The organism is Dyella amyloliquefaciens (assembly GCF_004296575.1).
Lineage (GTDB): Bacteria > Pseudomonadota > Gammaproteobacteria > Xanthomonadales > Rhodanobacteraceae > Dyella > Dyella amyloliquefaciens.
Map to the genome: position 1 here is coordinate 1 of NZ_SAYT01000008.1, position 115,343 is coordinate 115,343.

The following is a 115,343-nucleotide window of genomic DNA, read 5'->3' on the forward strand; positions in this document are numbered from 1 at the left end:
CGGCGCGCGACTAGCCCATCATGGCCCAGCACCGCTATGCGGTGTGGTTGTCAGAGGCCGGATATACGTGTGCAGTCGACACGGACGCCAGAGCACGGGAGGCTTGCAATGGGGAGGAGTCCATATACGGTTGATTGGACGACCCCTGCGCACGTCGACGAGCGTGGCCGGCCTCCCCGAACGGCATAGACCAAGTACCCGGCGCGTTCCGCCCACATGGCCAAGGGTCGCCACACGGACCCGGTGGTAGCTTGCCGCTGCGAAAGATCGGAAGGGCAGGCCGCTCATCGGGCGGCGCCGGTGATCTGACGGGGGGTCGCACACCATGAAATCGCCCATCAGGACGAACAATTTCGACCTCATCCGCTTGCTGGCGGCGGCGCAGGTCGTCGCGCATCACGGCATCGATCATCTGGGCCTGGACCGCCACAGCGGCATCGTCGGCGTGCTCGCGACGGCGATCCGTTACTTGCCCGGCGTCCCTGTCTTCTTCTTCGTCAGCGGCTTCCTGATCAGCAAATCCTACGAGAGCAGCCCGAGCGTGCTCGAGTACGCGCGCAATCGCGTGCTGCGCATCTATCCCGCGCTCATCGTATGCACCGTGCTGAGCGTGATGGCCGTGTTCGCGCTCGGCTACCTGCCCAGGCCCGATGCGCCGCCTCCCCGGCTGGCGCTGTGGATGCTCGCGCAGATGAGCATTGTGCAGTTCTACAACCCGGACTTCATGCGCGCGTTCGGCGTGGGCGTGCTCAACGGCAGCCTGTGGACGATCACGGTGGAACTGCAGTTCTATCTCGTCACGCCGCTGCTCTACGCCGTCCTCGGTCTCAAACACCGGCGCGGCACGCTATCACTGGCGCTGCTGGCCCTGGCTCTGCTCGTGCCGAACCTCGGGTATTGGCATGCCGATCCGGAGAATCACCCCGGCGCGCTGCTCAAATTGTTCGGAGTGACGTTCCTGCCGTGGTACACGATGTTTCTTGTCGGCGTGCTCGCGCAGCGCAACTTCCATCAGCTGCACAGGCTGCTCGCGGGCAGGGCGCTGCTTGCCGGCGCGATCTACCTCGGCGCCACCCACGTCGCGGTGCAAATGCTGGGCTGGGGCGCCAGCAACGACATTCATCCCGTGCTCTATCTGCTGCTGGCCGCGTTCGTGTTCTCGCTCGCCTACACGTGGCCCGGCACCGCCGAGAAACTGCTGCATCGGCAGGACATTTCCTATGGCGTGTACATCTATCACATGCCCTGCATCAACGTGCTGCTGTACCTGGGCATGAAGGGCCACGCGTACGCGCTGGGCATCACCTATATCGCCGTTGCGCTGATGGCCACGCTGTCGTGGGTGTGGGTGGAGCGTCCCTGTCTGTCGATGAAGCGCGGCGGCTTGCGTCACGGCTCGGCAGAAGCCGAACCGTTGCCACCACCGAGCGATGATCTACCCGCCACCGCGCCGCTGCCGACCACGGGAGAGTGACGGTTTCAGGGCATGTATTGCCCGATGATCATGGCGTTGAGCTGGCGCCCCTTCCAGAACATGTGGTGGATCCGCTCGCTCAGCTTCTCCAGTGACTTCGAGCTGATGTCGCCGAAGCTGAGCATCACCGCAGGCCGCGAGCCATCGCCCGGAACGTGTTCGATGCCGTCCCAAGCCGGGAAACCGTACTTGGCCAGGAACTCGCCGAGTTCCTCGTCCGACGTTCCCGGTTCGATGTTGCCCAGCAGTAGACGCAGCATGGTCGTTCCTCCTGCAACGCCGCCGATCAGCCTCGCTGACGGCAACGATCGTGGCGATCGTCAGTACTTCACCGGAATGAAGCGGAAGGGATACTCGGGTTCGCGATAGTCGCCGCGCTTCTGACGCTTGGGCAGCTCGATCTTCGGCCGATCCACCTCTTCGTAGGGAATGCGGCTGAGCAGGTCGGCGATGATGTTGAGGCGCGCGCGTCGCTTGTCGTTGGAATCCACCACCAGCCATGGCGCGAACTGCGTATCGGTCGCCTTGAACATCTCGTCGCGCGCACGCGAGTAGTCGTACCAGCGGCTGTACGACTTCAGGTCCATCGGCGACAGCTTCCAAACCTTGCGCCCGTCGTGGATGCGGCCCTTGAGCCGACGGGTCTGCTCTTCCTCGCTCACTTCCAGCCAGTACTTGAGCAGGATGACGCCCGAGGTGACGATGCCCCGCTCCACCAGCGGCGCCACGCGCAGGAAGCTTTCGACCTGCTCTTCGCTGCAGAAGCCCATCACCCGTTCCACGCCAGCCCGGTTGTACCAGCTGCGATCGAAGATCACGATCTCGCCGGCCGCCGGCAGATGCGGCAGGTAGCGCTGGATGTACATTTGGCTTTTCTCGCGCTCGGTCGGCGCCGGCAGCGCCATCACGCGGAACACGCGCGGACTGACGCGCTCGGTGATCGCCTTGATGGTGCCGCCCTTGCCCGCACCATCGCGCCCTTCGAAGACGATGCAGACCTTGGCGCCCGACTTCTGCACCCACAGCTGCAGCTTGACCAGCTCGACGTGGAGCTTTTCCAGCTCCTTGGCGTATGCCTTGCCCGTCAGGCGGACATCTTCGACGGGAGCCGGCTGCTCCGCTTCCTTCTTGCCCTTTGCCATGGCATCGCGCCCCTCGCTTGAGAGATCACCCGCAACGACTCCGGTAAACCACCCGGCACAAAACACGCACAGAGGCGTCGCCGATGCACGGCGCCGCCCTGCCGGCCACCATCACCGGTCGCCGCTTTACACACGATCAGCGTGACAGCAGGGCCATCAAGCCCCCGTCAACCGAAGTGCGACGGCAACTGCGTAGTTCTACTGGGAAAGCCGCTAGAGCCAGTCGATCTGGAACCAGGCCGAAAGCGAGGCGCCCGCGGCGACGGTCGCGGCCAGACCGAGGTTGAAGGCGTCGGGCGGCCCGGTCTGTGGCTCGACGCAGGTGGCGTGCCGGGGTTCGTCGTACACCACCCAATGGTGGCAGTCGGAGCTGAGCCGGATGCGCTGCCCGTTCCGGTGCAGCTCCACCGGCCGCTCGTTGAGGAAACAGTCGTCCCACGGTGCGGGAGGCGGCTCGACCAGGGGCAGAAGCGCCAACCCTTCCGCATCGCGCGGATAGCATCGGCTTGGCTCGAACTCGAGGCGGTCGGGCTTGCGGAACCAGGGGTGCCAGCCAAGCACGGCCGGCATGTCGTGCTCGCCCGCCGTCAACGTCAACACCAAGCGCAGCTGCCGATCGGCGACCTCGATGCGCTGGATGACTCGCCCACCGAACGGCCAGCGCTTGTCCTGTGGCAGCGCCAGCGACAGCTCCACGTGGCTCGACGATTGCGCCTCGACCTGCCACGGCAGGGCAAAGCCCACGCCATGGATGGCGTGGTTGCCAAGATTGATCGGCAAGGCGTGCCGCCTGCCCTGCCATTCGAAACGCCCCGCACGCACGCGACCCGCCCACGGCACCATCGGATAGCTGCCCCAGGCGATCATGGCCTGGGTGTGCTCGTCGTGGCCCACCAGCCAGTCGAGGCCATCGAAGCGGATTCGCGCCACGCGCCCGCCCGCGGCCGGTGCCACCGTCACTTCCAGCGCAGCATGCCGGATGCCGACCAGCGGACCGGGGGCCATCGGCGCCAGCGCGTCGTCGCCACCCGACACCGGCACCTGAGCGTCACTCGCCATACGGATGCAGGCAGACGATGCCGCCGTCGTCGTCGTAGGTCAGCTTCACCATCTTGATCGAGCGCAGGTGGGTCACGCCGCCCGACAGGATCGAGTCGTGATAGAACAGGAACCAGCGATCACCCACTTCGCAGATGGAGTGATGCGTGGTCCAGCCGACCACCTCGGTGAGGATCCTGCCCTGGTAGGTGAACGGACCATACGGGCTGTCGCTGATCGCATAGCACAGGAAGTGGGTGTCGCCGGTCGAATACGACAGGTAGTACCTGCCGCGATAGGCGTGCATCCACGGCCCTTCGAAGTAGCGGCGCTCGTGGTCGCCGGCCAGCAGCGGCCGGCCCTGCCCATCCACGATGCTGATCTCGCGCGGCGCCTCCGCGAACGACTTCATGTCCGCCGCGAGCCTGGCGATGCGCGGCCCCAGCGCGGGCTCGTGCGCAGGCGGCTCCTCGTGGGACGCGTCATGGAGGTTGTCGCGATACTTCTGCAACTGGCCGCCCCAGATGCCGCCGAAAATCATGTAGAACGCGCCGTCCTTGTCCTCGAACACCGCCGGATCGATCGAATAGCTGCCTTCGATGGCTTCGGGTTCGGGAGTGAAGGGTCCCTCCGGCCGATCGGACACGGCCACGCCGATCTGGAACAGGCCGTTGCTGCGCTTGGCGGGGAAATACAGGTAGTAGTGGCCATCCTTGCGCGCCGCATCCGGCGCCCACATCTGGCGATCGGCCCACGGCACGTCCTTCACATGCAGCGCGACGCCACAGTCGACCGCTTCGCTTTCCGGCGTGTCCATGCGGAAGACGTGGTAGTCCTCCATGCAAAAATGATCGCCATTGTCGTTGAAGGGCACACCGCCCTCGATGTCATGCGAGGGATAGATGTAGATCTTCCCGTCGAACACATGCGCCGAGGGATCAGCCGTATAGATGTGCGTTACCAGCGGCACCGAGATGGCGCGTGCCGCTAGCGCGGCGAGGTCTTGGGTGGGAATGTCGTCCGACATGGCGATACCTGGTGACTGAGACCGGCGCCCGCTCAGCAGGCGTGGCCTGCGGCGAGGCGGCGGGCGCCGAGTTCCTGCTCGATGCGCAGTTCCATCGACTTGTTGATGCGGTAGAAGAACAACAGCCCGACCGCGAGCAGGAACGGCAGCGAGCAGAACAGGCTCACGGTCAGGCGGATGCCGTCGACCACCTCGGGCGTCTGCGTTGCCGCGTCGGGAACGTAGCCGTGATGGGCAAGGATGCCCGCCACCAGTGCGCCGCCGATGCTCAGGCCCACCTTCAGGCCACACAGCATCGCCGAGAAGATGATTGCGGTAGCGCGACGACTGTTCTTCCATTCGGAGTAATCGGCGACGTCCGCGATCATCGCCCACAACAGCGGGATGGTGATGCCGTAGAAGAAGCCGTGGAGGATGTACGAGCCCACCACCAGACCGATCGAGGCCGGCGTATACACATAGAACGCCAGCAGGAACACGGTGGAGGCGAGCAGCGCGCCACCGAACACATCGCGCTTGCCGAAGCGGTCGGCGAGACGCTTGGAAAAGCCGATGCCGACGATCATGAAGATGATCCCCAGCGCGTTGAACAGGCTGAACGCCGAAGTCGGCGCATCCTTCGGCCAACGGAATTCGGTCAGGCCCAGGTGGCCGAGCAGCGTATTGAGCCCGGCGATGAAGCCGTTGAAGCCGACCTGGTCGAGGAACGCGGACAGCTGGGCTTCGTCCAGGTAGTACTTGAAGTAATAGATGTACGTACCGCCCTTCAGGGCCAGGTTGACGAACAGCAGCACGGTGATCGCCAGCATGATCTGCCAGGGTCGGTTGCGCATGAGGTCGGCCAGGTCCTCGCGGACGCTGGAGGCCTGCTCGTTCACCGGCACGATGCGTTCGCGGGTGGTGAGGAAGGTGACCAGGAAGAACACCGTTCCCACGATGGCGAAGATGGTCATGGTGCGGTGGAAGCCGAGCGCCTTGTCGCCGTCACCGAGGATCAGCACCAACGGCAGCAGCAGGACCTGGATAACGAACTGGGCGACCATCACGGCCACGAAGCGATAGGCAGAGAGGCTGTTGCGCTCGGCCATGCTGCCGGTGAGCACGCCGCTCAGGGCCGAGTAGGGCAGATTGTTGGCCACGTACACCAGCACCAGCAGGGTGTAGGTCGCCATCGCATAGGTGACCTTGGCCTGCTCGCCCAGCGCCGGCGTGCTGAAGGCCAGCAGCGACAGCGCGCCGAACGGGATCGCCGTCCACAGCACCCAGGGGCGGAACTTGCCCCAGCGCGTACGCGTGCGGTCCGCCACCAGGCCCATGATCGGCGTGAACACGAACGCACCCAGCAGGCCAACCACGAAGATCAGCGTGGCCGCCGTGGCCGCGGGAATGCGGAACACGTCGGTGTAGAAGAACGCCAGGAAGGTCACCAGCGTCTGGAAGATCAGGTTCGCGGCCAGATCGCCCAGGCTGTAGCCGACCTTTTCCACCACCGTGAGCCGTTGCGGAGTACTGCTGTTCATGTGCGCTGGTGTGCCTGTGTGAACTTTGCCATCCGATGCTCCTGCGGTCGAACTTCCATCATGACAGGGCGCGGTCCGTCCGGCTCGGGTGAGCCGGACGGACCGCGACTGCTTCAGGCGTGGTGCAATCAGAAGCTGCCGCGGATGCCGAGCATGACGGTGTAGCCCGGCGTGTAGTACGTGTAGGCAGCGTTGTCGTAGGTGAGCGTCTGACGGAAGTTCTCCTTCGTCAGGTTGATCACGTTGAAGGTGATGCTCGGCTTGGACGGCAGGTTCGGCAGGTCGTAGCTCGCCGACAGGTCGAGCTGGCCACGGGCGTCGGTCTTGATCACCGCGAACGGCAGGCCGTTCTGGTTCGCCGTGGAGCTGATCTGCGAGGAGTTCCAGGTGTAGGCCAGGCGGACCATCGCACCGTAGCCTTCCCAGTAACCGGTGAGGTTGTAGGTGTGCGGCGAGATGCCGATCGCCTGTGCGGGCACGCCGCCGCCGATGCTCTTTTGCGAGACCACGGTGTAGTTCGCCTGGAAGCCCAGGCCCTTGAACACGAAGTCCAGCGGCTGCACCCAGTTCGCTTCCGCACCCTTGATCTGCAGGAGCCCGTCAGCGTTGACTTGCTGGGTCACCTGCACCATCGCCGAATTCGGCCCGCCGCGCAGGTTGATGGCCTGCTGCTGCGTGTCGGTCAGGGTGGCGAACGGAACGCCGAGCTGGCTGAACGGAATGAGGTTGGTTCCGTTCACGGTGAAGCCGGTGATGCGCTTGCCGAACAGATCCAGCGCCACATAGCCTTCGTTGCCGGTGTACCACTCGCCACCGAGGTCCAGGTTGGTGGACAGGTACGGCTTCAGCTTCGGATTGCCTTCGGAGGCGATTTCCGCCGCCGGGTCGCTGAAGTTGGTGTTGGGCATCATCGCGCTCGGATCCGGACGGGTCATCGAGCGCGAGGCCGCCAGGCGCAGGATCACGCTGTCGGTAGCGTTGTAGGCGACGTTCAACGACGGCAGGTAGTAACCGTAGTTGTTCTTCAGCGTGATGTACTGGATCTGGCCACCGAGATTGGACGGACCGGAAATGGTCTGGTCGGTGGAGGCATGGCGGATACCGCCGTTGACGCGCAGGTCATGACCGTTCAGGTCCCACTTGCCGTTGCCTTCCAGGTACATGCCCCAGGTGCTTTCCTCGATGTTGCCGGCGTTGGCACCGCTGGCGGCCGAGGTGGTCAGCGGGGCGTTGGCATTGAGGTAGGCATAGTTGGTCGCGGCCATCAGCGCGGCCGAATTGACCGTGATGAAGCCGTTCGGACCCGCCGACAGGTACGGACCCCAGCCATTCTTGGCGATGACGGCATTCACCTCGGTCTGCCAGGCGGCGCTGTTGTCGTAGGCCTTGATGTCGCGCGAGATGTCGTCGTAGGCGACACCGGCGCGCAGGTTGTTGCTGTCGTCGCCGTACTGGAAGTCCCAGCGCGTACCCTGGTTGTCGGTGACGCGAGCCTCGTTCTGGATGTTGACGCGGTACGTGGTCCACGGCAGCGTCGGGTCGTTGAGGTTGATCGCCGGCGAGATCGACGGATAGCTGCCGCCGGTGTTGTTGTAGGACACCGTGGTCGTCGGCGAGCTGACGTCGATCGACGGCGCTTCCTGGCGGTACCAGCTGCGCTGGACATAACCCTGGAAGTCCAGCTTCATGTTGCCTTCGTCACCGAACAGCAGCTCGCCGCCCGGATTGATGTTGTAGAACTTGGTGTGCTGGTCGTACGGACGATCTTCAAGGAAGTACTGCGCGTTGGCGAAGGTCGCCTGGGTCACCACGTTGTTCTGGTCGACCTGCATGCCCACCGGGATCATCTGGCCGCTGCGGCCCACCAGGTTCATGTCGGCGCGGTCGAACTCGCGGTCCTTCTGCGAGAACAAGGTGTCCAGGTAGAAATGCGCCCAGTCGGCCGGACGCCATTCCACCGAGGCCATCGCGGACTGGTGGTCGTTGGTGCCGTCGGTGTAGGCATCGCGGCCCAGGCGCGGGATCAGCGCATTGGCAAGCTGCGAGGTGGTCAGGCCCGGATTGAGGGCCAGCAGCGACGCGTTGTTGAGCGCCGTGCCTGCCACGAGGCCCGCGCCAGCGCCGGCCGGCACCGTGCCCGGGATGACCCAGCTGCCACCGGCCGGGCTGCAATGGCCAGCGACGGTGCCGCATTGGGCGGCGGTCAGCTGCGGCGTGGTCCAGCCCACGGTCTCGAAGCCGCGCACGTCGTAGTCGTTGTTGGACGCCTGCACGCCGACCAGGGCACCGAACGTGTTGTCGGCGTTGGTCCAGCTGCCGATCAGGGCGCCACGCGGGCGCACGTTGCTGCCGATCGAGTTGTAGCTGGCCTGCGCCGAATAGGTCAGGTGCGTACCCGGATTGTCGAACGGACGGGTGGTGCGCATGTCGACCACGCCGGCGATGCCGCCCTCGGTCATGCTCGGCGTCGGCGTCTTGTTGACGGTCAACTGCGTGAAGAACTCGGTCGGCAGCAGGTCGAGGTCGACCTCGCGGTTCTGGTTCTGTGCGTTCAGGCCGCCGGCAGATGCCACGGCCAGCTGGGATCCGTTGAGCAGGATCTTGGTGAAGTCCGTGCCGAGGCCGCGGATCTGCACGTTCACGCCTTCGCCGTCCACGTCGCGGGTCAACTGCACACCCGGCACGCGAGTGAGCGACTCGGCGATGTTGGTATCGGGGAACTTGCCGATGTCTTCGGCAAATACCGAGTCGGTGACATTGGTGGCATCACGCTTGGCATCCGTGGAGAACTGGATGCTGCTGCGGTAGCTGCCACTGACGTTGACTGCGCCCAGCGTCTTGGCCGACTGGTCGGCCTTGCCCTGGTCCTGCCCGCTGGCCTGGGTCTTGCCATTGGCCTGCGGCGCGGCGGCCTGCGTCGTCGACTGATCCTGTGCCTGGGCGGTCCCCACCACGCCAAACAAGGCAAGACTCAATGCGCTGGACAACAGGGTTCTTGCAAACTGACTCTGCACCATACTCCCCTCTCGATTCTGGTATCGCGATCGTCCCCAGGGCGCTATTGCGGCACCCGCCCGGTGATCTGATTCGGATCAATCCGCCAACGCGACGCCTGCTGGCATCGCGATGCGCCGAAAAGGTAGCGCTAACACTTTGGGGCCGCACGCTGCAGGGCAGCATTGGAATTCAGGTTCGTTAATAAGCCTTAAAAACGGCCGGATTCGTGAGTCACGGCCCATCGTTTTCTTGCGGGCAGCGAGTGATGACTTTCCTGTTTGGCCTCGCTAATAATGGTAGCGCTACCAAAACAGGCCATCCGAAGGCCGCCGGTGACGAGGGGAGACGTCCACATGCAGCGCAGTCCACCGCAGTCCGGAGCCGATGTCGTTTCGCGCCCGCATGGCAGCGAACGCGATACCGGCGCAGGTGGCCCTGCGGCGACTCAGGGTGCCGCGCCTGCGCATGGCGCGAGCGTCGGTCGTTATCGCTGGCGTGTTTGCGCCATGCTGCTTGCGGCAACCACCATCAGTTACGTGGATCGCCAGGTGCTCGGTGTGCTCGCGCCGTTCCTGCAGGACAAGATCGGCTGGAGCGAACTGGAATACAGCACCATCGTCACCTCGTTCCAGGCGGCCTACGCGATCGGCCTGCTTTGCGCCGGCGCCGTGATCGACCGCTTCGGCACGCGCATTGGCTATGCGATCGCCATCGGCATCTGGAGCATCGCGGCGATGAGCCATGCGCTCGCCACCGGCGTGGTCAGTTTCGCCGCGGCGCGCTTCGCGCTCGGGCTGGGCGAGTCCGGCAACTTCCCCGCCGCGATCAAGGCCGTGGCCGAATGGTTTCCGCAGCGCGAACGGGCGCTGGCCGCGGGCATCTTCAATTCCGGATCGAATATTGGCGCCATCGTTGCACCCCTGGCCGCCCCGTTCATCGCCGCCCGCTGGGGCTGGCAGGCGGCGTTTCTGTTCACCGGTGCATTGAGTGCCACCTGGCTGATGGCCTGGCTGATCACCTATCGGACACCCGACAGCCAACCGCGACTGTCAGCCGCCGAACGCGCCTACATCTGCAGCGACCACGAACCACCCGCACGGCGCGTGGCATGGTCGCAACTGCTGCGCCACCGCCAGACCTGGGCGTTCGCCGCGGCCAAGTTCATCACCGATCCGATCTGGTGGTTCTTCCTGTTCTGGCTGCCCAAGTTCCTTCACGCGCAATACGGCCTCAGCCTGATGGAACTGGGCCTGCCGCTGATCACCGTGTTCCTGCTTGCCGACGCCGGCAGCATCGCCGGAGGCTGGCTTGCCGGACGCCTGATCCGTCGCGGCTGGAGCGTCAACCGCGCACGCAAGGGCACCATGCTCCTGTGCGCGCTGGTGATCGTACCCATCGTGTTCGCCGCCAGGGCCAACCACCTGTGGCTCGCGGTGGTGCTGGTGGGCCTCGCCACGGCGGGCCACCAGGGCTGGTCGGCCAACGTGTACACGCTGACCTCGGACATGTTTCCCCGTTACGCGGTCGCCTCGGTGGTCGGCATCGGCGGTTTCGCCGGCGCAGTGGGCGGCATGCTGATCTCGACCGTGACGGGTCTGCTGCTACAGGCCACCGGCAGCTACGTGCCGGTATTCGTGATGGCGGGTGGTGCCTACCTGCTTGCACTGGCGGTCGTGCAACTGCTTTCGCCTACGCTGGCACCCGCGCAGATGGACGTCCAACCTTCCACCTCAACAACCATGGCGTGAAGCGATGAGGGTATCGATCCTGTTCTGGCTCGCACTCGCCGTCGGCGCGCCGGCGCTGCAGGCGCAGGACGTGCCGCTGGCCGCGGGTTCGCCGAAATTCCTGGGCAGCGCCTACAGCGCAACCCAGGCGCCTGACTTCGCCCGCTACTGGAACAAGGTGACGCCCGAGAATGCCGGCAAGTGGGGCAGCGTCGAAGCCGTGCGCGGCACCATGGAATGGACGAAGCTGGACGAGGCCTACCGCTTCGCCAAGGACCATGGCTTCCCGTTCCACCTGCACGTGCTGACCTGGGGCCAGCAGCAACCCGCATGGCTGCTCAAGCTGCCGCCCGACGAACAGCGCCGCGCCATCGAACATTGGTTCGACGCCGTTTCGGCCCGCTATCCCGACGCCGATTTCGTCGAGGTGGTGAACGAGGCGCTGCACAGCCCGCCCAGTGCCAAGCGCAAGGATGGCGGCAACTACCGGCAGGCGCTGGGCGGCGACGGCGCCACCGGCTGGGACTGGGTGGTCACCGCGTTCCGCCTGGCGCGCCAGCGCTTTCCGCATGCCAGGCTGCTGATCAACGACTACAGCATCACGCGCAGCGACAAATCGACCGGACAGTACCTGCAGATCATCGAGCTGCTGCAGAAGGAGCACCTCGTCGACGGCATCGGCCTGCAGGAACACGCCTTCGAGACCACGCCGGACGTGCCGATGGCGGTCCATCGCGCCAACCTCGACCGGCTGGCGTCCACGGGGCTGCCGATCTACATCACGGAGCTGGACATCGACGGCCGCGACGACGCGCGCCAACTGAAGGACTACCAGCGCGTATTCCCCGTGTTCTGGCAGCATCCGGACGTCAAGGGCATCACCTTGTGGGGCTTCCGGCCAGGCCTGTGGCGCGACAAGCAGGGCGCCTACCTGGTACGCAAGGACGGCAGCGAACGTCCCGCGCTGGCCTGGCTGCGCTCGTATGTCAGCGGCACGAAGCCCACCCCCGCACCGTGATCGTCGCGTCCACGCCTCCACGCATCCCTCTCACCTGATCTCCCGACCATGCCCACCGCGATCCGCCCCCTGACCCTGCACGAAGACCGCCTGTTCTCCTCCGACCCGCTGCAACGGGCCATCGCCCGGCGCCTGTACGCGGACGTGGCGAACTTGCCCATCATCAGCCCCCACGGCCATACGGATCCGGCGTGGTTCGCCGGCAACGAGCCGTTCGCCAACGCGACGGAGCTGCTGCTGGTACCGGACCACTACGTGTTCCGCATGCTCTACAGCCAGGGCGTCCCGCTCGATGCGCTGGGCATTCCGCGTTCCGACGGCTCGCGCGCCGGGGTCGACCCGCGCGATGCATGGCGGGTGTTCGCCGAGCGCTTCCACCTGTTCCGGGGTACGCCGTCGTCGATGTGGCTGAACCATGTCTTCCACGACGTGTTCGGCCTGCGCGTGAGCCTGGACGCGGCCACCGCCGACCTGTATTTCGACCACATCAATGAGGCGCTGCGGCAGCCCGGGTTCAGGCCGCGGGCCCTGTTCGAGCGCTTCCAGATCGAAGTGATCGCCACCACCGAGTCACCGCTCGATCCGCTCGAGCATCACGCGGCGATCCGCGACAGTGGCTGGCAGGGTCGCGTGATCACCGCGTATCGGCCCGATGCCGTGGTCGATCCGGAACACGAGCAGTTCCCTGCCGCCCTGCAGCGCTTCGGCGAACTCACCGGCGAGGACGTGCACCGCTGGGACGGCTATCTCAGGGCGCATCGCCAGCGGCGCGCCTTCTTCGCCAGCATGGGCGCCACGTCCACCGATCACGGGCATCCCACCGCGGCCACCGCGAACCTCTCGCAGGCCGAGGCGGCCCGCCTGTTCGACACCGTGGTGCGTGGCCAGGCAAGCGCTGCGGAAGCAGAACTGTTCCGTGCGCAGGTGCTGACCGAGATGGCGGCGATGAGCGTGGACGACGGCCTGGTGATGCAACTGCACCCGGGCTGCTATCGCAACCACAACCTCGGGCTGTTCGAGCGCTACGGGCGCGACAAGGGCGCGGATATCCCCCTGCGCACCGAATACGTTCGCGCGCTCAAGCCGCTGCTCGACCGCTTCGGCAACGAGCCGGGCTTCCAGCTCATCCTGTTCACGCTGGACGAGAGCAACTACAGCCGCGAACTGGCACCGCTGGCCGGCCACTACCCCTCGCTGTTGCTGGGGCCGGCATGGTGGTTCCACGACGCGCCGGAGGGCATGTGGCGCTTCCGCGAGCAGACCCTGGCCAGCGGCGGCTTCTACAACACGGTGGGCTTCAACGACGACACGCGCGCCTTCCTCTCCATTCCGGCGCGCCACGACGTGGCCCGCCGCATCGACTGCGCGTTCCTGGCCAGGCTGGTGGCGGAACACCGCATGGAGGAGGACGAAGCCGCCGAAGTCGCCCGCGACCTCGCCTATCGCCTGCCGAAGAAAGCCTACAAGCTCGATTGAGGCGACAGCCGGCCTCCGCCCCCATGTGCAGCGGAGGCCGGGTGCTCAGCGCTCGATGGCGTGCATCCTGACGCGATAGAGCCGGGCGTGGCGCGGATCCATCATCAACTGCCGTCCCTGGTTGCTCTGGTCACCGTTCAGTCGCCGCAGGGTCTGCCACGCGGCGCCGTTGCGGGACACTTCCTCGATGCTCCCGATGCCCGCCACGCGCGCATCCACGTCCGGATCCCGACGGATGTTGACGGTAAGGCCGGTGCCGAGGATGTAGAACTCGTCCGGCGCCGACTGCAGCACCAGCATCGCGCCGTCTTGGGTTTCCAGCGTCTTCGCCGGCCATGAACGCGACAGCGTGCCTTCGAACAGGTAGCCGCCCAGCGCGACCGTCTGCGTCGGTCGCGGGCTGCTGGCGTGCAGAACCAGTCCCCGCGTGCGCCCGTCGGCCTGTGCCGCGGGAAGCATGTCGCCCAGATCACGCAGTCCGCCGTACACCTGCATCAGCAGCGGCGATGCCGCCGCGTCGTCGTCCGGTGCGGGCAGGCTGTCGATGTCGAACGGACTGAAACCAAAGCCGCGCGCCTCGCCGTACAGGTAAAGCGCGTTGTACGGCGCCACTTCCAGCCGCGCCTCGGGCACGAATACGGGGTTGCCCAGTGCCTGGTAGCGCTGCACCCAATGGGCGAACTCCGGCCAGTAGATATCGGGCGAATAGAAGTCGATATGGCTCGCGACCGCCTGGTACACCTGCTGGAAATAGGGGTGGGAGCCGCCGCTTGGATACTCGCCGGCCCGTTCCTGCGGCGCGGGCAGCTGCACGTTCAGGTACATCGGCAACGCGTACTGCGCCTTGCCGGCACCGGCCACGGCATCGATATAGGTGGCATAGCGCCATGCCATGAACACTTCGTCCGCGGCATCGCCGAACACGTCCTTCCACGTGTGTCCCTGCGCATTGAAATGCGCGGCCAGCTCGGGCGACAGCGTGGCGCGGCGCGCCTGCAACGCCTGCAGCAGGGCGGCAGGCACGTCACCACCGAAGGCGCGATTGGCGGCGTCGGAGCGGTCACGGCGTTCGCCAAGCACGCCCACCTCGTTCTCCACCTGCACCATCAGCACGGTCTGTTGCCTGTCCTTCGTACGCAGGTGCGCCATCAGCGCCGCGAACGCCTTGCTGTCCAGGCGCAGCGTTTCCTCGCCGAAGGTGGAGAGGATTTCCAGCGGTGCGCCATCGATGCCACGCGCACGCGGAAAGCGGCGTGTGTCGGCCTTCACCCAGGCCGGCGCGTACTCGGAGAAGCTGTTCTTCCAGCTGCCGAACCACAGCAGGACGAGGTGCATGCGCTGTGCGCGGGCCTGATCGATCCAACGGTCCAGCAGGCGGAAATCGTAGCTGCCTTCACGTGGCTCCAGCTGGTCCCAGGCCACCGGCACCAGCACCGTGTTGACGTGCAGCGAGGCCAGCCGCGGCAGGATGGCCTCGGCCTGGGCCTCGGTGCCCGCCGACGAATTGCCCAGTTCGCCACCCAGGATCACATACGGCTTGCCGTCCACGATCAGCTGGCTGGCGCCCTGCGCCAAGGTCACCCGCGGCAACTCGCTGGCCTGCGCGCTGCAGGCCAGCAGGGCCAGCGCACCCATGCACGCACGCAGGCGATTCGTCGTCTGTTTCATCCGGTTCGCTCTCATCCGTTGCCGTGCTTCCATGTCATGCCGCCTTCAGCACGCGCGCCAACGTGCCTGGCAAGGCATCGCCCAGCGCCCCGTAGGCACGCAACAGCCACGTGCGGAAGCGCGCATCGCCCGACAGCGGCGCAAACACCGCGTCCAGGGCAAGGAAGGCGGGCACGTCCGTCTCCGGATCGCCGCTGCACTCGCGCCCCACGGCCGACAGCACCTCGTTGAGCGGATCCACCAGCGCCACGCCGCGATGCGCCTGCCGCCGCACGAAATGCATCCATGCCGCGATCGGCACGCACAAGGGCGCGATGGTGCGTTGCTGGCGCAGCGCTTCGCCGATGGTGCTGAGCAGGCGCACCGGCAACTTCTGCGAACCGTCCCACGCGATCTGCGAAAGGCGATGGCGAATGGAAGGATTGCGGAAGCGCTGCAGGATCGCGTCGATGTAGGCACCCGCATCCAGGCCCTGCGGAAGCGCGATGACCGGCGCGATGTGTTCGCGCATCAGGCGTTCGACGAAGGCGGCCAGGGCCGGCTCGGCCATCGCATCACCCACGCTGTCGATCTCCATCAGCGAGCCAAGATAGGCTAGCGTCGAATGCGCGCCGTTGAGCAGTCGCAGCTTGGCGCGATCGTAGCCCGCGATGTCGCTGCTCAGGGTGACACCGGCCAGCTCCAGTGGCGGGCGATCGTTGCAGAAGTGATCCTCGACCACCCATTGCGTATAGGTCTCGCGCTGGATCGGCCACGCATCCACGAGTCCAAGCTCATGCCGCACACGCTCGCGCAGGGCGTCATCGGTGGCCGGCGTGATGCTGTCGACCATCGAGCAGGGAAACGCGGCCTGCGCGTCTATCCACGAGGCCAGCGCGGTGTCGACAATGCGTGCGTACTGCAGCAAGGCGCGGCGCAGGCGGTGACCGTTGTCGGCGAGGTTGTCGCAACTGAGCACCGTGTAGGGCGCGATGCCTTGCTGGTAGCGCGCTCGCAGGCCTGCCACCAGATAGCCGATGGCACTGCGCGGCTCGTCGGGCGAGGCAAGGTCATGCTCGATGTCGGGATGGGCGAGGTCCAGGTCCTGGCCCGCGAGGCAATAGCCCTTCTCGGTGATGGTCAGAGTCACCAGCTTCACCGCCGGATCGGCAAGACGCGCGAGCACGGCGGCGGATTCGTCGCGGGCGCACAGCCATTCGCGGATCGAGCCGATGATGCGCAACCGGCTTTCCTCGCCGAGCAGGGCCAGCGTGTAGAGCCCGTCCTGCGGACGCATCGCATCGCGGGCGTCGCTGCTGTGCAGCGACACGCCGCAGATCGCCCAGTCGGGATGGTCGGCCAGCAGGTCGTCGATGGCGACCGCCTGATGCGCGCGATGGAATGCGCCGGCACCGATGTGCACGACGCCGATGTTCACGCCTTCCCGTGCATAGGCGGGCCGCTGCACGGTCGCTGGAAGTTGGTCCAGAGCCTGCGACGACAGACGCGGTGTCGAAGATTCGATGGCCATCAACGCTTCACCTCGAAGCCGCCCTCGGCGAGCAAGGCGTGGATGTCCGCCTCGCGTGACAGGTTCACGTCGCCGGGAATGGCGTGCTTGAGACAGGTCGCCGCGAGCGCGAACTCCAGCGACGGCGCATCACCCAGGCCCCGCAGAAGACCGTGCAGGAAACCGGCGGCGAAGGCATCACCGCCACCGATGCGATCGACGATGCCGGAGAGCCGGCGCGGTGCCGTGGTCAGTACACCGTCACGCAGGGCCAGCATGCCGGTGAGTTCCTGGTCGTCGACGTTGTGGTGATGTCGCTCGGTCGCCACCAGGCGGCGCAACGCAGGCCATGCCGCAAAGGCGGCCGTGGCCGCCGCACGAAAGCGGTCGGTCGCGCCTGCTTGCTCGAAGGACTGGTCGAGCATCAGGGCGATGTCGCGATCATTGCCGAACACCAGTTCGGCCTCCGCCACCAGCTCGCGCAACACCGCGGGCGCTTTCGGTGATCGCGCTCCCCACAGCCTGCTGCGGTAGTTGCAGTCGAAGGACACGCGCACACCCGCCGCACGCGCTGCACGCACGGCGGCGAGGGCTGCATTCGTCGTGGTCTGACCCAGGGCCAGGTTGATGCCGGACAGATGCAGCCACTGCGCTCCCGCCAACAGGCGCGGCCAGTCATAGGCCTCCGCAGGCGTACGCGAGAATACCGAGTCGGCACGGTCGTACAGCACCTCGGGTGGTCGCTGCATCGCCCCCGGCGAGAGGAAATAGATGCCCATGCGACCGTCGGCATACTGCAAGCCCGACGTATCCACGCCATGGCGGCGCAACTCGCCCGCGCAGGCATGGCCGATCGCGTGATCCGGCAGGGCACTGACCATCGTGCAGTGATGGCCCAGGATGGCAAGCGACGATGCGACGTTCGCCTCCGCACCGCCGAAGCGCGCCTCGAAGCGCGGCGACTGCAGTGGCAGTTCATGGCCGGGTGGCGACAACCTCAGCAGAAGTTCGCCGAAAAAAACGACGCGGCCCGACCCGGGATGCGTGGTTGTCACGTCAGACATGGATCATCTCTCTCACGGTTGTACCTTGAACGTCCTGGCGGCACGCACATCGGAACTGGACGCGCCCACCTGCACCTCGTACTCGCCGGGATCGACGGCGTAGGCGTGATGCTGGTCGTCGTAGTAACGCAGATCGTTGCGCGGCACCACGTCAAAGGCGACGCTGCGCTCCTCGCCCGGCGCCAGCGATACACGCTGGAAGCCATGCAGCTCGCGGATCGCACGCGACTGGCGCGGATGCAGCGGCCGCAGGTAGAGCTGGACCACCTCGTCGCCTGCCCGCTTGCCGGTGTTCTTCACCTTCAGCGTGACCTTGAGGTGCCCGTCGGTTCGCACGCTGGCCTGGTCGAGCGCAAGACCGGAGTACGCGAACGTGGTGTAGGACAGGCCGTAGCCGAACGGATACAGCGGCGTGCCCTCGAAGTAGCGATAGGTGCGCCCTCGCATGCTGTAGTCGTCGAACGCGGGTAGCTTCTCGCTGGCCTTGTAGAAGGTCACGGGCAGTCGACCAGCGGGGTTGGCGGCGCCGAACAGCACGTCAGCCACGGCATTGCCGCCGCGCTGGCCCGGATACCACGCCAGCACGATGCCGGGTACATGCTGCTGCGCCCAGTCGATGGCCAGCGCGGAGCCGGAGGTCAGCACCAGCACCACGGGCTTGCCGGTGGCCTGCAGCGCTTCCAGCAGCTTCTCCTGCGTGGCCGGCAGGCGAATGTCGGTGCGGTCGCCGCCGGCGAAGCCGGGATAGCCGACCTTCATCTCCTCGCCTTCCACGTCGCTGTTGAGGCCACCGACGAAGACCACCGCATCGGCTTGTTTCGCCGCATCGATCGCTTCGTCGAACGGCGGCTTGGCGCCCGGCAATCGCCAGGCCAGCCGCACGTCGGAGTTGCCGTAGTGCTTGGCGTATTCCAGCCGTACGTCGTAGGCCTTGCCGGCCTGCAGGTCGACGAACGCGCTCGCGGGATGCGTCGCCTTGCCGTCCCATGCATCGAGCAACAGGCGGCCGTCGACATACAGGCGGAAGCCCTCGGTGGCAGCGGCGGCGAGTTCGTAGCGTCCGGTGACCGGCGGCAGCAGCTGGCCGGTCCAGCGCACGCTGAAATGGTCGTTTTCCAGCGCGCGATCGGCGGGAAACTCGCCGCGCGCGACCAGGTCGTCGGTGGGCGTGCCGTGGTCCCACTTGAAGCCGATCTTCGCATCGACGCGCGTCAGCACCGGCGCCGACTTGAAGTCGTCGCCACGGAAGTACTCGCCCTTGAGTCCCTGCTCGGCACCGCCGGCCGCCGCCCGAAGGTAGCGTGCGGCGATCACAGTCCCGGCCCCCTGGCCGTCGAAGCCTTCGACCAGTGGCGCACCCTGGGCATAGGTAACCTCGGCGTGCGGCAGCGCTTCGCGGATGCCTTCGAGGATGGTCACCGGCGCGGCCGGCGTGCCGTGGTAGTTGCCCAGCAGGGCGGTCACGTCGTCCGCGGTCGGGCCGATCACCGCGACACGGTGCAGGTCGCGCGACAAGGGCAGGATGCCGTCGTTCTTCAGCAGCACGATCGATTCCTGCGCCGCGCGGCGCGCCAGCGCGTCGTGCGCCGGCGACTGGTTCGCGGAGTACGGGATCTGCGCCCAGCGCACGCGTTCCGGCGGATCGAACATGCCCAGGCGAAAGCGGGCGAGCATCAGCCGGGTGAGCGCCGTGTCGATGACCGCTTCGCTGACCAGGCCCTGCCGTACCGCGCTGGACAGCGCGGCATAGGTCTTGCCGCAATTGAGGTCGTCGCCGTTCTTCACCGCGAGTGCCGCGGCCTGCTCGGCTGTCGCGACGATCTTGTGGTGCGCAAAGATGTCTTCCACCGAGTCGCAGTCGGATACCACGTAGCCCTGGAAACCCCAGGTCTTGCGCAGGATATCGCCGAGCAGGCGCGGGCTGGCCGAGGCGCTCTCGCCGTTCACACGGTTGTACGCGCCCATCACTGCATCGACCCCGCCTTCCTGCACCAGTGCCTGGAAAGCCGGCAGATAGGTTTCGTGCAGGTCACGCTCACTGGGATGCACGTCGAACCGGTGACGCTCGGATTCCGGGCCGCTGTGCACCGCGAAGTGCTTGGCAGTGGCGTCGAGCTTGCGATACACCGGATCGTCACCCTGCAGGCCGCGCACGAAGGTCACGCCCATGCGCGAGGTGAGATAGGGATCTTCGCCGTAGGTTTCCTGGCCGCGTCCCCAGCGTGGATCGCGGAAGATGTTGATGTTGGGCGACCAGAAGGTAAGGCCCTGGTAGCGCCCGTGCATGTCGCGCTTGAGGAATTCGCTGTGCTTGGCGCGCGCCTCGTCGCTGATCGCCGTGGACAAGTCGCTCATCAGCGACGTGTCGAAGGTCGCCGCAAGACCGATGGCCTGCGGAAACACGGTGGCGCCGCCGGCGCGGGCGACACCGTGCAGGGCTTCGTTCCACCAGTCGTACGCCGGCACGCCGAGGCGTGGAATCGCCGGCGCGCTGTTCTGCATCTGCGCGACTTTCTCCTCCAGCGTCATGTGCGAGACCAGGTCGGCGGCACGCTCCTCGAAGCTGCGATGGAGATCGAGATAAACCGGCGTCGCGGTCGCGGTCTTCGCCGCCGCGTCGGGCGCTGCCGCCAGCGAAGGCAGCGCCATCGCCAGCCATGCGACCGACACCATCGCCGCGAGAAGCCGCGTTCCCCGCACGGCGCGCGTCGCGTCCTTGCCACGACGACTGCCCGTCGCCGTCATGCCTGCCATCCCCAAACCCTTGCGCATCTCACCTTTCCCCTCAGTCCTTGCCCAGCCGGCGGGCATACGGGCCCACCGTCGTGCCAATGAATCCACCAGCCACGTCGGTGCTCAGCAACGTGCCGTCCTCGTCGCGCCGCAGCCAATGCCAGCCCGTGCCGTCGTCATAAGCAAAACCGTAGTGGCCGCCATCACCCGCGATCTTCAGCTTCAGTGTCTTGATGTCATGCGGCAGCGTGGTGGTGGCGACCACCGCCACGTCGTCGCCGCGATGCCGGCGCAATGCGAGGATCCACTCGCTGCCATGGCGCTGCACGCCGAGCGCGTACCAGTAGTGTTCGTTCTGGAAAGCGGCCAGCCCCGCCTCGACGCCTTCGTGTGCCGGCACGGCCAGGGCGGTGCTTGCTTCGAAGGCGAGGTGCTGCTGCGGCCGCGCGAGGAAAGAGGGATTGCGCAGGCTGTCCAGGTCTTCCGCCAGCGGATGGATGGTCAGTTGCCCCGGCTGCGATGCCAGGTCCGCCCAGGGCCGGCTCGGCACGCGTACGAACAGCCACGACGGGTCGAGCGTTGCCTGGTCGAACTCGTCGCGCCAGCTGAAGTTGCCGCTGTGCGGCGCCTGCGTCGCGTCCTTCTGGAGGAAGGCCGGCCCCTGCGCGACGGGCCCGATCGCCTGCCCCGGCGGCAGGATGGTCGGCCAGCCGTCCTTCCACGTCACCGGCAGGACGAAGGTCTCGCGTCCCGTGTTGTAGTGACCGTGCCCATACGCGCGACTCGCCAGGAATACGGCCCACCAGCTGCCGTCGGTCGCATCGACCAGGTCGGCATGGCCCGCGTTGATGACCGGGTTCGCCCTGTCCGCAGGCAGATCGCGCTGGGTGAGAATCGGATTGCCCTGGTACGGCGTATACGGCCCCCATACCGCACGACTGCGCAGCACCACTTCGGAATGCTGGGGGCCGGTGCCGCCCTCGGCGCACATCAGGTAGTACCAGCCATCCCGCTTGTAGACATGCGGACCTTCGATCCAGATCGGCTGCTTCGACGGATCGACGCCACCATCGAGGATCACCCGGCGAGGCCCGACCAGCGCGTGCCGCTCGAGGTCCAGTTGCTGCATCCAGATCGCGCGATGACCCTGGTATTTCGGCTGGCCCGCGGGAGCGCCGTTGTTGACAAGGTAGACCTTGCCGTCCTCATCGAAGAACAGCGACGGGTCGATGGCGCCATCCAGACCGGCCAGCCAGATCGGATCGGACCACGGCCCAGCCGGGTCCTTCGCCGTCGCGATGAAGTTGCCGCCGCTGTCCACCGCGGTGTTGACCACGTAGAACGTGCCGTCGTGATGCGCGATCGCCGGCGCAAATACGCCACGCGACATGCCCAGTCCGTCGAAGCCGAGCTGCGACGGCCGCTCGATCACGTGGCCGACCGCCTTCCAGTGCACCAGGTCGCGGCTCTCGTAGACAGGAATGCCGGGGAAGTACGCGAAGCTGGAGTTGACCAGGTAGTAGCGATCGCCCACCCGCACGACGCTGGGGTCGGGGCTGAAGCCCGCGAGCACCGGGTTGTAGTAATGGCCCGGTGGCAGCGGCTGTTCGAACGCCGCGTCGTGGCCGCGGTATTCGAACCAGTCGAACTGCACCGCATCCTGCGCATGCGCGGCCATGCCCGCCAAGGGCAGCAGCCACGCCACGCATGCACGCAACCACCCGGCCGGCGACATCACCAGTCCCACATCGAGCCGTCTTCCAGGCGCGCGATCGGCAACTGCTTGGGCGCATACGGGAAGCGGGCCGCGAGCTTTTCGTCGAGGCTGACGCCGTGGCCCGGCGCTTCGCCGCAGTGCAGGCGACCGTCGCGGAACACGTAGTCGTGCGGGAACACCTCGTTCGTCTCGTCGGAATGGAACATGTATTCCTGGATGCCGAAGTTCGGTACCCAGGTGTCGAAGTGCAGTGCCGCGCCCATGCATACCGGTGAAAGGTCGGTGGCACCGTGGAAGCCCGTGCGCACCTGGTGCAACGCGGCGAAGTCCGCCAGTCGGCGCAGGTGGGTGATGCCGCCGCCGTGCACGATGGTGGTGCGGATGTAATCGATCAGCTGGTTCTCGATCAGGTGCTTGCAGTCCCAGATCGAGTTGAACACCTCGCCCACCGCCAGCGGCGTGACCGAATGCTGGCGAATCAGCTCGAACGACTTCTGGTTTTCGGCGGGCGTGGCGTCTTCCAGCCAGAACAGTCGATACGGCTCGAGGCTGCGCGCCAGGCGGGCGGCCTCGATCGGGGTGAGGCGATGGTGCACGTCGTGCAGCAGTTCCACATCGTCGCCATGATCGGCGCGCAGGCGCTCGAACAACTTGGGCACCACCTCGAGGTAGCGCGGCGTGGACCACACGGTTTCCGCCGGCAGCTCGCTTTCCGCCGGCTCATACGGCTTGCCGCCGACGGAGATGCCATAGGCCTTCTTCACGCCGGGCACGCCGCATTGCGCACGGATGGCGAGGAAACCCTTTTCCCTGAAACGGCCGACTTCGTCGCTGGCCTCGCTGATGTCGCGACCGTTGGCGTGGCCATACACCAGCGCGCCTTCGCGCGAACGGCCGCCGAGCAGCTGGTAGACCGGCAGTCCCGCCATCTTGCCCAGGATGTCCCACAGCGCCACGTCCACCGCGGCGATCGCCGTCATGGTGACCGGGCCGCGACGCCAGTACGCGCCGCGATAGAAGAACTGCCAGATGTCCTCGATGCGGCCGGCGTCGCGACCGATCAGGTTCGGCACGACGTGGTCCTGCAGGTACGAGGCCACCGCCAGTTCGCGGCCGTTGAGGGTGGCATCGCCGAGGCCGGTGATGCCCGAACGGGTTTCGATCACCAGGGTGACGAAGTTGCGGCCGGGACAGGTGACGACGACGCGCGCCGCGACGATTTCGCGATCACGCGAGGAGCCCTGGGGAGTGGCGGGGGTGCTGCTCATGGATGGTTTCTCTGGTCGGGCGTCGGGGAGAGGGACAACTCGAACGGGCCGGCGGGCAGGCCCGATTCGTCGTAGAGCGTGCAGATCGGGCTGTCGGCCCAGCAGTAGCGCACGCGGGTGATCGGCGAGGACCCCTTCGGCGCGCGCAGCACCACCTGGTGCTGCTGGATGTCCGCACTGGCGTAATGGCAGGAGCCGGGCTGCTCGCCGCAGAGCTCGAAGCCGATCGGTTGGTCCGCGCCATAGGCGAGCAAGGCGCCGGTGACGTCACCGAAGCTCAGCGTCACCGCCTCGCCGTCGCGCTTGGCCGCGTTCGCGACCGGGCCCGAAGGCGGCAACGCCTCGCCATAGACCACATGTCGCGCTGCACGCGCCAGCCGGCGTCCCAGCTCCTGCTTGTTGGCGGGATGGATGTCGGTGCGCTCGCCGATGTCGACCGCCACCGCGAGCCCCGATTGCGCATCGTCCTGTGCGGCAAGCCGCTGCGCTTCGCGCACCTGCGCCGAGCCGCTTTCCACCGGATGGGTCGGCGCCGGACCGTAGCCGGCCAGCTGCACGATGAGCATCGGCAGGTTCGCGCCGAATTGCGCGCGGAAGTCGCCGCGCAGCGCTTCCAGCAACACGCGGTAGTTGGCTGGATCGCCGGTGTTGGACTCGCCCTGGTACCACAACGCGCCACGCACGCCGTACGCACCCAGTGGCGCGATCATGCCGTTGTGCAAGGTGGCGAGGCCCGCCGTGGGATGCCATGGCAGGCTCGGCGCCGAACCGTAGGCCTTGGGCACCACCTGGTATTCCCAGGCATCGCCCAGCGATACGGAGGAACCATCCGCGAGGCGCAGAGCACGCTTGTCGGCAGGGCCATAGAGGCCATCGTCGCGATAGGTGCCGAGCACGTTGATGGCGATCAGGTTGTCGCCCTCGTGCAGCAGGCCGGCCGGTACCTTGTAGGTGCGTTCACCACCGTAGCCGGTACCCACCCAATGACCGTTCACCCAGGTCTGGTCGGTTTCGTTGATGGCGCCCAGCGACAGCTCATGGGCCTGCGCGGCCTGCGCCCTGGTGAGCTTCAGCGTGGTGCGGTACCACAGCATGCCGGTGAAATTGGCCAGCTCCGGCAGGCCCCAGCGCTGCCACGCGCCCTTGTCGAGCGGTGCATGCTGCCAGCCCTCGTGGCTGACGCGCCCCGGGTTCCACGGTTCGTTGTCCGCGGTAACGCCGGGCCGGCCGTGCCACCACGCCTGCCACTGCCGGCTCCATTGCTCGCCGGCCTGCGCGGCATCCTTCTGGTGCAGCTCGAGCAGATCCAGCCCGCCGTCGAAGCCGCCGACCTTGCGCAGCGCCTGCATGCTCATCCACGGCTCGATGCGCGAGCCGCCCCAGGCGGAGACGATCAGGCCCATCGGCACGGCCTCGGTCTTCTGCAGCTCGCGGGCAAAGTAGTAGCAGGCCGCCGAGAATTCGCCGACGTTCTCCGGCGTGGTCTTCAGCCAGTGATCGCCCGCGGGGATGCGATCCAGCGGCGTGATGCTGCTGACGTTGTCCACGGTGAGCATGCGGATGCGGTCGTTGTCCGCGTTCTGCACTTCCGAACGGGCATCGAGCGTGCGCTTCACCTGCAGCACCATGTTCGACTGGCCGGAACAGAGCCACACGTCACCCAGCAGCACATCGTCGATGCTCTGCGATGCACCGCCGGCCACGGATACCCGCAGCGTGTACGGACCGCCGGCCTTGAGCGCCGGCAACGTGGCCTGCCAGCGACCCTGTGCATCGGCACGGGCACTGATGCGCTTGCCGGCGAACTCGACGGTGAGCTTTTCGCCCGGCCTGGCCTGGCCCCATACCGGGTTCGCGTGCTCGCGCTGCAGCACCGCATGGTCCTGGAACAGCGGGTTGAGCAGGGCCTCGTCGGCATGGGCCGCACCGGCGCCGAGGCAACACAGCAGCAGCGTGGCGGCAAGGCGACGCTTCATGGGAACGGCGGACACAGCACGGATCATGGTCGATAGCCCGGCACGAAGGGAAAGGAAAGCGATTCGTAATAGGAGAGCGGGTGTTGCGGCGGCGCGTAGCCGGCCGGCAGCGGCAGGCCGTTGAGGCTCTGGAAATAGGCGATGCTGGCATCGCGCCACCACAGCGCCTCCTTCTCCTGGATGCCGAGGAAGACCGCGGCCTTGCGATAGCGTTCGGCGTCGATCCGGCCATCCATGCGCTGCCAGGTCGCGCGCATCTGCTTCACCTCGTCGACGCCCTGCGTGTAATGCACGACGAGTTCGTCCCACAGCGTGCGGCCCGAACGCATGCGGTAATTCCACGGCACATGGTGGAACCACAGCAGATAGGCATCGGGAATCTTGCTCAGGTCGTTGAAGGTGCCCGCCACGGGTGGCGCGTACTGCGCCACGGCATTGCTGCCGCTGCTGCTGCGGTCGAAGCCGATGCCATCATGGTCGGCGCGGTGGTAGTACACCGGCGTCCAGTCGGCGCGCGGGCCGCTGGCATCCCACGGTGCCGGCCCATAGTGATGGCCCTTGCCCATCAGGTGGTGCAGGCCCAGCGGCGTCATGTAGTCGACCACCGCTTCGCGCGACTGCATCATCATGTCGACCACCGGCTTCACGAACGCCGCGTCGTCGGAGAAGGTCATGCGTACCCATTCTTCCGCGATGCTGCGCGCGTCCAGCATGGGGTTCCAGGCCAGGCGCCCGTAGGCGTACCAGTTGGCCTGGTTGAAATCCGAACCGCTCCAGTCGCGATCGGTGCCGATGTTCGCCACGCCGGCGATGCCGGTGAGCGCATGGCCGTCGAGTTCGCCGTCGATCACCCTGGCGACGGTGGAGCCCTTGCCCCGGGCCATGGTGTCGGCACGCAGCGTCTCTTCGAACAGCGGGCCGAGGTAGGCCAGGTGCGTGGCAAAGCCCAGGTACTCCTTGGTGACCTGGAACTCCATCATCAGCGGCGTCTTGGGCATCGCGCCGAACAGCGGGTTGAACGGCTCGCGCGGCTGAAAGTCGATCGGGCCGTTCTTCACCTGCAGCAGCACATTCGCGCGGAACTTGCCGTCCAGCGGCTTGAACTCGGTATAGGCCTGCTTGGCGCGGTCGTCCGTATTGGCCTGCGAGTACACGAACGCACGCCACATCACGATACCGCCATGCGGCGCCACGGCATCGGCGAGCATGTTGGCGCCGTCGGCGTGGGTGCGGCCGTAATCCTGCGGACCGGGCTGGCCTTCGGAGTTCGCCTTGACCAGGAAGCCGCCGAAGTCGGGAATCAGCGCATAGATCTCGTCCGCCTTGGCACGCCACCAGCGCTGCACGGCGGGGTCGAGCGGATCGGCGGTCTTCAGGCCGCCGATCTCGATCGGCGCGCTGAACTTCACGCTGAGGTAGACGCGGATGCCGTACGGGCGGAACACGCCCGCCAGCGCCTTCACCTTGTCGAGGTACGGCGGCGTGAGGATCGCGGCATTCGCATTGACGTTGTTGAGCACCGTGCCGTTGATGCCGATGGAGGCATTGGCGCGCGCGTAGTCGGTGTAGCGCGGCTCGAGCCAGTCGGGCAGCTTCTGCCAGCCCCAGATCGAGTTGCCGGCGTAGCCGCGCTCCACGTGGCCGTTCAGATCGTCCCAGTGGTCGAGTACGCGCAGCTTCATGCGCGTGGTCTCGCGCAGGTCCAGTCCGGCGATGGAGCCGCCGGTCTGCAGCAGGCGAAGCAGGTGGAACGCGCCGTACAGGGCGCCGACATCGTCCGCAGCAGCAACCACCGTCACCGGATGGCCGGCTATCACCGCGCTGCGGATGAGGTAGCCATCATGACCGAGACCGCGGGTGTCGAGCCTCAGACGCGCGATGGTGGGCGACGAGGCCGGCGTGCCGACCACGACGGCGCCGTCCACGCTCACTGCATCGGAGGTGGGGGGCGTCTGTCCCAGCAGGCCGCCCAGACCACGCAGCAACTCGTCGCGTGCGGCCTGCTGTCTCGGCGTGGCGGCCGGCAGCACCAGCTGCGCCACATGGCCTCGGTAAGCAGCCGCCTGCGCCTCGGGTAGCGGGCGATAGCGCAGCCACAGGTCGTAGCCGTCCTCCGCGTGCGCCAGGCCCGCCCCCGACAGCGCAAGCACGAGCACCAGCACGAGCCGAAACGCAGCCGTCAGGCGGCTTCCCGCATGCTTTGCGCAGCGAAATGGTAGAAAAAGTCCGACGGCGGTTATCGCTAACATATGCAAGAATGAACTCCTATCCGATCCGACATCAGCACTGACAGCGACGGCCGAGGCCGGTGCAGCACGGGCCTCGTGGTGTCAGCGCCGCGCGAGGAAAAACGGCATTGAAGAAGACAGGCAGGAAGTCGGTTCGCCGCAAGGGGGCCGCGGTAACCATCGACGACGTGGCCGCACTGGCGAAAGTCTCGGCCATGACGGTATCGCGTGTCGTCAACGGCCACAGCAAGGTGCGCGACGCCACGCGTGAACGGGTGATGGCAGCGGTGCGCGAACTGGGCTACATCCCCAATCTCGCGGCCAGCTCTCTGGCCGCGGCGCAGGACGCGCGTATCGCGCTGATCTACACCAACCCCAGCGCCGGCTACCTGCGCGAACTGCTGCTCGGTGCGCTGCGCGGCTCCGCGCGCACCGCGGCCCAGCTGGTCATCGACGACTGGGACGAACTCGGCGCCGGCGGCGAACGCAAGGCCGCGCGGACGCTGGCCAAGAGCGTGGCCGGCGTGATCCTGCCGCCACCGCTGTGCGAATCGAAGGTGGTGATCGAGGAACTGGTCAACGCCGGCGTGCCGGTGGTGGCGATCGCCTCGGGCCGCTTCAACCACGACATCTCCAGCGTACGCATCGACGACCACCTCGCCAGCAAGGAGGTCACCGAGCACCTGATCCGCATGGGCCATGCGCGCATCGCCTTCATCAAGGGCCACCCGAACCAGACCGCCAGCGCACGCCGCTTCGAGGGCTACCAGGCGGCGCTGAAGGACGCCGGCATCGCGTATGACGCCAGCCTGGTGCAGCAGGGCTACTTCACCTATCGCTCCGGGCTGGAGGCGGTGGAAAAACTGCTGTCGCTGCGCAAGGCGCCCACCGCGATCTTCGCCAGCAACGACGACATGGCGGCCGCGGCGATCTCGGTGGCGCATCGCCGGGGGCTGGACGTGCCGCGCGATGTCTCCATCGTCGGCTTCGACGATACCTCGGCCGCCACCACCGTCTGGCCGGAGCTGTCCACCGTGCGCCAGCCGATCGCCAGCATGGCCGACTCGGCGATCGACATCCTGCAGCGCGCGATCCGCCGCAAGGATACCGAGACGAAGGTGGTGGTCGATCATGTGGTCGCCCATCAGCTGATCAAGCGCGATTCCGTAGCGCCACCGGTGGGTGCCGGCACCAAGCCCAGGGGCTGAGCGCCGGCAACGGGGGAGGCTGGCGCCACGCACCACGCTAGCCCTCCATCTGTTCCAGTTCCTTGCCGCGCGTCTCGTGCACGCAGCGCAGCACGAATACCGCGGAGATCGCGGCTGCCACGGCGTAGATGCCGTAGGCGCCGGCAAGGCCGATGCTGGCCAGCAGGATCGGGAAGGTCACGGTGATGGCGAAGTTGGAGGTCCACTGCGCCGCGCCGGCCACCGCCAGACCCGAGCCGCGGATCTGGTTGGGGAACATCTCGCCCAGCATCACCCACATCACCGGGCCCCACGACATGTTGAAGAACGCCACGTAGACGTTGGCCGCCACCAGCGCGAGCGTGCCCATGGCCGGCGGGAGCGCCAGCTTGCCGCTGGCATCGAGGCCGGCATGCGCGAACGCGAAGGTGACCAGCGCAAGCGACACCGTCATGCCCACCGAGCCGATCCACAGCAATGGCTTGCGGCCCACGCGGTCGATCAGCATCACCGCGACCAGACAGGCGCCGATGCTGAGCGCGCCGGAGAACACGTTGATCAGCAGTGCGTCGTTTTCGGAGAAGCCCACGGCCTGCCACAACACCGCGCCGTAGTAGAACACCACGTTGATGCCCACCAGCTGCTGGAAGGTGGCCAGGCCGATGCCCACCCATACGATGCGCCGCATGCGGCCACTGGTCTTGTCGATAAGGTCGGACAGCTTCGGGCGATGCCGATCCTGCGACAGCGACGCGCCGATCTCGGCCAGCGTCGTGTCGGCCGCCCGTTCGCCATACAGGCGTGCCAGCACGGCGCGGGCTTCGCTGTCGCGTTTGCGCACCACCAGGAAGCGGGGACTCTCGGGGATGAACAGCAGCGACACCAGGAACAACGAGGACGGCAGTACCTGCATCCAGAACATCCAGCGCCATGCATCCTGATTCAGCCAGAGTACGCCGGTGGATGCACCCGCCGCCTTGGCCAGCAGGAAGTTGCTGAGGAAGGCGCTGAACAGGCCGCTGATGATGGCGATCTGCTGCACGGTGGCGAGCCTGCCGCGATAGCGCGCCGGCGCGACCTCCGCGATGTAGGCCGGTGCGATCACGCTGGCCGCGCCGACGGCGAAGCCACCCATGATGCGCGCCATCACGAACAAGGTGGCGTCATGCGCCGCGCCAGCGCCCAGCGCCGACAGCAGGAACAACACCGCCGAGATGATGAGCACCGAGCGGCGCCCCCAGACATCGGCCACGCGACCGGCGAAGAATGCGCCGAGTGCGCAGCCGAGCAGCATCGACGCCACTTCGAAGCCGATCTGGGCCGAGGTGGACTGGAAGGCCTGCTTGATGCCGTCCACCGTGCCGTTGATGACGCCGCTGTCGAACCCGAACAGGAAGCCGCCGAGCGTGGCGACGCAACTGATCTGGACGATGAGTCGGGTGTTTTCCGCGCTGACCGTGCCTGGTGCGCTATCGAGCGTTACGCTGTTCATGCCGTCGGTGTCTCATGTCGTATTTCCGGCTCCCCAAGTCGGCAAGGCACGTCCCCGTGCACCTTGCCGACCACTCAGATCAGACCCGCGGGCATGACCCGCGATGCCGTCAGCGCAGCAGGTACTGGTTGATCAGGTTCTCGTAGCGCTCCTGCTTGCCGCTGCGCTTGGCCGGCTCACCGGCTTTCACGGCCAGCGCGTGCAGGTCGGCCAGGCTGAGCTTGCCCTGGGCGAAATCGCGCCCCGCGCCATGGTCGAAGCTGGCGTAGCGCTCCGCGCGCCACTGCTCCAGCGGCGACTGCGTGAGCAGCGCGTGCGCCACTTCCAGGCCGCGCGCAAACGCATCCATGCCGCCGATGTGGGCGATGAACAGATCATCCGCGTCGGTGGATTCGCGACGCACCTTCGCATCGAAATTGAGGCCGCCCGGAGCGAGCCCGCCCTGGCGCAGCACCACCAGCATGGCGCCCACGGTGTCGTACAGGTCGGACGGGAACTGGTCGGTGTCCCAGCCGTTCTGCGCATTGCCGCGGTTGGCGTCGATGCTGCCAAGCAGGCCGTGATCGGAAGCCACCTGCAGGTCGTGCTCGAAGGTGTGGCCCGACAGCGTGGCGTGGTTCGCTTCGATGTTGAGCTTGAAGTCCTTCTCCAGGCCGTGCTGCTGCAGGAAGCCCGCAACCGTCGCCGAATCAAAGTCGTACTGGTGCTTCATCGGCTCCATCGGCTTGGGCTCGATCAGGAAGTTGCCCTTGAAGCCGATGCTGCGACCGTAATCGCGCGCCATGGTGAGGAAACGCGCAAAGTGCTCGAGCTCACGCTTCATCTGCGTGTTGTGCAGCGAGGCGTAGCCTTCGCGGCCACCCCAGAACACGTAGTTGCTGCCGCCCAGTTCCACGGTGGCATCCAGCGCCGCCTTGATCTGCACGCCCGCGCGGGCCACCACGGCAAAATCCGGATTGGTCGCCGCACCGTTCATGTAGCGCGGATGGCTGAACAGGTTCGCCGTACCCCACAGCAGCTTGATGCCGGTGGCCTGCTGACGCTCCTTGGCGAGCGCGACCATGTGCTTGAGGTTCTTCTCGTACTCGCCCACGTCATCGGCGTCGGGCGCCATGTCGATGTCGTGGAAGCAGTAGTAGGGCACGCCGAGCTTGGTGAAGAACTCGAACGCGGCGTCCATCTTCGCCTCGGCGCGCGCGATCGGCGTGCCTTCCGCATCCCACGGGTAATTGCGCGTGCCCGGACCGAACGGATCGTGGCCGGCGTTGCAGAAGCTGTGCCAGTAGCACACCGCGAAACGCAGGTGCTCGGCCATGGTCTTGTCGCCGATCTTCTTGTTGGCGTCGTAGTGCTTGAACGCCAGCGGATTGTCCGAACCCAGCCCCTCGAACGGGACACGGCCGATGCCGGGGAAGAATTCACGCTTGCCGATGAAGGGGGTGCTCATGATCTTGTGGTCCTGGTCGAGGATGGATGAGGCAACAGGCTGGGCGGGGCGTCAGGCGATGCCCGCCGGGTGACTGGCGTAGAAGGTCTTGGCGCCATCGAGATGGCGCAGGAACTGCTGGTACGACGCCTGGTAGGCGGGGATGTTCTTGCCGTCCGGGCGCGTGGAAAGTCCGGGGGCGATCAGTACGTGCTCGCGGGCCATCGCGGCGAGGTCGGCATCGCGGTCGAGCGCGCGCTCCTGTGCCCACAGCGCCTGCAGCGCGGCGCCGAAGGCGGCGCCTTCCGCCTGCAGCGGCACTTCCACCGGCAGCTCGAACACGTCGGCGATCATCTGGCGCCACGCCGCGCTGTGGCTGCCGCCGCCGGTGAGGCGGATCGCGTCGAAGCGCAGGCCGGCGGCCAGCAGCGCGTCGTAGCCGTTGCGCAGCGCATAGGTCGCGCCTTCCATCGCGGCGCGATAGATGTTGCCACGCGTGAAGTTGCCCAGGTCCATGCCCTGCAGGCTTCCGCGCGCATGCGGCAGGTCCGGCGTGCGCTCGCCGTTGAAGAACGGCAGCATCACCAGGCCCGCGGCGCCCGGCGAGGTGCCCACCATCACGGCATCACCGTCACGCGTGCTGAAACCGAAGGCCTTGGCCACGCCTTCGGTGGCGATCGTGCAGTTCATGGTGCAGATCAGCGGCAGCCAGCCGCCGGTCGACGAACAGAACGCGGCCCAGCCGGCGCCGTCATCCACGACGGGATGGTCGGCAAACGCGAACAGCGTGCCCGAGGTGCCCAGGCTCATGCTGAGCACGCCCGGCTCCACGTTGCCGGTGCCGATCGCCGCCATCATGTTGTCGCCGCCACCGGCGGACACGCGCACCGAACGCGACAAGCCGAGCTCGTCAGCAATCGCGGGCGCGATCGGGAAGCTCGCGTCCGCTTGCACCAGCGGCGGCAGGCACGCGGCCAGGTCGCGGCCCGCGTCGGTGGCCGCCAGCAGCTCGGGCGACCATTGGCGCGTGCGCACGTCCAGCCAGCCGGTGCCGGAGGCGTCGCCGTATTCCATCCAGCGCTCGCCGGTGAGCCAGAAATTCACGTAGTCGTGCGGCAACAGGATCGTCGCCAGCTGCGCATAGACATCGGGCCGATGCTTGCGCGTCCAGGGCAGCTTGGACGCCGTGTAGCCGGCCAGGATCGGATTGCCCGCCAGTTCGACGCAGCATCCGGGGCCACCGGCCGCGCCCATGATTTCGTCGCATTCGCGCTGCGTGCTGGTGTCGCACCACAGCTTCGCCGGCGCCAGCACCTTGCCCGCCGCATCCAGCGGCACGAAACCGTGCTGCTGGCCGGACACGCCGATCGCGCTCACGCGCGCGCGCGACGCGGGATCCAGTTTGGCGAAGCAGGCGCGGATCGCATCGATCCACCACTGGGCCTGCTGCTCGCGACTGCCGTCATCGCCGGCGATCAGCTCCAGTGGATGGCCATGGGTGGAAACCACGCGACGCGCGGCCGCGTCGTATGCGACCAGCTTGACGCTCTGGGTACCGACATCGAGTCCAACCACAAGGCTCATACGTTTTCAGGGGTCCGAAATGTTAGCGCTACCATGAATCGGTCTAATAAAACCCCCGATCCATTCCGCAGCGCCTGGAACGGCCCTGCCACCGGAAGGGGGGTGAACGCTGCAGACTGTACTAGCGCTTTGCGGAAATGCCATGCCGCAATGCAAAAAAGCCGAAAAAGCGGTGTTCGGGCACGGCGCCCGCGGCGCCTGGATGACCGTTCCGGCAGCCACGGGGCCAGGCACCCCCCATCGGCGACCGGCGGGGCCGATCGCGCCGGCAGGAGCGAAACGACCGGGTTTCCCCTGCCGCGATCCGCGCAGCGGGCCGTCCGCCGCGGCACGATCGAACGGCAGTATAGACGTCCGAGTGGCGACATCGACGACGTGCACCGACACGCCGGCACCCGGATGATGCAGCGCAGCGTGTCGCGGGAAATTCAAGACGCTACCTTCCGGCGTCTGTGCCCATCGCCAAGGGTTGACGGATGCTGCCCCATCGCGTCGCACTGCTCTTCAATGCAAACAAGGTCTACGACCGGCAGGTCATCGCAGGCATCGGGGAATACCTCACGTTTACCCGCGTGAAGTGGGACCTCTTCATGGAAGAGGACTTCCGCTGTCGCACCCTGGGCATCCGCCAGTGGCGGGGCGACGGCATCATTGCCGACTTCGACGACCCGGTCGTGGCCGAGTCTGTGTCGGCGCTCCCCATTCCGGTAGTGGCCGTGGGCGGCTCGTACGCCGATGACTCGCACTATCCGTCGGGCATTCCCTATGTCGCGACAGACAACCGCAAGCTCGTGCAGCTGGCCTACGGCCATCTGACCGAGCACGGGCTGGAACGCTTCGCATTCTTCGGCAAGCCGCCCGAGCCCGACAACCGCTGGGCCCACGAACGCGAGATGTGGTTCCGTCACCTGACCGCGGCTGACGGGCTGGAAGGTATCGTCTACCACGGCTCGTCCACCAGCGCGGGCGGCTGGGGCCGCGCGCAGCATGAGGTGGCCGAATGGATCCGCGGACTGCCCAAGCCGATAGGCATCATCGCCGCGACCGACGCGCGGGCAAGGCAGCTGCTGCAGGCCTGCATCGTCGGCGACGTGCCGGTGCCCGAGCAGGTGGCCATCATCGGCATCGACAACGATCCCATCGTGCAGGTGCTCAGCTCCATCCGCCTCAGCTCGGTGATGCAGGGCGCCGAGGAGATGGGCCGTACGGCCGCGCAGTTGCTGCACCAGATGTTGCATGGCGGTGATTGCTCCGGGTCACGCGTGCTGGTGCCGCCGGCCGGCATCAACGTGCAGGCCAGCAGCCAGTACCAGTGCATCCGCAGCCCGCACGTGATGCGGGCGCGGCACTACATCCGCCAGTACGCCTGCATGGGCATCAAGGCCGAGCAGGTGGCCGGCTACGTCAACGTCTCGCGCACGCTGCTGGAAGAGCACTTCAAGCGCGAGCTGAAGAAATCGGTGCACCAGGTGATCCTGGAGCACAAGCTGGAACGCGCACGCCACCTGCTGACCGACCCCGCGATGTCGCTGACCGACGTGGCCGTGCGCAGCGGCTTCACCTCGCTGCAATACATGTACGTGGTGTTCCGCCGCGAGTTCGACTGCACGCCCAAGCAGTACCAGGAACAGCTGCGGACGTAGACCGCAAAGTCGCCACGTCCGCTGCCAGCATGCACGGGAGGGCATGACGGCAGCGGACGCGGACTTGCCTACGGGACCGTGAAGCCCGTCAGAACGTGGCGCGGAACACCAGTTCGTAGCGGCGGTCGTTCTCGAAGATCGCACGGGTGTACAGCTTCGGATCCACCACGCCATCGACGTAGGTAGCCGGGCCCATCAGCACGCGCGTGGTCGAGTTGGTGAGGTTGTTCATCTGCAGGCCGACCTGCATGTTCTTGTTGATGTGGTAGAACACCGAGGCGTCGAGCTGGCCGTAGGCGTCGTTCCACATCGGCAGGTAGGTATCGCCCGAATCCTCCGCCGTGATCAGGTAGCGGCTGCGCCACGACCACGCCACGCGGGCCGACCAGTTGGAGTACTCGTACATGCCGATCAGGTTGTAGCTGTTCTGTGACAGGCCGGCCATCGGCAACGGCGGATTGGTGACGATGAAGTCTGCACCGCAGGAGCCGTTGGCGTGGTCGGGATCGCAGGACGTGGTGCCGGCGATCTTGCTGCTGCGCAGGAACGTGTAGTTGGCCTGCACGCCCAGTCCCTTCCATGCCCCCGGCAGGAAGTCGAAGAACTGCGAGTAGCCCGCCTCGATGCCCTTTACGTTGCCGTTGCCGGCGTTCTGCGGACCGGTCACCGCGAAGTCCTGGCCACCGATGTTCTCGACCGTGACTTCATTGGTGATGTAGTTCTTGATCTTCTTGTAGAACACCGTCGTGTACAGCATGCCGGTGGGCGAGAAGTACCATTCGAGCGCGGAGTCGAACTGGGTGGCCTCCAGCGGCTTCAGGTCCGGATTGCCGCCGGTGCTCGCAGTCCAGCCGGTGATGGTCGGCTCCTGTCCGGCCGGGCCGCCCCACGAAGCGCCGAGCTTCATGTACGAGTTGAGCTGGTTGATGTCCGGGCGAGTCATCGCCTTGGAGCCGGCGAAGCGCAGCTGCAGCTGGTCGGTGAGCTTGAAGCGCACGTTCAGGCTGGGCAACAGGTTGTGGTAGCTGCCCTTGCCGGAGATCGGCACGTAGGCGCCACTGAACAGGGCCAGCTGTTCCGGCGTGAGGTTGGCGGTGCTGCCGCTGATGTTGCTGGCGGACGGGTACTGGATGGCACCGTTCGCGCTGACGTCGGTAGTCACGTAGCGCAGGCCGATGTTGCCATCGAAGGGAACACCCAGCGCGTCGTCGTTGCCGAAGTACAGCGAGCCGTAGATGGCCTTGGTGTCTTCGTTCTGTTGGTTGTTTTCACCGGCCAGGCCCGGCACCTGTGCCTGCCAGCCACCATCGGCCTCGATCGCGTACAGGGCCTGGATCGCCTTGCGGTAGTTGCTCACCAGCGCGGTGCTGGGGAACCACAGCGTGGTCGGCAGCTTGGCGCCACGGTAGAAGTTGGACATCGTGTACTGCTCGGACATCCACGCCGGAATCTGGTTGAACCAGTCCAGGCCGGTCGAGGTGTAACCGGACGCCTTCCAGATCTGGCTGATCGCGCCCCAGTTGTAGTTGCCGCTGGTGTTGTTGCTGGAGGCATCGCGATTGGTGGCGCGCACGCCGACGCGGGCGAACTGCAGCCAGCTGCTGTCCTGGAAGTTGTATTCCAGGTCCAGGCGACCGGTGCGCTGCACGGCGTAGTCGTATTCCAGGTGATCCATCGCCGCGCCGAGGTAATAGTTGGCGGGGTTGGCGAGATAGCTGGGATCGGCCAGCGTCAGGCTCGGCGTGCCCACCACGCTCACGTTGGCCGGCGGCATGTAGAACTGGCCGAACACCGAGAAGTCGTTCATGTCACTGGTCGACTTCACGAACTGGAAGTCACCGCTGAGCAGGACGTGATCGTTGATGTTGTACTTGAAGCCGTTCGACCAGTCCGTGGTGCGCGTGTGCTGGTGCTGGATGCGGTTGTCCGTGTAGTAGTTCACGTAGCCGTCGGGAATGCCCATCGATGCGTCGCCACGCCACGCATTTGACGCCATGGTGCCACTCTGGAACACACCCTGTCCGTTGTAGTTGAACTGGGTGCCCGGCGCCGGCAGCACGTTGTTGTACGCGCTCTCGTTGGTCTGCACGTTGTGCTGGTCCCACTCCAGGTTGTAGTCGGAGCGGAAGAACTGCGAGTAGAACTCGAGATCGCTGGTCGGGCGCCACTGGAGCGCGCCGTACAGGCCGATGCGGCGGCGCTGCATCTCCATTTCCAGCCAGTTGATGTCGCCGGGCACGTACACGGTGCTGGTGGGTGATCCGGCGGCGATATTCGGCGCGTAGTACGCCGTATCCGTCGCATTCGGGCGCATCACGTACGGGTTGGTCTGGATGCCGTCGTTGCGCGACGCCAGCTCCGAGTAGGAGACGTCGATCAGCGCGCCGAACTCGCCCAGGCTGTCGGTCTTCCAGCGGTTGCTGTACAGGAACGAGGCCGACGGCTTGCTCTTCTTCGCCATGTCGCCTTCGTTGATGCCGTAGGAGAAGCTGGTCACCTCGCCCGGATTGTCGAACGGCATGCGCGTGCGCAGGTTCACCGTGCCGGCGATGCCGCCCTCGATGAGCTCCGCCGACGGGTTCTTGTACACGTCCACGCCGGCCATCAGCTCGGCCGGCACATCCTCGAAGCCCAGCGAGCGGCCGTTGTTGGCCGAGAAGCTGTCGCGGCCGTTCAACTGGCTGGCCACGTAGGGCAGGCCGCGGATCAGCACGCCGCTGCCTTCGGAGGACGGATGATCGGGATCGTTGTCGGCGAGGAAGTGGTCCACCGTGACGCCACTGATGCGCTGCAGGGTTTCGGTCACGCTGCGATCAGGCAGGGCATTCATGTCCGTCGCGGTGATGGAATCCACGATCTGGCTGGCGTTCTGCTTCAGCGACTGCGAGGACTCGAGGCTGGCGCGGATGCCGGTCACGGTCACGCCGTCGAGGTTCTGCACATCCTTCTTGTCGTCGTCCTTCTTGCCGTCTTTCTTCTTGTTGGCGTCGGCCTTGGCGGCAGCCGTGGACGGCCCCTGCGCCGCGCTGCCTGCCGGCTGCGTGCTGTCCTGGGAGAATGCCAGGGTCGGCGCGTGCATCAGCGCCAGGCCGAGGGCGATACCTGCCGCCAGGCGGCCACGGGACAGCGTGGCGGCGAACAACGGGTGCGCCCCATGCTGCAAATCAGTCGTTTGCATCTTGCCCTTCATTCGAACTCACTCCCCCGGGATGTGATGTCACCGATGGCCTTGGCCGCTCGGTTCCTGTTATGTGCCTACGCTGGAAGCCTGCCCCGCAGTTCGCTGGGCGGCGCGATCCCCATCGCGCGGTCTTCGGCGTCGGCGTAGTGAATAGGACGGCGTCCTGCCAAACAATTGTCAAAAAGCGGGCGGCGCTTCATGTTTCTTCGTTTGCTGTCGCCGCATTTACTGCGAACAGCGCGCGTATGGAGCCTCCCTCCCGCCCGGAAGCTTTTTGAAATCGTGCGGTGCAGCGCACCAAGAAAAGGGTGGACCCGCCCTCCATGCCCCCGCTGCCTCCGGGTGTCATGGCCGTACCCCGGAGGGTCCGTTCGGTGCCGCTCCCAAAGGCACGGCGCGCGGATGCCCGCGTACCCGTCGCGGCGGATCAAATTCGACGAGACACGGTTGGCGCGCATGCCACCAAAACAAAAAGCCCCGCATGGCTGCAGGGCTTTCGAATACGCGCAATGGTGGCTATGGGTGGACTCGAACCACCGACCCCAGCATTATGAGTGCTGTGCTCTAACCGGCTGAGCTACATAGCCTTGGGTGCGTCCCCGACCAGGGTCGTCGACGTGGCGTCGATCAGGCGGGGCCCGGCAGTCTAGTCGGACCGGCTCTCCGGTTCAAGTGTTTGGCTTGCCGCGTCCTGGTGGGCGTGATTGAATCGACCCCGGGCAGCCTTATCTGGAAACCTGTGTTTCCTTCATGCGGCCGGCCCAGGAGGCAACATGATCGACGTCGATGGTTATCGTCCGAATGTGGGCATCGTTCTGCTGAATGCGGACGGCCGACTGTTCTGGGCGCGCCGCGTCAATCGTGATGGCTGGCAGTTTCCCCAGGGCGGCATGCGCAGCGACGAGACGCCGCTGGAAGCCATGTACCGCGAACTGGAAGAGGAAACCGGCCTCGCCGCGCATCATGTGGAAGTGATCGGCGCCACCCGTGGCTGGTTGCGCTACCGCCTGCCCAGCCGTTACGTACGCCACCACCAGCGCCCGACCTGCATCGGGCAGAAGCAGGTGTGGTTCCTGCTGCGCCTGGTCGGCAATGAGCAGGACCTGCGCCTCGATGCCTGTGAGAAGCCCGAGTTCGACCATTGGCGCTGGGTGGACTTCTGGTATCCGGCCTCCCACGTGGTCAACTTCAAGCGCCAGGTCTACGAACGCGCGCTACGGCATTTCGCACCGTTGGTGGAAGCCCTGCTGAGCCTGGAACTGGGCGAGCTGCCCCAGCGCCCGGGTCAGGAACCGGGACACACGCCCCGCAAGGGCCACGCCGCCGCCTGAGCGGCGGACCGGCCCCAGCGGCCCCGGAGTCACCGCTAGTTGACAATCATTCGCATTTGCGTTCCCATATGCACCCATGTATATCTGCATGTGCAACGCCGTCACCGACGGTGACATCCGACGGGCCGCCGCCGAGGGCGTCCATCACTTCGCCGACCTGCAGGCGCGCACCGGTTGTTCCGACTGCTGCGGCTGCTGCGAGCAGGAAGCGCGCACCACGCTCGACAAGGCGGTGCAGCAAGTGATGCTTGCCTTGCCGATCGCCGCCGTCGCCTGAGTCGCACGCGGACAACACGAATGCCCCGGAACGCGCAGCTTTGGCTGCGCGTTTTTGTTTGGCCGATTCGGACTTATTCTCGTTCCGTCATCGCCGTCAAGGGCGACGTATAGTCGTTCGCTGTAGACGCAAGGAGACTTCTCATGAAGGGCGACGCGAAGGTCATCGAGTTCCTCAACAAGGTGCTCTACAACGAGCTCACCGCCATCAACCAGTACTGGCTGCATTACCGCATGTACAAGGACTGGGGCTACGGCGAACTGGCGGAGCACGAGCACAAGGAATCGATCGAGGAAATGAAGCATGCCGATCACCTGATCGAGCGCATCCTGTTCCTCGACGGCCTGCCGAACCTTCAGCACCTGGGCAAGCTGCGCATCGGCGAGAACCCGGTGGAATGCCTGCAGGGCGACCTGGATCTGGAAATGGCCGCGGTGAAGGACCTGCGCGAAGCCATCGCCTACAGCGAAGGCATCTCCGACTACGTCAGCCGCGACCTGTTCAAGTCCATCCTGCACGATGAGGAAGAACACATCGACTGGCTGGAGACCCAGTTCAGCCTGATCAAGGACCTCAGCGCCGAGCGCTACCTGCAGTCCAAGATCGACAGCTGACCGGGCGGGGCCGTCCTGGCCCGCCCCAAAGCGTGGCGTCGTTCCTTGACGCTTTCGTCACGGCGCGGCTATACCTTGGTTTTCTCCGGGAAGGCCGCGCATGGCTTCACGCCCACCACCGCGCTTCGTGGTACGTCCGCATGACGCGGCCGGCTGGCGGCGGCGTGCCTGGTGGCTGGCCGGCGCATGGCTGCTCAGCCTCGCGCTGACGGGCGTGATCGTGGGGGCCTTGGTACGCCATGCGACACCCGCCGCCACCGAACAACGCGAGCTCAAGGTGTTGGGCAGGCAGAACGACGATTTGCAGCAGCAGGTAGCCAACCTGCAGCGCGGCGGCCAGGTGGGAGACATCGCCAACCAGTCGCTGCGCAAGACCCTCGCCGAGCGCGAGGAGGAAATCAGCGGGCTGCGCGCCGATCTCGGCTTTTACTCGCGCCTCACCGGCGGCGATGCGCAGCGCGAAGGGCTCAAGGTGCAGGAAGTGCGGCTGCAGCCGGTCAGCGGCTCGCGCGCCTGGAACCTCACCCTCAGCCTCACACAGAACGCCAAGCGTGGCGAAGACGTGACTGGCAACGCCACCGTCGCCGTGGAAGGGCTGCGCGGTGACAAGGTGGTGCGGCTCACCTGGGACACGCTGGGCGACACCTCGCAAAGCGGCGGCATGGCGTTCCGCTTCAAATATTTTCAACAGTTGCACGCGACCATCGTGCTGCCCGCCGATTTCCAGCCGACCCGGCTGGTAGTCACCGCCCAGCCGGCAGGGGACGACGCGGTCAGCCGGGCCGTGACCTGGGGCGACGCCCTGTCCGGCCATCTCACACCGACTCAAGGGGAACAAGATGCTCAACCGTAAGCGCTCCGACCGCGCGCCCGCCTCTCACGCTTCCGACACCAGCCTGATCGCACGCGGCACCCTGATTCGCGGCGACGTGCGCTTCAGCGGCACGCTGCACCTGGATGGGCAGATCGAGGGCTCGGTGCTGGCCGAAGAGGACGGCGCCGTGTTCACGTTGAGCGAGAGCGGTATCGTGCAGGGTGAGATTCGCGTGCCGCACGCCATCATCAATGGGCGCGTGCAAGGCGACATCCATGCCACCGAGCGCCTGGAACTGGCTCCGGAGGCCCGCATCATCGGCGACGTGCACTACCGCACCCTGGAAATGGCTGCCGGCGCCCAGGTGAACGGCCGCATGAGCCATCACGCCGTCGAGCTGCCGCGTGAACTGCCGGCACCCTCGCTGGCCGGCGCGGAACCGGTACCGGCCTGATCGGGGTATCCTTGCGCGCAAGCCGCATCACCCCCACCTGAGCATGATGGATACCGTCGTTCCCCTTCCCAGCATTCCCGACTATCGCAGCGCCAACGTGCCTCTGGTCTTCACCGAGGCCGCCGCCCGCAAGGTGCGCGAGCTGATCGTCGAGGAAGGCAATCCGGAGCTGAAGCTGCGCGTGTACATCACGGGCGGCGGCTGCTCGGGCTTCCAGTACGGCTTCACCTTCGATGAGGCCCAGGCCGAAGACGACTTCGCGATCAACCGCGAAGGTGTCACCCTGCTGGTCGACCCGCTGTCGCTGCAGTACCTCACCGGCGCCGAGATCGACTATTCGGAAAGCCTGAGCGGCTCGCAGTTCGTCATCCGCAACCCCAACGCCAAGACCACCTGCGGCTGCGGCTCCTCCTTCTCTACCTGAGCGCCGACGAGGCATGGACCGCACCACGACGCCGCGCCTCAACACCTTCGCGGGACTAAGCCTCATCCTCGACCGGGTCGCCGAGAAGCGCGACGAGTCGATGTGGGTGAATGAACACGCCGCGTCCGAACATGCCCGCTACCTCCTGCTCGACGCGCTGGGCCAGACCTATCTGCTGCCCGGCAGCGACACGCTGCGCTGGCTGGACAGCGGCGAGCGCGAACGACTGCTCGGCGAAGTGAAGGCGACGTTCCTCGGCTTTGCGAGCGAACGGCCGCATTTCCTGCTCGCACTCGACAACACCGATCGCGCCGCCGAGCTGGAAGCCGAACTCGGTGCGCGTCGCGCCGGCCTGCGCGACGTAGGCCTGCTGCTCGCCGCCGACGAAGCCGGGTTGTTCGCCTATGCCAAGGGCCTCGCCCACTGGCAGCGTGAAACCCGTTATTGCGCCTACTGCGGATCGCCACTGATCCTGGTGGCTTCCGGCCACCGCGCCCAGTGCACCAACAACAACTGCGGCCGCATGCATTTCCCGCGCACCGATGCCGCGGTCATCGTCATCGTGGAACACGAAGGCGCCTGCCTGCTGGGCCGCCAGGCCGGCTGGCCGAAGGGTCGCTACTCGACCCTCGCCGGTTTTGTCGAACCGGGCGAAGCACTGGAAGACGCCGTCCGCCGCGAGGTGGCCGAGGAATCGGGCGTGATCGTCGGCGAGGTGCATTACCACTCTTCGCAACCGTGGCCACTGCCGCAATCGCTGATGGTGGGGTTTACCGCCAAGGCGATCTCGCGCGAGATCCGGCTGCGTGACCGCGAACTGGAGGAAGCCCGCTGGTTCACCCCACAGGACATCGTGGATGGCCTGGCGGATGGAAGTTTCCTGCCCTCGTTGCCGTTGTCGGTGTCCTATCGCCTGCTCGAGCATTGGCTGAAGCAGCGAGCAGGGCTGGACCTCGATGCGTTGGTGGCGCAGTACAGGCGTTGAGCCTCGCTGTTCCCTGTAGGAGCGCACCCAGTGCGCGACCGCAGAACGGCACCCCACCTCGACCACCGGTTTTCGCGGGCACAACCAGGCACTGATCGCGCACTGGGTGCGCTCCTACAAGGGATAGGCATGGGTGCACTGGCTGCTTGCCGTCATACCCATGACCTACAATGCGGCCAACGACCGGAGACCGTTTCATGGCTGTCAGCCTGCTCACTGCCCTTATCGCACTCGGACTGGTGCACGTTGCGCCGCAACTGACGCACTGGCGTGGCGATGGCGGTTTCCGGCGCTGGGTGGCGCAACTCGGCGACACCAGCGGCCCGGCGCGTGCCACGGTTACGCTCGGCGTACCGGTGGTGCTGTGCCTGCTGGTGATGTGGCTGATCGGCCTGATGCCCGCCAGCGACCTGCTGCGCCTGATCTTCTCGCTGGTCGTGCTGCTTTATTGCTTTGGCCCGCATGCATTCGAAGCGGACCTTGAAGCCATCCTCAAGGCGCCCGACCAACCGTCACGCGAGGCTGCCGCGCAGGCGCTTTCCGATGACGGCGAAGCGGTGCAGTGGAATGCCATCGCGCTCGGCGAAGCCACGGCCTATGCCGCGCTGCGCCGTCGCTTCGGTGTGCTGCTGTGGTTTTTCATACTCGGCCCTGCCGGCGCGCTGTTGTATCGCCTCGCACAGACGATGGGACACGATCCCAGCCTGCGCCTCGATCCGCAGGCCCACAATGCAGCCCGCGCCTTCGCCAACGTGGCGGACTGGCTGCCGGCGCAGCTCATGGTGTTCACCCTGGCCCTGGTCGGCCATTGGGACGCGGTGATCGGCGCGTGGAAGCGCTGGCACCAGCAGCAGTCGCCGAACAGCTGGTACGTGGAAGGCCCGGGTTTTCTCGGCGCCGCCGCGCGTGCCGACGTGCGGGTCGATATCGAAGCCGGCGACGGTTATGCCGAAGAGCGCACCGACATCATCGGCGAGCTGATCCGTTTGCGCGGCGCATTGCTGCGTGCCCTGCTCGCCTGGTTGAGCGTGGTCGCACTGGTCGTGCTGGCGGGTTGGATGGCCTGACGACGCCTTCCGCTGTGGGAGCGCACCCTGTGCGCGACCGCGGAATATCGCCGTTACCACTCCGTAGGCTTGTCGCGCACAGGGTGCGCTCCCACAAACAGGCAAAACGCGCTCAGGCGAAATCGCCGCGCAACTCCCGCACCCGTGCCTCCAGCGTCGCCATGCGCGCATCCGTCGGTGCGATCGGCGCACCCGCCACCAGCTCCACCCTCGCACGGAAGCGCCGCGGCAAGCGCGACCGGTGCAGCATCGAATCGCGCCGGCTCCACACGCTGCCCCACAGGCCGCGCAGCGCCAGCGGCACCACGGGCACCGGGCGGCGGTCGAGGATGCGCGCCACGCCCGGGCGGAACGGCGCGATGTCGCCGTCACGCGTCAGCCCACCTTCGGGAAAGATGCACACCAGTTCGCCATCGGCGAGCGCCGCATCCACGTCGTCGTAGGCGCGCTGCAGCACCGCGGGATCTTCCTTCTGCCCGGCGATGGGTATCGCCTTCGCGGTGTGGAACACGAAGTTCAGCACCGGGATGTTGAATATCTTGTAATACATGACGAAGCGGGCAGGGCGGCGCAGGTTCGCCATCAGCACCAGCGGGTCCATGAAGCTGACGTGGTTGCACACCAGCAAAGCGGGCCCCTCCTCCGGAATCTGCTCCAGCCCGTCCATGCGCACGCGGTACAGCGTGTTCACCAGCACCCAGGTGATGAAGCGCATCAGGAACTCGGGCACGATCGTGAAGATGTAGACCGCCACCACCACGTTGAGCACCGCCGCCGCGAGGAAAATCTGTACCGCAGTGAGGCCGAGCGCACCCAGGGCGAGGCCGAAGCCGGAGGCCATGCAGATCAGCAACGCGTTGAGGATGTTGTTGCCCGCGATCACGCGCGAGAGTCGCTCGCGCGGCGTGCGCGCCTGCACGTAGGCGAACAGCGGCACCACGTAGAAGCCGCTGAACACGCCGATCAGCGTGAGATCCATCACCACGCGCCAGCTTCCGGCGCTGCGCAGGAAGCCATGCCAGTCCAGGCCGTGCACGGCGGCCAGGTGCGGATGCGCGAAATACAGATCCACGCCGAAGGCCGTGAGACCAAACGCGCCCAGCGGCACCAGGCCCACCTCCACGCGACGCCCCGACATGCGCTCGCACAACAGCGCGCCGATGCCGGTGCCGAGCGAAAACAGCGTGAGCACCAGCGTGTTCACCGAGCCGTCTCCGCCCAGGTTCATGCGCGTGTAGTTGGGCAGTTGCGCCACCAGCACCGTGCCAAAGAACCAGAACCAAGAGATGCCGAGCACCGCATTGAATACCCGGCGGTCCTCGCGCGTGATGCCCAGCACGCGCACCGTTTCGGTAATCGGGTTCCAGTTGAACACCAGGTCCGGTGCCGTGGCCGGCGCCGGCGGAATACGGCGGCTGGCAAGGTAGCCCAGCACCGCGATGAGGATCGTGGCCGAAGAGGCCGCCACCGGCCCGTAACCAGCGATGAGCATCAGCGAGTTGCCGGCAATCATGCCGATCAGCATGGCCAGCTGCGTACCCATTTCCACCAGGCCGTTGCCGCCCACCAGTTCCTCGGGCTTGAGCGCCTGCGGCAGGATCGCGTACTTGATCGGGCCGAACGTGGTCGAGTGCAGGCCCATCAGGAACAGCACCACCAGCAGCAGCGTGGTGTGGTGCGTGTAGAAGCCGATCGCCGCGATCACCATCGCGGCGATCTCGAACAGCTTCACGTAGCGGATGATGCGCGACTTCTCGTACTTCTCCGCCAGCTGTCCTGCCGTAGCCGAGAACAGGAAATAGGGCAGGATGAACAATGCCGGCGCGAGGTTGGTGTAGAGCGACACCGTGTGGTCATCCAGCCCCATCTGGAACGCCACCAGCATGACCATCGCATTACGGAACGCGTTGTCGTTGAACGCACCCAGAGCCTGCGTCCAGAAGAACGGGGCGAAGCGGCGGCTTCCAAGCAGGTTGAACTGGCTCATGCGGGTCCCTGGCGCGATGACGGCGCAAGCCTAGCGCGAAAACTAGCTGTCGATCATCCGGACTGGGACACCGCTGTCGGCAACAGGTGGGCGCGTCGCCTCGTCAACCACACCATGCGCTATACGTGGCCGCGGATCGGGTGGTGTATGTATTCGCCGCCTTCAGGATGCCATGGGCGTTGACGCAAAAATGCCTACCGGGCTCCTAGGCTCGAGTATTCCCCGGCTCCAACTCGCCCGGGGGTAGACTTGTTCAATGGAGAAGTGACATGGCAAACCCGGCGAAGAACACGGTGTGTCTCTGGTTCGATGGCAACGCCGAGGAAGCGGCACGTTTCTACGCAGCGACCTTTCCCGATTCATCCGTCAACGCGGTGCACCGCGCCCCGGGGGAATATCCGTCAGGCAAGCAAGGAGACGTATTGACCGTCGAGTTCACCGTGATGGGTATTCCGTGCCTCGGACTCAACGGCGGCCCGGTGTTCAAGCACAGCGAGGCGTTCTCGTTCCAGGTCGCGACGGCCGACCAGGCCGAAACGGATCGCTACTGGAATGCGATCGTCGGCAACGGCGGGCAGGAGAGCGATTGCGGCTGGTGCAAGGATCGCTGGGGATTGTCATGGCAGATCACGCCGATCGCGCTGACCAGGGCGTTCACCGATCCCGACCGCGTCGCCGCCAAGCGTGCGTTCGACGCAATGATGACGATGAAGAAGATCGATATCGCAACCATCGAGGCGGCGCATCGCGGCTGAACACGCGTTTTCGACACGCGCATCTCGACTTCGCCCTATGCAAGACTGCAGAGCCCCACCGTCGTCCCCGGCAATGCTGCGGAAGTGAATTGCTTCGACGGATATCGCCCGGCCCAAGTCAAACGCCGGACACCGATCAAAGGACTGCACATGACAACATCCCATCGTCGCCCCCAGGTATGCGTCCTGGGTAGCGCGGAGCCGGACTCCGCAGCCTACGAGCTGGCCGGCGCAGCCGGAGCGCTGCTCACGAAACTCGGCATCACCGTGGTCAGCGGTTGCGGAAGCCCGGCCACCCGTGTAGCCGCCGAGCGCGCCATCGAAGCTGGTGGCATGGTGGTCAGTATCATTCCCCCGGGCCAGATGCCCGCCCCGGAGTGGCCCGCCAACGTCGTCATCCCTTGCGGCATGGGCGATGCCCGCAACCTGCTGATGGCGCTTGCCGGCGATGCCTGCATCGTCATCGGCGGTCGTGCAGGCACGATCTCGGAAGTCTGTCTGGCCTGGCTGCACAAGCGACCGCTGCTTCCGCTCGTGGGCTGCGGCGGCTGGTCCGACGGGCTTCCATCTAACCCACCGGACGAACGCCAGAACTCACCCATCCTGCCCTGGGGCTCGGTGGTGGAACTCGAGCAACAGCTTCGCGCCCTGGGCCTTGTCCAGGCTCACGCCTGACGCCACGGTTCGCGACGCGTTTCAACCGAAACATGGAACCTGTCGATTCTTCTGCGAGGCAACCCATGACTTCACGAACAGCATCCTGCAGTTGCGGCCAGCTTCGTATCGAGGTCAACGGTGAACCGCGCGGCGTCGGTGTATGCCACTGCCTTGCCTGCCAGCGCCGGACGGGTAGCGTCTTTGCGGCACTGGCGGGTTTCAGCGCACCGTTTCGCGTCTTCGGCACGGCGACAGAATACGTACGTACCGGCGACCACGGCTCGCGTTTCACCTTCCGGTTCTGCCCGGTATGCGGAACCACGGTCTTTCATACCGAAGAAGGTGAAGACGATCGCGTGAGCGTCGCCGTAGGGGCGTTCGCCGATCCGGGTTTTCCCGCGCCGACGGTTTCGGTCTATGACTGCCGCAGGCACCCCTGGGTCCGGTTGCCCGCGGGAGCGCAGGCGTTCGACAAGGATCCCGGATAACGGCTTTTTCCCTGGACAGGATGGCCATCGATCATGCAAGCCACGCATATCGTGTTGAAACAGGTGACGGACACCGGACTCGCCGCGGATGCACGCGATCTCTTTCGCGAGTACGCCGAAGCCATTGGCACCGATCTCGAATACCAGGGCTTTTCCGCCGAACTCGCGGCATTGCCAGATCCTTATGTACCGCCCAGGGGCGCGCTGTATCTCGCACACGTGGACGAGGAGCTCGCCGGTTGCGTGGCGCTGCGCCCCCTGCATGGCCAGATGGGTGAGATGAAGCGGTTGTACGTGCGGCCGGCGTATCGCAGCCTGGGCCTGGGGCGGCAATTGGTGGAGGCCGTGATTGCCGCCGCGCGGCATGCGGGATTCCGCGAGCTTCTTCTCGATACGTTGCCCACCATGGCATCAGCACAGTCGCTCTATCGACGCCTCGGCTTCGTCGAGATTCCGCCGTACAACGACAAGCACCTGCCGGGCACGCGGTTCTACGCCCTGGCACTGGCCGACGCATGATGGCGCACACTGTGCCAGCGACCGCGTCGACGCGCAGGGCGCCGTCGGAAGGTGCGTGCATGATCCATCCCACCACGACCGGGTTTCATGTCGAAATCCACGCAGGTGATTCGTCGTATAGATGATCCCGTCCACTGACTGCGAGCAGGCCATGTCGAAACTCCGCGTGCAGAGCTTTTCCTTGTCCCTCGATGGATATGGCGCCGGCCCCCGCCAGGATCTGGAAAACCCGCTGGGCGTGGGCGGCCCGGAACTGATGGAATGGTTCTTCCACACGCGCCTGTGGCAGACCATGTATGGCGGTGACGTCGGCGCGACCGGCGTGGACAACACGATGGCGGAGGAAGGGTTCAACGGCATCGGCGCCTGGATCCTGGGCCGCAACATGTTCGGCCCGATTCGCGGACCGTGGCCGGACGAGAGCTGGAGAGGATGGTGGGGCGAGGAGCCGCCGTATCACGTGCCCGTGTTCGTGCTGACGAACTATCCGCGGCCATCGCTGACGATGCAGGGTGGCACAGTGTTCCATTTCGTCACCGAAGGCATCCAGGCCGCTCTGGCGCAGGCGAAGGCCGCAGCCGGGGACCTCGATGTTCGCCTTGGCGGCGGCGTATCCACGGTGCGCCAGTATTTGCAGGCAGGACTGGTCGATGAGTTGCATCTGGCCGTCCGTCCGGTGCTGCTAGGCTCCGGCGAGAACCTGTTCCAGGGTCTCGACCTGCGGTCTCTCGGTTATGAGTGCCATCGCAGCGTGCCCGGTGAGCGGACGCAGCATGTCTTCCTGCGCAAGCGGGCCTAAGCACGACGTGCTCGTCAGCGCCCTGTGTCGAATGGCGTTCCGCTGATTCGTCAAACCCATGCCAACACGGCGCGCTTGAACTTCACGCTCCAGCGATCATCAGGAGAACGAGTCATGGGCAGCAACACCGTCAAGCTTCACCGAGTGCTCCGCACCACGCCGGAGAAGATCTATCGCGCTTTCACGGACGTGGATGCCATGGCGCGCTGGCTGCCGCCTAATGGTTTCACCGGCAAGGTGCATCAGCTGGATGCCAAGGTGGGTGGCACCTACCGGATGTCGTTCACCAACTTCAGCACGGGCCACAGCCACGCCTTCGGTGGCACCTATCACGAGCTCGTTCCGGGCGAGCGCCTGCGTTATTCGGGCACGTTCGACGATCCGAACCTGCCGGGCGAGATGCAGACCACCATCACGCTGCGCAAGGTGTCCTGCGGTACCGAGCTGAACGTCGTGCAGGAAGGCATCCCCGACATCATCCCCGTCGATGGGTGCTATCTCGGCTGGCAGGAGTCGCTGCTTCATCTGGCGGCTCTGGTTGAGCCGGAGATCCCGGGATAAGAAGCGGTCTGTCGCTCGACAGACGGGAACGTACGCATCACACCCGCCCATTGCGAACGAAGTTCATCGATCGCACACAACAGGAAGTTGCCATGTGGACTCATGAAGAGAGCATAGACATCCGCACCTCGCCCGAACGCATCTGGCAGCTGTTCGCGGATGTTCCAGGATGGAAGGCGTGGAACGCAGGCATCGATCGCATCGAACTGCATGGCCCCTTCGTCGCCGGTACGACCTTCACGATGCAACCGCCGGGCTCGGAAGCCTTCGTCAGTACGCTGGTTGATGTCCGTGACCACGAAGGCTTTACGGACGAGACCGTCATCGACGGTACCTGTGTCGTCGTCGAGCACTGCATCGAGCCTCAGGGCTCGGGTGGTGTGCGTGTCGTTTATCGCACCCGGATCACCGGCCCCTCCGCCGAAGCCTTCGGGCCCATGGTGACCGGTGATTTCGGTGAGGTGCTGCGCGGGCTGAAGGCGCTGGCCGAACAACCTTGAGTGTGCGGTGGCATGAGCCACCCGAAACGCCGCAAGTGCGCCTTGATCAAAACGAAAGCCCCGGCAAAACCGGGGCTTTCGTTATCGTGCGGGATGATGCGCTCAACCGCGATGCAGGGCCCGATGGGCGATGTCGCGGCGACAGAACGCGCCTTCGTAATGGATCTTGCCGACCGCGGCGTAGGCATGTTCGCGTGCCGCGGCGATGTCCTTGCCGAGCGCGCACACGGTGAGCACACGGCCGCCCGCCGTCACGACCTCACCCTTGCCATCGAGCTGGGTGCCCGCGTGGAAAACCTTGGAGTCAGGACCGAAGTCGCTGTCCAGGCCAGTGATGACGTCGCCGTTGCGTACCTTGCCCGGATAGCCTCCTGCCGCCATCACCACGCCCAGCGACGGACGCGGATCCCACTGCGCGTGGGTGTGGTGCAGCTCTCCGTCGAGCGCGGCTTCGATCAGCTCGACCAGGTCGGACTTCAGGCGCAGCATGACGGGCTGCGTTTCCGGGTCGCCGAAACGCACGTTGAATTCGATGACCTTGGGCGCTCCGCTCTTGTCGATCATCAGGCCCGCGTAGAGGAAACCGATGAAGGGCGCACCTTCCATCGCCATGCCGCGCAGCGTCGGCTCGATGACTTCCTTGAGGATGCGCTTTTCCACGTCCGGGGTGACTACCGGCGCGGGCGAATAGGCACCCATGCCGCCGGTATTCGGACCGAGGTCGCCTTCGTCGCGGCGCTTGTGGTCCTGGCTGCTGGCCATCGGGAGCGCGTGCTGGCCATCGCTCATCACGATGTAGCTGGCTTCCTCGCCATCGAGGAATTCCTCGATCACCACGCGCGCGGACGCGTCGCCGAACTGGTGCGCGCCGAGCATGTCGTGCAGTGCCTGTTCCGCGTCGGCCTGGGTCAGCGCGACCACCACGCCCTTGCCGGCGGCAAGGCCATCGGCCTTGATGACGATCGGCGCGCCGTGCTTGCGCACGTAGGCCAGTGCCGGATTGAGCTCGGTGAACACCGCGTAGTAGGCGGTGGGAATGTTGTGGCGGTGCAGGAAGTCCTTGGCGAAGGCCTTGGAGCCCTCCAGCTGGGCGGCCACGGCGCGCGGGCCGAAGCAGCGCAGGCTCGCCGCACGGAACTTGTCGACCACACCGGCCACCAGCGGCACTTCGGGGCCGACCACGGTCAGCTCGATCTTCTCGTCCTTGGCCAACTTGAGCAGGCCATCGATGTCAGTGACGGCCACATTCACATTGCGCAGGCCCTTCTCGCGCGCCGTGCCGGCGTTGCCGGGAGCAACGATCACCTCGCTCACGCGCGGCGACTGCTTGAGCTTCCACGCCAGCGCGTGTTCGCGCCCACCGCTGCCGATGACCAGGACTTTCATGCTCACTCCACTGCTTGAGGACAGCGCCGAGGGGGCGCAGTCGGTCATTGTAGTGGTTGGGGTGGGTTTGCGCAGCGCAGCAAGGGGGCGGCAACCAGGTAACCAAGGGCGGGGTATCCCTGGTAGGTGATCCCGCCGCGAGCACCCGCCCCTCACCCCGACCCTCTCCCCGGCGGGGAGAGGGAGAAGTGATAGACCGGTGGAAACAACGGGGCTGCCTTAAGTCCTCAGCGTCACGGCGCGTTGCGGTGTAGCCGCTGTTTGACGGCGGAGGCAGTCGCAATCCGTGCTCGGGAACCTTCAAAGCTTTTCCCATCGAAATGCTGCCAGCTCTTCAGGTCGTTTTCTTTGGGTTACTTTTCTTTTGGACCAGCAAAAGAAAAGTGACTCGAGCGCCGGCAGGGGATCGAAACGCCCGCCGCGTAGGCGGCACGCTGGCGATCGCGCATCAAGCAGGAGCCGAGCCCTGGATGACCAGCCTTTGGCTGTTGTAAAGCCCTTCTGGCCTGCGCAGTGATGACGAACAGGGGCGAGAACCGCACCCTCTCCCCAACCCTCTCTCCCACAGGGACTACCTTCGGGTCGCCGGAGGGAGAGGGAGCTACCGCTCGCTCACCTGAGAGGTGGGGCATGATGCGCCTGTCGCGCACAGGGTCCGCCCCCACAAAATCGCGCGGAAGCTAGAAGAGCCGGGCCTACAGCAGCGCCAGCAACGCCGCCCGCGGCAACTTACCCGTCTCGTTACGCGGCAATGCATCCACCAGCTTGAGCGGCCGCGGCAGGAACACCGGATCCACCGCCTGGCGCAAACCATCGAGGATGGAGTGCTCGTGCATGCCGGGGGCCACGGCCAACGCTGCGATGCGATGGACACCCAGCGGGTCGCCGCCATCGAGCTGGAACACGACGCCGTCCTTCACGCCCGGGATCGCCAGCAGACGGCGCGTCAGGTCACCGAGCGAAGCGCGCTTGCCGGCGATTTCCAGCATGTCGGCATGGCGTCCACGCAGGCGGAAGCGCTGGCCGCCGTCATGCAGGGAGACGATGTCGGCCAGCGTCATCGGCTCGTCCAGCTGCGGCGCGCGTACCTGCGTGCCATCGGGCTGCGGGTGCAGGTGAACGCCGTCGAACAGGGTCCACGGCTCGTCTGCCGCCGCGCGGCGGCTGGCGAAGACGCAGGTCTCGGTGGAGCCGAAGACCTCCAGCAGCGGGGCGCCGTAGCGCTCCTCGGCCGCCTGCGCCAGCTCCACCGGCATGGGCGCGGTAGCGGACACCATGGCAGCAATGGATGGCATCGCCACGCCGGATTCGATCAGGGCGCGCAGATGCACGGGCGTGGTCACCAGGACACGTGGCTCGGGTACCTCCGCCAGCGCAGCGGCGACATCGCCAGGAAAGAACGGGCGCCCGGCATGCACGCTGACGTCGTCCAGCAGCGGCAGCAGCACGGACATCTCCATGCCGTACATGTGCTGGGGCGGCACCGTCGCCACCACGTGGAAACCCTTGCCTACCGCGGCATGCAGCATGCGCAGGTTGCCGGCGTTGCTGGCGTGGAAACTGCGCCAGGTCTTGGCATTGCCCTTGGGCACGCCGGTGGAGCCGGAGGTGTAGCCGATGGCCACCACCTGCTCGGCGGGAATATCCATCCAGGCGCAGCCGTCGGCAGCGTCGGGCGTATCGAGCAGGGCGGGCAGGTGGCGGTAGTGCGGCGGCGGGTTGTCCAGCGCCAACTCGCCTACGGCATAGCAACCCGGATGCGTGGCCATCACCTCGGCCACGGCTTGCGGTGCGCGCGAGGACGGCAGCAGGTTGGCCTGGCCACGCAGCGCGATGGCGCAGAACGCCACCAGGAAGGCATAGCGGTCTTCGCACAGGTTCACCGCGGTGGCGGCAGGCGGCAACTGGGCGGCGATTGCCTGCACATGCGCCAGGAACTGCGCAGCGCTCACGGGCTTGCCCTCGCGCCAGGCCACGGTGCGCTCCGGCCGGCCGGCCACCAGCAAGGGCAGGCCGTTGGCCGCCTGATCCCGCTGGAAGCTTTCGAAAACGATGGCCAAGCTCATCTCCAAGGCTGCAAGTCAAACCGACGAGCCGGCAAGCGCAGGCCGCCATGCGAACGGGTAAACGCTGTGAGCCCGTTGAGGTCCCCATCCTCAGGGCAGCCACTGAATCCGCCCCTACCGGCGAGCCGTGGCATGCGGAGGCTGTTCATGATTCGCACCATTTTGCGAAACGAACAACCTCAGTCAGGCTCGGATGATAGCGCCTGAGATGGCGTCGCGTATGACGGTCGGTTTCTGCTGATCCCCCACCGGGGCATCCAGCATGCCCTCGAGGGCGTCGCCGAAGTAGGCCTCGACGGTCGCCGCGGTACGCGCCGGTGGCTCGCCATGGGGGTTGGCGCTGGTGGACACCAGCGCGCCACCGAAGGCGCGGCAGAGTGCGGCGGCGGGGGCGTGCGCGGTCACCCGCAAGGCGATGCCGGCGTGCGCACCGGCCACCCAGTCGGGCACCGCCGGCGAACGGGGGAAGATCCAGGTATGGGGACCCGGCCAGCTGGCCCGCACCTGGGCCAGCACCTCGGACGGCACGGCACTGAGGTCGATGTAGCGTTCGACCTGGGAAAAATCCGCCGCGATCAGCAGCACGCCCTGCGTGGCCGGGCGCTGTTTGAGCGCGAACACATGCTCGAACGCTCCCTGATCATGTGGATCGCAGCCGAGGCCGAAGACGGCCTCGGTGGGGTAGGCGAGGACGCCGCCACGGCGCAGCAGCGCAGCGGCGGCATCAAGGTCGGCAAGAGTGAAGCGAGCCGCCACTCAGGCGGTCGTCTTCTTGCTGGCCGCCTTTTTGGCGGTGGCCTTCTTCGTGGCGGCCTTCTTCGCCGTGGTCTTCTTGGCGACCGTCTTCTTCGTGGCCGTCTTGGTTGCCGCAGCCTTCTTGGTCGCAGCCTTCTTGGCGGTCGCCGTCTTGGCCGTGGCCTTCTTCGCGGCGGGCTTCTTCTCCGCAGCAGCCTTCTTTGCCGCTGCCTTCTTGAACGCGCCACGCCCCTTCTTGACCGGCGCCGCCGCGAGCAACTCGATGCACTGGGCCTCGGTCAGCGCCTTCGGCTCCTGGTCCTTCGGGATGCGCGCGTTCTTCTCGCCATCGGTGATGTAAGGACCAAAGCGGCCATTGAGCACCTGCACGCCGTTGCCGAAGTCCAGGATGGTGCGGTTGGCAATCATCTCCAGCTTTTCCTGCACGATCTGCAGGGCGCGCGGCAGCTCGATGGTGTACGGATCGTCCTCGGGCTTGAGCGAGGCATAGGTGCTGCCCTGCTTCACGAACGGACCGAAGCGGCCCACGCCCACGCTCACCTCGTCACCGTTGTCGGCCTGGCCGAGCTTGCGCGGCAGCTTGAACAGCTCCAGTGCCTCTTCCAGCGTGATGGTGTGCATGCTGGTGCCCGGACGCAGGCTGGCGAACTGCAGCTTCTCGTCGGTGTCCTTGTCGCCGATCTGCGCATACGGCCCGTAGCGGCCCAGGCGCACCGAAACCGGCTTGCCGGATTTCGGATCAGTGCCCAGCTCGCGCGCGCCGGTGGCTTCGCTGCGATCGACCGACTCGGTCTTTTCGTCCACCTGCTGCTTGAACGGCTGCCAGAAGCGCTCCATCAGCGGCACCCAGGCTTCCTCGCCACGGCTCACCGCGTCCAGCTCATCCTCGAGCTTGGCGGTGAAGTCGTAGTCGACGTAGCGGGTGAAATGCGAGGTGAGGAACTTGCTCACCGCGCGACCCACGTCGGTCGGCTTGAAGCGGCGACTGTCGAGCAACACGTATTCGCGGTTCAACAGCACCTGGATGATGCTGGCGTAGGTGGACGGACGGCCGATGCCGTATTCCTCCAGTGTCTTCACCAGGCTCGCTTCGGAATAGCGCGGCGGCGGTTCGGTGAAATGCTGGTCGGCCGCGATGTCGTGCAGCGCGACCTGCTCGCCCACTTCGAGCTTCGGCAGGCGGCGGCCTTCGTCGTCATCGTCCGCGTTCTTCTGGTCGCGACCTTCCTCGTACACCGCCAGGAAGCCCGGATCGATCACGGTCGTGCCGGTCGAGCGGAACGCGGCGTCGCCACCGGCGACATGCTTGACTTCGAAGTCCACCGACACGGTGTTCATCGTGGCGTGGATCATCTGGCAGGCGACCGTGCGCTTCCAGATCAACTCGTACAGCTTGCGCTGCTCGTCGTTGAGGAACGAGGCCACTTCGCGCGGCGTGCGCATGGCCGAGGTCGGACGGATCGCCTCATGCGCTTCCTGCGCATTCTTGGACTTGGACTTGTAGGTCTGCGGATGGTCCGGCAACGCCTTGCGGCCGAAGTCGCGCGTGATCAGCTCGCGCAGCTCGCCCAGCGCATCCTCGGACAGCGCCACCGAGTCGGTACGCATGTAGGTGATCAGGCCGACGTTGCCTTCGCTGCCCAGCGAGACGCCTTCGTACAAACCCTGCGCCACCTTCATGGTGCGGCTGGTGGAGAAGCCGAGCTTGCGCGCGGCCTCCTGCTGCAGCGTGGAGGTGGTGAACGGCGGCGCCGGACGGCGCTTGCGTTCCTTGCTGCCCACGTCGCTGACGGTGAGGCGGCCATGCGCTGCTTCCTTCAGCGCCGCACGCGCAGCCATCGCGTCGTGCTCGTTGGTGAGGTCGAACTGCTCGAACTTCTTGCCGTGCAGCTTGGTGAGCCTGGCGGTGAAATCACCCTCGGCATGGCGCAGCTGCGCCTCGATGGTCCAGTACTCGCGCGCCTTGAACGCTTCGATCTCTTCCTCGCGCTCGACGATCATGCGCAAGGCCGGCGACTGCACGCGGCCGGCGGACAGGCCGCGCTGTACCTTGCGCCACAACACCGGCGACAGGTTGAAGCCGACCAGGTAGTCCAGCGCGCGGCGCGCCTGCTGCGCGTCGACCATGTCCAGCGACAGTTCGCGCGGCGCCGCGACGGCAGCCTTGATCGCCTTGGGCGTGATCTCGGAGAACACCACGCGATGGAGCTGCTTGCCCTTGGTCAGGCCGCGCTCCTTGAGGATCTCGCTGATGTGCCAGGAAATGGCCTCACCCTCGCGATCCAAGTCGGTCGCGAGGTAGATGTCGTCGGCCACCTTGGCCGCCTTGGCGATGGCATCGACGTGTTTCTCGTTGCGGTCGATGACCTCATAGGCCATGGCAAAGCCGTGGTCGGGGTCCACGGCCCCTTCCTTCGGCTTCAGGTCACGCACGTGACCGTACGAGGCGAGGACCTGGAAGTCCTTGCCGAGGTACTTGTTGATCGTCTTGGCCTTGGCCGGCGACTCGACGATAAGCAGGTTTTTTGCCATGAAACTCGGTATCCGCCATCAATGGCCACGCCCGTCCGGGGCCAGCCTCTATATTTAGTTAAAGGCATGCCGACTCAACCGCGTCAAGCTCGATCATGTGAAAACGAGTCGCGCTACGGCTTTGCCTCAATCCGGCAGGCGCTGAAAGCGATTGCCGGGCAGGGCTTCGACCTTGCCTTCCAGTTCCAGCAACAACAGGGCGGACGTCAGGCCGGCGACAGCTTGACCCGTGCGGTCGGCCAACTCGTCGATGGCCGTGGGCGCATGCCCCAGCGCATCCAGCAACGCCTCGCTGGCCGCATCCATCGGTGCGGGCGGCGAGAGGGCTGCCGTATCTTCGAGCCGGCTGGCCAGTTCCCGCCCCAGCGCAATCGCCGCCGGGACAAGCACTTCCACGATCTCACTGGCCGTCTCAACCAGTCGTGCGCCATCGCGGATCAATTGGTGGCAGCCGCGGGCGAGCGGATTATGAATGGAACCGGGCAAGGCGAATACCTCCCGGCTCTGCTCGACTGCCAAGCGGGCGGTGATCAGCGAGCCCGAATGCAGCCCCGCCTCCACCACCAGCGTGCCCAGGGAGAGGCCCGCCAGCAGACGATTGCGGCGTGGGAAGTGGTCGGCCCGAGCCTGGGTTCCCGGCGGAAACTCGCTTACCACTGCCCCTTGGGCCGCGATACGGCGAGCCAGCTCGTGATGCTTGCGTGGATAGACGCGATCCGGCCCGGTGCCGATCACCGCCACCGTGGGCACGCCGGCGTCCAGCGCCGCCAGGTGCGCCGCGCCGTCGATCCCGTCCGCCATGCCGCTGGTGATGACCAGCCCTGCCCGTCCCAGCGCCTGGGCGAAGGCACGCGCATGCGCCCGCCCGCTCAGGCTGGCAGCGCGTGCGCCGACGATGGCCACCTGCGGATACAGCAGCCACTGCGGCTCGCCCGCCACGAAGAGGGCAGCAGGCGGCTGCGGAATGGTCTCCAGCAGCGGCGGGAAGTCTTCATCGGTGCAGCACAGCAGGCGATGACCCGGCCGGGCCAGCCACGCCAGGTCCGCGGCCACGCGTGCTGCGTCCGGTTGCCTCAGCCAGCCACGAGCGGCCTCGGGCAGCGTCGCCGCGTGCCGCCGGAGGCCATCCAGCACGCACTGGATGTCACCGTCATGGGCGACGAGCTGTTCGCGCAAGCCGGCTGGCCCCAGGCCTGGCGTACGCAACAGGATCAGCCAGGCGCGGCATAGGTCGGTATCGATCATGGCCGCCCAGCCTAGGGCGGCCCCAAAAAGAAACGGCGCGGTGGTCACCGCGCCGTTCTGTCATCCGATGCCGCGAGGCTTATTCCGGCAGTTCGAGCTTGTCCTGCCTGTGCACGGGGCGCAGGCCGTCCATGATCAGGCCGTAGCTCACGCGATCGAAGGTGCGGAACACCATCACGTGGCCCACGAACTCCTGCGGCAGCGTCACGCTCTGGCCGGTGCCGCGATCCCAGCTGTTGCTGGCCACGTCGTCGGCAATCGTTTCGCCCGGCTGGTAGATCGAGTAGGTCTGGCCGTTCTCCACGCCGTCCTGCGCACCGATGTTCAGTGCCACCACCTGGCGCGGACCCACCGCGTCGTAGGCATCGGTGAAGGCGATGACGCGTGCATTGCCCGGCAGCGACTTCGGCGCATGCGGGTAGTAATACGGGTCGTACGGCTTGTCATCGACCGGCAGGATGCGGTCGCCCTTGCGGATCTCCATAGTGGAATCCAGCAGGAGCAGGGTAGACGGATCACCCGTGCGCAGCACTTCGGCGGTGCCGATGACGCTGACTTCAGTGCCGATTTCCTTGCCGCGGCCGTAGTGGCCGTCATTGCGAAAATCTTCCTTCCACGGCGTACGGATCATGGACACATCGCTGTCCAGCGGATGGGCCACAAGGTCGGCGCCGTTATCGCGGCCCTTGTCGCCGTCGAAATTGCGGAAGACCTGGGTCGGACGCACGATGACGAAACGCTGGCCGGGCTGGGCATCAAGATGTCGCACATAGACATTCCTGCCCACCGTGCCACGCAAATCCGCCTCTTCGAAACCCACGACGTACGGCAGCGCCGATACCTCGTTGGAGTCCAGCACGCGCATTTCCTTGAGAAACATGTGCAGCTCGGAAAGCGGAATCGCAGGAATCGCGTCACCTTCGGTGCGTACGCGGGGCTGCAAGCCCACGCGCGGACCGTTGATGAAGGACAGGTTGAGCACATCCCCCGGATAAATCAGGTGCGGATTCTGCACCTGCGGATTGGCCTGCCAGATCTCGGGCCACAGCCACGGCTTGGACAGGAATCGTGCAGAGATCGCCCAGAGCGTGTCGCCCTTGCGCACCGTATAGGTATCGGGGTGATCGGCGCGCAGTTGCGCACCTGCAGCATAAACAGCCACTGTGACCAGCATGCCGGCCAGCAGCCCAATGGACTTTCTGATCATAAACGGGAATCCCCCATCCCCCGACGCTCGGGCGAGTGTAACCGAACCGCTTGTTCACGCAACCGTGCCCAGTTGGCAAAATGGCATGCCTTCCGGGGGCTTGGCGGCGTACAATAAGGCCCATTCTAGATCGCGCCCGGGCTTGGTTTTCACCGATTCGCCCGCAGTTTGAGCGCCTGAGGTAAAGCCATGTCCGTCCTGACCATTCTCGAATTCCCCGATCCCCGCCTGCGTACCAAGGCCGAGCCCGTGCGCGTTTTCGACGCGGAGCTCAAGCAGTTCGTGGCTGACATGTTCGAAACCATGTACGACGCCAACGGCGTGGGCTTGGCCGCCACCCAGGTCAACGTGCACCAGCAGGTACTGGTGGCCGACATGAGCGAGGAAAGCAACCAGCCGCTGGCGCTGATCAATGCGCAGATCGTCGAAAAGGACGGTGCGCAGGTCTACCAGGAAGGCTGCCTGTCGTTCCCCGGTATCTATGCCGACGTCACCCGCGCGCTCAAGGTGAAGGTGAAGGCTCAGGACGTGGACGGCAACACCATCGAGCGCGAGTTCGAAGGGCCGCTGGCCGTATGCATCCAGCACGAGATGGACCACCTCGCCGGCAAGGTCTTCGTGGATTACCTCTCGCCGCTCAAGCGCTCCATGCTGCTCAAGCGCCTGGAGAAGCAGCGCAAGCAGGCGGCCAGCGCTTGAAGCTCCGCGTCGTTTTCGCGGGCACCCCCGACTTTTCCGTCCCCTGCCTTGAAGCCTGCCGCGCCAGCGGCGCCGAGGTGGTGGCCGTTTACACCCAGCCGGACCGCCCGGCCGGTCGCGGCCGCAAGCTGACGCCCAGCCCGGTGAAGCAGGCGGCCGAAGCGGCCGGCATCCCGGTCGAACAGCCCGAATCCCTGAAGTCCGCCGAGGCGCAGGCCACGCTCGCGTCCTATGCCCCCGACCTGATGGTGGTCGTGGCGTATGGCCTGATCCTGCCGCGCAAGGTGCTGGCGATCCCGCGCCTGGGCTGCTGGAACGTGCATGCCAGCCTGCTGCCGCGCTGGCGCGGCGCCGCGCCGATCCAGCGCGCGATCCTCGCCGGCGATGCCGAGAGCGGCGTCGACCTGATGCAGATGGAGGCGGGCCTCGATACCGGTCCGGTACTGCTGGAACGGCGCACGCCCATCAGCCGCGACGACACCGGCGGCTCGCTGCACGACCGCCTCGCCGCACTGGGCGCGGACGTGCTCGCCGAAGGCCTGGCTCGGGTCATGGCCGGCGAAACGCTGGCGGCGCGCGTGCAGCCGGAAGAGGGCGTCACTTACGCACACAAGCTGGACAAGGCCGAGGCTCGGCTGGATTTCCAGCGTCCCGCGATCGAACTGGAGCGCCAGGTGCGTGCGTTCGATCCGTGGCCGGTGGCCGAGGGCGAGATCAGCGGCGAGCTGCTGCGCGTATGGGCAGCCCGCGCCGTCGATGGTCGCCCCGATGCCACGCCCGGCACCGTGATCGGCATGAGCCGCGATGGCATCGACGTCGCCTGCGCCGAGGGTGCCCTGCGCATCACCGCGCTGCAGCGCGCCGGCGGCAAGCGCATCACCGCGGCTGACTACCTCAATGGGATGAAGACCCGCAGCAGCTGAAGCTTTCCGTTCCCGGCGGACCGGAAGCGATTGAGGGCCTGGTCGTTGACTCCGCTTTTCATTCCCCTCCGCTAAGTTTCCTGCCATGACCGATACCCGCGCCCTTGCCGCACAGGCCCTTGCCGACGTCGCCCTGCGCGGTGCTTCGCTGCGCGACGCCATGGAACGTTACGCGCCGCGCCTGGCGGATGCGCGCGACCGCGCGCTGCTGATGGCACTGCTGAGCGATGGATCACGCTGGTGGCTGCGCTTCGACCCGGCGCTCGACCGCCTGCTCGACAAACCGCTGCGCCAGAAGGAACCGGCCATCCATGCGCTGCTCGTGTTGGGCCTGGTGCAACTGGAAATCCTGCAACTGCCCGACTATGCCGCGGTAGCCGCCACCGTGCAGGCTGCCAAGGCACTGCAACGCCCACGGCACGCGGGGCTGGTCAACGCCGTATTGCGACGCTGGCAGCGCGAACGCGTCGAACTGCTGGCCGCGCTCGATGCGAAGCCGCAGACGCGCCATGCGCACCCGGCGTGGCTGGCCAAGGCGATCACGCGCGACTGGCCGGAACAGGCCGACGCGGTCATGGCCGCCGACAATCGCGAGCCGCCACTGATGCTGCGCGTGAATCGCCGGCGCACCGACCGCGAGTCGCTCATCGAGCGCCTGCGTTTGGATGGCTATACGGCGGATGCACACCCTTGGCTGGCGGACGGCATCGTGCTCCCACACAGCACCGACGTCACCCGCATGCCCGGCTTCGCCGCCGGGGAATTCGCCGTGCAGGACGGTGCCGCGCAGATCGCGGGCGACCTGGCCGATCTTCACCGTGCACAGCGCGTGCTCGACGCCTGCGCCGCCCCGGGCGGCAAGGCCTGTCACCTGCTGGAGCGCGAGGACATCGCGCTCACCGCGCTGGAGTTCGATCCGAAGCGCGCGCAGCGCATCACCCAGAACCTCGAACGCCTCGGCCTCAAGGCCGACGTCGTCATCGGCGACGCCGGCGAGCCGTCGGCCTGGTGGGACGGCAAGGCTTTCGATCGCATCTTCATCGATGCGCCCTGCTCCGCCACCGGTGTATTGCGCCGCCGCCCCGACGTGCGCCTGCACCGTCGCGACAGCGATATTGCGCCGCTGGTCGCACAGCAGCAGCGCATCCTGGACGCGTTGTGGCCCTTGCTGGCCCCGGGCGGCAAGCTCGTCTACATCACCTGCTCGCTGTTGCGCACCGAGAACGAAGCCGTGGTGAGCCGTTGGCTGGAAGGGCGCCAGGACGCCCGGGCCGTGAGTTTCTCGCTGCCTGCGGGACAGCCGGCCGCCGTGGGCTGGCAGGTGCTGCCCGGCGATGGCGATCTGGACGGCATGTACTATGCCGTCCTCGAGAAGCCCTGAGGCCACCCTTCGCGCGCCACGAGCGCGCCCGCCACGGCGCCGCACGGCGTGGGCGATGGCCCGTTACGCTATAGAACGTTTGCGACGCGGCCACGCCGTCTCCCCGGAACCCACGCATGCACGCCACCTCCCAAGCCACCTCGCAGGAACGCCGCCAGTTCTGGCTGCTTTTGTTGATCGCCCTGGTGGTGATCGGCGCCGGCATGGGCCTGCGCGATCCCTGGCCCTCCGACGAGCCGCGCTTCGCGCTGGCCGCCAAGCAGATGGTGGAAAGCGGCGACTGGTTGTTCCCGCATCGCGGCAGTGAGCTTTACTCGGACAAACCGCCGATGCTGTTCTGGCTGGAGGCTGCCAGCTACACGGTGATCGGCAACTGGCGCATCGCGTTCCTGCTGCCGTCGTTGCTGGCTGCACTCGGTTGCCTGCTGTGCGTGTACGACCTCGGTCGGCGCCTGTGGAACCGCCAGGTGGGCCTGTACGCCGCCTCGGCGCTGCTGATCACCTTCCAGTTCGTCTACCAGACCAAGCGCGCGCAGATCGATCCGTTGGTGATGTTCTACATCACCGCGGCGAACTGGGGCCTGCTGGTGCATCTGCTCAAGGGACCTAACTGGCGGGCGTTCTGGTTCGGCTGTTTCTGCGCGGGATTGGGCGTGATCACCAAGGGCGTGGGCGTGCTCGCGCTGTTGATGCTGGTGCCGTACCTCGTCGCCAGCTTCGGCCATTGGAACGGCGTCGCGCGCATGGGCCCCGGCGCATGGTGGCGCTGGGCGATGGGATTGGTCGCTTTGCTGATTGCCATGGCGTTGTGGCTGGTGCCGATGCTGCTGGGCGCGAAGGCCCACGCGAACGATCCGGCGTACGCTGCCTACGTCAACGACATCCTGTTCCACCAGACCGCGGGGCGCTACGGCAAGTCGTGGGACCACCACCACCCGGTGCTGTACTACCTGCCCATCGTGCTGTTCACCTGGCTGCCGCTGTCGCTGACCTATCCGGGCACGCTGCCGCGCTGGTGGCGCGCGTTGAAGGCGAAGGATGCGCGCATCCTGCTGCCGCTGGGCTGGATCGTGCTGCTGCTGGTGTTCTTCTCCATTCCCAAGGGCAAGCGCGATGTCTACATCATGCCGGCGCTGCCGATGCTGGCGCTGGTGACTGCGCCTTATCTGGGCGAACTGCTGCAGAAGCGCTGGCTGCGCATCGCGGGGCTGGCCTTCATCGGCGTGATGGGCGCGGCGATGCTCGGCGTGGGCGCAGCGGCACTGGTGGCGCATCCCAAGTTCGCCAGCGAGTTCGCCACCGCGCGTGGCTTCGAAGATGGCGGGCGGGCGCTGCTGTGGATGGCCGCGACCCTCGGCGCCGTCCTGTTGTTGCTGGTTGCGGTGCTGCGCGAGCGCCGGGCCGTGACGGCCGTGGCATGCGGCATGGCGGCGATGTGGCTGGTGCTGGGTTTCTGGGCCTACCCGATCCTCAACGATTCGAGCTCCGCCGCCGGCGTCATGCAGGAAGTGCGCGAGCGCTTGCCGGCCGGCGACCAGCTCGGCATGGTGGCGTGGAAGGAGCAGAACCTCCTGATGCTCAATCGTCCAGCCGTCGATTTCGGCTTTACCCAGCCCTGGCACGATCAATACGCAGCGGCCGTGAAGTGGCAGGCGCAGGACCCCGCGCATCGCTGGCTGTTCGTGCTGGACCCGGTGATGGGCCAGTGCGTGGACCGCAGCAAGGCAATCAGCCTGGGTCACGCCAACCGCCGCGAGTGGTGGATGTTCAAGGCCGACGCCGTGGTGCCGGGATGCCAGCCTGACGAAAGTGTCGATCGCCTGCCGGCGGCGGCCATCGACGACTGACGCATGCATGGGCGACCGCCAGCATGGCGGCCGCCTCACCTTATCCCGCCGCCAGCAGCGCCTGGTACACCGCTTCGGTGCGCTGGACGAACAAGGGAAGCCCGAAGTCCCGCTCGGCATGCTCGCGCGCTGCCAGACCCATGGCCGGCAGCGGCTCGCGTTCTTCCAGGAGTTTCGCGACGGCAGCGGCGATCGCGGACCGGTCGCGCACCGGCACCAGCCAGCCATCCTTGCCCGGCTCCACGTTCTCGGGCAGGCCGGCGTAATCGCTGAGCAGCACGGGCTTGCCCATCGCCATCATTTCGCGGCAGGCGAACGAGATCGTCTCGACGTCGTACGACAGCACGAAACCCGCATCGAGCGCCGCGACCAACGGGCGCGGATCGGCAAGCACGCCGGGAAATACCACGTTGTCCTGCAAACCCAGCGCCGCGACACGTTCCAGCTCGGCGGCCTTGGGCGGCACGCCGGCGATCAGGATGCGCAGGCGTTGGCGCTGGTCCGGCGAAAGCGAGGCGACAGCCTCCAGCAGATCCATCCAGCCTTTGTAGGCCGCCGTACCGGCATTGCTGCCGAGCAACAGCATGCCGTCGTCGGCGCACCAGCGGGATCGTTCCGTCGCCGCCGCTTCCGCAGGCCACGGCGACCAGTGATCGATGTCGATGCCGTTGTGGACGGTGGACAGGCGGCAACGCCGGTAGGCGGTGGCCGCCAGTTCGCGTCGCGTGTAGTCGCAGACGGCGATCACCTGATCGGTGCGGCGCGCGCGAAGCCAGTGGCCGATGCCGCGCACGGGCTTGGAGTTGTGCTTGGTCCAGACCAGGGCCGGCCGTTTCGCCGGCATCGCCGAGAGCACCAGGCGATGATCGGCCGAGCCATTCACATGAATGATGTCGAAAGCGTGCTCACGCAGGTAGCGCGCCAGTTGCTGGCGCGCGCGCCCACGAGCCCGCCATCGACCCAGTCCATTGGGAAAGGGCTGGTCCAACACGAACACGCCGGGCAGGGCGCGTGCTTCCCGATGGAGGCGGCTGCCGGGCGGAGCCGCCACGTGAATCTCGTGGCGCGCAGCCAGTGCGGCAGCCAGGGTACGGATGTAGGTGGTGTGACCTCCACCATCACCCGAGTGGAAGTTGGTGAACAAAAGCTTCACGCCCAAGCCTCAAGGAGCGACGACGACCCGATGCAGGAACCTGCCGGGATATGAACCCTATCTCTCTTGTACTAGGGGAAGGGCCCGGATTTCCTCATAGAATGTCATAGATTGCACAGGCGGATTCCTGTTCCCTCCAGGTACGAGTGGGGCAGTGGCCTTCGCGGCTGTAGGTGCGTTGGCCTGGCTTCGCTGGCCGGGAAAAATCGAGGATCGGATGAGAGTAGTTCCCCATGCCACCGTGGCCGCACGTATTGCCCCGCTGGTATCCACGTTGTTGCTCGCCTTGCTTCCCCTCTCATTCGCCACCCCGGGCCGGGCCAAGGCGGCCCTGTTCGGCACGCTGTTCTTCTATGGGCTGTACCTGCTGATCGCCAACCGACAGGCGCGAGCCATCTATGCCGGCGCACGGCCTTTCACCTGGCTCTGCTGGGTCATCGTGCTGTATTCGGCGGCCAACATCCTGGGGCACGGGCTGCGCTGGAACGAGTTCGACCTGCCCTCGCACATCCTGATGTTCCTCGCCATCGCCGCCGTATTCACCCAGCCGCTGCGACTTCCGTGGTTCTGGCGCGGGCTCAGCCTGACCGCGGCGGTACTCGGCCTGGTTTGCATCTATCAACACTATTTTCAGGGTGCCGAGCGTGCGTCGGGCATCGACGCCAGCGACTGGGGCGTGATCGAGCTGGCGATGTTCATGCTGGTGCTGTCGCTGAATGGCGTGGTGCAACTGCTGCGACCGCAAGTCGGGCTGCCCATGCGCCTCTTCCATGCCTTGTGCGCTGCGCTCGGCATGTTCGGTGCGCTGCTGACGCAAAGTCGCGGCCCGTTGCTGGCCTGCGTTCCCGCGTTCGCGCTGGTGATCGGGTTCGCCATCTACCGTACCCGACGCTGGCGCGAACCCGTGATCGTACTGGTCGGCGCGGTGGTGGTCGCGGCGGCAGCCGTTTTCCTGATGCGGGGCGAGATCGTCGCCCGCTTCGACGCCATCGGCCATGAGGTGCGCACCTACAGCAGCACCGACACCCAGGGTGCCGTGCGCGAACGCCTGGAAATGTGGCGGGTCGCCCGCCGCGCCTTCCTCGAGCACCCGGTCACCGGCGTGGGCATCGACCAGTTCGGTACTTATACGCAATCGCAGGTAAAGCTGGGGCGGGCCAGCGACTCCATCGCCAAATACGAGCATCCGCATAGCGAGTACCTGGAGGCGGCGGTGGCCGGCGGCATTCCTGGCCTGATCCTGCTGTTGCTGCTGTTCGGCATGCCGCTGGTGTTCTTTGCGCGCCGCGTGTTTGATTCCGACGACGCCATCGCGACCTCGGCCACCGTCGGCCTGCTGACCGTGATGATGTATGCGCTGTGCGGGCTGACGGACAATGTGCTTTATCGCGCGATGCCGCACTCGCTGTTCTTCTTCCTGACGCTCGGCATGATGGTGCAGATCAGCCGGCTACGCGCGACCTCGCCCTGACTGCGCTGGCCGGGCGCCGGCTTCACTTCCTCCACCACATCACGACTCCATGGCCCGCATCAACCTCATTGCGTGGGACAACAACCGTGGCCTCAGCCACGACATACGACTCCTTCGCGACGCCTTGCGCGGGCTGGGCCATGAAGTGAGCTTCACGCCGGCGACCCCACCGCGGAAACGGCGCTGGTGGCAGTCGCTTGCGTTGCGATGGAACCACGCCTGGCGGAGTGAGGCACCCTACGACCTCAACATCACGCTCGAGCACGCCAGCCCGGACCATCTGCGCCTGGCGCGTTGCAATGCGTTCATCCCCAATCCCGAGTGGTTCTCCCAGCGCGACCGCAAGCAGCTTGCCCGGTACGACGCCGTGCTGACGAAGACCCGTGCCGCGACAGACATCTTCGAGGGGCTGGGCGTACGCACGCTCCCCATCGGCTTCCAGAGCACCGATTGCCTGCACTCCCCGCGCGTAGCCCAGCCCAGCTTCCTGCATCTGGCCGGTGCCAGTCGCATGAAGGGCACCGAACGGTTGCTGGCGACGTGGCGGCGGCACCCCGAGTGGCCGGTGCTGCATGTGCTGCAGGCACCGGGCGTGGGTTCGGACACGGACTGGTCGGCACCCAACATCGTGCATCGGCGCGAGTACGTGGCCGATATCGCCGAGATCCGCCAGCTGCAGAACAGCCATGTGTTCCACCTGTGCCTGTCCGAGACGGAAGGGTGGGGCCACTACATCGCCGAGGCGCTGAGCTGCGGCGCCGTGGTACTGACCTGCGATGCGGCCCCCATGAACGAGCTGGTGACCGACACGCGCGGCGTACTGGTCGCAGCGGCGCCGGACGGCCTGCTCAACCTGGCTACCCGCTACCTGTTCGACGAGGCGGCGCTGGAAGCGGCCGTCGAGCGCTGCATCCGCATGGAACGCGCCGAATGGGAGCAACTGGGCACGGCCGCCCGCGAGTGGTACGTGGACAACCAGCAAGGCTTCGGGGCGCGGCTGGAAATGGCCCTGCAACAGCTGCTCTAGGCGCGGCGGGGCCGCTTGCAGCACGGACTCGTGGCTTTGGGCTTCCCGCCGACTCTAGAATCTCGCCATGACGACCTTCCCCCTCACCCTCGTGGTCATCACCTACAACGAGGCGAACAGCATCGCCCGCTGCCTCGACAGCGTGCCGTTCGCGGCCGAGAAACTGGTGATCGACAGTGGCAGCACCGACGACACCATCGCCATCGCGCAGGCGCACGGCGCGCGCGTGGTGCACCAGGACTGGCTGGGCTTCGGCGCGCAGCGCAACTTCGCCACCACCCAGTGCAGCCACGACTGGATCCTGGCGCTGGATGCCGACGAGTACCTCTCGCCCGAGCTGGCTGCCGAACTGGAACGGCGCCTGCCCCAGCTGATGGCCAGCGACAACAGCGCTGTGATATTGCGCCGCGCCACCATCTACATGGGCGCGCCGATGCGCTGGTACCTGCCGTCGATGGGCGAGAAGATGGCGCGCCTGTTCCATCGCGGCCGCGCGCGCTGGAAGGACGTGCGGGTGCATGAATCGCTGGTGTTCGACGGCCCGTCGGTGACGCTGCACGCGCGCTTCAACCACGAGAACAATCCCAGCCTGCCGCAGAAGCAGATCAAGGTGCTGCGCTATGCAGAGCTGAAGTGCCGCGACTGGCTGGAGAAAAACAAGCCGGTGCGCATGTGGCAGACGCCGTTCGTGTACCTGCTGGCCTTCATCAAGGATTACTTCTTCCGCCTTGCCTTCCTCGACGGCTGGCGCGGCTTCGTGATTGCCCAGACGGCCGCCTCGTACGCGGCGTACAAGCGCATGCGTTACTACGAGATGCGCCGCAACCCCGCCTCGGTCGCGAGTGCGGCGGACGCACTGACCCGCCACGGTATCGATCGATGAGCAAGCAGCATTACCTACTCTACGGCTCGGAGCGCTACGCGCTGGCCATCCTGCGCCCGGTGCAGGAGGCGATCCGCGCCCGCGGCGACGAGGCCGCCTGGTTCTTCGACGGCCCCGGTGCGGAAGACCTGGTGGAAGGCGAGCGCCTGCTCACCGTGCAGGAGGTGCGCGCGTGGAAGCCGCGCGCCGTGATCACCTCCAGCAACGCCGTTCCGCACTTCTTTCCCGGCGTGAAGGTGGAAACCTTCCACGGCTTCGATGCCGGCAAGCCGCGGCACATCTATGTGCGTGGCTTCTTCGACCTGTACTGCACCACCGGTCCGCGCGACACGGCGAAGTTCAAGGAGATCGCCGACCGCACGGGTCACTTCTCGGTGGCGGAGACGGGCTTTCCCAAGCTCGACCCCTTCATGAAGGAAATCAGCGGACCGCTGCCGCCGGTGCGCCAGCCGCCCGTGATCCTCTACCACTCCACCTTCTCGCCCTCGTGGAGCGCGGCGGAAACCTTGTATGAGGAGGTGAAACGCCTTTCGCGCGATGGCCGCTGGCGCTGGATCGTCACCTTCCATCCGAAGATGAATCCCGAAACGACGGCCAAGTACAAGGCACTGCAGAACGAGTACCTGACCTTCGCCGAGAACGACAACATCCTCGAACTGTTCCCGCAGGTCGACATGATGTGCTCGGACACCTCCTCGGCGCTCAACGAGTTCCTGCTCACGGGCAAGCCGGTGGTGACCTTCAAGAACCGCCGCCCGGGTCCGCAGCTGATCGACATCGACGATGCGGCCCAGTTCGAGCCAGCGATCGAGCGGGCGCTGTCGCGGCCACCCGAGCTGATGCAGGCCATCCGGGAATATGGCGATGCCATCCATCCCTACCGGGACGGCCAGTCCAGCGAACGGATCCTGAAGGCCATCGACAGCTTCATCGCCGCCGGCGGTCGCAACCGGCGCCGCAAACCGTGGAATTTGTGGCGAAAACTGAAGATCCGCCGACGCATCGGCTACTGGGGACCGGCCGGCTACTGAGCCGGGCGCTGCCCAGTCGGCAACCAGTAAGCATGGAGCAAGGCTCGCTCGGGATAGAATCGTCTCAATCCCATCAAGAAGACTGCCCGTGGCATCCAGCAGCTACAGCCGCTCCGAACACCTGCGTTCCCTCTGGCCCTGGCTGCCGCTGTGGGGCCTGGCCGCGTTGCTGGCGATCTTCTCGCACGGTCCGATGCCGCTGTACTCCACCCGCACCCTCGCCGTGGCGTGGGAGATGTGGAACCACCACTACTGGCTGGTGCCGCACATCAACGGCCAGCCGTACAGCGAGAAAGTGCCGCTACTGTTCTGGCTGATCCATGCCGGCTGGGCGGTGTTCGGCGTCAACGACATCTGGCCGCGCGTGCTGGAAGTGATCTTCGGCGGGGCCCAGCTGGTGCTGGTCTCGGTGCTGGCCGCTCGCCTGTTCCCGAACCGCCCATGGGTGGCCAAGGGCGCGCCGTGGATGCTGCTGGCGCTGGGTTATGCGTTCCTGTTCGGCCTGCAGATCATGTACGAGGTGCTGCTGGCCGTGTGCGTGCTGGCCTCGTTGCTGTGCCTGACGCCCAAGCCGCAGCGCGCGGAACCGCGATGGCTGCTGTTCGGCCTGTGCATCGGCGCCGGCCTGCTGACCAAGGGCCCGGTAATGCTGCTGCACGTCGTGTTCCCGTGGCTGCTGGGCCCGCTGTGGAACGACTGGGCCCGCGACAACCGCGCTCGCTGGTACGGCCGCGGCGTGCTTGCCGTGCTGCTAGGCGGCGCCATGCTGCTGGCCTGGGCGCTGCCCGCCGGTTTCTCCGGCGGCGAGGCCTACCGCCAGCGCCTGTTCTTCACCCAGACCGCCGGCCGCGTGGTGGATGCGTTCGACCACGCCCGCCCGTTCTGGTGGTATGTGCCGATGATCCCGGCGCTGCTGTTCCCCTTCAGCGGCTGGCCGCGCGCCTGGGCGGCGCTGATCACACTGCGCCGCCCGCTCGACAGCGGCATCCGCTTCGCGCTGTGCTGGCTGCTGCCGGTGATGATTTGTTTCTCCTTCATCAGCGGCAAGCAGCTGTACTACCCGCTGCCGGAGTTCGCCGGTGCGGCCCTGCTGATCGCGGGCGCCGTGGCCGTACTGCGCGATCAGCGTCCGGCGCTGGCCAACAGCCACTGGCTGGGCACCTGGCCGCTCGGCGTGGGTGGCATCCTTTTTGGCATCTTCCTGTTCGTGCTGCCGGTGCTGGTCTCGCACAACGACCTGCACGGCGAGTGGTTCGACAACACCCAGCGCTACAGCCGCTTCTTCAGCATCGTATTCGTGCTGCTCGGCCTGCTGTTGCTGGTGCGCGGTCGCGGCGAGGTGCGTCGCCTGGCCTTCGCCGGTCTAGTCGGCACGCTGGCGCTCAACACGCTGTTCACCCTGACCATGTGGCAGAACTTCGACCTGCGTCCGTCCGCCCACCTGCTGGGCGCCGCGGATGCCGAAGGTCGGGCGATCGGCTACCTGGGCAACTACGAGGGCCAGTTCCACTTCGAAGGGCGCATCACCCGTTCGATCGAGCGGTTGGCCGAGGGCGACTCCCTGCAGAAGTTCGCGCAGGAACACCCGGACGGCCTGGTCGTGGCGCGCCCCGAAAAGCTCGATCCGACCGACCTGCGTTATCCGCTGCTGGTGCAGCCGTTCCGCTCCTCGTGGGTGGTGATCTGGCCGGCCAAGTCCCTGGCCGACCTGCGTGCGGGCCGCGTACCCGCCGAGCCGCCGCATCCCACCCGCGTCTACCAGGTCGACGAGTGGCGCTTCCGCGCCCTGCAGTAAGCCCATGAATGATGCGCTGATCGCCAACCTGCGCGCGCAATGCGGTGGTCCGCGTGACGGTGCGCTGCTGCGCTTCTCGCTGGGCAATGCACTGCTCACCGCTGGGGATGCCACGGCCGCCGCCGGCGAGCTGAGGCATGCCGTGGGCTTTGACCCGAGCTATTCGGCCGCGTGGAAACTGCTGGGCAAGGCCTGCCTGGCGCTGGACGACAAGCCCGGCGCCGCCGAAGCCTGGCGGCAGGGCATCGCCGTGGCGCAGGCGCGCGGCGACAAGCAGGCCGAAAAGGAAATGACGGTGTTCCTGAAGCGCCTGGGCTGACGCCAAGGGCGCTAGATCACTTCCGGGTGATCGTAGGGACTGGTCCGGTCGTCCGCCGAGTAGCGCTTGTAGTGCCACTGGTACTGTGCGAACGCTAGCTCGACGCAGTTCTCCACGCCCTGGTTCAAGGCCCGGCACGCCACCGCGAGGTCGGTATCGGCCAGGCCTTCCGGTGCGGGCAGCAGATGGATGCGATAACCCGCGCCATCCGGAAGGCGTTCGGCAAACGCGAACAGCACGGTGGCGCCGGTGCGCGCCGCCAGCCGCGGCAGCAGCACCATGGTGAGCGCGTCGCGGCCGAAGAATGGTGCGAATTCACCTTCGCCGGCACGCGGCTTCTGGTCAGGCAGGATGCCTACGGTGCCACCGGCGGCCAGCCGCTTGTACAGCGTACGCACACCGGCCCCCTCGGCGCGCACCTGCTCGGGCGCCAATGCGCCGCGCACCTTGCGCAGCAAACCCTCCACCGCGGCGATGCGCGGCGGGCGATAGAGGATGGCCATCGGCGTCTTGCGGCACAGCCAGTAGTTGAGCAGCTCCCAGCAACCCAGATGCGGCGCGGCGATGATCACACCCTTGCCCGCGGCCAGTGCCGCGTCGAACAGCGCCTCGCCGCGCACTTCGCGCACCAGGTCCAGGGCACGCTCGGCATCGCGGCCCCAGATGCCGGCGATCTCGGTGGCCGACTTGCCGCTTTCCTCCATCACGGTGCGCAGCAGCGCCGCATGCGCCGCTTCGTCGAGTCCGCGTCGGACGATGCGCAGGTTGACCGAGGTGTTGTGTGCGGTGCGGCTGCGCCGCCACAACGAGAAGCGGCCAATGGCGGCGCCCAAGCGGTGCAGCGCACGCAGCGGCAGCTTTCCTAACAGGCGCAGGAAGAGATAGAGGATGGTGATGTCGAATCGCATGAGCGCCGCAGTGTAACCGGCCGACGCATCGGTTCACGGGTCAACCACGCAACACCTGTTCTCGTTCCTCCGGCACGGGCTACCGTCAGTGGTAGCCAGGCCCTAAGCTTCCGCCCATCCCAGCCGTTACCTCTTCCATGATCGCCCTGATTCAGCGCGTCCTGTCTGCCCGTGTGGATGTCGACAACGAAACCGTGGGAGCCATCGGTCCCGGCCTGCTGGCGCTCGTCGCCGTGCAACCCGGTGACGACGAGCCGCGCACGAAACGCATGCTCGAACGCCTGCTGGGTTACCGCGTCTTCGCCGACGAGCAGGGCCGCATGAACCGTTCATTGGTCGACACCGGTGGTGAGCTGCTCCTGGTCAGCCAGTTCACCCTGGCCGCCGACACCCGTTCGGGCATGCGCCCCAGCTTCACCAGCGCAGCCACGCCCGACGAAGGCCGGCGTTGGTTCGAACGACTGGTGGAACTGGCGCGCGCGGCGCACCCCAGGGTGGAAATCGGCCGCTTCGGCGCCCATATGAAGGTGCAGCTGGTGAACGACGGGCCAGTCACTTTCTGGCTGGAGACGCCATGACCGTCACCACCCAAGGCACATGTCGTCCCTTTTCGAAAAAATCCCCGAAAGATGCCGATTTGGCGCGATTTTTGCGTATCGCCGCCACCACTTTTCTTACTTGAAAACTGGTCAAAAAAGCATCACATGGGTATACTGATCGGTTCCTGCATACGCGGCGGTAGGTATGAATAACAAAGCTCCTGAGCAACAGTCTGAAATCAAGGCGCTCATCTCCAAGGGTCTGGAGCAGGGCTACCTGACCTACGCCGAGATCAACGACCACCTGCCCGACGACATCGTCGATCCGGAGCAGATCGAAGACATCATGGCGGTGCTCAAGGGCGTCGGCATCGAAGTCCACGACGCCGCACCGGACGCCGACCCGCTGTCGGACAACGCCCCGGGCGCCTCCACCGACGATGAAGCCGCCGCCGAAGAAGCCGTGGCGCTGCTGTCGGCCGTCGACTCCGAAGTGGGCCGCACCACCGACCCGGTGCGCATGTACATGCGCGAGATGGGTACGGTCGAGCTGCTGACCCGCGAAGGTGAAATCGCCATCGCCAAGCGCATCGAGGAAGGCCTGGGCCAGGTGCAGACCGCACTCGCCACCTTCCCGCTGACCATCGAGCTGCTGCTCGAGGAATACGACCAGCACCTGGACGGCAAGCGCCGCCTGAGCGAAATCCTGGCCGGCTTCGCCGACCTGGAAGAAGCCGCCGATGCCGCCCAGGCCGCCCTGGCTGATGCCGAGGTGGACGACGCCGACGCCGAGGTCGAGGAAGAAGACGACGGCGAGGCCGGCGAAGAAGAAGAGGCTGGCCCGACCGGTCCGGACCCGGAAGAGGTCAAGCGCCGCATGGAGTTGCTGCGCGACTACTCCAGCAAGTTCCAGAAGGCGGCCGCCAAGGCCACCGACATCAATGACAAGAAGGTCGTCAAGCTGCGCGAGCAGATGGCTGAGGAGTTCCTCAAGCTCAAGTTGCCGTCCGCGCTGATCGACGGCTTCGTGCGCAAGCTGCGCGAAGTGGTGAACGACATCCGTCACCACGAGCGCGTGCTGATGGACATCTTCGTCAAGCACGTGAAGATGCCCAAGGCCGAATTCCTGAAGGCGTTCCCAAGCAACGAGGGTAACCTCGCGTGGGCCGAAGAGCTGGGTCGCAAGCGCCAGAAGTGGTCGCCGAACATCAAGCCGCACAAGGAAGCGATCGACGCCGAACAGGACAAGCTCGGTTCCATCGAGCGCAAGCTGTTCCTGCCGCTCACCGACATCAAGGAAATCAACCGCACGATGTCGATCGGCGAGGCCAAGGCCCGTCGCGCCAAGAAGGAAATGGTGGAGGCGAACCTGCGCCTGGTGATCTCGATCGCCAAGAAGTACACCAACCGCGGCCTGCAGTTCCTCGACCTCATCCAGGAAGGCAACATCGGCCTGATGAAGGCGGTGGACAAGTTCGAATACCGCCGCGGCTACAAGTTCTCCACGTACGCCACGTGGTGGATCCGCCAGGCCATTACCCGCTCGATCGCCGACCAGGCGCGCACCATCCGTATCCCGGTGCACATGATCGAGACGATCAACAAGTTGAACCGCATTTCCCGCCAGATGCTGCAGCAGTTCGGCCGCGAGCCGACGCCGGAGGAGCTGGCCAAGGAAATGGACATGCCCGAGGACAAGATCCGCAAGGTGCTGAAGATCGCGAAGGAACCGATCTCGATGGAAACCCCGATCGGCGACGACGAGGATTCGCATCTGGGCGACTTCATCGAGGACACCAACGCGTCCTCGCCGATCGAGTCGGCCACCGAGACGGGCCTGATGGAAACCGTGCGCGACGTGCTCGCCGGCCTCACCCCGCGCGAGGCCAAGGTGCTGCGCATGCGCTTCGGCATCGACATGAACACCGACCACACGCTGGAAGAGGTCGGCAAGCAGTTCGACGTGACGCGCGAGCGCATCCGCCAGATCGAAGCCAAGGCGCTGCGCAAGCTGCGTCACCCGAGCCGCTCGGAGCAGCTGCGCTCGTTCCTCGATATCGACTGAGCACGGCGCTTAAGCAAGTACACGAAGTCCCGCGAAAGCGGGGCTTTTTGTTTGGGGCGACAACTTTCTGCTGCTGTAGGAGCGCACCCAGTGCGCGATAGGCGTATCGACCTGCGGTTAGTCTTCTGTGGCGACAACCGAGCAGCAGCCTGTCCGGGCGGTCCGCGATCGCGCACTGGGTGCGCTCCTACAGAGAGCTGAGACCGCACTATCCCATGTCGTAGAAAAACTGCTCCGAGACGATCTTGTCGTCCTTGACGTGATAGACACACACCTCGGCCATGGTCATACGGCCGTACTCCTTCATCGTCACATCCATGGTCATGGTCACGCTGAACCAGTTCCCGGCAATGAGCGGTTCGCTCACCTCCAGGCCGTGCATCTCCGCCACGCTGGCCTGGAAGCGCTTGCCTTTCTCCAGGATCGCGTCGAGGCCTTTCACGTTACCCAGCGGACCATTCGCCGCCGCTTCGGGTTCGATGCTGACCGCGTCCTTCGCATACAGCTCGTGCTGCGCTTCCTCGAACTGGCCATGGCGACACATGGCGATCAGGCGCTTGGCGACGGCTTCGGTACTCATGGCGACAACTCCGGCAAAGTGGTTTGCCGAGGCTAGCGCCACGCCCGGAATCCGGGCGTGAAGGCGCGGCGGCGGTCGGCCGCCGCGCCAACGAGGTCAGTGCTTGCCGACGTTGTCGGTTTCGCCGATGAAACGCGCCACGTTGTCATGCAGCTGCTTCAGCGAATCCTCGTGCGCGTAGACCATGTGGCCCGACGGGTACCAGGCGTACGAGATGTTCTTCTGCAGGTTCGCCGGGATCGGCATGTGATGCATCTCGTAGTCGGCCGCGAAGTACGGCGTGGCGAGATCGTAGTAGCCGCCATGCAGCGACACGCGCAGGTTCGGATTGGTCTTCATCGCCGTGGCGAGGTCGCCCATCACGTTGGTGGACTGCTGCAGCGCTTCGGTCGCGCCCGGTGCCTTGTGCGAGAACTCCCAGTGGTCGATGTCGGCGAACAGGCGGTAGCTCTGGCCATCGCCGAACTTGAGGTCGCGGCGCACGTAGTCGTTGAATGCGGCGACGTAAGCCGAGCTGATCGACGAGGACTGCGGATCGTATTCGGACGCCTTGCTCAACGGATCGAGCGACGGGCCGGAGAAACGGGTGTCCAGACGGCCGGTGGTGATATCACCGTCGGCCTGCAGCTCATGCTCGAACATGCCGCCGTCGACGCGCAGGTTGGCCTTCATCAGATAACTCACCGGCAGGCCGGTGTACTGGTGCAGCCGCTGCGCCACGGCCTGCTTGCGGGCATCATCCAGGCGCGAGCCCGCCATCAGGGCGGAGGCATAGTCGGTCAGTGCAAACTGCTCCACCTCGCGCAGGAACGGCTCCAGCGCCGCCGGCTGCTGCGGCAGCTTGTGGTGGTAGTAGGCCGTGGCCGCATAGGTGGGCAGGCCCACCACATACGGAAGATCGACGCCCGGGTTGTTCGCCGCGCCGTCGATGCTGGTATCGAAGTTGAGGATCTGCGAAAGCAGGATCACGCCGTTCAGGTCGACGCTGTCCTCGTTCTCCAGGATGTTCGCCACGACCGCCGAACGCGTGGTGCCGTAGCTTTCGCCGAACAGATACTTTGGCGAGTTCCAGCGGTTGTACTTGGAGAGGAACTGCGTGATGAACTGCGCGAAGGCATGGCCGTCGCCGTCCACGCCGTAGATCTGCTTCTTGCGATCCTTCATCTGCTCATCGCGCTTGCCCTTGTCCTGCTCGTCGGCGAGCAAGCGGCTGAAGCCCGCACCGGGCGCGTCGATGAAGACGAGGTCGGAGGCATCGAGCAGGCTGTAGTCATTGTTGACCAGCCCGTAGGGCGCAGCAGGCGTATGCGAATCGTCGCTGGTCACCACGCGCTTGGGACCGAAGGCACCCATGTGCAGCCACACCGTGGCCGACCCCGGGCCGCCGTTGTAGATGAAGGTGATCGGCCGCTTGCCCGGCTCCACGCCCTTCTTGAAGTAGGCCGCGTAGAACATGCTGACCTGCGGCTCGTTCTCCTTGTCGCCGGTGCCGTGCAGCACCAGGGTGCCGGCCACCGCCTTGTAGTCGATACTCTTGCCCTCGACCTTCACCGTGCCCGACGTTTCCGACGACTGCGGCTTGAGCAGCGCGGCCTCGGGCTTGTCGTCCGGCTTGGCGTCCTTGTCCTGCTTGTCGGCGGCGTAAGCGCCCGTGCCGAGGGTGAGCGCGGCCAGGGCGATGGCGAGGGGGAGCTTGCGCATGGAGGGTCGAACCTTGGGAGGGCGCGCGAAGCGCGAGACCCCCAGATTAGGGAGCGAGGGGGAGGGTTTTCATACCCCAGAAGTCATTGGGTGACCGGGGCGCCTACCTTTTGGGGGGTGTAGGAGCGCACCCGGTGCGCGATTCCTACGGGGCGGCATACCGCCACCACGCGATCGCGCACTGGGTGCGCTCCTACAGAAGAGGACCGACTGTTTGGCTTGCGGCGCGGGGCGACGGCAAAGGCGTCAGCGCCTCAGCATCATCCCCAGGCGATCGAGCCAATCGCCCCCAACGCCAACCCGAGCCCGACACATTCACACCGCTCAACCGCTCGCGGAACGCCGGCGCGAACATCTCCGTGCAGCGACTCCGCATGGCCTACGCCATGAGCCGCAGGCTAGTGAGAAGAAGCACTTCCTCCCGAGCAGAACGCCGAACGTCACTGCAGGATGCGCCAGGCCTCGCGCCTGGCGACGCATCAATGGCCAACTTTTGCGGAAGGCAGTAGCACCAACCACTTTCAGGTCAGGCTTCGAACGCCAGCTCGTTCAATGCGAGCTCGTTGCTCCGCCGCGTCCGTTCGTCGATTTCATGCAGATCCATGTAGTTCGACAGGTACTGCCGAATGCGGGTGTACAACGCCTTGTTCCTGCTGCAGTAGATGGTCGGATTGTTGAATTTCCGCTGCTTGGAGTAGCGCGTTATGAGTTCGCCGCCACCGCAATAGCCCAGCCACTCGCATTTGGCGCAGGTCTCTGGCGGCGTCGACACCGTGCGCCGCAGGTCCATCCAGAAGGGCTTGGAATAGAACTCCTTCAAGGAGGACGTCGCAACGTTACATCCCGTGTGACGATATTCCTCGCTGATGGACGGCAACGAATCATCAGGCGATACATCGCCGTTACTGCGGATGGTAATGGTCTCGATCAGGTCGACGATGTAGTTGATACGCATGTCGACGCCAAAGTCCGTCAGGAACGGTGCAAACACGTTCTTCATGGAACGGATGTTGATCTTCGGGTTGTCATCCTGCAGCCAGCACTCGAGAAGCTCCAGCGAAAAATTCTCGATGAAGTCAGTCATCTCGGGCGAATAGTTCTCCCAGCTATCCTTGGGGAGCATGAAGTCAAATTTCTGCAGGCCGAGGTCATGGACGATATGCGTGTAAATCTCCCTGGCTGAGGTGCCAGGAAGAATGACCGCCAACGCGCCCGGCTCACCGATGAGACCGTCTTCATGGCTCTTCTGCAGCAGCGATATCGCCTTGACGATGCGGTCGTAGCTGCCACGCCTCTTTTTGTCGTACCTGACCGAGTCGTTGACGTGCTTAGGCCCATCGATACTTATCCCGACGCTGATGTTCAGCTCGGAAAACAGCTTGATCCACTCTTCGTCCAGCAGTATCCCGTTGGTTTGCACTCCCATCTGTAGTTCGGCGTGCGGCGCAATGGTCCGCATCAGGGTTTCCGCAATTTCCCTGAACCGCTTTTTTCCGACCATCAACGGCTCGCCACCATGGAGAGCCACGGAAACGGTGGGGATACTGAGCTCACGTGCTCCTTCGGCGAGAAACTTCCCCGCACGCTCCGCCGTTTCAACGGACATGCGCGCCGGATTGTCCTTATGGCTTTCATCGCCATTAAAGAAGAAATAGCAGTAGGGACAATCGAGATTGCATACTTCCGACATCTTGAAGCTCACAAATAGCTTCCTGCTCTCCATTCGTGTGGTCATCAAGCGCATGGCTATCTCCAGACTCAGCAACGTGCGAAGTCAGAACGGGAGCCGACACCCGGTCGGCTCCCGAAGTTGGACGCATTGACCTCCGCGCATGCGTGGACAGCTGCCCGGCAGGCCTATTGAGCAGCAGTGGCTTTAGAAAATGCTGAACCAGGTGCTGTACTTCGCCAGATCGCCCGCGGTTTCGTTCGAGTGGGAGATCACCAGCTGACTCATTTCCTTCGGCTTGTCGTTTTCGCTGCGACCAAACCCGCAGGATGCGCTGACTTCTAGGGCTTCAGCCGAACTCTCGTTGTAGTCCATAGCAGTAAATCCTTATGAAGTAATGGATGCGTAAACATCAAAAACCCAGGACATTCAGCTTGCGGAATCAGCCCCTGGAGTCGAGTGTCCTGGGCTGCTTGGCCGTACTGTGCGTGCCGCACAATGAACTAGAAGAACTTGCAACGGTCACGACTGACTCACGACCAGCGTTGGTTTCTAACAGAGGATTTTTGAGCACGCAATGAAGTTGTGGTTGTAGTCCTCGCCCTTCACATTGCTGACCGACTCGACGTCGTCACGATGTGCGTGAAGCGCGAATGTATAGCCGCAAATTCATTCGCTCATATTCACAGTTGTCATGGCTGCTAAGCCGCTGCAGTTGGTGATATTTCCACTGACGTGAGCGTGAGCCACTGTGAACTTGCGAACCTGCGGCGTTAACGGCGACGCACTCTTAGCAAGATTCGCAAGTTTCACGAGCAAGGCCAAAGATCACCATCGCCAATGCTTCAGATGCGACGTGGATGGCCTTGGCATGTCATCCCCAAGCAATCATCGCGATCGAAATCAGGGCGAGCAGTACACCCGCAGCGTTACCCACGCTGAGCCGCTCACGGAACGCCACCGTGCCCACCACGGCGCCCAGCGCCACCACGCCGAGGTTCATGCTGGCGAATACCAGCGACGGGTGGTCGGGCAGTGCCTGATGGCCGCGCACGTAGAACACGATGTTGCCGAAGTTGGCCAGGCCCAGCAGCAGGCCGGCGACGGCGTCGCGCAACGTGAAGAAGGTGCGGTCGTGCCAGCGGCGCCATAGCAGCAGGGCGAGGGACACCACGAAAGCGAGCGCGAACATGGCTTGCAGCGACGCGGCAAATGGCGTGCCGGCACGCGCCACGTGCTTGAACAGGATGTCGATGAGGCCGAAGCCGATGAACACCACCAGCGGCCACAGCCAGCTGCGCACTTCGTCTGCGCCGCGCGCATCGACCTTCCACACCATGCACAGCAAGGCGAGCAGTCCGACGGCGATGCCCACTCCCTTGTACGCGTTCAAGGTTTCGCCGAACAACAGGAAGGCGGCCAACAGCGAAATCAGCAGTGACAACCGTTGTGCCGCGTCCGTGCGCACGATGCCCGCGCTGCGCACGGAGGCCGCCAGTGCGAGGAAGATCAAGGGCAACAGCAAGCCAAGGCCGACGAAGCCCAGCCAAGGCGCCTGGGTACTGCGCAGCACGTCCAGTGACGGATGGAACACCATCGCGGTGAGCACGCTGGTCGCGACGTAGTTCCAGGCGATGGCCTGGCCGACATCCACTTCCAATCGCCGCGCGAGCTTCAGCAGCACCGATACCAGCACGCTGCAGACAACGCTCATCAACACGTAAATCATGAAAAATCCTTGTCACAGGCCGTGGCCGGGCGGGCCATGCCTATACACCGGATCGCCTTGCGGGCGTCATCCCGGCAAGGCGAGCTTCTGGGCTGGGGATCAGCTGCCGTGCGTGAATCGTTCGCGATAACGCGCGGGGCTCAGCTTCAGATGATGACGGAAATGGTGGCGCAACGTATCGGCGCTGCCGAAGCCGCAGACATCGGCTACGCGCTCCACCGGGAGATCGCTGCCTTCCAGCAGCTCGCGTGCACGGTTGAGCCGCTCGCGGGTCACCCATTGTTTGGGTGAGCAACCGGTTGCCTCTTCGAAGCGGCGCAGCAACGTGCGCTCGCTCATGCGTGCACGCTCGGCGAGCTCCTGCAGCGGCAGCGGTTGGTCGAGATGGCGACGCATCCAGTCCAGCAACTTGCCCAGCGTGGCGCCTTGCTCGGGAAGCGGTGACTGGATGAATTGCGCCTGCCCGCCGTCACGATGAGCCGGCACCACGGCGCGACGCGCCACCGAGTTGGCGACTTCCGGGCCGTAGTCGCGGCGGATCAGGTGCAGCGAAAGATCCAGCGCCGCGGCGGAGCCTGCCGACGTGAGCAGATCGCCTTCGTCCACGTAGAGCACGTCGGGTTCGATGCGGATGCGCGGGAAGCGCTCCGCCAGCGCATCGACGTAGCGCCAGTGAGTGGTGGCACGCCGGCCGTCGAGCAAACCGGTGGCGGCCAGCACGAACACGCCGGAACAGAACGAAAGCAGCCTTGCGCCACGCGCATGCGCCTTGCGCAGGGCATCGAGCAGGTCCGCGGGTGGTTCCGCGGCCACTCCGCGCCAGCCGGGGACGATCACCGTCCCCGCATCGGCAAGGCCTTCCAGGCCCGTATCGGCCAGCACGCGCATGCCACCCGCGGCACGCATCGGTCCCTGGTCCACCGCACACAGGCCGAAGCGGTACCAGTCCGGCCATTCCGGACGCGGCAAGCCGAACATCTCCACGGCAATGCCGAACTCGAACGTGCACAGGCCGTCGTACACCAGCACGGCCACGTCGCGATTGGCAGGCCCGGATGGACGCCTGACACGTTTTGGCGAATTTTTCATGATGCATGGCATTCTTGCCAATGTCGGGCACGGGCGCCAGTGCCGATACTGGCTCCGTCCTTCACCACGGAGCCCGCCATGAGCAGTGTCGTCCAGCGTTTCCCCGCCGCCGCCAGCACCGATGCCCTGACGCATTTCCACGCCCGCCTGGGCTTCGAAACCGACTGTGCCGACGTCCATTACGCAACGAACCACGAAGCGAAGGATTTCGTGCTGCTGGACGTGCGCACGCCCACGCTTTACGCCGCCGGCCATGTGCCGGGCGCCATCAACATGCCCACGCGCACGATCAGCGAGCAACGGCTGGCCGACTATCCGACCGACACCTTGTTCGTCGTGTATTGCGCAGGTCCGCATTGCAACGGCGCCAACAAGGCCGCCGTGAAGCTGGCGCAGCTGGGACGACCGGTGAAGGAGATGATCGGCGGCCTCACCGGCTGGATGGACGAGGGCTTTGGCCTGGAACGCTGAGGTGCAAAACCGCTTCGCCGTACGACGCGCCAGCGGTGAGGATGCACCCGTCCTGCTGGCGCTGGGTGCCGAACATGCGGCCTTCGAACGCCTTCCGCACGGGGCGGGCAAACGTGGCGCAGCGCTGGCAAGCGCGCTTGAGGGTGATCCGCCGCGGCTGCATGCCTGGATCGCCTTTGTCGATGCCGACAGCGTGGGCTATGCCAGCGCCACCGTGGATTTCTCAACGCTCGACGGCACGACCTATCTGCACATGGACTGCCTGTACGTTCGCGAGCGTTGGCGAGGACATCGTATCGGCCTTGAACTTTGGAGCACCGTGCGTGCCTTCGCGAAGACCCGGGGCTGCAGCGCGATGCAATGGCAGACCCCGAGCTGGAACGTGGAGGCGGCACGTTTCTACCGCCGGCTAGGCGCCAACGAGACCGCCAAGCTGCGCTATGGCCTGTCGCTGATGGACTGACGCCGCGGCGTCGGGGGTGCCGGGCGATACGATCACGGTACCCACCACGCGGCAGGAGGTTTCATGCTGGAACTTCGTCCCACCTGCGAACACTGCAACAAGGCCCTGCCACCGGCTTCCACCGAGGCGATGATCTGCTCGTTCGAATGCACGTTCTGCCGCGATTGCGTGGCGTTGCTGCAGGACGTATGCCCCAACTGCGGCGGCGGCTTCGCACCGCGCCCCATCCGTCCTATCCATGCGTGGAAAGCGGGCGCCTCGCTGAGCAATCACCCGGCGACCCGGGAGGTCACGCACAAGCCTGTCGTATGGGCGGATCACGCCGCCATCGTCGCAGCACTTGGCGGCAGGCCACCGGAGCAGCGCTGAGCCCGATTTTCCCGGAGCCAAACGGCGCGACCACGGCGCATTGACGCGCGGGGTCCTAATGATGGTCCTCGCCTCGCACGGCAGGCGGCCACTGCATTCCGGAGCATGCCCACGCACGAGCCACGTTCATTGAACCCCGCACGACCGATCCCGCTGGGCGGGGCGGCGGTGCTGTTCCTTGCCATTTTCGTGCTGGATGCGGTTTCGCTGCTGGTTGCCTTCCACGGCGGCGCGATGGTCTCGGTGTGGACTGCCAACGGCCTCGCAGCCGGCGTACTGGCATCCGTGCCGCGACGCCACTGGCCTTTGCTCGTTGCCACCGTCTTTGCCGCGCTCGCGACGGGACAGTACGTCGCGCTAGGTGCACTGCGCGCCGATCACCTGGTGCTCATACTTGCGGATCTCGTGGAAATCCTCGTCGTATCGGCCGTAATCCGTCGATACCAGCCGGTCATCAGTGGGGAAACAAGTGGCTATCTGCGGCTCGGCCGCGTGGCAATCATCGCCACCCTTGCCGGTTGCATCGCATCCACCTTGCTGGCCACCGGTGCGCAGCAGATGGTGAACGGAGGCGCGCTCATCGTCTCTGCCCAGCAATGGTTTCGCGCACACCTGCTCGGCATGGTGATCGTTGGCATGCTCACGCTGGTGGCGTTTCGCGAACGAGGCCGCATGCTCGGTCCGCCGGGCAAGCGCCTGCGCATGCTGCGTGACGTGGTGGTGCTGTTCGCCATCACGCTTGGCGTGTTCCTGCAGGCGCGCCATCCGCTGTTGTTCGTCCTCTTCGCGCCACTGCTTTACCTGATCTTCCAGTACCGCTTTCCAGGCCTGGTGATCGGCGTAGCAATCGTGACATTGGTGGCGAATGTGTCCACGACCCTGGGCACGGGACCGTTCGCGCTGATTCCCACGACCGATCGCACGGAGCCGGCCCTGCTGGCGCAGATCTTTCTTGGCATCGTCTGCCTGGTGACGGTACCCGTGGCGCTGGCACTCGCCGACAGGCAACGGCTCACCACGCAAGTGGCCGAGAGTGAAAACCTGTATCGCCTGCTGGCGGACTATGCCGGCGACCTGGTCGTGCGCATTGCCGACGATGGCACCCGACGCTACGTATCGCCCTCGGTCAAGGACATGCTGGGATGGACGCCGGAGGAGTTCGCCACGCAACGGGACGCATTGATCCATCCCGACGACCAGGAGCGCGTCCGCGTGGTACTCAAGCGACTCCGCGAGACAGGTAACGAGCCTTTCGTGCGTTTTAGGGTGCGCAATCGCGTGGGAGGCCATCAGTGGATCGAAGCCCTGGGCAAGCTCGCGCCCAGCCCGGATCATCCAGGCGAGGTCGAAGTCGTCTACGCGGGACGCGACGTCACCGAGCGGGTACTTGCCGAAGAGGCCCTGGCCGACAGTGAGAAACGCCTTCGCACCATCACGGACAACGTACCGGCCGTCATCGCGCACATCGATACCGAACAGCGCTACACCTTCATCAATGCCTATGCCTCGGAAGTGATCGGTCGCGAGGCTTTGTTGAATATCGGTCATACCGTCGAGCAGATGCGGGGGCCGGTCGTCTACGCGCTGCTCAAGCCTCACATCGAACTGGCCCTGCGCGGAAAGGCCACCACCTTCGAATACGATGTGCTCGCGGGCGAGCAGCACCGCTATTTCCAGGCCACGTATCTTCCCGCCATCACGGCCGACGGGGAAACCAGCGGCCTTTACATGCTTACCACGGAGATCACCCGCATCAAGCTGGCCGAGCAGAAGCTGGATTTCCTCGCCCACCACGATGCGCTGACGGGTATCGCCAATCGATTGTCGTTCCGCGAACGCATCAAGGCCTCCATCCAGCACGCCAGCATCACTCACGGGCCCCTGCTTCTACTGATGATCGATGTGGATCACTTCAAGCAGATCAACGATACCTACGGCCATGCGGCCGGCGACCTCGCGCTCGTCGAGGTCGCAGCCCGGCTGAGGGCGAATGTCCGCAAGACCGATCTGCTTGCGCGCCTGGGCGGCGACGAGTTCATCGTCCTGTGCCGCGACGTCGCCGATGTCGCCACGGCGCGGCAACTGGCACAGAAGTTCATCGATGCGATGCAGTCATCCGTATCCGTCGGCACGGCCAGCCTGAAGGTGACGCTGAGCGTCGGCGGGGCACTGTGCCGCGATATTCCCTCATCGGACGCACTGATCCAGCGCGCCGACGAGGCGCTTTACCAGGCCAAGGACGGGGGACGCGCCGGCTACCGCATCGTCACCGATTGCGACTGAAGGGGTGGGCTACTCGCGTTCCGCCAGCGCCTTGTTCACGCGCAACGCCAACAGCGTGCACAGCACGCCGGACAGAAGATAGGCGCTGACCGCCACCAGTCCGAAGCGCATCGACAAGCCCAGCGCCACCAGCGGGGCGAAAGCTGCACCGATCAACCATGCGAAGTCGGTGGTGAACGCCGCGCCCGTATAGCGCAGCTGGATCTCGAAGTTCGAGGTCACGCTGCCGGCCGACTGGCCGTAGGACAGGCCCAGGCCACCGAAGCCCAGGATGATGAAGGCGTCCTGGCCCAACTTGCCGCCGCCCAGCAGCCAGGGCGTGATCAGCGCAAAGATCGCGATCAGCGCCGCCATCAGCCCCAGCGTGGTGCGTCGGCCGATGCGATCGGCCAGCAGGCCCGAGATGATCATGCCCAGGATGCAGGCGAAGGCGCCGATGATCTCCGCCACCAGCACCGAATCCGCGGGCTGCATGGCCCCCAGCACGATCCACGACAGCGGGAAAATCGTCACCAGGTGGAACAGCGCATAGCTGGCCAACGCCGCGAATGCGCCGACGAAGATGTTGTAGCCCTGCGTGCGCAGGATCGTCAGGCTGCCGACGGGCTGTAGCTCCCTTTCCTCCATGGCGACCGTGTACTCCTCGGTCACCACCAGGCGCAGGCGCGCGAACAGCGCGACCACATTGATGGCAAACGCGACGAAGAAGGGATAGCGCCAGCCCCAGTCGATGAAGTCCTCGTCCGACAGGTTCGAGTGCAGGAACAGGAACAAGGCGGCAGCCATCAGGAAACCGATCGGTGCCGAAAGCTGGCCCAGCATGGCGTACCAGCCGCGCTTGTCCGGCGGCGCATTGAGCGCGAGCAGCGAGGGCAGGCCATCCCACGAGCCGCCCAGCGCGATGCCCTGCAGGATGCGGAACAGCACCAGCAGGCCGATCGCCCAGTCGCCGATCTCCTTGTAGCTCGGCAGGAACGCCATGCCCGCGGTGGCGCTGCCCAGCAGGAACAACGCGATGGTGAGCTTGGTGCCACGGCTCCAGCGCCGCTGGAAATCCATGAAGAGGGCGGTACCGAACGGGCGCGCGATGAAGGCCAGTGAAAAGACCGTGAAGGCATACAGCATGCCGTGCAAGGTATCGGCAAAGGAAAACAGCACCTGCGGAAACACCAGCGCGCAGGAAATACCGAACACGAAGAAATCGAAATGCTCCGAGGTACGTCCGATGATGACGCCGACCGCGATCTCGCCGGGCGCCACTCGCGCATGGGCATGCAGGCGATGGATGTCCTCCGCCGAGGTACCCGTCCTGCCGTCATGTTCAGGGAACGTGCTTGACATAGTCGTTACTCGGAAAGAGGGAGGATGAGCCGGCCTGAGCTTGGCACCGCCACGCCTCACGCGTCATGGGAATAGGCCACCTGCTCCTGTCACGCGCTGCACGGCGTGCCGAATTCCATCATCCATCACACCGGTTGCATCGTCGCTTATGTCTATGAAGGCTTTTCGTGGACTACTGCTACCTGTCGCCGCCCTGCTAGCGGGATGCCAGACCGTGCTGATGTCGCCATCCGGCGACCTCGCGGTGCAACAGCGCAACCTCATCATCACTTCAACCGTGCTGATGCTGCTCATCATCGTTCCCGTGATCGCACTGACGCTGCTGTTCGCCTGGCATTTTCGCGCTTCCAACAAGAAGGCCACTTACGATCCCGACTGGGATCACTCCACCATCCTCGAGCTGCTGATCTGGTCCGCACCGCTGCTGATCATCATTGCACTCGGCGCGATCACCTGGGTCAGCACGCACAAGCTTGACCCGTATCGTCCGCTCGATCGTATTGCCGCGGGACGTCCCGTTCCCACCGAAGCGCGCCCGCTCACCGTGAACGTGGTCGCGCTCGACTGGAAGTGGTTGTTCATATACCCCGAGCAAGGCATTGCCACCGTGAACGAACTGGCTGCGCCGGTGGATCGCCCGATCAGTTTCAACATTACGGCGAGCACGGTGATGAACTCGTTCTTCATCCCGGCGCTGGCCGGACAGATCTACGCGATGCCCGGCATGCAGACCACGCTGCAGGCGGTGATCAATCGCCCCGGGGAGTTCGAGGGCTTCTCTGCCAATTACAGCGGCCGCGGCTTCTCGGGCATGCATTTCACCTTCCATGGCATGAGTGAAGACGGCTTCGCGCAATGGGTGCAGAAGGCCAAGGCCAGCGGCGGCGATCTCAGTCGTGACGCCTACGTGAAGCTGGCCGAACCCAGCGAGAACGAGCCGCCCCGTTACTACGCCACGGTGGCTCCGGGCCTGTACCAGGCCATCCTCACGCATTGCCTGCAACCGGACAGCCCTTCGTGCATGAGCCGCATGCACACGAAGAACGGCGGCGAAGCCACCGGCATGGCCGGCATGTCCATGCCTCCCACCACGCCGCACTGACCCATGCACCGGTGATTTCCACGATGAGCGCGCATCCCGACCTTGCCAAGCTGATCTTCGGTCGCCTGACCCTGGACTCGCTGCCGCTGCATGAGCCGATCGTGGTGATCACCTTCATCGGTGTCGCCATTGGTGCCCTCGCGGTGCTGGGCGCGATCACCTATTTCAAGCTGTGGGGCTACCTGTGGCGCGAATGGTTCACCAGCATCGACCACAAGAAGATCGGCATCATGTACATGGTGCTCGGCTTCGTGATGCTGCTGCGCGGCTTTGCCGACGCCATCATGATGCGTGCCCAGCAGGCGGTCGCGTTCAACGGCTCCACGGGCTATCTGCCGCCCGAACACTATGACCAGATCTTCACCGCGCACGGCGTGATCATGATCTTCTTCGTCGCCATGCCGATGGTGACTGGCCTGATGAACTTCGTAATGCCGCTGCAGATCGGCGCGCGCGACGTGGCGTTTCCGTTCCTCAACAACTTCAGCTTCTGGATGACCGTGGCTGGCGCGATGCTGGTGATGGCCTCCTTGTTCATCGGCGAGTTCGCCCGCACCGGCTGGCTGGCCTATCCACCGCTGTCGGACATCGCCTCCAGCCCCGATGCCGGCGTGGACTATTACATCTGGGCCCTGCAGATCGCGGGCGTGGGCACGTTGTTATCGGGCATCAACCTGCTCGTGACCATCGTGAAGATGCGTGCGCCCGGCATGACCATGATGAAGATGCCGGTATTCACCTGGACGGCGCTGTGCACCAACGTGCTGATCGTTGCCGCCTTCCCGGTGCTCACCGCCGTGCTCGCCATGCTGGCGCTGGACCGCTACGTGGGCACCAACTTCTTCACTACCGAGCTTGGCGGCAACGCCATGATGTATGTGAACCTGATCTGGATCTGGGGACACCCGGAGGTGTACATCCTGGTCCTTCCGGTGTTCGGCATCTATTCGGAGGTGACCGCCACCTTCAGCCGCAAACCGCTGTTCGGCTACGCCTCGATGGTCTACGCGACCGTGGTGATCACGGTGCTGTCGTACCTGGTATGGCTGCACCACTTCTTCACCATGGGCTCGGGCGCCAGCGTCAATTCGTTCTTCGGCATCACCACCATGATCATCTCGATCCCCACGGGCGCGAAGATCTTCAACTGGCTGTTCACCATGTACAGGGGCCGCGTGGTATTCGACCTGCCGATGATGTGGACGGTGGCCTTCATGATCACCTTCGTGATCGGCGGCATGACCGGCGTGCTGCTGGCGGTGCCGCCGGCGGACTTCTCGCTGCACAACAGCCTGTTCCTGATCGCGCACTTCCACAACGTGATCATCGGCGGCGTGCTGTTTGGCCTGTTCGCCGGCATCTACTACTGGTTCCCCAAGGCGTTCGGCTTCCGGCTCGATCCGTTCTGGGGCAAGTGCGCGTTCTGGTTCTGGGTCACCGGCTTCTACTTCGCCTTCATGCCGCTGTACGTGCTGGGCCTGATGGGCGTGACGCGGCGACTCAATCACTTCAGCGATCCCTCGCTGCAGATCTGGTTCCAGATCGCTGCGTTCGGTGCGTTCCTGATCCTGCTTGGCATCATCAGCATGCTGATCCAGATCGGCGTGAGCATCCTGCGTCGCGAACAGCTGCGCGATGTCACCGGCGACCCGTGGGATGGCCGCACGCTGGAGTGGTCGACCTCCTCGCCGCCACCGCCATACAACTTCGCCTTCACCCCGCGCGTGCACGACCACGATGCGTGGTGGATGATGAAGAAGCATCAGTACCAGCGGCCGATCGGCGGCTTCCTGCCCATCCACATGCCGCTCAACACCAGCACCGGCATCATCCTGGGCGGCCTGAGCTTCGTGTTCGGCTTCGCGATGATCTGGTACATGTGGCTGGTCGCGGCGCTGTCATTCGCCGCGCTGCTCATCGTGGCCATTGCACACACCTTCAACTACCACCGCGACTATTACCTGCCGGCTGAGGAAGTGAGCCGCGTCGAGGCACTGCGTACGGAGCTGCTGGCCCGCCATGTCTGACATCTCCTCCACCTTCCCGGCCGATCGCGGGCCCAGCCAGGCGCTGGTCTTCCACGAAACGAAGGACCTTCACCCGGAAAACGGCACCCTGCTGGGCTTCTGGGTCTACCTGATGAGCGACTGCCTCGTCTTCGCCTGCCTGTTCGCCGCCTACGGCGTACTGGGGCGCGAGTACGCGGGCGGGCCCACCGGCATGGAAGTGCTTGAGATCCCCACCGTCGCGCTCAACACCACCTTGCTGCTGCTGTCCTCGATCACCTACGGCTTTGCCGTGCTGGAGATGCAGCGCGACCGGCAGAACCCGATGCTGGTGTGGCTGGTGATCACCGGTCTGCTGGGCGCCGGCTTTCTTACCATCGAGTTGCGCGAGTTCGCGCACCTGATCGCGGAAGGCAACGGCCCGCAGCGCAGCGCGTTCCTGTCCTCGTTCTTCACCCTGGTCGGCACCCACGGCCTGCACGTGACCTGCGGCATCCTGTGGATGATCGTGCTGATCGTGCAGGTGCTGAAGAAGGGCCTGATTACCGCCAACAAGCGGCGCCTGATGTGCCTGTCGATGTTCTGGCACTTTCTCGACGTGGTGTGGGTGGGTGTCTTCAGCTTCGTCTACCTGATGGGAGTGCTGCCATGAGCGCGCATGACGAGCATGCCCACGACAGCCACGGCCACGACGACCTGGGCATCCACGCCACCTTCAAGGGCTACATGACGGGCTTCGTGCTGGCGGTGATCCTCACCGTCATCGCGTTCTGGCTGGTCATGGGCCACGTGTTCGACAAGTCCAGCACGGCGGCCGTATTCATCCTCGGGCTCGCGGCGGTGCAGATCGTGGTGCACATGATCTACTTCCTGCACATGAACACGAAATCGGAGGGCGGCTGGAACATGCTCGCGCTGGTGTTTACCATCGTGCTGGTGGTGATCACGCTGAGCGGATCGATCTGGATCATGTTCCATCTCAACAACAACATGATGCCGGTGCTGGATCCGTCGAACCTGCCGTGACGCATCACGCGCGCCCTCACTCCTGCGTTTCCCGATGACTGACGAATCCCCCCGACCGCCGCGCGGCCCTGTCGCGCTGACCTTGCTCACCCTGCTGGGCGTGTTGCTGTTCGCCGGCTTCGTGGCACTCGGCACCTGGCAGGTATACCGCCTGGGATGGAAGCGCGACCTGATCACCCGCGTGGACGCCCGCGTGCATGCCGCGCCGACACCGGCACCCGGCGCCGCCGAGTGGGGAAGCATCACGGCGCAGTCCGCCGAATACCGCCATGTGCAGCTACAGGGGCATTTCCTGCATGACCAGCAGACCCTGGTATGGACGGCGACCGACCTGGGCAGCGGCTTCTGGGTGATGACGCCGCTGCAGGAGGACGACGGATCGATCGTGCTGGTCAATCGCGGCTTCGTGCCGGCCGACTGGTGCGGTATCCATGGTACGTGCGCGCGCGGCCCCGATGGCGAAACGTCCATCACCGGCCTGCTGCGCATCAGTGAGCCGCCACGCCTGTTCCGCCACAACGATCCGGCGCGCGACAGCTGGTACACGCGCAATGTCGCCGACATCGCCAAAGCGCGCGGCCTCGGTCGGGTAGCTCCTTACTTCGTCGACGAAGACGCCGCGCCCGGCACGCTCGATCGGGGCAAGCCGGCATGGCCGCAAGGTGGCCTTACCGTCATCGCCTTCCCCAACAATCACCTGAGCTATCTCATCACGTGGTATGCGCTGGCGCTGATGGTGCTAGGTGCGGGCATCTACGTGGGGCGCGACGAGTATCGACTGCGCAAGACGGGATGACGCCATCCACTGTGGGAGCGCACCCTGTGCGCGACAACTGCACGCCGAGGAAACCTGGCATCGCCGCGGTCGCGCACAGGGTGCGCTCCTACAGATGGGGCTTGAGGCTACATGTGCAGGAACGATTTGCCCTGCTTCAGCACCGTGTCGCATACCTTGGTGGTGAGCTGCGATTTCATGTCGCTCGAACCGCCGCCCAGGCTGTTGAGATCCATGTGCTGGCCGTTGCTTCCTTGCAGGATGCCCTTGGCGCCGCTGAGGTAGCCCGGATCGCTGGTGGCGCTGCCTCCGCTGCTCGCGGTATCCGAGCTGGATTTCTTCTTGCCGGTGAGTTCGCCCAGCATGTCGCTGGTGCTTGAGCCCTGATTGCCGCTGCTCGCGGTCGAGCCGGACCCGCCGCCCAGCTTGCCCATCAACTGCTGCTGGATACCCGACGCGCCCGAATCGCCGCCGAGATAGTTGTTCTTCACGCAGTACTCCAGCAGGCCTGCCACATTGCCCATGCTGCCCGAGGCCATGGAGCTGCCACCGGGAATCATGCTGCCCAGCTTGCCCAGATCCTGCGCGCCGCTGGTACCGCAGGCCACGCCGAGAGCGATGGCCGCGCAGGCCGTGCCGATGCGGTTGATGCGCTTGTTCATGTCCGTCCCTCCGTCAGGTTCGCGCATTCAACACCCAGCGTCGTTACGACTGCGTCAGCACCCCTCCGGCTCCACGATGGCTTCACGAAACCGCCGCGATAGTGGCAACGAAGGCCGGTGCATACCCTGCGCTGCCATTCACCCAAACCAGTCCATCGCTCAACACGCTACGGCCACTCGACGGAGTCGCAGCCATGGTAACGATGAAGAAACGTGAGCGTGTCTGGACCGCTGTATTGCTGTTTGTCGTGGTGGCACTGACCGGCTTTGGCAGCGCGGCATCCGAGCGCATCAGTTTCGACAAGGGCGCCAGTTCCACCACGTTCACCGCGCCACTGGGAGAAGGCCACGACTACGTGCTGGGCGCGAAGGCCGGGCAGACCCTGACGGTGTCACTGCAGGGACCCAGCGGTGTCTACTTCAACGTGCTGCCGCCCCGTAGCCAGGATGCGCTGGTCAACACGTCCGTCACGGGCGACGCCCATTGGACCAGTGTCGTCCCGCAGGATGGCGATTACACCGTGCGGGTGTACCAGATGCGCGCCGCCGCCCGACAGGGCAAGAACCCGACGTTCACCATCACGCTGGCCGTGCGCTGATCCAGCGCTGCAGGAGCGCACCCCGTACGCGACCGCAGCAATGCGAGGGGTCATTGCGTGGGTTGCGACAGCGCACCGAGTGCGCTCCTGCAGGGCAATTACCTGGTGCGCAAGGCGGCCGCTTCGCGGGCAAGCTGCTCGATGCCAGCCCAGTCACCGCCATGCAGCTTGTCGGCCGGCGTCAGCCACGAGCCACCCACGCAGATGACGTTGGGCAGCGCGAGGAAATCCGGCGCGGTGGCGAGCGAGATGCCGCCGGTGGGGCAGAACTTCATCTGCGGCAGCGGGCTGGCCCAGGCGCCGACCAGCTTGGCGCCACCGGCCGGCACGGCCGGAAAGAACTTCACGTGGCGGTAGCCGCGCTCGAGCAGGGTCATCACTTCGCTGGCGGTGGCGGTGCCCGGCAACAGCGGCAGTTCGCTATCGTCGGCCGCGTCGAGCAGACCCGGCGACACGCCAGGTGACACCGCGAAGCGTGCGCCCGCCTTGTGCGCGGCGCGCAGGTCCTTGGCGCTCAGCACCGTGCCCACGCCCACCACGGCGCCTTCCACTTCCTCGGCGATGGCCTTGATGGCATCGAGCGCGGCGGGCGTGCGCAGCGTGATTTCAATGGCGGGCGTGCCACCGGCGACCAGCGCGCGTGCCATCGCCACCGCAGCGCGGGCGTCCTCGATGATTACCACCGGCACCACCGGCGCCAGGCGCAAGGTGGCTTCAACCTGCTTCTGCTTCTGTTCGATGCTCATGGCGTTCCGTAAATGCTGGGAAAGAAAGAACCGTGCCTCAGAACACGCCCGCGCCGAGATCGGCGGTAGTGGCGTTGCGACGGAACAGGCCGAACAGGTCGCGTCCCATGCCGTGCTGATGCGTGGAGAGATCTGCCGTAGCCGGTACACGCGCGGCAAATTCGGCCGCTTCCACCAGCACGTCCACACGGCCATGCACGGCGTCGAGACGCACGATGTCGCCGTCGCGGATGCGCGCGACGGCACCGTTGTCCTGCGCTTCGGGCGTCACGTGGATGGCGGCGGGTACGCGGCCGGAAGCGCCCGACATGCGGCCATCGGTAAGCAGCGCGATGCGATGCCCGCGATCCTGCAGCACCGACAGCGTCGGCGTGAGCTTGTGCAGCTCCGGCATGCCGATCGCCTGCGGACCCTGGAAGCGCACCACCGCGACGAAGTCGCGATTGAGCTCGCCGCGCTCGAAGGCCTTGCGCACGTCGTCCTGGTCGTGGAACACGATGGCCGGCGCTTCGATCACCAGACGATCGTCCGGCACCGACGACACCTTGATCACCGCGCGTCCCAGGTTGCCGCTCAGCATGCGCAGGCCACCATCGGCGCGGAACGGTTCGGCCACGCCGCGCAGCACGCCACGGTTGCCGCTTTCCTTCGATACCGGCTTCCACGCGAGAGCGCCCGCATCGTCGATGTAAGGCACCTGCGTATAGCCTTCCATGCCGGTACCGAACACCGTGCGCACGTCGGCATGCAGCAGGCCCTCGCTGAGCAACTGGTCGATCAGGAAACCCATGCCGCCCGCTTCGTGGAACTGGTTCACGTCGGCGTAGCCGTTCGGATACACGCGAGCCAGCAGCGGAATCACCGACGACAGTGCGTCGAAATCGTCCCAGCGCAACTCGATGCCCGCGGCACGCGCGATCGCCACGAGATGCAGCAGGTGATTGGTGGAACCGCCGGTGGCATGCAGGCCGATCACGCCATTGATGATGGCGCGCTCGTCGATGATGCGGCCCAGCGGCAGGTGCGAAGACCCCGGCGCGCTCAGTTCGGCCACACGATGCACGGCCTCGCGCGTCAGCGCATCGCGCAGTGGCGTATCCGGCGCGACGAAGCTGGAGCCCGGCAGGTGCAGGCCCATGATCTCCATCAGCATCTGGTTGGAATTGGCGGTGCCGTAGAACGTGCAGGTGCCTGCCGCGTGGTACGAGGCGGCCTCGGCTTCCAGCAGCTCGGCCTTGGTGGCCTTGCCCTCGGCGTAGGCCTGGCGCACCTTCGATTTCTGTTCGTTGCTGATGCCGCTCGGCATCGGGCCGCTGGGCACGAAGATGCCCGGCAGGTGGCCGAAGCTCAGTGCGCCAATCAGCAGGCCCGGCACGATCTTGTCGCAGATGCCCAGGTACAGCGCACCGTCGAACATGTCGTGCGAAAGCGACACCGCTGTCGCCATGGCGATCAGGTCGCGCGAGAACAGCGACAGCTCCATGCCGGCGCGACCCTGCGTGATGCCGTCGCACATCGCCGGCACGCCGCCGGCCATCTGCGCGGTGATGCCTGCTTCGCGGGCCACGTTGCGGATCAGCTCGGGGTAGCGCTCGTACGGCTGATGCGCCGAGAGCATGTCGTTGTACGCATTGATGATGGCGAGGTTCGGCGTATGGCCTTCGCGCAGGCGCTCCTTGTCGGTGCTGCCACAGGCGGCGAAACCATGCGCGAGGTTGCCGCAGGAAAGGCGCTCGCGGTGCACGCCGCTGCCCTGGGCGCCGTCGATGCGGCGCAGGTAGTCGGCACGCGATTCGCGGCTGCGCTCGCGCAGGCGCTCGGTGACTTCGGCAAGAACGGGGTGAAGCACGGTCATGTTTGAACTCCGGTATTCGGGTGGCGCGTCGTGGTGCGCGCCCATCAATCAGGGGAGAACCGGTGTCTTACGGGCACCAGTAGACGGCGACCGGCACGCGCTCCTGCGTCAGCACGGCGCGTACCGGGAACTGGACGGCTTCGCCCAGGCCGAGTCGTGCGTCGGCCAGCAACTGGCGCTTGGTTTCGCCTTCGATATGCAGGTACAGCGCACGCGTCTGCAGCAATGCGGCCAGCGTGAAGGTGATGCGCGGCTCGCCCGCACCCGGTGCGCGCATCGGCAGTACGCGCACGTCACTGCTGGCGTCGAGCGCTTCCGGCAACCTGTCGCCGCCCGGGAAGAACGAGGCCGTGTGGCCGTCGTTGCCCATGCCAAGCACCACGGCATCGAACGGCAACTGCAGCGAGGCCATGCGCGTGCGCAAGGTGACCAGGCCGGCTTCCGGCGTCGGCGCGTCGGCATACAACGGTACGAACTGGGCTACCGACGCCACATGTTGCAGCAGCAGCGCTTTCACCATGCCCGCGTTGGAACGCTCGCTGGTTTCCGGCACCCAGCGCTCGTCGACCAGGGTGACCTGCACCTTGGCCCACTCCACGGCCTGCCGCGAAAGACGTTCGAAGAAATGCCGGGGCGTGCTGCCGCCCGATACCGCGAGCAGCGCGTGGCCGCGTTCGGCGATGCCTTCGCGCAGGCGGTCGCCGATGCGCTCGGCCAGTGCGTCGGCCAGCGCGTGGCAATCGGTGAAACTGTGGGTAGTGACGTTCAGGATCGGGGACATGGTGGAAGCTGGATAGGGCTGCGCGGATGACACACGCGTGGCGATGAAAATGAGTCTAGGCAGGGGACCGCCACGCACAGGTGAAACACCCGTGCATGGCGATCAACGATAGCGAGCCGTGGCTTATTCACTGTCCTCGTTCCACGTGCGGCCGTCGCGCTCGATCAGCGCCACCGCCGCGCTCGGGCCCCAGGTGCCCGACGTGTAGGGACGCGGCGCCTCGCCGCTGTCGGCCCAGGCCCCGAGAATGGGATCGGCCCAGTGCCACGCCGCCTCCACTTCGTCGCGACGCATGAACAACGTGGGATTGCCGCGCACCACATCGAGTATCAGGCGCTCGTACGCATCGGGCTGCTGCACGCCGAAGGCTTCGGCGAAGCTCATGTCCAGCGACACGTGGCGCAGGCGCAATCCGCCCGGCCCCGGATGCTTGATGGTGACCCACAGCTTGATGTTCTCGTCCGGCTGCAGGCGCAGCACCAGGCGGTTCTGCGCGAGCACGCCCGCCGACGGATCGAAGATGGAGTGCGGCACCGGCTTGAACACCACCACGATCTCGGACACGCGCTCGGGCAGACGCTTGCCGGTACGCAGGTAGAACGGCACGCCGGCCCAGCGCCAGTTGGCGATCTCCGCCTTCACCGCCACGAAGGTTTCGGTGTGCGACTTGTGGTCCTTCAGCTCGTCCAGATATCCCGGCACGCTCTGGCCTTCGGCCGCACCGGCGCGGTACTGGCCGCGCACGGTGAGCTGCGCCGAGTTGCTCTCGTCGATGGGCTTGAGCGAGCGCAGCACCTTGAGCTTCTCGTCGCGCACGGCGTCGGGCGAGAGCGAGGAGGGCGGTTCCATCGCCACCATGCAGAGCAGCTGCAGGATGTGGTTCTGCACCATGTCGCGCAGCGCGCCGGCATGGTCGTAGTAACCCGCGCGCTGGCCGACGCCCAGGGTTTCGGCGACGGTGATCTGCACGTGGTCGATGTGTTCGGCGTTCCACAACGGCTCGAACAGGATGTTGCCGAAGCGCAGCGCCAGCAGGTTCTGCACCGTCTCCTTGCCGAGGTAGTGGTCGATGCGGAAGGTCTGCGATTCGTCGAACACGCGACCTACGGCGTCGTTGATCTGGTTTGCGCTCTTCAGGTCGCGGCCGATCGGCTTCTCCAGCACCACGCGGGCCTTGCCCTTGTTGAGCTCGTACGCACCGAGGCGATTGCAGATATCCACGAACAGGTCGGGCGAGGTGGAGAGGTAGAACACGCGCACGTGGTCGGGCTGCCCGCCGATCAGTGCGGCGAAGTCGTCCCAGCCCTCGTCCTTGCGCGCGTCCAGCGAGCGGTAGTGCACCAGCTTGAGGAAATCGTCGACCTTGCTCTTGTCGCCGCCGTTCTCCTGCAGCGCCTTGCGCGCATGGGCGCGGTAACCCTCGTCGTCCAGGCCTTCACGGGCGATGCCGATGACGCGACTGGTCTCGGGAATCTGGCCGTCGACATAGCGGTGGTACAGGGCCGGCAGCAGCTTGCGTACGGCGAGATCGCCGGTTCCGCCGAAAATCACCAGGTCGAAGGGTTCGACCGGCAGGGGAGAAGCAGTCACTTCAGTCACCTCAAGGCGATGCGGGGAGCGACACGTGGCATGCATACCACGTGCAATGCCCGAAGATCGTACCAGTGAAATACCAGACAACACCAGTTCCCCGGCATGCCTTTGTCAGCCTGCGCTGGGCAAGGATTGGGCAGGTGAATTGGTACCACCGTAAAGCCCCGTCGCTGCGGCCGATTGCAAGATTGGTATGCTCATTGGTATCGTGCGGGCTATGGAAACCGCCCTCGTCAACGAATATCGCCGCCTCAGCCGTGACCCGGCCGTGAATCAGCCGCTGGCCTACCTGCGCCTGCGCCGGGCCATCCGCAACGTGGTCGAGCACCGCGACATCGAACCGGGCCAGGCCCTGCCCAGCGAACGCGACCTGTCGCGCCTGTTGCAGCTGTCGCGCGTCACCGTGCGCAAGGCGATCGCCGGCCTGGTCGAGGAAGGCCTGCTCAACCAGCGCCACGGCGCGGGCACCTTCGTGGCCGAGCGCATCATCAAGCCAATGTCGCGCCTCACCAGCTTTACCGAAGACCTGCGCGCACGCGGCCTCAACCCGCGCTCTGAGTTCTTCGAGCGCAGCCTGGGCGAAGTGACTCCCGAGGAATCGATGGCGCTCAACCTGTCGCCGGGCGTGCTGGTAGCCCGCCTGCACCGCGTGCGCTATGCGAAGGACGAACCCCTGGCGATCGAGCGCAGCGTGGTGCCCGCCAGCGTGCTGCCCGATCCGTTGATCGTGCACGACTCGCTTTACCAGGTGCTTGAAACCCTCGGCGCACGGCCGCGCCGCGCACTGCAGCGCCTGCGCGCCGTGTCGCTGGGCGCCCAGCAGGCGCGTCTGCTGCACGTACCGGCCGGCAGCGCGGGTCTCAATATCGAGCGACGCAGCTTCCTCGACGACGGCCGCGTAGTGGAATTCACCACCTCCTGGTATCGCGGCGACATCTACGACTTCGTGGCCGAGCTGCAGACGGACTGATGCCGCCAGCCCGGGACTAGAACTCGAGCGTGACCGACTGACCCACGCCCGTGGCCTGCCAGCGTGCGGTCAGCGTCAGAATGCACTCACGCACGGCTTCCACGTCCTGCTCGTCGACGGCCAGGGCATCGCACTGCCTGGCGCGACAGGTCACCTGGTACAGGTCCAGCATGTCCGCAGGCGCGCTGCTCCAGCCAGCCCAGCCATCGGCCTGGAACACTTCGACCAGGCGCTCGACGCCGTCACTCTCCGGTTCCGCGCCCATGCGGTAGTCCAGCGCCTCGCCCGCAGCCAGCCGCGTGACGAAGCCGCGCCTGAGCAGCACGCTCTCCACGGCGTAGTGCACCATGTCGTGCGGGATGATGCCCTGCTTCGGGCACTCGACACGTTCCGGCGGGCCATCCGCGCGGATGGCGTCCATTTGGTCGAATTTGCCGGCACCTTTGGTGAAGATGAGCTGCATGGGCCACCTGTTTGGCGGATGCGGAACGATGCGTCGGGGCACGGGATCTCACGCGGACCGACATGCGCCGGAGACCGGGCGTCCCCGTTCCATATACGTGTAAAATATGGCGTTTTTGGCGTCGGTAGTATTGGTGCAGGATCCCCAACGAACAAGCATCCGCGGCTCGACGTTCATACGCTTGCTGGCCCGCCTGACGGATGCCGATGTTTCGCCCTCCAGGCAATCACTGTCGGACCGGTTGAGCCAGTGGCTCGACTGGACGCATGCCATTGCGCTGTCGACGGCCATCGATCGCCGGGCGTCCACGGATATCTTCGATGCGCCCAGCTTTGGCCTGGCCGAAGCGGAGGAGTGCGCCCGCGTGCGCGCCTCGCTGGCGGAAACCATCAAGGGAGACGCGGAACTCGCCGCCGGGCAGGCTGATGCCGCCGAGGTGGAATACACCGTATTCCGCCAGCGCTATCTCACCCTGCAGCGCCGCATGCAGTCCGCCACCGGCAACCTGCGCGGGCGGCTGCGCGATTTGCTGGCGCAGAAGACGCCGGAGATGGCTCGCCTCGCGGAAGTGGATGCCGTGATGGAGCGTGCGCTGAGCCCGCGCGAGCACACACTGCTCGCCGCCGTGCCTGCCGTACTCGGGGAACACTTCGAACGATTGCGCAAGACCGGGCAGGCGCCGGTCGATGCGCCTTCCGACGAGAACAGCTCAACCGCCACGACGAGTGCGTGGCTCGACACCTTCCGCAGGGACATGCAGAGCGTGTTGCTGGCCGAACTGGATGTTCGTTTTCAACCGGTCGAAGGGCTGCTCGCCGCCCTCCGCACCCGCTAACTGGTTAGTCATGGTCAGAAATCTCCTCAATCTCGGTGTGTTCCTCGTCGGCCTGGCAGCTGTGTGCTGGATCGGCATCGGCTATATCGGCTCCAACCCGCTCGGCGCCGCCGTCGCGATGTTGATCGCTGCCTGCTATCTCGCCGGCGCGCTCGAGCTGCATCGCTACCGCCAAGCCACCGGCACGCTGACGGATGCCGTAGCGGGTCTATCGGCGACACCCTCCAGCCTGGGCGAATGGCTCGATCGCCTGCATCCCAGCCTGCGCAATACCGCTCGCCTGCGTGTCGAAGGCGAGCGCGCCGCCATGCCCACGCCGGCCCTGACGCCTTATCTGGTCGGCATGCTGGTGCTGCTCGGCATGCTGGGCACGCTGCTCGGCATGATGGCGACCCTGCGCGGCACCGGCCTGGCGCTGGAAAGCGCGACCGACCTGCAGGCCATGCGCAGCTCGCTCGCGGCGCCGGTCAAGGGCCTCGGCTTTGCGTTCGGCACCTCGATCGCCGGCGTGGCCAGCTCGGCCATGCTCGGACTGCTCTCCGCGCTCAGCCGGCGCGAGCGCCTGCATGCGGTGCAGCTGCTGGACGCGAAGATCGGGACGACGCTGCGCGTCTACTCGCAGGCTTACCAGCGCGAGGAATCCTTCAAGCTCCTGCAGCAGCAGACGGCACTGATGCCGGCGCTGGTCGAACAGCTGCAGACGATGATGGCGACCATCGAGCAGCAGAACCTCGCCGCCAACGAGCGCCAGCTGGCCAGTCACAACGACTTCCATGCGAAGACCGAGGCGGTCTATACGCGCCTCGCCTCGTCCGTCGAAACCTCGCTGAAGGACAGCATCGCCGGCAGTGCCCAGGCCGCCAGCGCCGCGCTGCAGCCCGTGGTCGAGGCCACCATGGCGGGCCTCACGCGGGAAACCGCCACGCTGCATGGGACCGTCACGCAGGCCGTACAGCGCCAGCTCGAGGGCGTGTCGAGCAGCCTCGAGAACACCACCGCCACGGTGGCGGGTATCTGGCAGAACGCACTGGTGGAACACCGCCAGAGCAACCAGACGCTGGCCGGGCAGTTGGAACAGACGCTGGAGCAGTTCAGCGCAAACTACGAGCAGCGCGCCGAGCAACTGCTGCAAGGCGCCTCGACGCATCTGGAAGCCGCGACGGGCCACGCCGCGGACGCGTGGAACAACACGCTGGCCCGCCAGGAAACGCTCAACGAGAGCCTCGCTTCCCGCAACCAGCAGGCGCTGACCGCCGCTGCCGCGACGTTCGAGCAACATGCCGCGACGCTGGTGCAGGTCGTGCAGACCTCGCATACCGATCTGCAGACCGCACTGGAAGCACGCGATCAGCGGCGCCTTGCCACCTGGAACGAAACGCTGGGTTCGATGACCACCGCACTGGGCCAGCACTGGGAGCAGGCGGGCGAGCAGGTCGCGAGCCGGCAGCAGGCCATCTGCGACGCCCTTGCGCAGACGGCGCGCGACATCACCGCGGAAGCGCAGGCGCACGCCAAGGACACCATCGCGGAAATCTCGCGACTGGTCCAGGTTGCCTCGGAAGCCCCCAGGGCGGCCGCCGACGTCATCGCCGAGCTGCGCCAGAAGCTCTCCGACAGCATGGTGCGCGATACCGCGATGCTGGAAGAACGCAGCCGCCTGCTGGGCACGGTGGAAACCCTGCTCGATGCGGTCAACCACTCGTCCAACGAGCAGCGTCTCGCCGTCGATGCACTGGTCGGCACCTCGGCCGATCTGCTGGATCGCGTCGGCACGCGCTTCACCGACCATATCGAAGCCGAGACCGGCAAGCTCGAGACCGTATCCGCCCAGGTCACCAGCAGCGCCATTGAAGTGGCCAGCCTGGGCGATGCGTTCGGTGCGGCCGTGCAGCTGTTCGGCCAGTCCAACGAGATGCTGATGGAACGACTGCAGGGCATCGAAGCCGCGCTGGACAAGTCGCTCTCGCGCAGCGACGAACAGCTGGCGTACTACGTCGCGCAGGCGCGCGAAGTCATCGACCTCAGCATGCTGTCGCAGAAGCAGATCATCGAGGAAATGCAGCAGCTCGCCGCACAACGTGCGCTCGCCGGGGCCGAAGAGGCATGAGCGACGACATCGAGCTCGAAGGCGAATCCTCCGCACCGATCTGGGCCGCCTTCGGCGACCTGATGTCGGTGCTGCTGGGCGCGTTCGTGCTGATCCTGGTGGGCGTGATCGGCGTGCAATTGCAGCTCTCGAACCGGCTGGACGAAGAGGTCAAGCAACGACAGGCCGAAGCGCAACGCCGCATGACGCTGGAACAGGCGCTGGCGGCCCCGCTCGCCGCGGGCCGCGTGACCCTGGTCAACGGCCGCATCGGCATTCGCGGCAACGTGCTGTTTGCGCTCAACTCCGACCAGTTGCAGCCGGAAGGCCGGGAGCTGTTGAAGAGCCTGGCCGGCCCGCTTACCGATTACCTGAAGTCGCGCGATGAAATCCTGATGGTGAGCGGCTTCACCGACGACCGCCAGGTGCGCGACGGCAACCGCCAGTTCGCCGACAACTGGGAACTCTCTGCCGAGCGCGCATTGACCGTGACCCGCGCCCTGATTGCCGAAGGCGTGCCGGCTTCATCAGTGTTCGCCGCAGCCTTCGGTGCGGAACAGCCGGTCAGCCCGAACAGCAACGAGGATGGACGCGCCAAGAATCGCCGCGTGGAGATTGCGCCGATTCCCAAGCCCTCCCATGCGACTACGGCGGACCATGAGTAAGCCGCCGAAAGACGCCCGGACCCAGCTGGACGCGTGGCGCGAAGCGCACGCCGACCGGCTTGATCCCGTGCGCTTTCACTTCATCGATGCGCTGGAGAAGCGCGCCTCCCATCAACAAGGGGAAGTGCGCCGCTTGCTCGACGGCAAGCTGTCGACGCTGATCGAAGCGTATACACGCGACCTGAAGAAGGCGGCGAAACGCATCGATAAAGCCGGTGCGCCAGCGTCGCTCGATGAGCGCAATCGTGGCGCACTGGGCGAACTGGTCGATCGCCTGACGCTACACGCTGCGGAACGCGATGCGCGCGCAGTACCTGACGAAACCACCGCGGACAGCAGCGAGTTTCCGGCGCTTGCGACGCTCGACGAGTTCCAGCAGATCTGGAGCCAGGTGCGCACGCAAAGCCAGGTCCGCCAGTCGATGCAACAGGCGCCTACCGGCGCCGGCCCGCTCAACTCCAGCGCGCTTGTCCATCGCTCGATCGCCCTGATGCGCGAACTGTCGCCAGGCTACCTGCAACAGTTCCTATCGTACGTGGATGACCTGGCCTGGATCGAACAGATGAGCGCCGCAGGCATGGCGCCAGCCAGGGAGTCCGCGCCGACCGTGGGTGGCAGGAAGCGCAGTCGGGGCAAGGCAGCAGCGCCCTAAACGGAAGCACGGCCTTCGATGGCAGGCTTTCCCGGCCTGGCATTGCCGCGATCAGACGCTGACGTCCAGACCCAGGCCGACGCCGCGCGCGATGCACTGGCGTGCCACTCGTGGCACGGCTTCCAGCGGGCGCGGAGACGTCGGGCATCGGCATCCAACACGGCACCGCACATACCCGCGTATCCGATGAAGGCGGGGCCGCGCGGCCCCGCCTCGCCATGCTTACGGATCGAACTTCTTCTCCACGCCCAGCAGCACCGACTGGTTGCTGCGCGTGCTGCTCTCGAACAGGTTCTGATACTCGAAGCGCAGCAGCCAACCCTTCAGGGTCTGCAACTGGATGCCGGCACCCAGCAGCGTGCGGTTGCTCGACTGACCCGCCAGCGAAGTCTGGTACAGCGGACCGGCGAGCAGGTCCGCATAGCGCATCGCCGCGACGCTGGAACCCTGGAAATCGTGCTCGTACTCGGCGCGCAAGGTCGGCAACCACAAGCCGTACTCGGTCTTGACGGTCCACTCCGCACGCAGGCCCAGGTTGCCGGTGGTGGTCTTCACCGTCTGGCGGTCATAGCTCAACGTATCGGTCACCTGTCCCTGTTCGGTGTAAGCGTCGAGGCGTGCGTTGGACAGGTCCAGGCGCGCGTAGGGCGACAACAGCCAGTCCTGAGTGCGGTGCTCGTAACCGAGCGCGAGCGATCCGAACCATTGCGTACCGTCACGACTGCCGGTCGCAAGGCTGCCGTCGCCGGTGACATAACGGCGCGAGTCGAACGAGAGCCACTGGTAGCCGAGCAGGCCATCGAGGTACACGTTCGCGATGGGACGATAGCTGGCATAGAGCGCCGCGCTGTAGCTGTCGGTAGTGCTGCGGCTGCCGTGACGGCCGATATCCGAAGTGTCGTGGCCATAGCCAACGCCTGCACCCAGTGCGATGGCGTCGTTGATGCGCTTGTCCACGCCCACGCTCACGCCCGAGGTGCTGAAGTCGACGCCGTTGTCGCTGCTGCCAGGCTGCGTCTTGCCGAAGTTCAGGGCACCACCGGTCCACAACGTGATGCCGCCCGGCAGGCTACGCGCATCCGCTGGACTTGCGACCGGCATACTGCCGGGCTCGTCGGGCTGCACGATGTAACGACGTGCCCATGCATCGCCATCGCCACTGCGCAGGGCCTGCATGGGATCACGATTCTGCATGTTCGCCGAAGTCAGCGTGATGCCATTGGTGAAGCCACCAGCACCGCCAGCGTTGTGCAGGCTTTCCAGCCGCTGCTGGAAGTTGCTGATCTGGCCCTGCGCCATGCGGCGTGCAGAGTCCGCCTGGGCATTGAGGATGCCCAATACTTCTGCGTCCTTGGACGGATCCTGGCGAGCCGTCACCACCACGCTGATGTTGCCCGGTGCCGAGGTGGCGTAAGCATTGGTCAGCGTATAGCTCACTTGTGCCGAGCCACCGAAGGTCGCTGCCGCAGTGAACGTGAGTGCATAACCACTGGCGGTCGCTTGAATATTCGCACTGCCTGCGTTGCTCGGAGATACAGATACGAGCGTGGCTGCAGTGAACGGACCGCCATGCGCAGCCGTGGTCAGGTCGACCTGCACCGACGACCCCGCCAGCACCTTGGCACTGAGCGCAGGCGCGGCCGGCATCGGATTGACCGTGATCGTCACGCGCACGGGTTGCGATACACCGAAAGCATTGCTCAAGGTGTAATCGAAACTCACCACGCCTTCGGCCTCGACCGTGGGCGTGTAGACCATGTCGGTGCCTCTGATGGCGAGCGTGCCACTCGCCGGCGGCGTCGCCACGATGAGTGCGGTGAACGGTCCACCCGTCGCACCCTGTGCACCATGCAGCGTCACCGCGTTGCCGGCGAGCACAGTGGCGCTCATGGGCTGCGCCACGGGTACCGCCAGCGGCGTCACGGCAACCGTCACCGTCGCCGGCGCCGAAGTACCGCCCGGGCCGGTCGCGGTGTAGGTGAAGGTGTCGGTGCCGTAGTAATTGTTGTTTGGCGCATACACCACGTTCAAACCGTTGATCGTGGCTGTACCGTGCGCCGGTGCCTGCGCCACCGCGATGCCGGTGATCGGACCGGTATCGTTGCCGGTCACCGGAATGGTCACGCTGGCGTTGGCCGGCGTGCTGGCCGCGTCGTTGGCAGCCACGGGCACCGGCTGGCTGATGGCAAAGGTATAAGCCTGGCTGCCCGTGTAGTTGAGGCTGTCCGTGGCCGTCACCGTGATGGAGTAGTTGCCCGCCGCGGTCGGCGTACCCGACAACTGGCCGCCCGGACTCAGGGTCAGGCCGGACGGCAGTGCGCCGCCGGTGATCGCATAGCTGTAACCGCCCGTCGCGCTGCCGCTGGCCGTCAGCTGCTGGCCGTAGGCCACGGCCACCTGCCCGTTCGGCAGACCCGCCGGCGTGAGCACGATGGTCGGGCGGTTGATGGTCAGCGTGTACGTCTTGTCGGCGGTCTGCGTCGCGGCGTCCGTCACGCGTACGGTAAAGCTGTAGCTGCCGCTGACAGTGGATGTACCGGTCAACTGGCCCGTCGCCGACGACAGGTGGATGTCGGCAGGCAACGCGCCGGACACCACGGCGAAGTGGTACGGCGAAGCGCCACCGCTGACACCGATCGCCAGGCTATAGGCCACGGCAACATCGGCCGCGGGCAAGGACGGCGTGGTGATCGACACGACACCGCCCGGAACGACCACGGCAAACGACTGCGACACGCGCGTGGCTGCGGGATAGGCGCTGTCGCCGCTCTGGTCCGCGTTGATGGTGCACATGCCCGGCGACAGCATGGTGAGCAGGCCTGTCGCCGTCACCGTACAGATGTTGCCCGTACTCGAGGAGAACGCCACGGGAAGCCCCGAGCTGGCGGTCGCCACCAGCGAGGGCGATGTACCGAAGGGCTGCGATCCAGGATTGTCGAAGGTGATGGTTTGCACGCCCTGGGGCAGGGCGCTGTTGGATGCGGCGGATGCTGCACCGGTGCCCACGCTATTGGTCGCCGTCACCGTGAAGGTATACGACGTGCCGTTGGCGAGGCCGGTCACGGTAACCGGGCTTGTGCTGCCGGTCGCGGCGACATGGCCAGGATTCGACGTCACGGTGTAGCTGGTCACCGTCGAGCCACCGGTGAACGCCGGTGCGCTGAATGCAACGGCGGCCTGTGCGTTGCCCGCCGTCGCCGTACCGATCACCGGCGCACCTGGCACGACGGCATTGACTATGAAGGAGCGAGAGACGGATGCGGCGACATACACGCCGTTGCCCGCCTGATTGGCGTCGATCGTGCAGTTGCCCGTCGCGACGAAGGTCAGGGCGCCGCCTGAAGTGATCGTGCAGACGCCAGTCGTGCTGGACGTGAACGTCACCGTCAGCCCGGAGCTCGCCGTTGCCGTCAGTGTGGGCGTCGTGCCGAAGTTCTGCGCGCCCGGGTTGTTGAACGTGATCGTCTGCGGCCCGGCTGGTGTCACGCTGTTGGACGCTGCGGATGCCGCTCCCATGCCTTCGCTGCTGGTCGCGGTCACGGTGAACGTGTAGGCCGTGCCATTGGTGAGTCCGGTGACCATGATCGGACTGGTGCTGCCGGTACCGACGAGTCCGCCCGGATGGGACGTCACCGTATAGCTGGTGATGGGTGCGCCGCCATTGCTGTCCGGCGCCGTGAAGCTCACGTTTGCCTGGCCGTCGCCGGCCGTCGCCGTGCCGATGGCAGGCGCGCCGGGCGCGGTGAAATAAATGTAGCGATCCGCCCCGATGGCAGCGGTGGTGCCGCCGGGCGTCGTGACGGTGACATCGACCACGCCGGCGCCCGCCGGGCTGATCGCGGTGAGCATCGTTGCGCTGTTGACGGTGAACGAAGTCGCGCTGGTACTACCGAACTTGACGGACGTCGCGCCCAACAGGCTGGTTCCGGTGATCGTGACGCTCGTACCGCCCGCGGACGCACCCGCGTTCGGGCTGACCGACGTGATGGACGGGAGATTCGCGTAGGTGAATGCGCCCGCGAGCGTGCCCGAACCGCCCGGCGTCGTCACCCGGATATCAACCGTGCCCGCACTTCCTGCCGGCGACATGGCCGTGATCTGGGTGGCGCTGTCGACTGTGAAGCTCGTCGCGGCAGTACCGCCGAACGTGACGGATGTGGCGCTGCCGAAGTTGGCGCCGAGGATCGTGACCATGGTACCGCCGGACGTCAGTCCTGCGGACGGACTGGCGGAGCTCACGGTCGGCACCGCCAGGTAGGTGTACTGGTCGGCCGCACTGGCAGCGCTCGTGCCACCGGCCGTCGTCACCGTCACATGGACCGTGCCAGCACTGGCGGCAGGTGAAGTGGCGGTGATCGAAGTAGGGCTGTTGACGGTGAAACTCGAGGCTGCCGTGCTGCCAAACCGGACCGCCGTCGCAGCGGTGAAGTCGGTACCGGTGATCGTCACGGTTGTACCGCCGGCGAGTACGCCCCAGGTCGGACTGATGGAGGTCACTGTCGGAGCCACCACATAGGTGAATCGATCCGACGCACTGATGGCGCTGGTGCCGCCCGCCGTCGTCACCGTCACATCGACGGTGCCCGCGCTGCCTGCAGGCGAGGTAGCCGTGATCGAAGTGGCGCTGTTGACCGTGAAGCCCGTGGCTGGCGTGCCACCAAACTTGACCGCCGTGGCAGCACTGAGGTTGGTGCCAGTGATCGTCACCGTCGTGCTGCCTGCCGACGTGCCCGCATTCGGGCTGATGGACGTGACTGTGGGAGGCAACGCGTAGGTGAACTGGTCCTCGGGGCCAGTCGCGCTGGTGCCGCCGAAGGTCGTCACGCGCACGTCGACCGTGCCGGTACCCGCGGGTGCCACTGCCGTGATCGAGGTCGCGCTGTTGACGGTGAAACTGGCCGCCGCCGTGGCGCCGAACGTGACCGCGGTGACAGCGCTGAAGTTGGCGCCGGTAATCGTGACGGAGCTGCCACCGGCGGCCGGACCCCTCGTCGGACTGAGACTGGTCACCGTGGGTGACGCGATATAGGTGAACTGATCCGATGCGCTGGTAGCACTCGTACCACCCGCCGTCGCCACCGTCACATCGACTGCGCCCGCGCTGCCGGCCGGCGAGGTTGCCGTGATCGAGGTTGCGCTGTTGACCGTGAAACTCGTTGCCGCCGTGGCACCGAACGTGACCGCCATGGCTCCGCTGAAATCGGTGCCCGTGATCGTCACCGACGTACCGCCAGCCGTCGACCCTGAGGTCGGGCTAATGCCCGTTACCGTGGGCGCTGCGATATAGGTGAACTGATCCGATGCGCTGGTGGCACTCGTACCACCCGCCGTCGTCACCGTCACATCGATTGTTCCGGCGCTATGGCCAGGCGCAGTCACGGTGATGGATGTCGCGCTATTGACAAGGAAACCGACGTTCGTGAGACCGAACCTGACCGCCGTGACTCCGATAAAATCGGTGCCCGTGATCGTCAACGTCGTACCCCCAGACGTGAGTCCCGAGGTCACACTGAGGCTCGTCACCGTGGGTGTAGCGACATAAGTGAACTGATCCGCCAAGCCGGTGGTACTCGTACCGCCCGGTGTCGTCACTTTCACATCCACCGTTCCAGCGCTTCCGGCCGGCGAGGTTGCCGTGATCGAAGTTGCGCTGTTGACCGTGAAACTCGTTGCCGCCGTGGCACCGAACGTGACCGCGGTGGCACCCGTGAAATTGGTACCGGTAATCGTCACGGATGTTGCGCCACCCGTGCCCCCCGAGGTCGCACTGAGGCCCGTCACCGTGGGCACCGGCAAGTACGTATAGGCACTAGGGATCGTTGTGGATCCGCCGGATGTGGTGACCACCAGGTCGACAACACCCGCCGCATGAGCAGGCACCACGGCACTGATCGAGTTCGAATTGTTGACCGTCACGCCGGTAGCAGAGGTACCACCAAACGTAACGGTGGCACCGGAGACAAAATTCGTGCCGGTGATCGTCACCGACGTAGCGCCACCCGTGCCACCCGAGGTCACACTGAGGCCCGTCACCGTGGGTGCCGGCAAGTACGTATAGGCATTAACGATCTTTGCGGACCCACCGGATGTGGTGACCACCACGTCGACAGCACCCGCCGCATGTGCAGGCACCACGGCACTGATCGAGTTCGAACTGTTGACCGTCACGCCGGTAGCAGGAGTGCTGCCAACCGTTACGGTGGCACCGGTTACAAAATTCGTGCCGGTGAGCGTTACCGAGTTGCCGCCAGCCGTCGGACCCAATCCTGGCGAAACCGAGGAAAGCGTCGGCGTGCCCGCAGACAAGGTTATCGTTATGAAAACCGGTGTCGCATTGAACTGATAGAGCGTGAAGTTCCACGTGCTCTGAATGGTGCCCGGCGCCGGCGTAAATATCAGGATATCTTGCGAGGGGTCATTGAGATCGACACCCAACGTCGAGCCATCGGAAGCTCGCAGGGTTCCTGTATTCCCAATGCTGTCCGTATACAGGCCATCCATAGTCGGATCACACGCATTCAGCGCGGAGGCGTTGTTCGTCGAGACCGAATAGCTGCCTCCGGAAAGTTGCGCAGGCGTGGGCGTCCAGTTGAACGAACAGGTGCTCGCCTCCGCAGCGAATGACGTCACCGAAAGCAGCAGCAACACCATCAGTGATCCAAACATCCGCCAGTGGCGCGTACGGCCCGGCGCCTTCGCCGCAGCATTATCCGTACAGGCATGAGCGATTGGCGTGGTGTGTGCGGTATGCATGCCGCAAAAACGCGCATAGACACGCCCAAACACATCCCGGCCACGGCCCATGGCCGTCCGAATACGGTACCCAAACATGGATTGTCCCCTGTTCCCTTTCGTCGTGACGCACGCCCCGGGGCTACGCGTCACCGGCTATTCCTGCTGGCCACGCTTGCGCACGACCGCTCCCCATGACCACCTCCGGACGGAGGCGGCTCAGGTACTACGTGATCTTCCCGCCGATCTGGTCATGCTGCGCGCGCTAAGCGGCCACAGCGAAAAGCGGCGGGCTTCGGGAGGATATCGGTCCGGTACAACAAAATCAAAGCGCCTGCTTTGGCGTAGAGCACATGTCGGACCTCGCCCATTGAACTCCCTGGGGCCTTTCGACAAGATCGACCTCGGGACATCCCGGGGGCACTCGATGGCCGACTTCAACACGCAGGTGGGATGCTGATCGTGGGCGACCCGTCTTCCGGGCAGGCACCTGCCATGATTCGCAAACAGGTCGTGCTCGCGGCGGATCTCGCCGGCACGGTGGTATTCGCCATCGAGGGTGCCAATGCGGCTATTCGCGCTGGCCTGGATCTGCTCGGCGTCCTGGTGCTGTCATTCATGGTGGCGCTGGGTGGTGGCGTGATCCGCGACCTTCTGATCGGGGCGACACCGCCGAGTGCGATGCGCGACTGGCGCTATCCGGCGCTCGCGTTTGCCGCGGGGCTGGTGACTTTCCTGCTGCATCTGCAGATGCAGGCGGTGCCCACGCTGCTGCTGACCACACTCGATGCCGCGGGCCTCGCGCTGTTCGCCGTGGCCGGTGCCGAGAAAGCACTCGACTTCGGCATCAACCCCTTCATCGCGATGCTGATGGGTGCGATGACAGGCTGCGGTGGTGGGGTCATGCGCGACATCCTGCTGGCACGCGTGCCCATGGTGCTGGTCGCCGACATCTACGCGAGCGCGGCCTTGCTCGGTGCATGCGTGGTGGTGGTCGGCCGCCGGCTTGGGTGTCCTCCGGCCGTCGCTGCCGTGCTTGGCTTCATCGTCTGCTTCGCGCTGCGCATGGCGGCAGTCCAATTCGGCTGGCAGCTGCCCAGGCTTGCCGGTTAGGCGGCAATTCGCCGATTCGCACCCGGAAGTTGGCGCTTCGGCATCCGCTCGCTACATGCTTATCGACAACAGCCAAAAGCGGCTTTTGATCGGACTCCGCGAACAACCTAAGTCACCTTCTCCGCACATAGCCGACGAATCGCAGCAATATCAGCGCGAACAAAAGCGGGATAAAAGCCGCATACGCGTACTGGCCCCTGGCCACGCCCGTTCCGTAGGGAAACCAGATGCCGGGGATGCCCAGCCCGTTGAGTTCCGTGGCAAACAGGCCAACGCCAACGAGGATGGCGCCGAGCGCCGCCAGATAGGCCGATGGCTTCGCCGACCGGATCACGCCCAGACCAATGATCCATAGATACAAACCGGCATAGGCCACGCGAACGAGCTCGACGGCGAAACCCGCAACGGTCTTGAGGCCATGGTTTGCGTCCGGCACAGGCCAGGGGCGACCGACAAGTGCGAAGACCATATAGATCACGGTCAACGCGACGATCCCGAGGCGAAGCCATGGATAGCGCTTCAGACGGAACCAGTCACGCCAGGCCAGCGTCCAAACCGCCAGATTGAGAGGCCGGAGTATCACGGTGGTCACGATGTCGTAGCAGCGCAGATCCAGAAGATGCGTCCAATAGAACAACACCTGGTTGATGCGCAGCAGTGCGAGCAGAAGCAGCGCCACCGCAAGCCAGCGATAGGAGTCGCCGGTGCGGCATGCGATCAATCCAACGACCATCAGGCCTAGCAGGACGAAGGCGAGCGGCTCGATCGTGTCGGCGACGTAACCCGTGAACGTTTTCAGCCACTGCACGCGGTACAGCTGGTCGATGCCATCCGCATCGCCGATCGTGGGGGACACGTGGATACCACCGTTGTCCTCACCCGCGTCGATGGGATCCATCCACACGCGAAAGGCGATGAGATAGGTTTGCGCGCCTTCCGGTGACGACGAAGGCAACGGAAATACGGTCGGCCGCACGCCGAATACCCGGGGCCTGGCGCTGGAAAAATCACCCGACCCGCCAAGCAGCGTGCCGTTGACGTAAAGCTGATAGGTCGAATCGACCAGGGTCGGTCCTGCCAACGCAAGCGGCACACCCGCACCGCTATCGACGGTGACTTTCATCCGATACCAGGCATACCCGGTATAGCGTGCATGGCCACGTCGACTCCATCCCGACACGTAGCCCGGCAATCCGACATCGCCATCATGCGAACCCGGCTCGGGAGTCAGGTCGACGGCTTCCCATGCACTGTCATCGAAGTCCGGTGAAGACCAGCGTGGGTCATCGCCGATATGGAACCGCCACGGTCCATTCAAGGCGACCGTCGAGTGACCCAGGGTGACGTGTGCAGTCGGTGCAGGCTCCGCCGATGCCAGGCGACTTCCGATCAGAAGCGCCACAAACATGCAAACGGAAATCAGCACTCCTGAACTTCGCATCACATCACTCCCTGATGGTTACCTGTCGGAGTCTAAGAGGGACTTCGGAAAAATGCATGGCGATCCGCGATACGGCGCTGCCGTGCCTGTGGCCGCATAAATAGATCGTGGCGGTGTGAACACGCGCCAGCCTCAGCGGGCCACGCAGCGCTTGCCTCTGCCTGAGCCTGCAAGGCAAGCTGCACCGACGGCTTTCGAATCGACACCCTATAGCCACGATGGCGCATCAACCCAGCGTCAGGAGGACGCCGCATGAAGCGAATGCAGTCCCGTTGTCTTCGAATGATATGGCCGGCAGCGGCGATGCTGTACCTGTTCACTGTTGCGGATGCCACGCGGGCTCTCGCGAATGCAGCGGACGAATCGCACTGGATGCTGTCTCTGGGCCAGACAGACTATGTGCTCGACTCCCACGGAAGCGTGCTCGATGGTGAAGGTGCGCATGTCGGACTCACGGCCTCCCCAGGTCGCACCGCACCGATGGGCAGTTCGATCGCGAGCGTGAGCGCCGCCGCCTATCGGGGACATAGCGTCAAACTCTCCGGCTTGATCAGCACGACCGACGCGCGCCACGGCGCCGGTCTGTGGCTCCGCGCCGATGGCCCCCAGGGCAGGCTGGCCTTTGCCAATTCACAGGCCTCCTTGGTCGTGGGCAATGCGTCTGCCCAGCAGCGGGAGGTCGAGATTCCCGTACCGCCATCCGCGACGACCCTGGTATTCGGCACGCTGTTGTTCGGCGATGGCCAGTCCTCGGTCGATCACCTGTCATTGCGCTCAGGCGATGCCATTTCCCTGACGGGGATCGTTCCCGCGGATAAGGAACTGGAAGCCGCCATCGAGATCGTGAAAGAGCATGCGCTGCGCTCGTCTTCGCTCGACTGGAACACGCTATTGCCAAAGCTGCGCGCACAGACGGACAAGAGCGGCTGGTCACTGGATGCCTACCCGCCGATTCGCGAGTTGCTCGGCGCCCTGCAGGACCATCACAGCCACCTGCTTGCCGCTGAGGAGGCAAGGGCAACGCGTTCACCGGAGACGACCGTCGTGTTGCCTGTCGTCGAACCGCAGCAGGGCGATTTCGGCTACATCGCCCTGCTCGGATTCAACAGCACGGAACCACACCACGTCGCGTCTTACGTGGAAGCCGCTTCGTCCGGTATGGCGCAGATCGCAGGCAGCGCGGCATCCGGATGGATCCTCGACCTGCGCAACGACGAAGGCGGCAACATGTGGCCCATGTTGGCCGCCCTCCGTCCCTTCCTCGGCGACGCACCGCTGGGCTACTTCAAGGGCCGCGATGGACTTTCCACATCATGGAAGGCTCAACTCGACCAGCTGCATCCGATGGCGAGCTCCGTCAACCTGAGCGCCGCTCCACTGGCCGTACTCACCGGCCCGCATACGGCCAGCGCGGGGGAAGCCGTGATCATCGCCCTCAAGGGCCGTCCTCATACACGCTTCTTTGGCTTGCCGACGGCTGGGGTCCCCACAGGCAACCGGGCATTCAAGTTGCCCGATGGCGCCGAGATCGCCTTGGCGACGACGGTTGAACTGGACCGCGCCCAGATGGAGTACGACGGCCCCATCGCACCCGACGTGGCAGTGGCGCCGGATGCGGCAATCCACGCGGATAGCGATGGCGCGCTGCTCGCTGCGAAGCTATGGCTGCACGAAGTTGCGTCGGCGGACTGCTGCATCCAGAACCCATGAGGACGCGCCCATGCCGCGCTGGTTGATCGCCTTGGTTGCCTTCGCAGTCGGCGGATGCGCCGGCTTTTTCGTAGGTGCCACGCCTCTGTATCTGTCGATCAACGGACACGGCGGCCCACTCAAGGGGCTTGTCGAGAATCTGGAACGACGAAGCCAGGAGCTGACCGTTCCAGCCACCTCAAAGGCACGTACACAGGAAGTAGTAGCGACGCGACAGATCTCCCTTGCGGCTTACGCAGAGATCGCCGCCGCTACAGGGTTCTGCGAAATGCCGGATGAGCTCAAGGCCCGGGTGG

At 65.6% G+C, this 115,343-nt stretch carries 93 protein-coding genes and 1 tRNA gene (1 of these 94 running past the window's edge); 51 read left to right on the forward strand and 43 right to left on the reverse strand.

The features are described from left to right. The first annotated feature begins 325 nt into the window (after window positions 1–325). On the forward strand, window positions 326–1,474 hold the full coding sequence (locus EPB08_RS18720) for an acyltransferase family protein (protein ID WP_130620646.1): 1,149 nt from the start codon (window positions 326–328) through the stop codon (window positions 1,472–1,474). Window positions 1,475–1,479: 5 nt separating this feature from the next. On the opposite strand, the gene EPB08_RS18725 is transcribed toward EPB08_RS18720, so the two are convergent. The 6 genes from EPB08_RS18725 to EPB08_RS18750 form a co-directional block, all read right to left on the reverse strand. Beyond that, a complete protein-coding gene (locus EPB08_RS18725; RefSeq protein ID WP_130620647.1) occupies window positions 1,480–1,734 on the reverse strand; it encodes an RNA recognition motif domain-containing protein in 255 nt (84 codons plus the stop codon). Window positions 1,735–1,794: 60 nt separating this feature from the next. Further along, window positions 1,795–2,616 (reverse strand): polyphosphate kinase 2, encoded by an 822-nt coding sequence (ppk2, locus tag EPB08_RS18730; RefSeq protein WP_130620648.1) that lies wholly within the window; start codon window positions 2,614–2,616, stop codon window positions 1,795–1,797. Window positions 2,617–2,829: 213 nt separating this feature from the next. Beyond that, on the reverse strand, window positions 2,830–3,675 hold the full coding sequence (locus tag EPB08_RS18735) for an aldose epimerase family protein (protein ID WP_130620649.1): 846 nt from the start codon (window positions 3,673–3,675) through the stop codon (window positions 2,830–2,832). Then, a complete protein-coding gene (locus EPB08_RS18740; protein WP_130620650.1) occupies window positions 3,665–4,681 on the reverse strand; it encodes a glycoside hydrolase family 43 protein in 1,017 nt (338 codons plus the stop codon). Before EPB08_RS18740 ends, EPB08_RS18735 begins: the two co-directional genes overlap by 11 nt. Window positions 4,682–4,713: 32 nt before the next feature. Further along, window positions 4,714–6,201, reverse strand: a complete 1,488-nt coding sequence (locus EPB08_RS18745) for an MFS transporter (protein ID WP_130620651.1) — start codon at window positions 6,199–6,201, stop codon at window positions 4,714–4,716. Between the two features lie 128 nt (window positions 6,202–6,329). After that, window positions 6,330–9,215, reverse strand: a complete 2,886-nt coding sequence (locus EPB08_RS18750; RefSeq protein WP_130620755.1) for a TonB-dependent receptor — start codon at window positions 9,213–9,215, stop codon at window positions 6,330–6,332. Window positions 9,216–9,551: 336 nt separating this feature from the next. Between EPB08_RS18750 and EPB08_RS18755 the strand changes: the two genes are divergently transcribed. Genes EPB08_RS18755 through uxaC form a run of 3 tightly spaced genes read left to right on the forward strand, consistent with a single transcriptional unit; the run spans window position 9,552 to window position 13,419 of the window. Next, entirely contained in the window at window positions 9,552–10,946 is a 1,395-nt protein-coding gene (locus EPB08_RS18755) for an MFS transporter (protein WP_130620652.1), read from the forward strand. Between the two features lie 4 nt (window positions 10,947–10,950). Next, on the forward strand, window positions 10,951–11,943 hold the full coding sequence (locus tag EPB08_RS18760) for an endo-1,4-beta-xylanase (RefSeq protein ID WP_130620653.1): 993 nt from the start codon (window positions 10,951–10,953) through the stop codon (window positions 11,941–11,943). A gap of 48 nt (window positions 11,944–11,991) precedes the next feature. Further along, window positions 11,992–13,419 (forward strand): glucuronate isomerase, encoded by a 1,428-nt coding sequence (gene uxaC / locus EPB08_RS18765; RefSeq protein ID WP_130620654.1) that lies wholly within the window; start codon window positions 11,992–11,994, stop codon window positions 13,417–13,419. 45 nt (window positions 13,420–13,464) lie between these two features. On the opposite strand, the gene EPB08_RS18770 is transcribed toward uxaC, so the two are convergent. The 8 genes from EPB08_RS18770 to EPB08_RS18805 all read right to left on the reverse strand — a co-directional run bounded on the left by EPB08_RS18770 (window position 13,465) and on the right by EPB08_RS18805 (window position 27,583). After that, a complete protein-coding gene (locus tag EPB08_RS18770; RefSeq protein WP_165418546.1) occupies window positions 13,465–15,087 on the reverse strand; it encodes a GH35 family beta-galactosidase in 1,623 nt (540 codons plus the stop codon). 34 nt (window positions 15,088–15,121) lie between these two features. After that, entirely contained in the window at window positions 15,122–16,597 is a 1,476-nt protein-coding gene (locus tag EPB08_RS18775) for a mannitol dehydrogenase family protein (RefSeq protein WP_130620656.1), read from the reverse strand. Then, the gene (locus EPB08_RS18780; RefSeq protein WP_130620657.1) at window positions 16,597–17,640 is read right to left on the reverse strand and encodes a sugar kinase; all 1,044 of its coding nucleotides are present in this window, start codon (window positions 17,638–17,640) and stop codon (window positions 16,597–16,599) included. The genes EPB08_RS18775 and EPB08_RS18780 overlap by 1 nt, the downstream gene beginning before the upstream one ends. A 12-nt stretch (window positions 17,641–17,652) precedes the next feature. Further along, window positions 17,653–20,313: a glycoside hydrolase family 3 C-terminal domain-containing protein gene (locus EPB08_RS18785; RefSeq protein ID WP_130620756.1), complete on the reverse strand. Its 2,661-nt coding sequence runs from the start codon at window positions 20,311–20,313 to the stop codon at window positions 17,653–17,655. A gap of 112 nt (window positions 20,314–20,425) precedes the next feature. Beyond that, window positions 20,426–22,108: a glycoside hydrolase family 43 protein gene (locus tag EPB08_RS18790; RefSeq protein ID WP_130620658.1), complete on the reverse strand. Its 1,683-nt coding sequence runs from the start codon at window positions 22,106–22,108 to the stop codon at window positions 20,426–20,428. Continuing rightward, on the reverse strand, window positions 22,108–23,358 hold the full coding sequence (manD, locus tag EPB08_RS18795; RefSeq protein ID WP_130620659.1) for a D-mannonate dehydratase ManD: 1,251 nt from the start codon (window positions 23,356–23,358) through the stop codon (window positions 22,108–22,110). The genes EPB08_RS18790 and manD overlap by 1 nt, the downstream gene beginning before the upstream one ends. Then, window positions 23,355–25,334: a sialate O-acetylesterase gene (locus EPB08_RS18800; protein WP_130620660.1), complete on the reverse strand. Its 1,980-nt coding sequence runs from the start codon at window positions 25,332–25,334 to the stop codon at window positions 23,355–23,357. The genes manD and EPB08_RS18800 overlap by 4 nt, the downstream gene beginning before the upstream one ends. Window positions 25,335–25,357: 23 nt before the next feature. Beyond that, window positions 25,358–27,583, reverse strand: coding sequence for an alpha-glucuronidase family glycosyl hydrolase (locus EPB08_RS18805; RefSeq protein WP_130620757.1), 2,226 nt, complete (start codon window positions 27,581–27,583; stop codon window positions 25,358–25,360). Window positions 27,584–27,690: 107 nt separating this feature from the next. Between EPB08_RS18805 and EPB08_RS18810 the strand changes: the two genes are divergently transcribed. After that, entirely contained in the window at window positions 27,691–28,770 is a 1,080-nt protein-coding gene (locus EPB08_RS18810; protein WP_130620661.1) for a LacI family DNA-binding transcriptional regulator, read from the forward strand. A 37-nt stretch (window positions 28,771–28,807) separates the two neighbouring features. Here EPB08_RS18810 and EPB08_RS18815 read toward each other — a convergent pair whose 3' ends face one another. The 3 genes from EPB08_RS18815 to xylB all read right to left on the reverse strand — a co-directional run bounded on the left by EPB08_RS18815 (window position 28,808) and on the right by xylB (window position 33,251). Continuing rightward, the gene (locus tag EPB08_RS18815) at window positions 28,808–30,241 is read right to left on the reverse strand and encodes a sugar porter family MFS transporter (RefSeq protein WP_130620662.1); all 1,434 of its coding nucleotides are present in this window, start codon (window positions 30,239–30,241) and stop codon (window positions 28,808–28,810) included. 109 nt (window positions 30,242–30,350) lie between these two features. After that, a complete protein-coding gene (xylA, locus tag EPB08_RS18820; protein WP_130620663.1) occupies window positions 30,351–31,688 on the reverse strand; it encodes a xylose isomerase in 1,338 nt (445 codons plus the stop codon). A gap of 51 nt (window positions 31,689–31,739) precedes the next feature. Next, on the reverse strand, window positions 31,740–33,251 hold the full coding sequence (xylB, locus tag EPB08_RS18825; protein ID WP_130620664.1) for a xylulokinase: 1,512 nt from the start codon (window positions 33,249–33,251) through the stop codon (window positions 31,740–31,742). A gap of 476 nt (window positions 33,252–33,727) precedes the next feature. Between xylB and EPB08_RS18830 the strand changes: the two genes are divergently transcribed. Next, entirely contained in the window at window positions 33,728–34,894 is a 1,167-nt protein-coding gene (locus tag EPB08_RS18830; protein WP_130620665.1) for a XylR family transcriptional regulator, read from the forward strand. Between the two features lie 88 nt (window positions 34,895–34,982). Here the strand turns inward: EPB08_RS18830 and EPB08_RS18835 are convergent, their stop codons facing one another. Next, entirely contained in the window at window positions 34,983–38,072 is a 3,090-nt protein-coding gene (locus EPB08_RS18835; RefSeq protein WP_229238416.1) for a TonB-dependent receptor, read from the reverse strand. Between the two features lie 513 nt (window positions 38,073–38,585). Then, window positions 38,586–38,662, reverse strand: a tRNA-Met gene (locus EPB08_RS18840). Window positions 38,663–38,848: 186 nt separating this feature from the next. Between EPB08_RS18840 and EPB08_RS18845 the strand changes: the two genes are divergently transcribed. The 8 genes from EPB08_RS18845 (at window position 38,849) to EPB08_RS18880 (ending at window position 44,041) form a co-directional block, all read left to right on the forward strand. Beyond that, window positions 38,849–39,406 carry an RNA pyrophosphohydrolase gene (locus tag EPB08_RS18845; protein WP_130620666.1) on the forward strand — a complete coding sequence of 186 codons (558 nt, stop codon included), beginning with the start codon at window positions 38,849–38,851 and terminating at the stop codon, window positions 39,404–39,406. Window positions 39,407–39,482: 76 nt separating this feature from the next. Next, window positions 39,483–39,683 carry a (2Fe-2S)-binding protein gene (locus EPB08_RS18850; protein ID WP_130620667.1) on the forward strand — a complete coding sequence of 67 codons (201 nt, stop codon included), beginning with the start codon at window positions 39,483–39,485 and terminating at the stop codon, window positions 39,681–39,683. Window positions 39,684–39,826: 143 nt separating this feature from the next. Further along, window positions 39,827–40,297, forward strand: a complete 471-nt coding sequence (gene bfr / locus EPB08_RS18855) for a bacterioferritin (RefSeq protein WP_130620668.1) — start codon at window positions 39,827–39,829, stop codon at window positions 40,295–40,297. Between the two features lie 100 nt (window positions 40,298–40,397). After that, a complete protein-coding gene (locus tag EPB08_RS18860) occupies window positions 40,398–41,150 on the forward strand; it encodes a DUF6776 family protein (protein WP_130620669.1) in 753 nt (250 codons plus the stop codon). Beyond that, window positions 41,137–41,565, forward strand: coding sequence for a bactofilin family protein (locus tag EPB08_RS18865; RefSeq protein ID WP_130620670.1), 429 nt, complete (start codon window positions 41,137–41,139; stop codon window positions 41,563–41,565). Before EPB08_RS18860 ends, EPB08_RS18865 begins: the two co-directional genes overlap by 14 nt. A 46-nt stretch (window positions 41,566–41,611) precedes the next feature. Continuing rightward, a complete protein-coding gene (gene erpA, locus EPB08_RS18870) occupies window positions 41,612–41,989 on the forward strand; it encodes an iron-sulfur cluster insertion protein ErpA (RefSeq protein WP_130620671.1) in 378 nt (125 codons plus the stop codon). Between the two features lie 13 nt (window positions 41,990–42,002). Beyond that, window positions 42,003–42,974: an NAD(+) diphosphatase gene (gene nudC / locus EPB08_RS18875; protein ID WP_130620672.1), complete on the forward strand. Its 972-nt coding sequence runs from the start codon at window positions 42,003–42,005 to the stop codon at window positions 42,972–42,974. 197 nt (window positions 42,975–43,171) lie between these two features. After that, the gene (locus EPB08_RS18880) at window positions 43,172–44,041 is read left to right on the forward strand and encodes a cobalamin biosynthesis protein (protein WP_130620673.1); all 870 of its coding nucleotides are present in this window, start codon (window positions 43,172–43,174) and stop codon (window positions 44,039–44,041) included. A 112-nt stretch (window positions 44,042–44,153) separates the two neighbouring features. Here the strand turns inward: EPB08_RS18880 and EPB08_RS18885 are convergent, their stop codons facing one another. After that, window positions 44,154–46,028, reverse strand: a complete 1,875-nt coding sequence (locus tag EPB08_RS18885) for an MFS transporter (RefSeq protein WP_130620674.1) — start codon at window positions 46,026–46,028, stop codon at window positions 44,154–44,156. A 269-nt stretch (window positions 46,029–46,297) separates the two neighbouring features. Between EPB08_RS18885 and EPB08_RS18890 the strand changes: the two genes are divergently transcribed. The 7 genes from EPB08_RS18890 to EPB08_RS18920 all read left to right on the forward strand — a co-directional run bounded on the left by EPB08_RS18890 (window position 46,298) and on the right by EPB08_RS18920 (window position 50,307). Next, complete coding sequence (locus EPB08_RS18890) at window positions 46,298–46,783, forward strand: VOC family protein (protein WP_130620675.1); 486 nt, start codon at window positions 46,298–46,300, stop codon at window positions 46,781–46,783. A 150-nt stretch (window positions 46,784–46,933) separates the two neighbouring features. After that, the gene (locus EPB08_RS18895; RefSeq protein WP_130620676.1) at window positions 46,934–47,458 is read left to right on the forward strand and encodes an SLOG cluster 4 domain-containing protein; all 525 of its coding nucleotides are present in this window, start codon (window positions 46,934–46,936) and stop codon (window positions 47,456–47,458) included. 32 nt (window positions 47,459–47,490) lie between these two features. Continuing rightward, window positions 47,491–47,928: a GFA family protein gene (locus EPB08_RS18900; protein ID WP_324615319.1), complete on the forward strand. Its 438-nt coding sequence runs from the start codon at window positions 47,491–47,493 to the stop codon at window positions 47,926–47,928. 33 nt (window positions 47,929–47,961) lie between these two features. After that, complete coding sequence (locus EPB08_RS18905; RefSeq protein WP_130620677.1) at window positions 47,962–48,447, forward strand: GNAT family N-acetyltransferase; 486 nt, start codon at window positions 47,962–47,964, stop codon at window positions 48,445–48,447. A gap of 151 nt (window positions 48,448–48,598) precedes the next feature. Beyond that, window positions 48,599–49,246, forward strand: coding sequence for a dihydrofolate reductase family protein (locus EPB08_RS18910; RefSeq protein ID WP_130620678.1), 648 nt, complete (start codon window positions 48,599–48,601; stop codon window positions 49,244–49,246). Window positions 49,247–49,360: 114 nt separating this feature from the next. After that, window positions 49,361–49,807 carry an SRPBCC family protein gene (locus EPB08_RS18915; protein ID WP_130620679.1) on the forward strand — a complete coding sequence of 149 codons (447 nt, stop codon included), beginning with the start codon at window positions 49,361–49,363 and terminating at the stop codon, window positions 49,805–49,807. Window positions 49,808–49,857: 50 nt separating this feature from the next. Then, on the forward strand, window positions 49,858–50,307 hold the full coding sequence (locus EPB08_RS18920) for an SRPBCC family protein (RefSeq protein ID WP_205746401.1): 450 nt from the start codon (window positions 49,858–49,860) through the stop codon (window positions 50,305–50,307). A 102-nt stretch (window positions 50,308–50,409) separates the two neighbouring features. On the opposite strand, the gene purD is transcribed toward EPB08_RS18920, so the two are convergent. From purD to EPB08_RS18950, 6 genes are all read right to left on the reverse strand, one after another. Beyond that, window positions 50,410–51,693, reverse strand: a complete 1,284-nt coding sequence (purD, locus tag EPB08_RS18925; protein WP_130620680.1) for a phosphoribosylamine--glycine ligase — start codon at window positions 51,691–51,693, stop codon at window positions 50,410–50,412. A 695-nt stretch (window positions 51,694–52,388) separates the two neighbouring features. Continuing rightward, the gene (locus tag EPB08_RS18930; protein WP_130620681.1) at window positions 52,389–53,753 is read right to left on the reverse strand and encodes an AMP-binding protein; all 1,365 of its coding nucleotides are present in this window, start codon (window positions 53,751–53,753) and stop codon (window positions 52,389–52,391) included. 189 nt (window positions 53,754–53,942) lie between these two features. After that, window positions 53,943–54,515: an L-threonylcarbamoyladenylate synthase type 1 TsaC gene (gene tsaC / locus EPB08_RS18935; RefSeq protein ID WP_130620682.1), complete on the reverse strand. Its 573-nt coding sequence runs from the start codon at window positions 54,513–54,515 to the stop codon at window positions 53,943–53,945. Further along, window positions 54,516–57,047 (reverse strand): DNA topoisomerase I, encoded by a 2,532-nt coding sequence (locus tag EPB08_RS18940; protein ID WP_130620683.1) that lies wholly within the window; start codon window positions 57,045–57,047, stop codon window positions 54,516–54,518. It abuts the gene before it with no gap. Window positions 57,048–57,173: 126 nt separating this feature from the next. Further along, on the reverse strand, window positions 57,174–58,292 hold the full coding sequence (dprA, locus tag EPB08_RS18945; RefSeq protein WP_130620684.1) for a DNA-processing protein DprA: 1,119 nt from the start codon (window positions 58,290–58,292) through the stop codon (window positions 57,174–57,176). Between the two features lie 79 nt (window positions 58,293–58,371). Continuing rightward, window positions 58,372–59,499, reverse strand: a complete 1,128-nt coding sequence (locus EPB08_RS18950; protein ID WP_130620685.1) for a LysM peptidoglycan-binding domain-containing protein — start codon at window positions 59,497–59,499, stop codon at window positions 58,372–58,374. Between the two features lie 189 nt (window positions 59,500–59,688). On the opposite strand from EPB08_RS18950, the gene def reads away from it, so the two are divergent. The 4 genes from def to EPB08_RS18970 all read left to right on the forward strand — a co-directional run bounded on the left by def (window position 59,689) and on the right by EPB08_RS18970 (window position 64,349). After that, the gene (def, locus tag EPB08_RS18955) at window positions 59,689–60,198 is read left to right on the forward strand and encodes a peptide deformylase (protein WP_130620686.1); all 510 of its coding nucleotides are present in this window, start codon (window positions 59,689–59,691) and stop codon (window positions 60,196–60,198) included. Then, a complete protein-coding gene (gene fmt / locus EPB08_RS18960; protein ID WP_130620687.1) occupies window positions 60,195–61,121 on the forward strand; it encodes a methionyl-tRNA formyltransferase in 927 nt (308 codons plus the stop codon). Before def ends, fmt begins: the two co-directional genes overlap by 4 nt. Window positions 61,122–61,206: 85 nt before the next feature. Beyond that, entirely contained in the window at window positions 61,207–62,502 is a 1,296-nt protein-coding gene (rsmB, locus tag EPB08_RS18965) for a 16S rRNA (cytosine(967)-C(5))-methyltransferase RsmB (RefSeq protein WP_130620688.1), read from the forward strand. 116 nt (window positions 62,503–62,618) lie between these two features. Further along, a complete protein-coding gene (locus EPB08_RS18970; protein ID WP_130620689.1) occupies window positions 62,619–64,349 on the forward strand; it encodes an ArnT family glycosyltransferase in 1,731 nt (576 codons plus the stop codon). Between the two features lie 40 nt (window positions 64,350–64,389). Here the strand turns inward: EPB08_RS18970 and EPB08_RS18975 are convergent, their stop codons facing one another. Then, on the reverse strand, window positions 64,390–65,502 hold the full coding sequence (locus EPB08_RS18975; RefSeq protein WP_130620690.1) for a glycosyltransferase family 4 protein: 1,113 nt from the start codon (window positions 65,500–65,502) through the stop codon (window positions 64,390–64,392). 217 nt (window positions 65,503–65,719) lie between these two features. Here EPB08_RS18975 and EPB08_RS18980 point away from each other — a divergent pair, with 217 nt between their 5' ends. The 6 genes from EPB08_RS18980 to EPB08_RS19005 all read left to right on the forward strand — a co-directional run bounded on the left by EPB08_RS18980 (window position 65,720) and on the right by EPB08_RS19005 (window position 72,028). After that, entirely contained in the window at window positions 65,720–66,973 is a 1,254-nt protein-coding gene (locus tag EPB08_RS18980) for an O-antigen ligase family protein (RefSeq protein ID WP_130620691.1), read from the forward strand. 49 nt (window positions 66,974–67,022) lie between these two features. After that, the gene (locus tag EPB08_RS18985; RefSeq protein ID WP_130620692.1) at window positions 67,023–68,000 is read left to right on the forward strand and encodes a glycosyltransferase family protein; all 978 of its coding nucleotides are present in this window, start codon (window positions 67,023–67,025) and stop codon (window positions 67,998–68,000) included. 67 nt (window positions 68,001–68,067) lie between these two features. Further along, entirely contained in the window at window positions 68,068–68,883 is an 816-nt protein-coding gene (locus EPB08_RS18990) for a glycosyltransferase family 2 protein (protein WP_130620693.1), read from the forward strand. After that, window positions 68,880–69,914 carry a CDP-glycerol glycerophosphotransferase family protein gene (locus EPB08_RS18995; protein ID WP_130620694.1) on the forward strand — a complete coding sequence of 345 codons (1,035 nt, stop codon included), beginning with the start codon at window positions 68,880–68,882 and terminating at the stop codon, window positions 69,912–69,914. The genes EPB08_RS18990 and EPB08_RS18995 overlap by 4 nt, the downstream gene beginning before the upstream one ends. 88 nt (window positions 69,915–70,002) lie before the next feature. Further along, window positions 70,003–71,709, forward strand: a complete 1,707-nt coding sequence (locus EPB08_RS19000) for an ArnT family glycosyltransferase (protein ID WP_130620695.1) — start codon at window positions 70,003–70,005, stop codon at window positions 71,707–71,709. A 4-nt stretch (window positions 71,710–71,713) separates the two neighbouring features. Further along, window positions 71,714–72,028, forward strand: a complete 315-nt coding sequence (locus tag EPB08_RS19005) for a hypothetical protein (protein ID WP_130620696.1) — start codon at window positions 71,714–71,716, stop codon at window positions 72,026–72,028. An 11-nt stretch (window positions 72,029–72,039) separates the two neighbouring features. On the opposite strand, the gene EPB08_RS19010 is transcribed toward EPB08_RS19005, so the two are convergent. Next, window positions 72,040–72,936, reverse strand: a complete 897-nt coding sequence (locus tag EPB08_RS19010) for an LpxL/LpxP family acyltransferase (protein ID WP_130620697.1) — start codon at window positions 72,934–72,936, stop codon at window positions 72,040–72,042. 137 nt (window positions 72,937–73,073) lie between these two features. Here EPB08_RS19010 and dtd point away from each other — a divergent pair, with 137 nt between their 5' ends. Next, complete coding sequence (gene dtd / locus EPB08_RS19015; RefSeq protein WP_130620698.1) at window positions 73,074–73,514, forward strand: D-aminoacyl-tRNA deacylase; 441 nt, start codon at window positions 73,074–73,076, stop codon at window positions 73,512–73,514. Window positions 73,515–73,680: 166 nt separating this feature from the next. Continuing rightward, window positions 73,681–75,540 carry an RNA polymerase sigma factor RpoD gene (rpoD, locus tag EPB08_RS19020; RefSeq protein WP_130620699.1) on the forward strand — a complete coding sequence of 620 codons (1,860 nt, stop codon included), beginning with the start codon at window positions 73,681–73,683 and terminating at the stop codon, window positions 75,538–75,540. A 208-nt stretch (window positions 75,541–75,748) separates the two neighbouring features. On the opposite strand, the gene EPB08_RS19025 is transcribed toward rpoD, so the two are convergent. The 6 genes from EPB08_RS19025 to ftrA all read right to left on the reverse strand — a co-directional run bounded on the left by EPB08_RS19025 (window position 75,749) and on the right by ftrA (window position 82,308). Beyond that, window positions 75,749–76,120 (reverse strand): nuclear transport factor 2 family protein, encoded by a 372-nt coding sequence (locus EPB08_RS19025; RefSeq protein WP_130620700.1) that lies wholly within the window; start codon window positions 76,118–76,120, stop codon window positions 75,749–75,751. Window positions 76,121–76,216: 96 nt separating this feature from the next. Beyond that, entirely contained in the window at window positions 76,217–77,821 is a 1,605-nt protein-coding gene (locus EPB08_RS19030; protein WP_130620701.1) for a S10 family peptidase, read from the reverse strand. A gap of 526 nt (window positions 77,822–78,347) precedes the next feature. Then, a complete protein-coding gene (locus tag EPB08_RS19035; RefSeq protein WP_130620702.1) occupies window positions 78,348–79,565 on the reverse strand; it encodes a radical SAM protein in 1,218 nt (405 codons plus the stop codon). A 132-nt stretch (window positions 79,566–79,697) separates the two neighbouring features. Beyond that, on the reverse strand, window positions 79,698–79,865 hold the full coding sequence (locus EPB08_RS21105; protein ID WP_165418547.1) for a hypothetical protein: 168 nt from the start codon (window positions 79,863–79,865) through the stop codon (window positions 79,698–79,700). A 499-nt stretch (window positions 79,866–80,364) separates the two neighbouring features. Further along, window positions 80,365–81,219, reverse strand: coding sequence for an EamA family transporter (locus EPB08_RS19040; RefSeq protein ID WP_130620703.1), 855 nt, complete (start codon window positions 81,217–81,219; stop codon window positions 80,365–80,367). 99 nt (window positions 81,220–81,318) lie between these two features. Beyond that, window positions 81,319–82,308 carry a transcriptional regulator FtrA gene (gene ftrA, locus EPB08_RS19045; protein WP_130620704.1) on the reverse strand — a complete coding sequence of 330 codons (990 nt, stop codon included), beginning with the start codon at window positions 82,306–82,308 and terminating at the stop codon, window positions 81,319–81,321. Window positions 82,309–82,386: 78 nt separating this feature from the next. Here ftrA and EPB08_RS19050 point away from each other — a divergent pair, with 78 nt between their 5' ends. The 4 genes from EPB08_RS19050 (at window position 82,387) to EPB08_RS19065 (ending at window position 85,894) form a co-directional block, all read left to right on the forward strand. Next, the gene (locus tag EPB08_RS19050; protein WP_130620705.1) at window positions 82,387–82,779 is read left to right on the forward strand and encodes a rhodanese-like domain-containing protein; all 393 of its coding nucleotides are present in this window, start codon (window positions 82,387–82,389) and stop codon (window positions 82,777–82,779) included. 1 nt (window position 82,780) lies between these two features. Continuing rightward, on the forward strand, window positions 82,781–83,242 hold the full coding sequence (locus EPB08_RS19055) for a GNAT family N-acetyltransferase (RefSeq protein ID WP_165418548.1): 462 nt from the start codon (window positions 82,781–82,783) through the stop codon (window positions 83,240–83,242). 63 nt (window positions 83,243–83,305) lie between these two features. Beyond that, window positions 83,306–83,611, forward strand: coding sequence for a DUF1272 domain-containing protein (locus EPB08_RS19060; protein ID WP_130620707.1), 306 nt, complete (start codon window positions 83,306–83,308; stop codon window positions 83,609–83,611). Between the two features lie 129 nt (window positions 83,612–83,740). Next, a complete protein-coding gene (locus EPB08_RS19065) occupies window positions 83,741–85,894 on the forward strand; it encodes a sensor domain-containing diguanylate cyclase (RefSeq protein ID WP_205746402.1) in 2,154 nt (717 codons plus the stop codon). A 9-nt stretch (window positions 85,895–85,903) separates the two neighbouring features. Here EPB08_RS19065 and EPB08_RS19070 read toward each other — a convergent pair whose 3' ends face one another. Continuing rightward, entirely contained in the window at window positions 85,904–87,235 is a 1,332-nt protein-coding gene (locus EPB08_RS19070; RefSeq protein WP_130620709.1) for an MFS transporter, read from the reverse strand. Between the two features lie 154 nt (window positions 87,236–87,389). On the opposite strand from EPB08_RS19070, the gene cyoA reads away from it, so the two are divergent. The 5 genes from cyoA to EPB08_RS19095 are packed head-to-tail and all read left to right on the forward strand — an operon-like array spanning window position 87,390 to window position 92,165. Continuing rightward, complete coding sequence (gene cyoA, locus EPB08_RS19075) at window positions 87,390–88,337, forward strand: ubiquinol oxidase subunit II (RefSeq protein ID WP_130620761.1); 948 nt, start codon at window positions 87,390–87,392, stop codon at window positions 88,335–88,337. Between the two features lie 53 nt (window positions 88,338–88,390). After that, window positions 88,391–90,364, forward strand: coding sequence for a cytochrome o ubiquinol oxidase subunit I (gene cyoB, locus EPB08_RS19080; protein ID WP_205746411.1), 1,974 nt, complete (start codon window positions 88,391–88,393; stop codon window positions 90,362–90,364). Continuing rightward, window positions 90,357–90,995 (forward strand): cytochrome o ubiquinol oxidase subunit III, encoded by a 639-nt coding sequence (gene cyoC / locus EPB08_RS19085; RefSeq protein WP_130620711.1) that lies wholly within the window; start codon window positions 90,357–90,359, stop codon window positions 90,993–90,995. Before cyoB ends, cyoC begins: the two co-directional genes overlap by 8 nt. Further along, complete coding sequence (gene cyoD / locus EPB08_RS19090) at window positions 90,992–91,369, forward strand: cytochrome o ubiquinol oxidase subunit IV (RefSeq protein ID WP_130620712.1); 378 nt, start codon at window positions 90,992–90,994, stop codon at window positions 91,367–91,369. The genes cyoC and cyoD overlap by 4 nt, the downstream gene beginning before the upstream one ends. Window positions 91,370–91,403: 34 nt before the next feature. Further along, entirely contained in the window at window positions 91,404–92,165 is a 762-nt protein-coding gene (locus tag EPB08_RS19095) for an SURF1 family protein (protein ID WP_130620713.1), read from the forward strand. Window positions 92,166–92,272: 107 nt separating this feature from the next. Here EPB08_RS19095 and EPB08_RS19100 read toward each other — a convergent pair whose 3' ends face one another. Further along, a complete protein-coding gene (locus tag EPB08_RS19100; protein ID WP_205746403.1) occupies window positions 92,273–92,806 on the reverse strand; it encodes a DUF2501 domain-containing protein in 534 nt (177 codons plus the stop codon). A 194-nt stretch (window positions 92,807–93,000) separates the two neighbouring features. Between EPB08_RS19100 and EPB08_RS19105 the strand changes: the two genes are divergently transcribed. After that, entirely contained in the window at window positions 93,001–93,405 is a 405-nt protein-coding gene (locus EPB08_RS19105) for a hypothetical protein (protein ID WP_130620715.1), read from the forward strand. 98 nt (window positions 93,406–93,503) lie between these two features. Here the strand turns inward: EPB08_RS19105 and eda are convergent, their stop codons facing one another. From eda to zwf, 4 genes are all read right to left on the reverse strand, one after another. Continuing rightward, complete coding sequence (gene eda / locus EPB08_RS19110; RefSeq protein WP_130620716.1) at window positions 93,504–94,151, reverse strand: bifunctional 4-hydroxy-2-oxoglutarate aldolase/2-dehydro-3-deoxy-phosphogluconate aldolase; 648 nt, start codon at window positions 94,149–94,151, stop codon at window positions 93,504–93,506. Between the two features lie 37 nt (window positions 94,152–94,188). After that, window positions 94,189–96,006 (reverse strand): phosphogluconate dehydratase, encoded by a 1,818-nt coding sequence (edd, locus tag EPB08_RS19115; protein WP_130620717.1) that lies wholly within the window; start codon window positions 96,004–96,006, stop codon window positions 94,189–94,191. Between the two features lie 67 nt (window positions 96,007–96,073). Further along, a complete protein-coding gene (gene pgl, locus EPB08_RS19120) occupies window positions 96,074–96,787 on the reverse strand; it encodes a 6-phosphogluconolactonase (RefSeq protein WP_130620718.1) in 714 nt (237 codons plus the stop codon). Between the two features lie 123 nt (window positions 96,788–96,910). Beyond that, a complete protein-coding gene (zwf, locus tag EPB08_RS19125; RefSeq protein WP_130620719.1) occupies window positions 96,911–98,377 on the reverse strand; it encodes a glucose-6-phosphate dehydrogenase in 1,467 nt (488 codons plus the stop codon). Between the two features lie 220 nt (window positions 98,378–98,597). On the opposite strand from zwf, the gene EPB08_RS19130 reads away from it, so the two are divergent. Then, entirely contained in the window at window positions 98,598–99,350 is a 753-nt protein-coding gene (locus tag EPB08_RS19130; RefSeq protein ID WP_130620720.1) for a GntR family transcriptional regulator, read from the forward strand. A gap of 16 nt (window positions 99,351–99,366) precedes the next feature. On the opposite strand, the gene EPB08_RS19135 is transcribed toward EPB08_RS19130, so the two are convergent. Continuing rightward, on the reverse strand, window positions 99,367–99,813 hold the full coding sequence (locus EPB08_RS19135; protein WP_130620721.1) for a hypothetical protein: 447 nt from the start codon (window positions 99,811–99,813) through the stop codon (window positions 99,367–99,369). 106 nt (window positions 99,814–99,919) lie between these two features. Here EPB08_RS19135 and EPB08_RS19140 point away from each other — a divergent pair, with 106 nt between their 5' ends. Genes EPB08_RS19140 through EPB08_RS19155 form a run of 4 tightly spaced genes read left to right on the forward strand, consistent with a single transcriptional unit; the run spans window position 99,920 to window position 104,051 of the window. Next, complete coding sequence (locus EPB08_RS19140) at window positions 99,920–100,648, forward strand: DUF3348 domain-containing protein (RefSeq protein WP_205746405.1); 729 nt, start codon at window positions 99,920–99,922, stop codon at window positions 100,646–100,648. A gap of 10 nt (window positions 100,649–100,658) precedes the next feature. After that, window positions 100,659–102,755, forward strand: coding sequence for a DUF802 domain-containing protein (locus tag EPB08_RS19145; protein WP_130620722.1), 2,097 nt, complete (start codon window positions 100,659–100,661; stop codon window positions 102,753–102,755). Then, entirely contained in the window at window positions 102,752–103,399 is a 648-nt protein-coding gene (locus EPB08_RS19150) for an OmpA family protein (RefSeq protein ID WP_130620723.1), read from the forward strand. Before EPB08_RS19145 ends, EPB08_RS19150 begins: the two co-directional genes overlap by 4 nt. Continuing rightward, window positions 103,392–104,051, forward strand: coding sequence for a DUF2894 domain-containing protein (locus tag EPB08_RS19155; RefSeq protein ID WP_130620724.1), 660 nt, complete (start codon window positions 103,392–103,394; stop codon window positions 104,049–104,051). The genes EPB08_RS19150 and EPB08_RS19155 overlap by 8 nt, the downstream gene beginning before the upstream one ends. A gap of 222 nt (window positions 104,052–104,273) precedes the next feature. Here EPB08_RS19155 and EPB08_RS19160 read toward each other — a convergent pair whose 3' ends face one another. Beyond that, window positions 104,274–110,702, reverse strand: coding sequence for an IPT/TIG domain-containing protein (locus EPB08_RS19160; RefSeq protein ID WP_205746406.1), 6,429 nt, complete (start codon window positions 110,700–110,702; stop codon window positions 104,274–104,276). Between the two features lie 576 nt (window positions 110,703–111,278). Between EPB08_RS19160 and EPB08_RS19165 the strand changes: the two genes are divergently transcribed. After that, window positions 111,279–111,896 carry a trimeric intracellular cation channel family protein gene (locus tag EPB08_RS19165; RefSeq protein ID WP_130620726.1) on the forward strand — a complete coding sequence of 206 codons (618 nt, stop codon included), beginning with the start codon at window positions 111,279–111,281 and terminating at the stop codon, window positions 111,894–111,896. A gap of 112 nt (window positions 111,897–112,008) precedes the next feature. Here EPB08_RS19165 and EPB08_RS19170 read toward each other — a convergent pair whose 3' ends face one another. Further along, window positions 112,009–113,337, reverse strand: a complete 1,329-nt coding sequence (locus tag EPB08_RS19170) for a glycoside hydrolase (RefSeq protein ID WP_130620727.1) — start codon at window positions 113,335–113,337, stop codon at window positions 112,009–112,011. 252 nt (window positions 113,338–113,589) lie between these two features. Between EPB08_RS19170 and EPB08_RS19175 the strand changes: the two genes are divergently transcribed. Further along, window positions 113,590–115,047: a S41 family peptidase gene (locus EPB08_RS19175; protein ID WP_130620728.1), complete on the forward strand. Its 1,458-nt coding sequence runs from the start codon at window positions 113,590–113,592 to the stop codon at window positions 115,045–115,047. A gap of 10 nt (window positions 115,048–115,057) precedes the next feature. Then, window positions 115,058–115,343: the 5' portion of a hypothetical protein gene (locus EPB08_RS19180; protein WP_130620729.1), read on the forward strand. It continues 152 nt past the right edge of the window; 286 of the gene's 438 nt are visible here — the first part of the coding sequence; the start codon lies at window positions 115,058–115,060; its stop codon lies beyond the right edge, outside the window.

Coding starts and splice junctions, on each gene's coding strand:
- EPB08_RS18720 (WP_130620646.1), top strand. CDS start 326: ATGAAATCGCCCATCAGGACGAACAATTTCGACCTCATCCGCTTGCTG.
- EPB08_RS18725 (WP_130620647.1), bottom strand. CDS start 1,734: ATGCTGCGTCTACTGCTGGGCAACATCGAACCGGGAACGTCGGACGAG.
- ppk2 (WP_130620648.1), bottom strand. CDS start 2,616: ATGGCAAAGGGCAAGAAGGAAGCGGAGCAGCCGGCTCCCGTCGAAGAT.
- EPB08_RS18735 (WP_130620649.1), bottom strand. CDS start 3,675: ATGGCGAGTGACGCTCAGGTGCCGGTGTCGGGTGGCGACGACGCGCTG.
- EPB08_RS18740 (WP_130620650.1), bottom strand. CDS start 4,681: ATGTCGGACGACATTCCCACCCAAGACCTCGCCGCGCTAGCGGCACGC.
- EPB08_RS18745 (WP_130620651.1), bottom strand. CDS start 6,201: ATGAACAGCAGTACTCCGCAACGGCTCACGGTGGTGGAAAAGGTCGGC.
- EPB08_RS18755 (WP_130620652.1), top strand. CDS start 9,552: ATGCAGCGCAGTCCACCGCAGTCCGGAGCCGATGTCGTTTCGCGCCCG.
- EPB08_RS18760 (WP_130620653.1), top strand. CDS start 10,951: ATGAGGGTATCGATCCTGTTCTGGCTCGCACTCGCCGTCGGCGCGCCG.
- uxaC (WP_130620654.1), top strand. CDS start 11,992: ATGCCCACCGCGATCCGCCCCCTGACCCTGCACGAAGACCGCCTGTTC.
- EPB08_RS18770 (WP_165418546.1), bottom strand. CDS start 15,087: ATGAAACAGACGACGAATCGCCTGCGTGCGTGCATGGGTGCGCTGGCC.
- EPB08_RS18775 (WP_130620656.1), bottom strand. CDS start 16,597: ATGGCCATCGAATCTTCGACACCGCGTCTGTCGTCGCAGGCTCTGGAC.
- EPB08_RS18780 (WP_130620657.1), bottom strand. CDS start 17,640: ATGTCTGACGTGACAACCACGCATCCCGGGTCGGGCCGCGTCGTTTTT.
- EPB08_RS18785 (WP_130620756.1), bottom strand. CDS start 20,313: ATGGTGTCGGTCGCATGGCTGGCGATGGCGCTGCCTTCGCTGGCGGCA.
- EPB08_RS18790 (WP_130620658.1), bottom strand. CDS start 22,108: ATGTCGCCGGCCGGGTGGTTGCGTGCATGCGTGGCGTGGCTGCTGCCC.
- manD (WP_130620659.1), bottom strand. CDS start 23,358: ATGAGCAGCACCCCCGCCACTCCCCAGGGCTCCTCGCGTGATCGCGAA.
- EPB08_RS18800 (WP_130620660.1), bottom strand. CDS start 25,334: ATGAAGCGTCGCCTTGCCGCCACGCTGCTGCTGTGTTGCCTCGGCGCC.
- EPB08_RS18805 (WP_130620757.1), bottom strand. CDS start 27,583: ATGTTAGCGATAACCGCCGTCGGACTTTTTCTACCATTTCGCTGCGCA.
- EPB08_RS18815 (WP_130620662.1), bottom strand. CDS start 30,241: ATGAACAGCGTAACGCTCGATAGCGCACCAGGCACGGTCAGCGCGGAA.
- xylA (WP_130620663.1), bottom strand. CDS start 31,688: ATGAGCACCCCCTTCATCGGCAAGCGTGAATTCTTCCCCGGCATCGGC.
- xylB (WP_130620664.1), bottom strand. CDS start 33,251: ATGAGCCTTGTGGTTGGACTCGATGTCGGTACCCAGAGCGTCAAGCTG.
- EPB08_RS18830 (WP_130620665.1), top strand. CDS start 33,728: ATGCTGCCCCATCGCGTCGCACTGCTCTTCAATGCAAACAAGGTCTAC.
- EPB08_RS18835 (WP_229238416.1), bottom strand. CDS start 38,072: ATGCAAACGACTGATTTGCAGCATGGGGCGCACCCGTTGTTCGCCGCC.
- EPB08_RS18845 (WP_130620666.1), top strand. CDS start 38,849: ATGATCGACGTCGATGGTTATCGTCCGAATGTGGGCATCGTTCTGCTG.
- EPB08_RS18850 (WP_130620667.1), top strand. CDS start 39,483: ATGTATATCTGCATGTGCAACGCCGTCACCGACGGTGACATCCGACGG.
- bfr (WP_130620668.1), top strand. CDS start 39,827: ATGAAGGGCGACGCGAAGGTCATCGAGTTCCTCAACAAGGTGCTCTAC.
- EPB08_RS18860 (WP_130620669.1), top strand. CDS start 40,398: ATGGCTTCACGCCCACCACCGCGCTTCGTGGTACGTCCGCATGACGCG.
- EPB08_RS18865 (WP_130620670.1), top strand. CDS start 41,137: ATGCTCAACCGTAAGCGCTCCGACCGCGCGCCCGCCTCTCACGCTTCC.
- erpA (WP_130620671.1), top strand. CDS start 41,612: ATGGATACCGTCGTTCCCCTTCCCAGCATTCCCGACTATCGCAGCGCC.
- nudC (WP_130620672.1), top strand. CDS start 42,003: ATGGACCGCACCACGACGCCGCGCCTCAACACCTTCGCGGGACTAAGC.
- EPB08_RS18880 (WP_130620673.1), top strand. CDS start 43,172: ATGGCTGTCAGCCTGCTCACTGCCCTTATCGCACTCGGACTGGTGCAC.
- EPB08_RS18885 (WP_130620674.1), bottom strand. CDS start 46,028: ATGAGCCAGTTCAACCTGCTTGGAAGCCGCCGCTTCGCCCCGTTCTTC.
- EPB08_RS18890 (WP_130620675.1), top strand. CDS start 46,298: ATGGCAAACCCGGCGAAGAACACGGTGTGTCTCTGGTTCGATGGCAAC.
- EPB08_RS18895 (WP_130620676.1), top strand. CDS start 46,934: ATGACAACATCCCATCGTCGCCCCCAGGTATGCGTCCTGGGTAGCGCG.
- EPB08_RS18900 (WP_324615319.1), top strand. CDS start 47,491: ATGGAACCTGTCGATTCTTCTGCGAGGCAACCCATGACTTCACGAACA.
- EPB08_RS18905 (WP_130620677.1), top strand. CDS start 47,962: ATGCAAGCCACGCATATCGTGTTGAAACAGGTGACGGACACCGGACTC.
- EPB08_RS18910 (WP_130620678.1), top strand. CDS start 48,599: ATGTCGAAACTCCGCGTGCAGAGCTTTTCCTTGTCCCTCGATGGATAT.
- EPB08_RS18915 (WP_130620679.1), top strand. CDS start 49,361: ATGGGCAGCAACACCGTCAAGCTTCACCGAGTGCTCCGCACCACGCCG.
- purD (WP_130620680.1), bottom strand. CDS start 51,693: ATGAAAGTCCTGGTCATCGGCAGCGGTGGGCGCGAACACGCGCTGGCG.
- EPB08_RS18940 (WP_130620683.1), bottom strand. CDS start 57,047: ATGGCAAAAAACCTGCTTATCGTCGAGTCGCCGGCCAAGGCCAAGACG.
- dprA (WP_130620684.1), bottom strand. CDS start 58,292: ATGATCGATACCGACCTATGCCGCGCCTGGCTGATCCTGTTGCGTACG.
- EPB08_RS18950 (WP_130620685.1), bottom strand. CDS start 59,499: ATGATCAGAAAGTCCATTGGGCTGCTGGCCGGCATGCTGGTCACAGTG.
- def (WP_130620686.1), top strand. CDS start 59,689: ATGTCCGTCCTGACCATTCTCGAATTCCCCGATCCCCGCCTGCGTACC.
- rsmB (WP_130620688.1), top strand. CDS start 61,207: ATGACCGATACCCGCGCCCTTGCCGCACAGGCCCTTGCCGACGTCGCC.
- EPB08_RS18970 (WP_130620689.1), top strand. CDS start 62,619: ATGCACGCCACCTCCCAAGCCACCTCGCAGGAACGCCGCCAGTTCTGG.
- EPB08_RS18980 (WP_130620691.1), top strand. CDS start 65,720: ATGAGAGTAGTTCCCCATGCCACCGTGGCCGCACGTATTGCCCCGCTG.
- EPB08_RS18985 (WP_130620692.1), top strand. CDS start 67,023: ATGGCCCGCATCAACCTCATTGCGTGGGACAACAACCGTGGCCTCAGC.
- EPB08_RS18990 (WP_130620693.1), top strand. CDS start 68,068: ATGACGACCTTCCCCCTCACCCTCGTGGTCATCACCTACAACGAGGCG.
- EPB08_RS18995 (WP_130620694.1), top strand. CDS start 68,880: ATGAGCAAGCAGCATTACCTACTCTACGGCTCGGAGCGCTACGCGCTG.
- EPB08_RS19005 (WP_130620696.1), top strand. CDS start 71,714: ATGAATGATGCGCTGATCGCCAACCTGCGCGCGCAATGCGGTGGTCCG.
- EPB08_RS19010 (WP_130620697.1), bottom strand. CDS start 72,936: ATGCGATTCGACATCACCATCCTCTATCTCTTCCTGCGCCTGTTAGGA.
- dtd (WP_130620698.1), top strand. CDS start 73,074: ATGATCGCCCTGATTCAGCGCGTCCTGTCTGCCCGTGTGGATGTCGAC.
- rpoD (WP_130620699.1), top strand. CDS start 73,681: ATGAATAACAAAGCTCCTGAGCAACAGTCTGAAATCAAGGCGCTCATC.
- EPB08_RS19025 (WP_130620700.1), bottom strand. CDS start 76,120: ATGAGTACCGAAGCCGTCGCCAAGCGCCTGATCGCCATGTGTCGCCAT.
- EPB08_RS19030 (WP_130620701.1), bottom strand. CDS start 77,821: ATGCGCAAGCTCCCCCTCGCCATCGCCCTGGCCGCGCTCACCCTCGGC.
- EPB08_RS19035 (WP_130620702.1), bottom strand. CDS start 79,565: ATGCGCTTGATGACCACACGAATGGAGAGCAGGAAGCTATTTGTGAGC.
- EPB08_RS21105 (WP_165418547.1), bottom strand. CDS start 79,865: ATGGACTACAACGAGAGTTCGGCTGAAGCCCTAGAAGTCAGCGCATCC.
- EPB08_RS19040 (WP_130620703.1), bottom strand. CDS start 81,219: ATGATTTACGTGTTGATGAGCGTTGTCTGCAGCGTGCTGGTATCGGTG.
- ftrA (WP_130620704.1), bottom strand. CDS start 82,308: ATGAAAAATTCGCCAAAACGTGTCAGGCGTCCATCCGGGCCTGCCAAT.
- EPB08_RS19050 (WP_130620705.1), top strand. CDS start 82,387: ATGAGCAGTGTCGTCCAGCGTTTCCCCGCCGCCGCCAGCACCGATGCC.
- EPB08_RS19060 (WP_130620707.1), top strand. CDS start 83,306: ATGCTGGAACTTCGTCCCACCTGCGAACACTGCAACAAGGCCCTGCCA.
- EPB08_RS19070 (WP_130620709.1), bottom strand. CDS start 87,235: ATGTCAAGCACGTTCCCTGAACATGACGGCAGGACGGGTACCTCGGCG.
- cyoA (WP_130620761.1), top strand. CDS start 87,390: ATGAAGGCTTTTCGTGGACTACTGCTACCTGTCGCCGCCCTGCTAGCG.
- cyoC (WP_130620711.1), top strand. CDS start 90,357: ATGTCTGACATCTCCTCCACCTTCCCGGCCGATCGCGGGCCCAGCCAG.
- cyoD (WP_130620712.1), top strand. CDS start 90,992: ATGAGCGCGCATGACGAGCATGCCCACGACAGCCACGGCCACGACGAC.
- EPB08_RS19095 (WP_130620713.1), top strand. CDS start 91,404: ATGACTGACGAATCCCCCCGACCGCCGCGCGGCCCTGTCGCGCTGACC.
- EPB08_RS19100 (WP_205746403.1), bottom strand. CDS start 92,806: ATGAACAAGCGCATCAACCGCATCGGCACGGCCTGCGCGGCCATCGCT.
- EPB08_RS19105 (WP_130620715.1), top strand. CDS start 93,001: ATGGTAACGATGAAGAAACGTGAGCGTGTCTGGACCGCTGTATTGCTG.
- eda (WP_130620716.1), bottom strand. CDS start 94,151: ATGAGCATCGAACAGAAGCAGAAGCAGGTTGAAGCCACCTTGCGCCTG.
- edd (WP_130620717.1), bottom strand. CDS start 96,006: ATGACCGTGCTTCACCCCGTTCTTGCCGAAGTCACCGAGCGCCTGCGC.
- pgl (WP_130620718.1), bottom strand. CDS start 96,787: ATGTCCCCGATCCTGAACGTCACTACCCACAGTTTCACCGATTGCCAC.
- EPB08_RS19130 (WP_130620720.1), top strand. CDS start 98,598: ATGGAAACCGCCCTCGTCAACGAATATCGCCGCCTCAGCCGTGACCCG.
- EPB08_RS19135 (WP_130620721.1), bottom strand. CDS start 99,813: ATGCAGCTCATCTTCACCAAAGGTGCCGGCAAATTCGACCAAATGGAC.
- EPB08_RS19140 (WP_205746405.1), top strand. CDS start 99,920: ATGGCGTTTTTGGCGTCGGTAGTATTGGTGCAGGATCCCCAACGAACA.
- EPB08_RS19145 (WP_130620722.1), top strand. CDS start 100,659: ATGGTCAGAAATCTCCTCAATCTCGGTGTGTTCCTCGTCGGCCTGGCA.
- EPB08_RS19150 (WP_130620723.1), top strand. CDS start 102,752: ATGAGCGACGACATCGAGCTCGAAGGCGAATCCTCCGCACCGATCTGG.
- EPB08_RS19155 (WP_130620724.1), top strand. CDS start 103,392: ATGAGTAAGCCGCCGAAAGACGCCCGGACCCAGCTGGACGCGTGGCGC.
- EPB08_RS19160 (WP_205746406.1), bottom strand. CDS start 110,702: ATGGTGTTGCTGCTGCTTTCGGTGACGTCATTCGCTGCGGAGGCGAGC.
- EPB08_RS19165 (WP_130620726.1), top strand. CDS start 111,279: ATGATTCGCAAACAGGTCGTGCTCGCGGCGGATCTCGCCGGCACGGTG.
- EPB08_RS19170 (WP_130620727.1), bottom strand. CDS start 113,337: ATGCGAAGTTCAGGAGTGCTGATTTCCGTTTGCATGTTTGTGGCGCTT.
- EPB08_RS19175 (WP_130620728.1), top strand. CDS start 113,590: ATGAAGCGAATGCAGTCCCGTTGTCTTCGAATGATATGGCCGGCAGCG.